General features: G+C 63.4%; 117 protein-coding genes, 3 tRNA genes and 1 pseudogene (2 of these 121 only partly in view). 74 read left to right on the top strand and 47 right to left on the bottom strand.

Features of this window, described 5'->3' with window-relative positions:
- On the top strand, positions 1-398 hold the 3' portion of the coding sequence (locus JJE66_RS20280; protein WP_200516285.1) for an FMN-binding negative transcriptional regulator. 271 nt of this gene lie to the left of the window's left edge; 398 of the gene's 669 nt are visible here — the last part of the coding sequence; its start codon lies beyond the left edge, outside the window; the stop codon is at positions 396-398.
- Entirely contained in the window at positions 395-1369 is a 975-nt protein-coding gene (gene argC, locus JJE66_RS20275) for an N-acetyl-gamma-glutamyl-phosphate reductase (protein ID WP_200516284.1), read from the top strand. The genes JJE66_RS20280 and argC overlap by 4 nt, the downstream gene beginning before the upstream one ends.
- A gap of 146 nt (positions 1370-1515) precedes the next feature.
- On the opposite strand, the gene JJE66_RS20270 is transcribed toward argC, so the two are convergent.
- Positions 1516-1914 (bottom strand): MAPEG family protein, encoded by a 399-nt coding sequence (locus tag JJE66_RS20270; RefSeq protein WP_200516283.1) that lies wholly within the window; start codon positions 1912-1914, stop codon positions 1516-1518.
- A 73-nt stretch (positions 1915-1987) separates the two neighbouring features.
- Positions 1988-3808: an alpha/beta hydrolase gene (locus JJE66_RS20265; protein ID WP_200516282.1), complete on the bottom strand. Its 1821-nt coding sequence runs from the start codon at positions 3806-3808 to the stop codon at positions 1988-1990.
- A gap of 252 nt (positions 3809-4060) precedes the next feature.
- Here JJE66_RS20265 and JJE66_RS20260 point away from each other — a divergent pair, with 252 nt between their 5' ends.
- From JJE66_RS20260 to JJE66_RS20240, 5 genes are all read left to right on the top strand, one after another.
- A complete protein-coding gene (locus tag JJE66_RS20260) occupies positions 4061-4336 on the top strand; it encodes a hypothetical protein (protein WP_200516281.1) in 276 nt (91 codons plus the stop codon).
- A 256-nt stretch (positions 4337-4592) separates the two neighbouring features.
- On the top strand, positions 4593-5813 hold the full coding sequence (locus tag JJE66_RS20255) for an LL-diaminopimelate aminotransferase (protein ID WP_200516280.1): 1221 nt from the start codon (positions 4593-4595) through the stop codon (positions 5811-5813).
- A 30-nt stretch (positions 5814-5843) separates the two neighbouring features.
- On the top strand, positions 5844-7160 hold the full coding sequence (locus JJE66_RS20250) for a homoserine dehydrogenase (RefSeq protein ID WP_200516279.1): 1317 nt from the start codon (positions 5844-5846) through the stop codon (positions 7158-7160).
- Between the two features lie 137 nt (positions 7161-7297).
- Positions 7298-8299, top strand: a complete 1002-nt coding sequence (glpX, locus tag JJE66_RS20245) for a class II fructose-bisphosphatase (protein WP_200516278.1) — start codon at positions 7298-7300, stop codon at positions 8297-8299.
- A gap of 169 nt (positions 8300-8468) precedes the next feature.
- Complete coding sequence (locus JJE66_RS20240) at positions 8469-9188, top strand: haloacid dehalogenase type II (RefSeq protein WP_200516277.1); 720 nt, start codon at positions 8469-8471, stop codon at positions 9186-9188.
- Between the two features lie 87 nt (positions 9189-9275).
- Here JJE66_RS20240 and JJE66_RS20235 read toward each other — a convergent pair whose 3' ends face one another.
- Positions 9276-11204, bottom strand: coding sequence for a serine hydrolase domain-containing protein (locus JJE66_RS20235; RefSeq protein WP_200516276.1), 1929 nt, complete (start codon positions 11202-11204; stop codon positions 9276-9278).
- A 394-nt stretch (positions 11205-11598) separates the two neighbouring features.
- Here JJE66_RS20235 and JJE66_RS20230 point away from each other — a divergent pair, with 394 nt between their 5' ends.
- Positions 11599-13287 (top strand): hypothetical protein, encoded by a 1689-nt coding sequence (locus tag JJE66_RS20230; RefSeq protein ID WP_200516275.1) that lies wholly within the window; start codon positions 11599-11601, stop codon positions 13285-13287.
- 13 nt (positions 13288-13300) lie between these two features.
- On the opposite strand, the gene JJE66_RS20225 is transcribed toward JJE66_RS20230, so the two are convergent.
- Positions 13301-14176 (bottom strand): ABC transporter substrate-binding protein, encoded by an 876-nt coding sequence (locus JJE66_RS20225; RefSeq protein ID WP_200516274.1) that lies wholly within the window; start codon positions 14174-14176, stop codon positions 13301-13303.
- Positions 14177-14272: 96 nt separating this feature from the next.
- On the opposite strand from JJE66_RS20225, the gene JJE66_RS20220 reads away from it, so the two are divergent.
- The gene (locus JJE66_RS20220; RefSeq protein ID WP_200516273.1) at positions 14273-15199 is read left to right on the top strand and encodes a LysR family transcriptional regulator; all 927 of its coding nucleotides are present in this window, start codon (positions 14273-14275) and stop codon (positions 15197-15199) included.
- Positions 15200-15220: 21 nt separating this feature from the next.
- Here JJE66_RS20220 and JJE66_RS20215 read toward each other — a convergent pair whose 3' ends face one another.
- The gene (locus JJE66_RS20215; protein WP_200516272.1) at positions 15221-15886 is read right to left on the bottom strand and encodes a GntR family transcriptional regulator; all 666 of its coding nucleotides are present in this window, start codon (positions 15884-15886) and stop codon (positions 15221-15223) included.
- Positions 15887-16000: 114 nt separating this feature from the next.
- Here JJE66_RS20215 and JJE66_RS20210 point away from each other — a divergent pair, with 114 nt between their 5' ends.
- From JJE66_RS20210 to JJE66_RS20180, 7 genes are all read left to right on the top strand, one after another.
- Positions 16001-16795 carry an enoyl-CoA hydratase/isomerase family protein gene (locus tag JJE66_RS20210; protein ID WP_200516271.1) on the top strand — a complete coding sequence of 265 codons (795 nt, stop codon included), beginning with the start codon at positions 16001-16003 and terminating at the stop codon, positions 16793-16795.
- A gap of 10 nt (positions 16796-16805) precedes the next feature.
- Positions 16806-18065: a CaiB/BaiF CoA-transferase family protein gene (locus JJE66_RS20205; RefSeq protein ID WP_200516270.1), complete on the top strand. Its 1260-nt coding sequence runs from the start codon at positions 16806-16808 to the stop codon at positions 18063-18065.
- 56 nt (positions 18066-18121) lie between these two features.
- Positions 18122-19114: a tripartite tricarboxylate transporter substrate binding protein gene (locus JJE66_RS20200; protein ID WP_200516269.1), complete on the top strand. Its 993-nt coding sequence runs from the start codon at positions 18122-18124 to the stop codon at positions 19112-19114.
- A 253-nt stretch (positions 19115-19367) separates the two neighbouring features.
- Complete coding sequence (locus JJE66_RS20195; RefSeq protein ID WP_200516268.1) at positions 19368-19850, top strand: tripartite tricarboxylate transporter TctB family protein; 483 nt, start codon at positions 19368-19370, stop codon at positions 19848-19850.
- 11 nt (positions 19851-19861) lie between these two features.
- Positions 19862-21391: a tripartite tricarboxylate transporter permease gene (locus JJE66_RS20190; RefSeq protein WP_200516267.1), complete on the top strand. Its 1530-nt coding sequence runs from the start codon at positions 19862-19864 to the stop codon at positions 21389-21391.
- A 4-nt stretch (positions 21392-21395) separates the two neighbouring features.
- On the top strand, positions 21396-22400 hold the full coding sequence (locus JJE66_RS20185; RefSeq protein ID WP_200516266.1) for a 4-hydroxythreonine-4-phosphate dehydrogenase PdxA: 1005 nt from the start codon (positions 21396-21398) through the stop codon (positions 22398-22400).
- Positions 22401-22493: 93 nt separating this feature from the next.
- Complete coding sequence (locus JJE66_RS20180; RefSeq protein WP_246756471.1) at positions 22494-23504, top strand: L,D-transpeptidase family protein; 1011 nt, start codon at positions 22494-22496, stop codon at positions 23502-23504.
- A 95-nt stretch (positions 23505-23599) separates the two neighbouring features.
- Here JJE66_RS20180 and JJE66_RS20175 read toward each other — a convergent pair whose 3' ends face one another.
- Positions 23600-25705 (bottom strand): cache domain-containing protein, encoded by a 2106-nt coding sequence (locus JJE66_RS20175; protein WP_200516264.1) that lies wholly within the window; start codon positions 25703-25705, stop codon positions 23600-23602.
- Between the two features lie 104 nt (positions 25706-25809).
- Positions 25810-26823, bottom strand: coding sequence for a formylglycine-generating enzyme family protein (locus JJE66_RS20170; RefSeq protein WP_200516263.1), 1014 nt, complete (start codon positions 26821-26823; stop codon positions 25810-25812).
- Between the two features lie 499 nt (positions 26824-27322).
- Between JJE66_RS20170 and JJE66_RS20165 the strand changes: the two genes are divergently transcribed.
- Positions 27323-28309, top strand: coding sequence for a helix-turn-helix domain-containing protein (locus JJE66_RS20165; RefSeq protein ID WP_200516262.1), 987 nt, complete (start codon positions 27323-27325; stop codon positions 28307-28309).
- 207 nt (positions 28310-28516) lie between these two features.
- Here the strand turns inward: JJE66_RS20165 and JJE66_RS20160 are convergent, their stop codons facing one another.
- Positions 28517-29593: a methyl-accepting chemotaxis protein gene (locus JJE66_RS20160; RefSeq protein ID WP_200516261.1), complete on the bottom strand. Its 1077-nt coding sequence runs from the start codon at positions 29591-29593 to the stop codon at positions 28517-28519.
- A 284-nt stretch (positions 29594-29877) separates the two neighbouring features.
- Here JJE66_RS20160 and recJ point away from each other — a divergent pair, with 284 nt between their 5' ends.
- The 3 genes from recJ (at position 29878) to JJE66_RS20145 (ending at position 33472) form a co-directional block, all read left to right on the top strand.
- Positions 29878-31719, top strand: coding sequence for a single-stranded-DNA-specific exonuclease RecJ (gene recJ, locus JJE66_RS20155; RefSeq protein WP_200516260.1), 1842 nt, complete (start codon positions 29878-29880; stop codon positions 31717-31719).
- A 48-nt stretch (positions 31720-31767) separates the two neighbouring features.
- A complete protein-coding gene (locus JJE66_RS20150) occupies positions 31768-32577 on the top strand; it encodes an SDR family NAD(P)-dependent oxidoreductase (RefSeq protein WP_200516259.1) in 810 nt (269 codons plus the stop codon).
- A 97-nt stretch (positions 32578-32674) separates the two neighbouring features.
- Entirely contained in the window at positions 32675-33472 is a 798-nt protein-coding gene (locus JJE66_RS20145; protein ID WP_200516258.1) for an aldolase, read from the top strand.
- Between the two features lie 6 nt (positions 33473-33478).
- Here JJE66_RS20145 and JJE66_RS20140 read toward each other — a convergent pair whose 3' ends face one another.
- On the bottom strand, positions 33479-34708 hold the full coding sequence (locus tag JJE66_RS20140; RefSeq protein WP_200516257.1) for a lytic murein transglycosylase: 1230 nt from the start codon (positions 34706-34708) through the stop codon (positions 33479-33481).
- Between the two features lie 134 nt (positions 34709-34842).
- Here JJE66_RS20140 and JJE66_RS20135 point away from each other — a divergent pair, with 134 nt between their 5' ends.
- The 3 genes from JJE66_RS20135 (at position 34843) to JJE66_RS20125 (ending at position 35657) form a co-directional block, all read left to right on the top strand.
- A complete protein-coding gene (locus tag JJE66_RS20135; RefSeq protein WP_200516256.1) occupies positions 34843-35091 on the top strand; it encodes a hypothetical protein in 249 nt (82 codons plus the stop codon).
- 60 nt (positions 35092-35151) lie between these two features.
- The gene (locus tag JJE66_RS20130) at positions 35152-35403 is read left to right on the top strand and encodes a hypothetical protein (protein ID WP_200516255.1); all 252 of its coding nucleotides are present in this window, start codon (positions 35152-35154) and stop codon (positions 35401-35403) included.
- A 71-nt stretch (positions 35404-35474) separates the two neighbouring features.
- On the top strand, positions 35475-35657 hold the full coding sequence (locus JJE66_RS20125; RefSeq protein WP_200516254.1) for a hypothetical protein: 183 nt from the start codon (positions 35475-35477) through the stop codon (positions 35655-35657).
- Positions 35658-35675: 18 nt separating this feature from the next.
- Here JJE66_RS20125 and JJE66_RS20120 read toward each other — a convergent pair whose 3' ends face one another.
- Positions 35676-36197 (bottom strand): MarR family winged helix-turn-helix transcriptional regulator, encoded by a 522-nt coding sequence (locus tag JJE66_RS20120; protein WP_200516253.1) that lies wholly within the window; start codon positions 36195-36197, stop codon positions 35676-35678.
- Positions 36198-36254: 57 nt separating this feature from the next.
- Here JJE66_RS20120 and JJE66_RS20115 point away from each other — a divergent pair, with 57 nt between their 5' ends.
- Positions 36255-36734 carry a carboxymuconolactone decarboxylase family protein gene (locus JJE66_RS20115; RefSeq protein WP_200516252.1) on the top strand — a complete coding sequence of 160 codons (480 nt, stop codon included), beginning with the start codon at positions 36255-36257 and terminating at the stop codon, positions 36732-36734.
- Positions 36735-36755: 21 nt separating this feature from the next.
- Positions 36756-37259 (top strand): cupin domain-containing protein, encoded by a 504-nt coding sequence (locus JJE66_RS20110; protein ID WP_200516251.1) that lies wholly within the window; start codon positions 36756-36758, stop codon positions 37257-37259.
- Between the two features lie 51 nt (positions 37260-37310).
- On the opposite strand, the pseudogene JJE66_RS20105 reads toward JJE66_RS20110, so the two are convergent.
- The 3 genes and pseudogenes from JJE66_RS20105 to efp all read right to left on the bottom strand — a co-directional run bounded on the left by JJE66_RS20105 (position 37311) and on the right by efp (position 40594).
- Positions 37311-38218: pseudogene (locus JJE66_RS20105) on the bottom strand (amino acid ABC transporter substrate-binding protein).
- 158 nt (positions 38219-38376) lie between these two features.
- Complete coding sequence (locus JJE66_RS20100) at positions 38377-40002, bottom strand: M23 family peptidase (protein WP_200516250.1); 1626 nt, start codon at positions 40000-40002, stop codon at positions 38377-38379.
- 25 nt (positions 40003-40027) lie between these two features.
- Positions 40028-40594, bottom strand: coding sequence for an elongation factor P (efp, locus tag JJE66_RS20095; RefSeq protein WP_200516249.1), 567 nt, complete (start codon positions 40592-40594; stop codon positions 40028-40030).
- Between the two features lie 162 nt (positions 40595-40756).
- Between efp and epmA the strand changes: the two genes are divergently transcribed.
- The 3 genes from epmA to JJE66_RS20080 are packed head-to-tail and all read left to right on the top strand — an operon-like array spanning position 40757 to position 43214.
- On the top strand, positions 40757-41821 hold the full coding sequence (gene epmA, locus JJE66_RS20090; protein WP_200516248.1) for an EF-P lysine aminoacylase EpmA: 1065 nt from the start codon (positions 40757-40759) through the stop codon (positions 41819-41821).
- On the top strand, positions 41818-42912 hold the full coding sequence (locus JJE66_RS20085; RefSeq protein ID WP_200516247.1) for a lysine-2,3-aminomutase-like protein: 1095 nt from the start codon (positions 41818-41820) through the stop codon (positions 42910-42912). Before epmA ends, JJE66_RS20085 begins: the two co-directional genes overlap by 4 nt.
- A 47-nt stretch (positions 42913-42959) precedes the next feature.
- On the top strand, positions 42960-43214 hold the full coding sequence (locus JJE66_RS20080; protein WP_200516246.1) for a hypothetical protein: 255 nt from the start codon (positions 42960-42962) through the stop codon (positions 43212-43214).
- 59 nt (positions 43215-43273) lie between these two features.
- Here the strand turns inward: JJE66_RS20080 and JJE66_RS20075 are convergent, their stop codons facing one another.
- From JJE66_RS20075 to JJE66_RS20055, 5 genes are all read right to left on the bottom strand, one after another.
- Positions 43274-44359: a 3-deoxy-7-phosphoheptulonate synthase gene (locus tag JJE66_RS20075; RefSeq protein WP_200516245.1), complete on the bottom strand. Its 1086-nt coding sequence runs from the start codon at positions 44357-44359 to the stop codon at positions 43274-43276.
- 237 nt (positions 44360-44596) lie between these two features.
- Positions 44597-45175: an HdeD family acid-resistance protein gene (locus JJE66_RS20070; RefSeq protein WP_200516244.1), complete on the bottom strand. Its 579-nt coding sequence runs from the start codon at positions 45173-45175 to the stop codon at positions 44597-44599.
- Between the two features lie 74 nt (positions 45176-45249).
- Positions 45250-46290, bottom strand: coding sequence for a PrsW family glutamic-type intramembrane protease (locus JJE66_RS20065; protein WP_200516243.1), 1041 nt, complete (start codon positions 46288-46290; stop codon positions 45250-45252).
- Positions 46291-46909: 619 nt separating this feature from the next.
- A complete protein-coding gene (locus JJE66_RS20060) occupies positions 46910-47146 on the bottom strand; it encodes a hypothetical protein (protein WP_200516242.1) in 237 nt (78 codons plus the stop codon).
- Positions 47147-47304: 158 nt separating this feature from the next.
- Positions 47305-47931: a PilZ domain-containing protein gene (locus tag JJE66_RS20055; RefSeq protein ID WP_200516241.1), complete on the bottom strand. Its 627-nt coding sequence runs from the start codon at positions 47929-47931 to the stop codon at positions 47305-47307.
- 150 nt (positions 47932-48081) lie between these two features.
- Between JJE66_RS20055 and JJE66_RS20050 the strand changes: the two genes are divergently transcribed.
- From JJE66_RS20050 to JJE66_RS20035, 4 genes are all read left to right on the top strand, one after another.
- Positions 48082-48465, top strand: a complete 384-nt coding sequence (locus JJE66_RS20050) for a hypothetical protein (protein WP_200516240.1) — start codon at positions 48082-48084, stop codon at positions 48463-48465.
- A 54-nt stretch (positions 48466-48519) separates the two neighbouring features.
- Positions 48520-50358, top strand: coding sequence for an acyltransferase family protein (locus JJE66_RS20045; protein ID WP_200516239.1), 1839 nt, complete (start codon positions 48520-48522; stop codon positions 50356-50358).
- Between the two features lie 178 nt (positions 50359-50536).
- Entirely contained in the window at positions 50537-51982 is a 1446-nt protein-coding gene (locus tag JJE66_RS20040) for a bifunctional class I SAM-dependent methyltransferase/glycosyltransferase family 2 protein (protein WP_200518598.1), read from the top strand.
- Positions 51983-52044: 62 nt separating this feature from the next.
- Positions 52045-53652 carry a hypothetical protein gene (locus tag JJE66_RS20035; RefSeq protein WP_200516237.1) on the top strand — a complete coding sequence of 536 codons (1608 nt, stop codon included), beginning with the start codon at positions 52045-52047 and terminating at the stop codon, positions 53650-53652.
- Positions 53653-53681: 29 nt separating this feature from the next.
- Here the strand turns inward: JJE66_RS20035 and JJE66_RS20030 are convergent.
- Positions 53682-53756, bottom strand: a tRNA-Glu gene (locus JJE66_RS20030).
- Positions 53757-53983: 227 nt separating this feature from the next.
- Here JJE66_RS20030 and JJE66_RS20025 point away from each other — a divergent pair.
- The 3 genes from JJE66_RS20025 to JJE66_RS20015 are packed head-to-tail and all read left to right on the top strand — an operon-like array spanning position 53984 to position 54701.
- Entirely contained in the window at positions 53984-54238 is a 255-nt protein-coding gene (locus tag JJE66_RS20025; protein ID WP_200516235.1) for a PilZ domain-containing protein, read from the top strand.
- Between the two features lie 44 nt (positions 54239-54282).
- Positions 54283-54528 carry a hypothetical protein gene (locus JJE66_RS20020; protein ID WP_200516233.1) on the top strand — a complete coding sequence of 82 codons (246 nt, stop codon included), beginning with the start codon at positions 54283-54285 and terminating at the stop codon, positions 54526-54528.
- A gap of 5 nt (positions 54529-54533) precedes the next feature.
- Entirely contained in the window at positions 54534-54701 is a 168-nt protein-coding gene (locus JJE66_RS20015; RefSeq protein ID WP_200516231.1) for a hypothetical protein, read from the top strand.
- A 122-nt stretch (positions 54702-54823) separates the two neighbouring features.
- Here JJE66_RS20015 and JJE66_RS20010 read toward each other — a convergent pair whose 3' ends face one another.
- The 3 genes from JJE66_RS20010 to JJE66_RS20000 form a co-directional block, all read right to left on the bottom strand.
- Positions 54824-55462: a glutathione S-transferase family protein gene (locus tag JJE66_RS20010; protein ID WP_200516229.1), complete on the bottom strand. Its 639-nt coding sequence runs from the start codon at positions 55460-55462 to the stop codon at positions 54824-54826.
- Positions 55463-55875: 413 nt separating this feature from the next.
- Positions 55876-56328, bottom strand: coding sequence for a VOC family protein (locus JJE66_RS20005; RefSeq protein WP_200516228.1), 453 nt, complete (start codon positions 56326-56328; stop codon positions 55876-55878).
- A gap of 331 nt (positions 56329-56659) precedes the next feature.
- On the bottom strand, positions 56660-57367 hold the full coding sequence (locus JJE66_RS20000; protein WP_200516226.1) for a DUF4145 domain-containing protein: 708 nt from the start codon (positions 57365-57367) through the stop codon (positions 56660-56662).
- 306 nt (positions 57368-57673) lie between these two features.
- On the opposite strand from JJE66_RS20000, the gene JJE66_RS19995 reads away from it, so the two are divergent.
- Positions 57674-58315: a hypothetical protein gene (locus tag JJE66_RS19995; RefSeq protein ID WP_200516224.1), complete on the top strand. Its 642-nt coding sequence runs from the start codon at positions 57674-57676 to the stop codon at positions 58313-58315.
- A 184-nt stretch (positions 58316-58499) separates the two neighbouring features.
- On the opposite strand, the gene JJE66_RS19990 is transcribed toward JJE66_RS19995, so the two are convergent.
- Together JJE66_RS19990 and JJE66_RS19985 are read right to left on the bottom strand one after the other, a co-directional pair.
- Positions 58500-59210, bottom strand: coding sequence for a transporter substrate-binding domain-containing protein (locus JJE66_RS19990; protein WP_200516222.1), 711 nt, complete (start codon positions 59208-59210; stop codon positions 58500-58502).
- Between the two features lie 180 nt (positions 59211-59390).
- Positions 59391-60032 (bottom strand): glutathione S-transferase family protein, encoded by a 642-nt coding sequence (locus JJE66_RS19985; RefSeq protein WP_200516220.1) that lies wholly within the window; start codon positions 60030-60032, stop codon positions 59391-59393.
- A 463-nt stretch (positions 60033-60495) separates the two neighbouring features.
- Here JJE66_RS19985 and JJE66_RS19980 point away from each other — a divergent pair, with 463 nt between their 5' ends.
- Positions 60496-60777, top strand: a complete 282-nt coding sequence (locus tag JJE66_RS19980; protein WP_200516218.1) for a hypothetical protein — start codon at positions 60496-60498, stop codon at positions 60775-60777.
- Between the two features lie 112 nt (positions 60778-60889).
- Positions 60890-61078 carry a hypothetical protein gene (locus JJE66_RS19975; RefSeq protein ID WP_246756469.1) on the top strand — a complete coding sequence of 63 codons (189 nt, stop codon included), beginning with the start codon at positions 60890-60892 and terminating at the stop codon, positions 61076-61078.
- A 34-nt stretch (positions 61079-61112) separates the two neighbouring features.
- Here the strand turns inward: JJE66_RS19975 and JJE66_RS19970 are convergent, their stop codons facing one another.
- The 4 genes from JJE66_RS19970 to JJE66_RS19955 form a co-directional block, all read right to left on the bottom strand.
- Positions 61113-61430 carry a PilZ domain-containing protein gene (locus JJE66_RS19970; RefSeq protein WP_200516216.1) on the bottom strand — a complete coding sequence of 106 codons (318 nt, stop codon included), beginning with the start codon at positions 61428-61430 and terminating at the stop codon, positions 61113-61115.
- A gap of 180 nt (positions 61431-61610) precedes the next feature.
- A complete protein-coding gene (locus JJE66_RS19965; protein WP_200516214.1) occupies positions 61611-61793 on the bottom strand; it encodes a hypothetical protein in 183 nt (60 codons plus the stop codon).
- Complete coding sequence (locus JJE66_RS19960; protein WP_200516212.1) at positions 61790-62008, bottom strand: DUF3072 domain-containing protein; 219 nt, start codon at positions 62006-62008, stop codon at positions 61790-61792. Before JJE66_RS19960 ends, JJE66_RS19965 begins: the two co-directional genes overlap by 4 nt.
- A gap of 228 nt (positions 62009-62236) precedes the next feature.
- Positions 62237-62410, bottom strand: coding sequence for a hypothetical protein (locus tag JJE66_RS19955; protein ID WP_200516210.1), 174 nt, complete (start codon positions 62408-62410; stop codon positions 62237-62239).
- A 189-nt stretch (positions 62411-62599) separates the two neighbouring features.
- Between JJE66_RS19955 and JJE66_RS19950 the strand changes: the two genes are divergently transcribed.
- Positions 62600-62905, top strand: coding sequence for a hypothetical protein (locus tag JJE66_RS19950; protein WP_200516208.1), 306 nt, complete (start codon positions 62600-62602; stop codon positions 62903-62905).
- On the top strand, positions 62902-63069 hold the full coding sequence (locus tag JJE66_RS19945) for a hypothetical protein (RefSeq protein WP_200516206.1): 168 nt from the start codon (positions 62902-62904) through the stop codon (positions 63067-63069). The genes JJE66_RS19950 and JJE66_RS19945 overlap by 4 nt, the downstream gene beginning before the upstream one ends.
- 126 nt (positions 63070-63195) lie before the next feature.
- Here JJE66_RS19945 and JJE66_RS19940 read toward each other — a convergent pair whose 3' ends face one another.
- A complete protein-coding gene (locus JJE66_RS19940; RefSeq protein WP_200516204.1) occupies positions 63196-63498 on the bottom strand; it encodes a hypothetical protein in 303 nt (100 codons plus the stop codon).
- Between the two features lie 316 nt (positions 63499-63814).
- Entirely contained in the window at positions 63815-64000 is a 186-nt protein-coding gene (locus JJE66_RS19935) for a hypothetical protein (RefSeq protein WP_200516202.1), read from the bottom strand.
- Positions 64001-64583: 583 nt separating this feature from the next.
- Here JJE66_RS19935 and JJE66_RS19930 point away from each other — a divergent pair.
- Positions 64584-64880, top strand: coding sequence for an HU family DNA-binding protein (locus JJE66_RS19930; RefSeq protein ID WP_027531020.1), 297 nt, complete (start codon positions 64584-64586; stop codon positions 64878-64880).
- A gap of 370 nt (positions 64881-65250) precedes the next feature.
- A complete protein-coding gene (locus tag JJE66_RS19925; RefSeq protein ID WP_200516200.1) occupies positions 65251-65388 on the top strand; it encodes a hypothetical protein in 138 nt (45 codons plus the stop codon).
- A gap of 165 nt (positions 65389-65553) precedes the next feature.
- Here JJE66_RS19925 and JJE66_RS19920 read toward each other — a convergent pair whose 3' ends face one another.
- Positions 65554-65745 (bottom strand): hypothetical protein, encoded by a 192-nt coding sequence (locus tag JJE66_RS19920; protein ID WP_200516198.1) that lies wholly within the window; start codon positions 65743-65745, stop codon positions 65554-65556.
- Between the two features lie 90 nt (positions 65746-65835).
- Here JJE66_RS19920 and JJE66_RS19915 point away from each other — a divergent pair, with 90 nt between their 5' ends.
- Positions 65836-66201, top strand: coding sequence for a GrlR family regulatory protein (locus tag JJE66_RS19915; RefSeq protein WP_200516196.1), 366 nt, complete (start codon positions 65836-65838; stop codon positions 66199-66201).
- A gap of 165 nt (positions 66202-66366) precedes the next feature.
- The gene (locus JJE66_RS19910; RefSeq protein WP_200516194.1) at positions 66367-66564 is read left to right on the top strand and encodes a hypothetical protein; all 198 of its coding nucleotides are present in this window, start codon (positions 66367-66369) and stop codon (positions 66562-66564) included.
- Here the strand turns inward: JJE66_RS19910 and JJE66_RS38485 are convergent.
- On the bottom strand, positions 66561-66686 hold the full coding sequence (locus JJE66_RS38485; RefSeq protein WP_283818510.1) for a hypothetical protein: 126 nt from the start codon (positions 66684-66686) through the stop codon (positions 66561-66563). The two genes, JJE66_RS19910 and JJE66_RS38485, sit on opposite strands and share 4 nt — an antisense overlap.
- Positions 66687-66805: 119 nt before the next feature.
- Positions 66806-67036, bottom strand: a complete 231-nt coding sequence (locus JJE66_RS19905) for a hypothetical protein (protein WP_200516192.1) — start codon at positions 67034-67036, stop codon at positions 66806-66808.
- Between the two features lie 281 nt (positions 67037-67317).
- On the opposite strand from JJE66_RS19905, the gene JJE66_RS19900 reads away from it, so the two are divergent.
- A complete protein-coding gene (locus JJE66_RS19900; protein ID WP_200516190.1) occupies positions 67318-67608 on the top strand; it encodes a hypothetical protein in 291 nt (96 codons plus the stop codon).
- Between the two features lie 69 nt (positions 67609-67677).
- On the opposite strand, the gene JJE66_RS19895 is transcribed toward JJE66_RS19900, so the two are convergent.
- Positions 67678-67842 (bottom strand): hypothetical protein, encoded by a 165-nt coding sequence (locus tag JJE66_RS19895; RefSeq protein WP_164988584.1) that lies wholly within the window; start codon positions 67840-67842, stop codon positions 67678-67680.
- A 269-nt stretch (positions 67843-68111) separates the two neighbouring features.
- On the opposite strand from JJE66_RS19895, the gene JJE66_RS19890 reads away from it, so the two are divergent.
- The 8 genes from JJE66_RS19890 (at position 68112) to JJE66_RS19855 (ending at position 75095) form a co-directional block, all read left to right on the top strand.
- Positions 68112-68873, top strand: a complete 762-nt coding sequence (locus JJE66_RS19890; RefSeq protein ID WP_200516188.1) for an NAD-dependent protein deacetylase — start codon at positions 68112-68114, stop codon at positions 68871-68873.
- 199 nt (positions 68874-69072) lie between these two features.
- Positions 69073-69705, top strand: a complete 633-nt coding sequence (locus JJE66_RS19885) for a cold-shock protein (protein WP_200516186.1) — start codon at positions 69073-69075, stop codon at positions 69703-69705.
- Between the two features lie 133 nt (positions 69706-69838).
- The gene (locus JJE66_RS19880) at positions 69839-70321 is read left to right on the top strand and encodes a DUF192 domain-containing protein (protein ID WP_200516184.1); all 483 of its coding nucleotides are present in this window, start codon (positions 69839-69841) and stop codon (positions 70319-70321) included.
- Positions 70322-70432: 111 nt separating this feature from the next.
- Positions 70433-70509, top strand: a tRNA-Pro gene (locus JJE66_RS19875).
- 320 nt (positions 70510-70829) lie between these two features.
- Entirely contained in the window at positions 70830-71429 is a 600-nt protein-coding gene (locus tag JJE66_RS19870; RefSeq protein ID WP_200516182.1) for an Abi-alpha family protein, read from the top strand.
- A gap of 99 nt (positions 71430-71528) precedes the next feature.
- Positions 71529-71786 carry a hypothetical protein gene (locus JJE66_RS19865; protein ID WP_200516180.1) on the top strand — a complete coding sequence of 86 codons (258 nt, stop codon included), beginning with the start codon at positions 71529-71531 and terminating at the stop codon, positions 71784-71786.
- A 416-nt stretch (positions 71787-72202) separates the two neighbouring features.
- Complete coding sequence (locus tag JJE66_RS19860; protein ID WP_200516178.1) at positions 72203-74290, top strand: hypothetical protein; 2088 nt, start codon at positions 72203-72205, stop codon at positions 74288-74290.
- A gap of 538 nt (positions 74291-74828) precedes the next feature.
- Complete coding sequence (locus JJE66_RS19855; protein WP_200516177.1) at positions 74829-75095, top strand: hypothetical protein; 267 nt, start codon at positions 74829-74831, stop codon at positions 75093-75095.
- 115 nt (positions 75096-75210) lie between these two features.
- On the opposite strand, the gene JJE66_RS19850 is transcribed toward JJE66_RS19855, so the two are convergent.
- The gene (locus JJE66_RS19850) at positions 75211-75489 is read right to left on the bottom strand and encodes a hypothetical protein (protein WP_200516175.1); all 279 of its coding nucleotides are present in this window, start codon (positions 75487-75489) and stop codon (positions 75211-75213) included.
- A 254-nt stretch (positions 75490-75743) separates the two neighbouring features.
- On the opposite strand from JJE66_RS19850, the gene JJE66_RS19845 reads away from it, so the two are divergent.
- Positions 75744-75938, top strand: coding sequence for a hypothetical protein (locus tag JJE66_RS19845; protein WP_200516173.1), 195 nt, complete (start codon positions 75744-75746; stop codon positions 75936-75938).
- Positions 75939-75954: 16 nt separating this feature from the next.
- Here the strand turns inward: JJE66_RS19845 and JJE66_RS19840 are convergent, their stop codons facing one another.
- Entirely contained in the window at positions 75955-76380 is a 426-nt protein-coding gene (locus JJE66_RS19840; RefSeq protein WP_200516171.1) for a translational machinery protein, read from the bottom strand.
- Between the two features lie 175 nt (positions 76381-76555).
- Positions 76556-77734, bottom strand: coding sequence for an OpgC domain-containing protein (locus JJE66_RS19835; protein ID WP_200516169.1), 1179 nt, complete (start codon positions 77732-77734; stop codon positions 76556-76558).
- Positions 77735-78033: 299 nt separating this feature from the next.
- Here JJE66_RS19835 and JJE66_RS19830 point away from each other — a divergent pair, with 299 nt between their 5' ends.
- The 3 genes from JJE66_RS19830 (at position 78034) to JJE66_RS19820 (ending at position 79469) form a co-directional block, all read left to right on the top strand.
- A complete protein-coding gene (locus JJE66_RS19830; RefSeq protein WP_200516167.1) occupies positions 78034-78339 on the top strand; it encodes an ETC complex I subunit in 306 nt (101 codons plus the stop codon).
- Positions 78340-78435: 96 nt separating this feature from the next.
- The gene (locus tag JJE66_RS19825; protein WP_200516165.1) at positions 78436-78930 is read left to right on the top strand and encodes an Lrp/AsnC family transcriptional regulator; all 495 of its coding nucleotides are present in this window, start codon (positions 78436-78438) and stop codon (positions 78928-78930) included.
- Positions 78931-79172: 242 nt separating this feature from the next.
- Positions 79173-79469, top strand: coding sequence for a DUF3551 domain-containing protein (locus tag JJE66_RS19820; RefSeq protein WP_200516163.1), 297 nt, complete (start codon positions 79173-79175; stop codon positions 79467-79469).
- A gap of 92 nt (positions 79470-79561) precedes the next feature.
- Here JJE66_RS19820 and JJE66_RS19815 read toward each other — a convergent pair whose 3' ends face one another.
- Positions 79562-80599 (bottom strand): AraC family transcriptional regulator, encoded by a 1038-nt coding sequence (locus tag JJE66_RS19815; RefSeq protein WP_200516161.1) that lies wholly within the window; start codon positions 80597-80599, stop codon positions 79562-79564.
- 113 nt (positions 80600-80712) lie between these two features.
- Here JJE66_RS19815 and JJE66_RS19810 point away from each other — a divergent pair, with 113 nt between their 5' ends.
- The 4 genes from JJE66_RS19810 (at position 80713) to JJE66_RS19795 (ending at position 86494) form a co-directional block, all read left to right on the top strand.
- Positions 80713-81885, top strand: a complete 1173-nt coding sequence (locus tag JJE66_RS19810; protein WP_200516159.1) for an isovaleryl-CoA dehydrogenase — start codon at positions 80713-80715, stop codon at positions 81883-81885.
- Between the two features lie 72 nt (positions 81886-81957).
- Positions 81958-83562, top strand: coding sequence for a carboxyl transferase domain-containing protein (locus tag JJE66_RS19805; RefSeq protein WP_200516156.1), 1605 nt, complete (start codon positions 81958-81960; stop codon positions 83560-83562).
- A 4-nt stretch (positions 83563-83566) separates the two neighbouring features.
- A complete protein-coding gene (locus tag JJE66_RS19800; RefSeq protein ID WP_200516154.1) occupies positions 83567-85570 on the top strand; it encodes an acetyl/propionyl/methylcrotonyl-CoA carboxylase subunit alpha in 2004 nt (667 codons plus the stop codon).
- A gap of 15 nt (positions 85571-85585) precedes the next feature.
- On the top strand, positions 85586-86494 hold the full coding sequence (locus JJE66_RS19795; RefSeq protein ID WP_200516152.1) for a hydroxymethylglutaryl-CoA lyase: 909 nt from the start codon (positions 85586-85588) through the stop codon (positions 86492-86494).
- A 153-nt stretch (positions 86495-86647) separates the two neighbouring features.
- Here the strand turns inward: JJE66_RS19795 and JJE66_RS19790 are convergent, their stop codons facing one another.
- Genes JJE66_RS19790 through dctP form a run of 3 tightly spaced genes read right to left on the bottom strand, consistent with a single transcriptional unit; the run spans position 86648 to position 89576 of the window.
- Entirely contained in the window at positions 86648-88006 is a 1359-nt protein-coding gene (locus JJE66_RS19790; RefSeq protein WP_200516150.1) for a TRAP transporter large permease, read from the bottom strand.
- The gene (locus tag JJE66_RS19785) at positions 88003-88557 is read right to left on the bottom strand and encodes a TRAP transporter small permease (RefSeq protein ID WP_200516148.1); all 555 of its coding nucleotides are present in this window, start codon (positions 88555-88557) and stop codon (positions 88003-88005) included. Before JJE66_RS19785 ends, JJE66_RS19790 begins: the two co-directional genes overlap by 4 nt.
- Complete coding sequence (gene dctP / locus JJE66_RS19780) at positions 88554-89576, bottom strand: TRAP transporter substrate-binding protein DctP (protein ID WP_200516146.1); 1023 nt, start codon at positions 89574-89576, stop codon at positions 88554-88556. The genes JJE66_RS19785 and dctP overlap by 4 nt, the downstream gene beginning before the upstream one ends.
- A gap of 339 nt (positions 89577-89915) precedes the next feature.
- On the opposite strand from dctP, the gene JJE66_RS19775 reads away from it, so the two are divergent.
- A complete protein-coding gene (locus tag JJE66_RS19775) occupies positions 89916-90152 on the top strand; it encodes a pentapeptide MXKDX repeat protein (RefSeq protein WP_200516144.1) in 237 nt (78 codons plus the stop codon).
- 167 nt (positions 90153-90319) lie between these two features.
- Here JJE66_RS19775 and JJE66_RS19770 read toward each other — a convergent pair whose 3' ends face one another.
- On the bottom strand, positions 90320-90667 hold the full coding sequence (locus JJE66_RS19770) for a DUF6481 family protein (protein WP_200516142.1): 348 nt from the start codon (positions 90665-90667) through the stop codon (positions 90320-90322).
- Between the two features lie 268 nt (positions 90668-90935).
- Here JJE66_RS19770 and JJE66_RS19765 point away from each other — a divergent pair, with 268 nt between their 5' ends.
- From JJE66_RS19765 to JJE66_RS19755, 3 genes are all read left to right on the top strand, one after another.
- Positions 90936-91172 (top strand): hypothetical protein, encoded by a 237-nt coding sequence (locus tag JJE66_RS19765; protein WP_200516140.1) that lies wholly within the window; start codon positions 90936-90938, stop codon positions 91170-91172.
- A 90-nt stretch (positions 91173-91262) separates the two neighbouring features.
- Complete coding sequence (locus JJE66_RS19760; RefSeq protein ID WP_200516138.1) at positions 91263-91475, top strand: hypothetical protein; 213 nt, start codon at positions 91263-91265, stop codon at positions 91473-91475.
- Between the two features lie 184 nt (positions 91476-91659).
- On the top strand, positions 91660-92436 hold the full coding sequence (locus JJE66_RS19755) for a hypothetical protein (protein ID WP_200516136.1): 777 nt from the start codon (positions 91660-91662) through the stop codon (positions 92434-92436).
- A gap of 302 nt (positions 92437-92738) precedes the next feature.
- Here JJE66_RS19755 and JJE66_RS19750 read toward each other — a convergent pair whose 3' ends face one another.
- Together JJE66_RS19750 and JJE66_RS19745 are read right to left on the bottom strand one after the other, a co-directional pair.
- On the bottom strand, positions 92739-92921 hold the full coding sequence (locus JJE66_RS19750; protein WP_200518951.1) for a hypothetical protein: 183 nt from the start codon (positions 92919-92921) through the stop codon (positions 92739-92741).
- A 921-nt stretch (positions 92922-93842) separates the two neighbouring features.
- Positions 93843-94070 carry a DUF2171 domain-containing protein gene (locus JJE66_RS19745; RefSeq protein ID WP_200516134.1) on the bottom strand — a complete coding sequence of 76 codons (228 nt, stop codon included), beginning with the start codon at positions 94068-94070 and terminating at the stop codon, positions 93843-93845.
- Between the two features lie 135 nt (positions 94071-94205).
- On the opposite strand from JJE66_RS19745, the gene JJE66_RS19740 reads away from it, so the two are divergent.
- Complete coding sequence (locus tag JJE66_RS19740; RefSeq protein WP_200516132.1) at positions 94206-95489, top strand: hypothetical protein; 1284 nt, start codon at positions 94206-94208, stop codon at positions 95487-95489.
- A 43-nt stretch (positions 95490-95532) separates the two neighbouring features.
- On the opposite strand, the gene JJE66_RS19735 is transcribed toward JJE66_RS19740, so the two are convergent.
- Together JJE66_RS19735 and JJE66_RS19730 are read right to left on the bottom strand one after the other, a co-directional pair.
- On the bottom strand, positions 95533-95766 hold the full coding sequence (locus JJE66_RS19735) for a hypothetical protein (RefSeq protein ID WP_200516130.1): 234 nt from the start codon (positions 95764-95766) through the stop codon (positions 95533-95535).
- A 173-nt stretch (positions 95767-95939) separates the two neighbouring features.
- Positions 95940-96016 (bottom strand) — tRNA-Arg (locus JJE66_RS19730).
- 402 nt (positions 96017-96418) lie between these two features.
- Between JJE66_RS19730 and JJE66_RS19725 the strand changes: the two genes are divergently transcribed.
- From JJE66_RS19725 to JJE66_RS19700, 6 genes are all read left to right on the top strand, one after another.
- Positions 96419-101623 (top strand): alpha-2-macroglobulin, encoded by a 5205-nt coding sequence (locus JJE66_RS19725; protein ID WP_200516128.1) that lies wholly within the window; start codon positions 96419-96421, stop codon positions 101621-101623.
- Positions 101624-101707: 84 nt separating this feature from the next.
- Positions 101708-103858 carry a penicillin-binding protein 1C gene (gene pbpC, locus JJE66_RS19720; protein ID WP_246756467.1) on the top strand — a complete coding sequence of 717 codons (2151 nt, stop codon included), beginning with the start codon at positions 101708-101710 and terminating at the stop codon, positions 103856-103858.
- Positions 103859-103908: 50 nt separating this feature from the next.
- Entirely contained in the window at positions 103909-105651 is a 1743-nt protein-coding gene (locus JJE66_RS19715; protein ID WP_200516126.1) for a glycosyltransferase family 39 protein, read from the top strand.
- A 1-nt stretch (position 105652) separates the two neighbouring features.
- The gene (locus JJE66_RS19710) at positions 105653-106498 is read left to right on the top strand and encodes a phosphatase PAP2 family protein (protein ID WP_200516124.1); all 846 of its coding nucleotides are present in this window, start codon (positions 105653-105655) and stop codon (positions 106496-106498) included.
- Positions 106499-106575: 77 nt separating this feature from the next.
- Positions 106576-107310, top strand: coding sequence for a glycosyltransferase family 2 protein (locus JJE66_RS19705; protein WP_200516122.1), 735 nt, complete (start codon positions 106576-106578; stop codon positions 107308-107310).
- On the top strand, positions 107307-107645 hold the full coding sequence (locus tag JJE66_RS19700; protein WP_200516120.1) for a lipid-A-disaccharide synthase N-terminal domain-containing protein: 339 nt from the start codon (positions 107307-107309) through the stop codon (positions 107643-107645). Before JJE66_RS19705 ends, JJE66_RS19700 begins: the two co-directional genes overlap by 4 nt.
- Positions 107646-107669: 24 nt before the next feature.
- On the opposite strand, the gene metC is transcribed toward JJE66_RS19700, so the two are convergent.
- Positions 107670-108854 carry a cystathionine beta-lyase gene (gene metC, locus JJE66_RS19695; RefSeq protein ID WP_200516118.1) on the bottom strand — a complete coding sequence of 395 codons (1185 nt, stop codon included), beginning with the start codon at positions 108852-108854 and terminating at the stop codon, positions 107670-107672.
- Between the two features lie 416 nt (positions 108855-109270).
- Between metC and JJE66_RS19690 the strand changes: the two genes are divergently transcribed.
- Together JJE66_RS19690 and JJE66_RS19685 are read left to right on the top strand one after the other, a co-directional pair.
- A complete protein-coding gene (locus tag JJE66_RS19690; RefSeq protein WP_200516116.1) occupies positions 109271-110287 on the top strand; it encodes an amino acid ABC transporter substrate-binding protein in 1017 nt (338 codons plus the stop codon).
- A gap of 26 nt (positions 110288-110313) precedes the next feature.
- Positions 110314-111103: the 5' portion of an amino acid ABC transporter permease gene (locus JJE66_RS19685; protein WP_200516114.1), read on the top strand. It continues 416 nt past the right edge of the window; 790 of the gene's 1206 nt are visible here — the first part of the coding sequence; the start codon lies at positions 110314-110316; the stop codon falls past the right edge of the window.

The following is a 111103-nucleotide window of genomic DNA, read 5'->3' as shown; positions in this document are numbered from 1 at the left end:
CGCCGGACCAGGTGCCGACCTGGCTCTATCAGTCGGTGCATCTGAGCGGTCCGGTGCGGCTGCTGTCGGACGGCGAGCTGTCGGTGCAACTCGACGTGCTCAGCGACAAGTTCGAGAACTGGCTGCTCCCGAAGAAGCCGTGGACGTCGGGCAAGATGACGGCCGGACGCCTCGAGGCGATGAAGAAGGCAATCGTGGGTCTGGTGATGACGGTTGAAGAGGTCGAGGGCAGCTTCAAGCTCAATCAGCACAAGTCCGACGCCGACTATATTGCGATCGCCAATGCGCTCGGTGCGCAGCCCGCCGCCGACGCCAGGGAGATCGCGCAACTGATGCAGGACGTGAGGCCGGAAGCCTTCGCGGACGAAACCGACAAGCTCGAAAGGAGCGTACCATGAGTCTCGTTGATACCAAGCAGGCACCGACCACCGGTGCGGCGAAGAAGCCCGCAACCGTCTTCGTCGACGGCGGCTCCGGCACCACCGGGCTCGGCATCAACGAGCGGCTCAAGCTCCAGGGCGACGTCGTGGTGAAGACCATCGCCGACGACAAGCGCAAGGACCCCGCGGCCAAGAAGGCGCTGATGGAGGAGGTGGATCTCGTCATCCTCTGCCTCCCGGACGACGCCGCCAGGGAAACGGTCGCGCTCATCGACAGCATGGGCGCCTCCGGTCCGAAGGTGCTGGACGCCTCGACCGCCTACCGCGTCGCGCCGGACTGGGCCTATGGCTTCGCCGAGCTGGCGCCCGATCAGGCGGGCAAGATCAAGGCCGCGAGGAAGGTCTCCAATCCCGGCTGCTATCCGACCGGCGCGATCGCGCTGCTGCGGCCGATCGTCGATGCCGGCTTGTTGCCGCACGACTATCCCGTCACCGTGAATGCGGTGAGCGGCTTTTCCGGCGGCGGCAAGTCGATGATCGCGAGCTTTGAAGACGGCAGCGCGCCGTCGTTCGAGCTCTATGGCCTCGGCTTCGAGCACAAGCATCTGCCGGAAATGCAGCTCTATTCAAACCTGACGCGGCGGCCGATCTTCATTCCCTCGGTCGGCAACTACCGGCAGGGCATGCTAGTCTCGGTGCCGCTCCAGCTCGACATGCTGCCGGGCAAGCCTGATGGCGCGGATCTGCAGGCAGTGCTCGCCAAGCGCTACGCCGGCGCGAAATACGTCACGGTGATGCCGCTTCAGAGCGAGGGCGGCAAGCTCGAGCCAGAGGCGCTGAACGAGACCAACATGCTCGAGCTCTACGTCTTCGCCAGCGACAAGTATCATCAGGCGGTGCTGGTCGCGCGGCTGGACAATCTCGGCAAGGGGGCGTCAGGCGCGGCCGTGCAGAACATGCGGCTGATGCTGGGCCTGCCGGAGGAGTAAGCGCCACAGCCTATCCGCCGTCATTGCGAGCGCAGCGACTTGTCTGCCGAGGCCTCGGCCAAGGCGGAAGCAATTCAGAACTCCCACCGGAGATAGTCTGGATTGCTTCGTCGCAAGAGCTCCTCGCAATGACGGTGGAGAGAGCGTCAAACCACCTTGAAGATCGCCAGCGCCAGCACGGCCTGCGCGAGGAATCCGACGGTGAAGGCCAGGGTGCGGAACACCGGGATGCCGAGCGCATAGACGATCAGATGCGCGACGCGCGACCAGAAATAGACCACGCAGGCGAGCACCGTCCATTTCGAGGAATAGTCGATCGCGTTCAGGATCAGCACCAACGGTGCGAACAAGACGAGGTTCTCGACCGCGTTGTCGTGCGCGAACATCAACCGGTTCGCCCACTCGGCCTGAGGCTTGTCGCCGCGCGAAGGGTTGGCCATGGCGCCACTCAGCCCACGAACCTGGCAGCGGTTGATGGTGTAGGGAATCCAGAGGATCCCGGTCAGGATCACCGTGCAAGTCAGCCAGAACAATTCACGCGTCATAACCCGGTCCCCTCCAAAATCCATCTCGTGAGCTTAGATGTCGTGAGCTTATACGAAAGCGCGCGCCGTTGCGCTATGCGCGAACCCTGACATAGCTGCCGGGGGCATCCTCGATCGGGGGGAACGCCTCGGTGCCGACGCTGCGCGCCGGCACTTCCTCCGGATCGAGCCCGCCCAGCCATTCGCGCCAGTCCGGCCACCACGAGCCCTTGTGCTCCACCGCGCCCTTCATCCACTGCGCGATGTTGACGTCCTTGATGGTGTCGTTGGTCCAGTACTGGTACTTGTTCGAGGCGGGCGGATTGACGACGCCAGCGATGTGGCCGGAGCCGGACAGCACATATTTCACCGGCCCGCCGAAGAACTGCGAGCCATACAGCACCGATTCCGCCGGCGCGATGTGGTCCTCGCGGGTGGCGAGATTGTAGACGGGCACCATCACCTTGGACAGATCGAGCAGGGTGTTGTCGAGCACCATGGTGCCGGTCGACAGCCGGTTCTCCAGATAACAATTGCGCAAATAATAGGAATGGTTCGCCTGGGTCATCCGCGTCGCGTCGGAATTCCAGTGCAAGAGGTCGAACGCGCTCGGCTGCTGGCCCTTGAGGTAGTTGCTGACCACGTAGGACCAGATCAGATCGTTGGAGCGCAGCATGTTGAAGGCCATCGCCATCTTGGAGCCTTCGAGCACGCCGGACGCCTTCATGTCCTGCTCGAGCGCTGCGATCTGCTCCTCGTCGACGAACACCAGGAGATCGCCGGCATGGGTGAAATCGACCTGTGCCGCGAAGAACGTCGCCGACGACACCCGCTGGCGGCGCTTCTCGGCGAGCCAGGCCAGCGTGGTCGCGAGCATCGTGCCGCCGACGCAATAGCCGGCCGTGTGCACCTTCATCTCGCCGGTGACCTTCTCGATCACGTCCATCGCCGCGAGCGGGCCCTCCTTCATGTAGTCTTCCCAGCTCTTGGCACCGAGCTTCTTGTCGGGATTGACCCATGAGATCACGAAAACGGTGATGCCCTGGTCGACGCACCACTTGATGTAGGATTTCTCCGGCTTGAGATCGAGGATGTAGAACTTGTTGATCCAGGGCGGGATGATCAGCAGCGGGGTGCGCAGCACCTTCTCCGTGGTCGGAGAATACTGGATCAGCTGCATCATCTCGTTCTGGTAGATCACCTTGCCCGGCGTCGTGGCCATGTTGACGCCGACGACGAGATTGTCCGGGTTGGACTGGCGGATCTTCAGCATGCCCTTGCCGGCGGCGATGTCCTCCGCCAGCATCGTCAGGCCGCGTGCGAGGTTCTCGCCGCTGCTTGCAACGGTCTCGCGCAGCACCTCCGGATTGGTCAGCACGAAATTCGACGGCGAGATCGCGTTGGTGACCTGCTGCATATAGAACTCGGCCTTGCGGCGGGTCGACGGATCGAGCCCGTCGGCGTCGTGCACCAGCTCCTGCGCCCATTTGCTCGTCAGCAGATAGAGCTGCATCATGAAATCGAAGAACTGGTTCGACTTCCATTCCGGATCGGCAAAGCGCTTGTCGCGCGGCGAGGGCGCGATCGCGGGCTGGGCGTCCTGGCCGGCCATCCGCCGCGCCGCCGAGCCCCAGAGGTCGAGATAGTCCTTGGCGAGCTTGGTCTGGAGATCGGATGAGCGCGATGGGTCCGACAGCCAGTATTCGGCGACCGAGGTGAAGGTCTTGACGACTTCGGCGAGCTCGGCCGGCGGACGGTCCTGAACCTCGCCGCTCTCGCGCGGCTTCAGGTAGGCGGCGAGCGCCTTGCCGCCGCTCTCCAGCGCCCGCGCGACATTCATCGCGAAGGCTTCCGCATCGAATTTCGTTTCGAACTTTGTCCCAGATTTGGGCGTGTCGGTCGTGGCGGTACTCATGAAGGCGACAGTAACGATTCATTCCGTATTCGTCACCGCGAAGCTCGCTGGTTTCGCGTTAAACAGACGCGAAGATGTGCTGCACTGCGACAAGGCTTCTTGCTTTTGTCACAATCAGGGTGCACCTCTCGCGCCGTGGGCCTTGGATGTTTTCTCGCTCGTACCATTGTGGGCAGCAATGGTTTGAGCTTGGGCGGGTTGTTGGTTAAGCTACCGGCAGCCTTGCATTGGGACGAGTAGGGGATTTCCCAAGTGTCGGCGTTGAGGGTCCTGCAAAAGTCGCTGCCGATCAGCGGCGCGCTGCTAATTGCGGCGGTCGCCCTGGGCGGCTGCTCGAGCCAGCTGGCCGACTACACGCCCACCGACGCGCAGGCCCATCCCCGGGACCCCAGCGCCTACCTCCCGGTCCACGATCTGCCGCCGGATCGTGATCAAGCGACCATTCCGCCGGACCAGCGCGCCAAGATCGAAGCCGAGCTCGCCGCAGCGCGCGACCGCCAGTCTGTTGCCGCAAAAGACGCCAAGTAGGGTGCTCAAGTTAGGCGCTGCAAGTGAGGCGGTACAAGTGAGGCGGTGCAAGGTAATCGCTGGCGCCCCCGCTACTCCGTGCTAAAAAGACATCAATTCAGCCGAGAGTCAGGGCGAAGGAGTTCAGTCCTCGTCGCCGAGAATCACTCCAAGCATTTGATTTTGAGTGATTTTCGTGCGCAGGGCGAGATCTCCTCGAAGGGGCATTATCGTCCCTCGATTCTGTCCTGACCGGTTGCCCGGAGCCCAGAGAGCCATGGACGAGTTTTACCGCATCCGCCGTCTTCCGCCTTACGTGTTCGAGCAGGTCAACCGGGCCAAGGCGGCCGCGCGGAATGCCGGTGCCGACATCATCGATCTCGGCATGGGCAACCCGGATCTGCCGGCGCCGCCGCACGTGCTGGAGAAGCTCAAGGAGACGCTGGGCAAGCCGCGCACCGACCGCTACTCGGCCTCCCGCGGCATCCCCGGGCTGCGCCGGGCCCAGGCTGCCTATTACGAGCGCCGCTTCGGCGTGAAGCTCAATCCGGACACCCAGGTGGTGGCAACGCTTGGCTCGAAGGAGGGATTTGCCAACGTGGCTCAGGCGATCACCGCGCCGGGCGACGTCATCCTCTGTCCGAACCCGAGTTATCCGATTCACGCCTTCGGCTTTTTGATGGCGGGCGGCGTGATCCGCTCGGTGCCGTCGGAGCCGACGCCGGAATTCTTCGAGGCGGTGGAGCGGGCGATCGTGCATTCGATCCCGAAGCCGCTCGCGCTCGTCGTCTGCTATCCCTCGAACCCGACCGCTTATGTCGCCAGCCTCGATTTCTACAAGGACCTCGTGGCGTTTGCGAAGAAGCACGAGATCCTGATCCTGTCCGATCTCGCTTATGCCGAAGTCTATTTCGACGAGAACAGCCCGCCGCCCTCGGTGCTCCAGGTGCCCGGTGCGATCGACGTCACCGTCGAGTTCACCTCGATGTCGAAGACCTATTCGATGGCCGGCTGGCGCATGGGCTTTGCGGTCGGCAATGAGCGCGTGATCGCAGCGCTCGCCCGCGTCAAATCCTATCTCGACTACGGCGCCTTCACGCCGGTGCAGGTTGCCGCAACCGCAGCGCTGAACGGACCCGACGACTGCATCAAGGAGATGCGCGACACCTATCGCAAGCGCCGCGAGGCACTGGTGGAGTCGTTCGGACGGGCGGGCTGGGAGATTCCGCCGCCGGATGCCTCGATGTTCGCCTGGGCGCCGCTGCCGGAGGCGTTCCGGAGCGTCGGCAGCATGCAGTTCGCAACCCTGATGGTGGAGAAATCCGGCGTCGTGGTCTCGCCCGGTGTCGGCTTCGGCGAGCACGGTGAAGGATATGTCCGCATCGCCATGGTGGAAAACGAGCAACGGATCAGGCAGGCCGCGCGCGGCGTGCGCCGCTTCCTTGAAAGCGGCATCGAAACGTTGCACAACGTCGTTCCGCTCGCCAACCGGCGTTAAGTTCTCTTCGACAGGTTTTCGTAAAGCATCATGGTCGCACCCCTGAAAGTGGGCATAGCGGGGCTCGGCACCGTGGGCGCCGAAGTTGTCCGATTGATTGAAACGCAGGCGCGCGTGCTCGCGGGTCGCAGCGGCCGCGGCATTCGAATCGTCGCCGTTACGGCACGCTCCAAGGCCAAGAAGCGTAGCATCGACCTGCGCGGCGTCGAATGGGTCAAGGATCCGATGGCGCTCGCAACCCATCCCGGCATCGACTGCTTTGTCGAGCTGATGGGCGGCGCCGATGATCCCGCGCTGTCGGCAGTCGAAGCCGCGCTCAACGCCGGCAAGTCCGTGGTGACAGCCAACAAGGCGTTGCTCGCCAAGCATGGGATCAAACTGGCAAAAGCCGCCGAAAAGCATGGCGGCGCGCTGAATTTCGAGGCAGCGGTTGGAGCAGCGATCCCTGTCATCAAGACGTTACGTGAAGGTCTTGCGGGAACCGGCATCAACCGCATCTACGGCATCCTCAACGGCACCTGCAACTACATCCTGACGCGGATGGAGCAGGAGGGCTTGTCCTTCGCCGAATGTCTGAAGGATGCGCAGCGGCTCGGCTATGCCGAGGCCAATCCGTCCTTCGACGTTGACGGCCACGACACCGCGCAAAAACTCGCCATTCTCGCCAGCCTCGCTTTCGGCACGAAAGTTGCTCAAAGTGCGGTGTATGTCGAAGGCATCTCCTCCATCGCGCCGGAAGATCTTCGCGCGGCCGCCGATCTCGGCTACCGCGTCAAGCTGCTCGGCGTTGCCGTTCGCACCGCCAAGGGCATCGAGCAGCGCGTGCATCCGACCATGGTTCCCAAATCCTCCTCGATCGCACAGGTGACGGGTGTCACCAATGCGGTCACGATCGACGGCGAGGGCATTCCGCCGATCACGCTGGTCGGCCCGGGCGCAGGTGGTGCTGCGACCGCATCCGCCGTCGTCGCCGACATCGCCGACGTTGCGCGCGGCATCCGCGCCAATCCGTTCGGCCGGCCCATTTCGCATCTGTACGACACCAGGAAGGCGCCGATGGAGCGGCATGAGGGCGGCTACTACATCCGCCTCTTGGCGCGCGATTTCCCGGGCACGGCGGCTGCGATCGCGACCCGGCTTGCAGAGCAGAAGATTTCGATCGAGTCGATCGTGCAGCGCCATCCCAATGGCGGCGCCGCACCGGCCGATGGCAAGGCGGTGCCCGTGCCCGTCATCCTGATCACTTACGCCACGCATGAGGACGCGGTGCGCCGCGCGCTCGCCGCCGTGCAGAAGGACAAGGTGATCAGCGGGCGGCCGCAAGTCATACGGATTGAGAAGAACTAGAGCATGACCCGGAAAAGTGTGAAGCGGTTTTCCGGAAAGGTCGTGCTCAAGCGATAAAACAGTTCGAACGAACTGTGGGTGTTACGAGTTGATGCGGACGGAGATTTCCGTCCCAAACGTTTCGAAGGAGTGAGCCGATGTCGACCCATATTTCAGTGCCGCCGCAAGCGTTGCTCGAGCGCATTCTCACGCTGGAGATCGTGCGCGTGACGGAGCGGGCGGCGGTGTCGTCGGCGCGGCTGCGCGGGCACGGGCAGGAGAAGCCGGCCGACCAGGCCGCCGTCGACGCCATGCGGCGCGAGCTCAACAAGCTGCCGATCCAGGGCACCATCGTGATCGGCGAGGGCGAGCGCGACGAGGCGCCGATGCTCTTCATTGGCGAAAAGGTTGGCATGAACACCGGCCCGGAGGTCGATATCGCGGTCGATCCGCTCGAAGGCACCACGCTGTGCGCCAAGAACATGCCGGGCTCGATCGCCACCATGGCAATGGCCGACGGCGGCACGCTGCTGCACGCCCCCGACGTCTACATGCAGAAGCTCGCGATCGGCCCGGGCTACGCCAAGGGTGTCGTCGAACTCGATGCGACACCGGCCGAAAACGTCCATCGCCTCGCCAAGGCCAAGGGTGTCAAGCCGGACGGCATCACCGTGCTGGTGCTCGACCGTCCGCGCCATGCGAGCATCATCGAGAGCGTACGCTCGACGGGTGCGGCGGTGCGCCTCATCACCGACGGCGACGTCGCGGGTGTGATCCACTGTGCCGATCCCGATAACACCGGCGTCGACATGTATCTCGGCACCGGTGGCGCGCCGGAAGGCGTGCTCGCAGCCGTCGCGCTGCGTTGCATCGGCGGACAGATGCAGTGTCGCCTGATCCTCGATTCCGACGAGAAGCGCGAGCGCGCCGCCAAGATGGGCGTCAACGATCCCAAGATGATCTACGGCATCGAGGACATGGCGCGCGGCGATTGCCTGTTCGCCGCCACCGGCGTCACCACGGGGTCGCTGCTCTCGGGCGTCAAGTTCCGCAAGGACGGTGTGATCGAGACCGAGACGGTGGTGATGCGCTCCGTCACCGGCACCGTGCGCTACATCAAGGCCGAGCACCGCGAGCTCGCGAAGTTCCATTTGGACTAATGTTCTCCGTCTGGACTAATGTTCTCCGTCATTCCGGGGCGACGCGACCGCGCAAAGCGCGGCCCGGAGAGCCCGGAATCCATCAGGCCGCAGAGTTTGAGATGAAATGGATTCCGGGTTCGCGCTTCGCACGCCCCGGAATGACAAGAAAGAATAAGAGGGAAGCGCCATGTCCGATCTCTCCGCCGTCAAAGCCCTCATCTTCGACGTGTTCGGCACCGTCGTCGACTGGCGCACCAGCCTGATCACCGATTTCATGTGGTGGGCGAGGGGCCGCGGCATCAGCGCCGACTGGACCGCTCTGGTCGACGGCTGGCGTGCTGTGTACTCGGCCTCGATGGACGACGTGCGCAAGCATCCAGAGCGCGGCTACGTCATGCTCGACGATCTGCATCGCCGCTCGCTGGAGAAGCTGGTCGAGCAGTTTGCGATCAAGGGCCTCACCGACGCGGATCTCGATTACCTCACCAAAGGCTGGCACCGCCTCAATCCGTGGCCCGACAGCGTCGCCGGCCTGACGCGGCTCAAGACGAAGTTCGTGATCTCGCCGCTGTCGAACGGCAACGTCGCGCTGCTCACCAACATGGCGAAGTTTGCAGGCCTTCCCTGGGACCTCGTCATGTCTGCCGAGCTGTTCGAGCACTACAAGCCCGATCCCGAGACCTATCTCGGCGCCGCGCGCTTGCTCTGCTTGAAGCCGGAGGAGGTGATGATGGTGGCCGCCCACAATTACGACCTCAAGGCCGCGCAGGGCTACGGCCTGAAGACCGCCTTCGTGGCGCGCCCGACCGAATACGGCCCGCATCAGAAGATCGACTTCGAAGCCACAGGCCAATGGGACATCGTCGCCAAGGATTTTGGCGGGATCGCCGACAAGCTGGGATGCTAGGGCGGATACTCAGAATTCGGTGAGTCTACCCTCCAGCCAAGGCCGGCCAGCAAGGGGCCTTACCTCGGGAAAAAACGTCAGCCTGTTTCATTGGAAGAGCGCGCCGTGCTGCTCCCACGGTCCCGGATTGAGTACCGCACCGCTGACTTTGCCGGCAGCGTCACGAACGAACTTGATCCGTGTATGATCGCCGCCCTCGACGCGGAATTCATCCTTTGAAAGAGCCGCCACAGGCGTCGGCTCGCCCTTGTCGAAATCGAGCACCGACCAGGCGCCCGTTGCCTCGACGACAAGCTTGCCGTCCGTGATGCGGATTCGAAGCGCGACACTGTGCGAGGGGACCGCCTCCCGGGCAAAGGCGACAACGACCGGATCGCTCTGCGTCTCGCGGGCGATTTTGAGCTTGATCTTGGCATTGACCGGACCTGGAATCCGGCGAAGTGCCGCTTCCAGGGTCTGGCCCCGGATCGAGGCGTCGTCGATGGCTGTGATGAGGTCTCCCGCCAGGACACCCGCTCTTGCGGCGGGGCCTCCATCAACCGGTTTGATCACCTTGAGGCCATCGGTCTCCACGACAACGGACTTTAGGCCGGTCCAGCCGTTACCGTCGGCGACAAAGATCTGTCGGTCCAGCGAACTTGCGGATCCGCCGAAATCGTAACGTCCGACATAGTCGGTGAGCAGGGCGGCGTTAGATGGCTGCGACGCAAGCGGCGCGGCGACTTCAGGAACCTTCAACGCTGCATAGGGCAGGCGACGGATGGCGTCGAAATAGAAAGCGTTGTGCCTGTACTGCGGCCGCTGCATCATCATCAGGAGGATCAGCTTCTGCGCGGGATCGACTGAGAAAAATGTGCCCCAGCTTCCCTGCCAGTTGAAGCTGCCGACCGCACCTGGGATCAGGCTGAAATTCGGATCGGTGCGAATGGCGAAGCCGAGCCCCCAACCCGTCCCAAAAGCGGGACCGGCTTCGTGTCCCGCGACGTGCATGTCCGGTGGAAGCGAGTTCGTCATCATCAGCCGGACCGTTTCGGGTTTCAAAATGCGCGCACCGTCAAGCTCGCCGTCGTTGAGCAGCATCTGGCAGAAGCGCAGGAGATCAGGAGCCGTCGAAACGATCCCTCCGCCGCCCGAAAAGAACGTTGGCGGCTTGGTGACGTCCCCATCCGAAAGAGGTGCGGGCTGCGCGCCCGGCACGGCGACGAGACGGGCGAGTTTGTCTTCCGGCACATAGAAGCCGGTGTCGACCATCCGAAGCGGCGCGAACAGCCGGCTTTGCAGAAACTTGTCGAATGTCTGGCCGGACACGACTTCAATGACACGTCCGAGAACATCGTAACCGATTGCATACTCCCAGACTTCGCCCGGCTGGTGCAGAAGCGGGAGCGCGCCGAGGCTTGCGACAAAGGAAGCGATGGGCTTATCGCGTCGGAACGGCGCCCTGGCGCCGTAAAGCAGGTGTATCGCGGTATTGCCAAATCCGGGATCGGCATAGTCAGCCATCGGATAAACGAGGCCGGACGTGTTGCGCAGGAGATCCCGAATGGTCATTGCCCGCTTGGCAGGCTCAAGCTCCAGGAGGATCGCGTCCCCAGTGGCCGGATCGGTCTTGACGACCTGCTTATCCCTGAGCTCCGGCAAATATTGCGCCACGGGCGCGTCGAGGTCGAGCTTGCCTTCGTCGACCAGCATCATCGTCGCGACGCTGGTGATTTGCTTGGACATCGAGCCGATGCGAAAGATCGAATCCGTCCGCATCGGAATCGCCTTGTCGTGGTCCGCAAGACCGATGGGTTGCAGATAGGCGAGCTTTCCACCCCGGGCGACCGCAACGACAAAACCGGAAGGGTCGCCCTTTTTGGTCTGGGCCTCGAACCAGGAAGTCATGCGCGCCAATCGCCGCGCCGAAAACCCGAGACTGTCGGGATCCTCGACGGTCTGCAAATCGGCGGCATGTGCCACGCCGCCGAGACAAAGCATGAGCGCCGCCATGCGTGATGCCTGGATCAGTTTCATGGGGAGCCCTTCAGACGATCCCAAAAGCTGCAGTCCCATATTGCGCCCTCGGCAAGAGATCCGCTACGAAGTGTAACGTTACAATCGTTTTGCAGGTGACGTCAACGCCAGGCAGCTTCTCCGCGAGATCCGTTGTGGCAATTTTGGTCGCGCCGATAGGCGACGACAACTGGTCGAGAGTTCCGGGCCATTACAGCCCAAATGCCAGGCAGGGCTATGGCCGAGACGCGTCGTATCTCGTTCGCATTGCTGTAACAGTCCGCTCGCAGACTGCGTGCGCGCCGAGCCGCGAGTTGGCCGGACTGCCCGTCTTGCGAAAATCATAAAATTGGGAAAGCGCCAAATGGCTGTCAAAGGATTGCGCGGGTTCGTGGGACTTCCGCGGACCGTATTTGTGTCTGCGTTGTTCGCGTCGACCGCACTGGCCGGTATGCCGGCGCAGGCCGATCAGGACGATTTTCATTTCCGGCCGGGTCATTTGCTCTTGAGCAAAGCGGTCTATGACAACAAAGCTTCAAACATCACGGCCGGCATCACCCAATTGCCGCCGAATTGTGTGGCGCCCAATTGCGCCGCCGCAACTGCGGACGGCACCTATCCGATGGTATTCAGCAACGATCTGGTCGACGGCTCTTTTGGTATCACCGCCAAGATCGTGCTCGACGAGCTGCGGCTGAACGGCCATCGCGTCCAGTCGCTGGAGGTGCCGAACAGCGGTCAGCGCGGCGTCACGTCGAACAAGGACCAGATGGTGACGAGCTTCCCGTCGAAGTCCGAGATTGGGTTGAACCTGTCGATCGATCGCCACAGCGTATCGTTCATGGGTTACCTCGCTCCGGTCGATGCGGTCGACGTCTCCAATTCCAATACGCCTGATGTCGTCGATCCGACCAACCCGGTGACATCGGCGTTCTCGCGCGTGATCGCGACGGTCGACGAGCATGGCCGTTTCCGCTTCACCAAGACCAACGCCTATAGCGGCAACAACGGGCGCGCGGCTGTTCTGAACGACCGGCCTGGCGCCAACGTGTTCTATACCACCGGCAATGCCGGCAACGGCAGCAACCCCCAGCCGAATGGCGTCATCATCGGTGCCGGCGCGCAGATCATGACCGCTGCGAAGGCTCCGCTCGTCGACCAACCTGATCCGGGCCTGCCGACACCGGCCGGCAGTTTCAATGTCACCGAGTTGAGTCTGAAGGCAGACAAGATTGGCAAGGACACCAACTTCCGTGGCCTGACCGTGTTCAACGACGTGGTCTATGTGACGAAAGGCAGCGGCGGCAACGGCGTCAACACGGTGTACTTCATCGACACCTCGGGCTTCGACGCCAACGGCAAGCCGCTCGCATGCCCCAATGGCGTCGGTCTGCCCAGCGCATCGGCAAAGTTGCCGACGACGCCGATCTACTATGATGCATCAAAGCTTCAGACGCTCGGCGTCACGCCCTACAACATGTGCGTGCTCAAGGGTTTTCCGACCAATCTCGCCAAGACAGCGACCGCGTTCCCGTTCGGCGTTTGGTTCGCAGACGCCAAGACGCTCTATGTGGCCGACGAGGGCGACGGCACGAATACGTTCAGCGCCGCGACCAACACCTACACTGCCGCCGCAGCCCAGACCGGAGCAGGCTTGCAGAAATGGGTGTTCGACGACACGACCAAGACCTGGAAGCTGAGCTACACGCTACAGGCCGGACTTGGTCTCGGCGTCCCCTATACCGTGCGGGACTACCCGACAGGCAACAACGCTGCGACCGGCCTGCCGTGGTCGCCCGCGACCGACGGCCTGCGTAACATCGTTGGACGCGTCAATTCCGACGGCACGGCATCGATCTGGGCGATCACCTCGACGGTGAGTGGCGGCGGCGACCAGGGCGCCGATCCGAACAAGCTCGTGATGATCAAGGACAAGTTGGCCGCGACTGCGCTGCCAGCGAGCGAGACGTTCACCACGGTGCGTTCCGCGCGCTTCGCCGAAGCGCTCCGGGGCGTTTCGTTCACGCCGGAGACGGGACTTGGTCGTGACGCGGACGACCATGAAGGCGGAGCGTGCGATCGCGACGACGACGATTGCCGTTGATTGAGGCAACCGCTCAAATCCTCCCGAACGCGACGGTGGCCTTGTCGTAGCTGCCGTCGCCCATCGTGCCTTCCTTGAAGATGCCGTGCTTCTCGATCCAGTCGAACGATTGCTCGTAGATCTCGCGCGAATAGGGTTCGAACACGATGCGCTCGCCGGGCCCCCAACGCCGCGTATCCATCGCTGCGTGGAAGTGCTCGGGAAATTCGTTCTTGTAGTAGCGGGTGTAAAGTTCCGGGCGCATGTCGATGTCGCGCTGGGCTTTCTTCAGGGCGCGGAAATAGCGCTTGATGTCCTCGGGCGCCGGATCGCCATTGATCATGGACGCGATCATGAAGGTCGTGTCGACGATCTTGCGATAGCCGAGCTGCTCGGCGAAATAATAGGGGCCGTTGAACAGCGCAGCCGCCTCGCTCTTGCCCTCGAACAGCAGCTCCATCCGGCGGAACAGCATGCCGTCCTCGAAGGTCAGATTGATCTGGCCGGGCGCCAGATACGGCTCGAGCGCCTGGATGGTCGAATAATGGCTGCCTGACTGGAAGCCGACCGAGATCGGCACGCCGGCGAGATCGGCAGGTGTACGGATTTTCGAATCCGCCGGAACGAAGATCCCCGAAGGCGCGACCGAATAGACGTCGGCGTAAAGCTTGGCGTGGCCGTTCGAGGCGGCGACGTTGACGGTCCAGTGGCAGGCGCAGCTGACGTCTGCCTTGCGGCCCTTCTCGATGCTCTGGAAGGCGCCTTCATTGACCTTGTTGTGGTGCTGGCCCTCGGTCGAGCGGATCAGCTCGCGGAATTCATACTCGAGCCCCTCGTCGCGGAAGTAGCCCTTTTCCTCGGCCAGCCATTCCTGCAGGCGGAAATGCGGTTCGATCACGAATTTGGTCATGGCTCCCTCCGTATCCGCAGGGCCGTTCGGCCGTTCGATTGACCACAGGATAGCAAACGGCGATGCTCGGTCCATGGCTCAATGGGAATGTTTCATATGTCAAAAATGGAATCTTCCGGCATCGACTTCCGCGACTTGCGCGTGCTCGACGCACTGATCCGCGAGGGCAGCATCACGCGTGCTGCCGCAAGTCTCGAAAGCACGCAACCGGCCGTCAGCAAGCTGCTGGCGCGCCTGCGCCTTCGCTTCGACGATCCCTTGTTCGTGCGTCACGGCAGCGGCGTGCGGCCGACGGCACGGGCCGTCGAGATGGCCTCGCAAGTCCGCGCCTTGCTAGAGATGGCCGACACGCTGTGGCATGAGCGGCTGCCGTTCGATCCGCGCAAATCGGAGAAGACCTTCAGCCTGCTGTTGACCGATGTCGGCATGGTGCGGTTCCTGCCGCCCCTGGTCGCGCGCATGGCTGATCTCGCGCCGCGCGTCCAGCTGCGCGCCATTCCGCTCGATTCCCGGCACTTTGCGCTCAAGCTGGAATCGGGGGAGGCGGACCTTGCGCTCGGCGCCCTCCCGCGGGCGGCGGGGCATCTTCGCTCGCAGCGGCTCTATTCCGACGGCTATGCCAGCGTGGTGCGGCGAGGGCATCCGCGGCCGGCGCAAGCGCGGACGCGCCGGGGATTTCTCGACGAGCAGCACATCCTGATCACCGCGTCCGAGACCGGGCATGCGGCCCATCACGAGACCCAGCGCGTGCTGACGCGCGCGATAGCCCGCGCCAATATCCTGTTGCAGGTGCCAAGCTTCATCGCCGGCGCGATCGTGGCCTCGCAGACCGATGGCGTCGCGACCTTGCCCGCCAATCTCGCCGCGATCGTCGCCGAGCCGCTCGGAATGACCGTGTTCAAGACGCCAGTATCACTGCCGCGGATTGAGATCGCGCAATATTGGCATGAGCGCTACCATCGCGATCCCGCCCACCGCTGGCTGCGATCGATCACGCTCGCGCTGTTCGGCAATCGCGCCTAGCAGGACAAGAGGTAAGCGGCCTCACGCGATCTTTAGCGCAAGCTCGCTCGTCTCCGCCTCCGCAAATCCCGCCTGCAAAACCTCTTCGCGCTTGTGTCGCAGATGCGCGCGCAGGATGTGGGAGAGGCCGACACCGTCGCGGCGCTGGAGCGCGTTCAGGATCGCCTCGTGCTCCGTCACGGCCAAGGCCCAGCGCTGCGGCGTCATCGGCGTGACGTAGCGGGCGCGGCGGATGCGCGCGGTCACGGACGCGTAGAGCCCCGCGAGCACGGGGTTTCCGGCCGCGGTGACGATGCCCTCGTGAATGGCGCGATTGCCGCGATAATACTGGATCAAATCGCCCTCGCGATAATGCCGCACCATCTCCGCATGCGCGGCGGCGATCGCGCCGATCTCGGCATCGGTGATGCGCTCGCAGGCGAGCTCGCCCGCCAGCGCTTCGAGGCCCTGACAGACCTCGAACAGGTCGCGCATGTCCTTGTCGGTCAGCTTTGCCGCGCGCGAGCCGCGATGGGGGAGAAGCTGCACGAGCCCCTCGGCAGCCAGCACCTTGAGCGCTTCGCGCAGCGGCGTGCGTGAGATGTCGAGCCGCTCGCACAGCTCGCGCTCGGGAATCCGCGCGCCGGGCGGAATCTCGCCGTCGAGCAGAATGTCGCGGATGCGGCCGACGACCTCTTCATGCAGCATGGGATAACTCCGGTTTTGAATGCAAAAATGATCCAATAGACGAAAGTTAGGTAATTATATCTTGAAAATCCCAAATTTTGCATTCAAAAATACAAAAAGGGTGGGATCGAGGAAATGGACCAGGACGTAGCGGCGGACGACCTCGTTTTTGAATGCAAGGACGGCATCGGGCGGATCACCTTCAACCGTCCGCAGGCGCGTAACGCCTTCATGTTTGCCATGTACGAGCGGCTCGCCGCCATTTGCGAGCAGGCCAACGACGACAGCTCCATCAAGGTGCTGGTGCTGCGCGGGGCCGGCGACAAGGCCTTTGCCTCCGGCACCGATATCAACCAGTTCCGCGACTTCAAGACGCCGCAGGATTCCATCGACTACGAGAACCGCATCGACCGGGTGCTGACCACGCTCGAACAATGCCGGGTGCCGACGATCGCGGCGATCAACGGCTTCTGCACCGGCGGCGGGGCGGGCATTGCCGCCGCCTGCGACCTGCGCATCGGCACCAGAAGCGCCAGGATCGGATTTCCCATCGCCCGCACCCTCGGCAATTGCCTGTCGATGTCCAATGTCAGCCGTCTCACCGCGCTGATCGGCGCTGCGCGCGTCAAGGATTTGATCTTCACCGCGCGGCTCGTCGATGCCGCGGAGGCCGCAGGAATCGGGCTGCTCGGCGAGGTCGTCGAGGATATTGCTGCGCTCGACCGGCGTGCCGACGAGGTTGCCCGGCTCCTGGCCAGCCATGCGCCGTTGACGCTGAACGCGACCAAACAGGCGGTGGCCCGCCTGCAAAGGCGGCTGACGCGGGACGAGGGCGAAGACCTCATCCTGATGTGCTACACGAGCCAGGATTTTCGCGAAGGGCTCGATGCTTTCCTCAACAAGCGCGCGCCGCAGTGGCGCGGTCAGTAGGACGCCCCCGATGCAGAGCGATCGATCGCAATCCACGTCACGCCGCGCAGGCCCGCTCGCCGGTCTCAAGGTCATCGACCTCACCCACGTCATGGCCGGGCCGACCTGCACCTTGATGCTCGCCGACATGGGCGCCGATGTCATCAAGATCGAGAAATCGCCGAACGGCGATGACACCCGTCATTCGGTGCCGCCGAAGATCGGCGATGAGGCGGCGTCGTTCCTGATGATGAACCGCAACAAGCGCGGCATCGTGCTGGATCTGAAGACCGACGGCGGCAAGCAGGTGCTGCGCCGGCTGATCGCGGATGCCGACGTGCTGGTCGAGAATTTTGCCCCGGGCGCCATGGAGCGCCTGGGCTTCGGCTACGAAGCGTTGCATGACAAGTTCCCGGCGCTGATCTACTGCTCGCTGTCGGGTTTTGGCCGCACCGGCCCCTACAAGCACCGTCGCGGTTTTGACCTCGTCGCGCAAGCGATGAGCGGCATCATGAGCTTTACGGGCGAGCGACCTGACGGTCCGCCGGTGAAGTGCGGCCCGCCGCTGTCCGACATCACCGCGGGCCTGCTCGCGAGCATGGGAATCCTTGCGGCCTACACGCATCGCCTCAAGACCGGCGAGGGGCAGTGGGTCGAGACCTCGCTCTTCGAGGCCGCTTTGGTGCAGACCTATTGGCAGTCGACGATCGCGCTCGCCGCGGGCACCGCGCCGCGCGCGATGGGCTCGGCGCACCCGCTCAACGCGCCGTATCAGGCTTTTGAAGCCTCCGACGGCTGGCTCGTGGTCGGCGGCGCCAACAAGAAGCATTGGCTGCTGATGCTGGAAGCGCTCGGCGCGAGCGACTTGGCCTCCGATCCGCGCTTCGTCACCGGCGCCGACCGTATGGCGCATCTGAAGGAGCTCGAAGCTGTCTTGAGCGCGCGCTTCCGCACCCAAACTCGCACGCACTGGCTCGCTGCGCTGGACGAGAAGGGCGTGCCATGCGGCCCCGTACACGACATGCTGGAGGCGCTCAGCGATCCGCAGACGCTGGCGCGCGAAATGGTCGTCGAGGTCGAGCATTCCACGCTCGGCCCGGTCAAGACGATCGGGCTGCCGGTCAAATTCTCGGAGACGCCGGGCAAGGTCGTGTCCGGCGCGCCCGTCTATGGCGAGCATACGCGCGAGGTGCTGGCCGAGCACGGGTTCGACCAAAAGCAGATCGAAGCGCTCGAAAAAGAAGGCGCAATCGTTTCGGCCACGGGGAGGCGCGAGGAACCCGTCGCCTGAGCGCAACGTCGATACGACCAAAAACAACAACACAACAAAATCATCGGGAGGACATCATGCGTGGGACGTCGATATTTCTGCTTTCCGCGGCCGCGGTCGTGGTCGCCGGCACTGGGCCAGTGCTCGCAGCCTGGCAGCCGCAGAAGCCGATCGAGTTCGTGGCAACGGCTGGGCCCGGCGGCGGCACCGACAACATCGCCCGCGCGGTGCAGAACATCATCACCAAGTACAAGCTGACTGACCAGCCGATCGTCGTCGTTAACAAGGGCGGCGGCAGCGGCGCGGAAGGCTATGTCTACGGCAAGGCCTCCGCCGGCGATCCCTACAAGGTGATCTTCGGTACCTCGAATGCCTGGCAGCAGCCGCTCGTCTCCAGGGTCGCCTTCAACTACACCGATCTCACCCCGATCGCAGCCATGGCGCAGGATGAATTCCTGCTTTGGGTCAAGCAGGACGCGCCCTACAAGACCGCGGGCGATTATCTGAAGGCGGCCGCAACGGGTGACTTCAAGATGGGCGGCGCGCAGTCCAAGGACACCGACGAGGTGTTGACGCGCATGATCGAGAAGGCCGGTCATGTGAAGCTGACCTACATTCCCTTCAAGAGCGGCGCCGAGGCCGCCGTGCAGCTCGCCGGTGGGCACATCGATTCCCACGTCAACAATCCCAGCGAGAGCCTCGGGCAATGGCGCGGCGGGACCCAGCGTCCGCTCTGCGCTTTCAGCCCGAAGCGGCTGCCGCAAGGGCCCAAGATCACCGCGACCGAAGGCTGGAGCGACGTTCCGACCTGCGCCGAGCAGGGCCTCGACATCAAGCAATATGAGCAGCCACGCACGGTGTGGCTGCCCGGCAAGGTCACGCCGGACCAGGCCGCCTACTATGTCGACCTCATGAAGAAGGTGCAGGCGACGCCGGAATGGAAGGATTACATCGAGAAGAGCTCCCAGATCGACACGTTTCTCACCGGTGCCGATCTCGACAAGTTCATCAAGGAGGATCTCGAGCACCTCAAACAGGTTGCAAGCGAGCAGGGCTGGCTCGTCAAGTGAGGCGGGAATCCCCTCAAGCTCCTCCGTCGTCCCGGCCTAGTGCGCACTTTGCGCACGGGGGGCCGGGACCCCTACCGCGTGATCCATCGAGGAGTGCTGGTCATCGTACCGAGGTGGACCTAACTCCAAGTCTTCGTCAAACTCCTCCCTGTGGTTATGGGTCCCGGCCTTCGCCGGGACGACGCCTAACCGCAGGGAAGGTGCGTGCGTCATATACGACTGGCCGTCATTCGACTCCTGACTGGAGCCTTCGATGATATCGCGACGCGCGCTCGAACTTGCGACTGCCATCCTCACCGGCAGTTTTGGTGTTGCGGTGGTGGTCCAGAGCCTGGACAACGGCATCGGCTGGTCGAGCGCGGGCGTGGATTCCGGCACATTCCCGTTTCTGACCGGCATCGTCATCATCACTGGTAGCCTGTACAATCTGGCGCGCGGCGTCGTGCCGGCCGCGACGCTGGCGAGCGTTCCGGTCGCGATCACGTCCATCGAGCTGCGGCGGCTGGCGGGCCTGTTCGTGCCCGCCGCGATTTTCGTCGCAGCGATCCCGCTGCTTGGAATGTATCTCGCCTCGGCGGTTTACGTCTTCGCGGTGCTCGCGATCCCCCGGCATCAATCCGCGGTGCGTTCGGCGGTGATGGCAGCAGCAACGGCGCTGGCGCTCTATGTCGTGTTCGAGCGCATGTTCCAGGTGTCGTTGCCACATGGCGCGCTCGCCGCCGCCCTCGGGTACTGAGGGAGGGGCCAATGGACAATTTCTCGGAGCTCCTGCACGGCTTCACCATCGCGGTCACCGTGCCGCATCTGGTGCTGATGGTCGTCGGCGTGCTGCTCGGCATTCTCGTCGGCGTGCTGCCGGGGCTGGGTGCGCCGAACGGGGTGTCGCTGCTGCTGCCGCTCACTTTCGGCATGCAGCCGGTGTCGGCGATCATCCTGCTTTCCAGCATGTATTGGGGCGCGTTGTTCGGGGGCTCGGTGACCTCGATCCTGTTCAATATCCCGGGTGAGCCGTCCTCGGTTGCCACCACCTTCGACGGTTACCCGATGGCGCGCGATGGCCGGCCGACCACGGCGCTCGCCACCGCCTTCGGCTCGGCCGCGTTCGGCGCGCTGGTCGGCGTCATCCTGATCACGTTCCTGGCGTCATGGGTGGCGCAGGTCGCGCTCGCCTTCGGGCCGGCGGAATATTTCGCGGTCTATTTCCTCGCCTTTGCCAGCTTCGTCGGCATGGGCGGCTCCGCGCCGATCAAGACCGTGGTGGCGCTCGCGATCGGTTTTGCGATCGCCGCCATCGGCATCGACACGGTCTCCGGCAGCGTCCGCCTCACCATGGGCATCGATGAGCTGGTGAAGGGCGTGAACTTCGTCGTCGCGGTGATGGGCCTGTTCGGCATCGGCGAGCTGCTGGTCGCGGTCGAGGAGGAGTTCCATGCCCGCGCTGTGTCCTCGAAGATCGATTGGCGCGAGGTATTTCGCGCGGTCGGCCAGCTGCCGCGTCACGGGGTTGCACTGTTGCGCAGCGCCGCAATCGGTTGCTGGATGGGGATCACGCCCGGTGGCCCGACAGCGGCATCCTTCATGAGCTACGGCATCGCGCGGCGCTTCTCGCGTCGCGGCCGCTATTTCGGCACCGGCGAGGTCGAAGGCATCATTTCGCCCGAGACAGCAGATCATGCCGCCGGCACCAGTGCGCTGCTGCCGATGCTCTCGCTCGGCATTCCCGGCTCGGCCACCGCGGCGGTGATGATGGGCGGGCTGATGATCTGGGGCCTCAATCCCGGGCCGATGCTGTTCGTCGACCAGAAGGACTTCGTGTGGGGTCTGATCGCCTCGATGTATGTCGGCAATATCGTCGCCGTTGCCCTGGTGTTGCTCACCGTTCCGGTGTTTGCCGCTCTGATGCGGATTCCCTTCGTGATCATCGCGCCGCTGATCGTGATCATCTGCGTCGTCGGCGCCTATTCGGTGTCGAACTCCTATCTCGACGTGGTGATGATGCTCGGCTTCGGCATCGTCGGCTATCTCTTCAAGAAGCTGTTCTACCCCCTGGCGCCGCTGGTGCTTGCGATCGTCATCGGCGACAAGGCCGAGGATGCGTTCCGGCAGTCGATGCTGATGTCCAAGGGATCACTCGGGATCTTCTTTGCGAACAAGCTGGTGACGTCCCTGGTGGTGGCCGGCATCGCGCTGCTCCTGCTTCCGCTGGTGTTGCAGCTCGCGCGGCTATTTCATAAGCCTGCATCCCCTGCCACTGAGACGACAGCCCAGGAAAGGTGATCATATGACCGCAAAGCCGCTGATTGCGCTGGCGATGGGAGATCCTGCCGGCATCAGCCCGGAGCTGACCGCAAAGCTCGTGGCGCTGGATGAGATCCGCAATCATGCCCGGCTCGTCGTGATCGGCGACCGCCGCATCTTCGACGAAGGCGCACGCGTCGCCGGTGTCGCGCCGGAGCTGACGAGGGTACAGCAGGGCGCCGACTTTCGCGCGGCGAAGGGCGACGCCCTGTTCGTCGATCACGGCCATCTCGATCCCAAGGAGGTCGAGCCGAAGACCGCGACCCTGGCCGGCGGACAATTCGCCCTGACGAATTACCGCCACGCGCTCGAGCTCGCTCGCGATGGCCGCGTCGATGCCGTTTGCTTCACGCCGTTCAACAAGCAGGCGATGCGGTATGCCCGCGCCGACTATGACGACGAGATCGCGTTCTCCGCGGAGGTCGCCGGCCTCAAGACGCCGGCCAGCGAATTCAACGTGCTGGGCGAGCTCTGGAATGCACGGGTCACTTCGCACATCCCGCTCAAGGACGTCGCGGCAAAGCTGTCCAGCGAGCGGATCCATCGCGCGCTCACGCTGACCGATGCCTGCATGCGCAACGCCGGCTATGCGCGGCCGCGCATTGCGGTCGCGGGCCTCAATCCGCACGCCGGCGACGGCGGCAATTTCGGCCGCGAGGAGATCGATGTCATCGCGCCCGTGGTCGCGGCCGGCCAGCGTGACGGAATTGCCGTGGAGGGCCCGTTTCCCGCCGACACGGTATTTCTGCGCGCCAAGGCCGGCGCCTTCGATGCGGTGCTGACAATGTATCACGACCAGGGCCAGATCGCGATGAAGCTGATGGGGTTCGATCGCGGCGTCACCTTGCTCGGCGGCTTCCCGTTCCCGATCTGCACGCCCGCACACGGCACCGCCTACGACATCGCAGGCCAAGGCGTCGCGTCGACCGGTGCCACTCGTGCCGCGGTGCTGCTTGCGGCGGAAATGGCCGGGCGGCGGGTGGGCTGACCTGGACCGGCGCGCCCTGTCAGGAAAAACTGGAAACTTCCGCCGTGGAGCCGAGTTGCTTCCCGACGAATGTCTCCACGTCGGAGCTGGAACATGGCCGAGCAGGTGCCACGCGCGGCGGTGAGAATCGTCTTCGCCGTCGCGTTCTTCGCATTGACGGCCGCACCAGCGCTCGCTGCCGGAATGGACGCGGCCGCGATCGCTTCCGCCGAGCCTTCGAAGAAGACCCTGTCAAAGGAGAAGTCGACCCCGGCAGGCGTGCGTCTGCAGGTCCTGCTGGACAGGGCCCACTTCTCGCCGGGCGAGATCGACGGCAAATTCGGGGAGAACGCAAAGAAAGCGCTGCGCGCCTACGCGGAAGCACGGCAATTGCCGAGTTCGGATGAGCTGACGGATGATGCCTGGAAGGCTCTGCAGGCGGACGGTCGGCCGCTGACGGCGACCTATACCATCACCGACAAGGACGTCGCGGGCCCGTTTTTGCACAAGCTTCCAGCCAAGATGGAGAACATGAAGGACATCCCGAAACTCGGCTACACCAGTCCGCGCGAAGCGCTGGCCGAGAAATTTCACATGAGCGAACAGCTGCTGGCGGCGCTCAATCCCGGACGCCATTTCGACCACGCCGGCGAGTCCATCGCTGTCGTCGACACGAGCAACGGCGGAAACGCCGCGCCTGCCAAGGCCGACAGGGTGGAGATCGACAAGGCGCGGCAAACCGTAAAATTGTTCGACAAGTCGAATGCGCTGATCGGCTTCTATCCGGCGAGCGTCGGAAGCGAGGAGAAGCCATCGCCCTCGGGCACGCTGAAGGTCACCGAGATCGATCCCAATCCAACCTACCGCTACAATCCCGCTTATCACTTCAAGGGCGTACATTCCCGAAAACCCTTCAAGATCAGGCCCGGCCCGAACAATCCAGTCGGCACGATGTGGATCAACCTGTCCGCCGACGGCTATGGCATCCATGGCACGCCGTCGCCGCAAAATATCTCCAAGGGACAATCGCACGGCTGCGTGCGTCTCACCAATTGGGATGCCGAACGCGTCGCAGCCAGCGTCGCGAAAGGGACGCCGGTCACGTTCGTGGAGGGCGGCGGATGATGCACGCGCCGGTCGCGAAGGCCGATTGCGCCGAGGCCGGCTTGTTGACCCCGAGCGCCGCCACGCAGCAATCGCCGGCGGCTGACGGCGGAGGCTCATGCCGCAGCTCCCGTATTCCGGGCCGCCGCGCGAAAACGCCGGGCGTGAAATTCTGCAATGCCGTCCTTGGGATAGTCGTGCAGGAAGCCGGAAAGCCGGACCAGGGTGGTCTCGGCAGCGCCATTCCGCGCAATTGATGCAAAAACATCGTCCCAGCGTTGGCACATGACAATCTCGGTCTCGCTGGCGAGTGCAAGCTCGCCGCGCAGTTCGCTGACCTCGATCGGCTCGGCAAATCCCTTCGGGGTGATGCTGTCGACGCTGCGGAACAGGAAGTTGTGGCCGACACGTGCGCGCACGGCGGCGCTGACCAGCACGCACGTGCCGTAGTTCTTGTTGAGGCCCTCGAGCCGCGATGCGAGATTTACGGCGGCGCCGAGCGCGGTGTAGTTCATCCGGTGGCTGGAGCCGACATTGCCGATCACGGCATCGCCGACATGCAGGCCGTAGCGCGTGTCGTAGGGCGGCCAGCCCTCGCGCCGGAACTCCTGGTTCAGGGCTTGGTTCGCCGCGAGACATGCGAGAACTGCGTGGCAGGCGTTGAGGGTGTGGTCGGGATCATCCACCGGCGCATTCCAGAGCGCCATCACGGCATCGCCGATATATTTGTCGACCGTGCCCTGGTGCCGCATGATCTGGTCCGAGAGCGCCGCGAAATAGCGCGAGGTGTAGATCATCACCTGTGACGGGTCGGCGCGCTCGGTCTTAGCGGTGAAGTCGGCGACATCCGTGAACAGCACCGTGACTTCGCGCCTGCTGCCGCCGAGGCGGAGCGACGAGCCGGTCTCGATCAGCTGCCGAACGATCGGGCGCGGGATGAAGTTTGCAAAGCTGCGAACCAGGCTGCGCATGGTGAAGACCGAGCGCCCGAGCTCCTCGATCTCGGCGATGACAGAATGAATGCGCGGACGCTCCGCAATCTCGAACCGCTGGATCGCGTCGGTCTCCTCGACGAGCTTGCGCAGCGGCTGCGCCATCAACGATCCCAGCCAGAACGCGAACGGCAGCGTGGCGCCGACGAAGGCCAACGCCAGCGCGAACAATGTCCGCCGCTCGCTGATGATGCGGGCGTAGAATTCGTCGAGCGGCGCGATCATCGCCAGCCGGACATTGGCCGAGCCGGCCGTATCGAGACGGTGGACCGCCGCGATATAGGTCCGGCCCGCGGCATCGTCGAAGAATTGCTGGGCCGGCCCGCCGTCGCGCCAGGACCGGATGATTGGCACCAATGCGGGCAGCTTGAGCGCGCCGAGTTGCGGCAGATCGTCCTGCCGCTCCGGGATCTCCGCCATCAGGCGGTTCATCTCGGGATGGCCGACGATGCGATCGGCATCGTTGAACAGGAAGGCAAGCCCCGATTGGCCGAGCTTCTGCTGCGCCAGCATGTCCTCGAACCGGTTCAGCAGCACGTCGCCGGCGACGACACCGCGGCGTCCCTCCTTCAGGGGCGTCCGGAGCGTGTAGCCGGGTTCGCCCGTGGCGTAGAAGACGTAAGGGCCCGTCAGCAGCGTCTTGTCGTTCTTGAACGCCTCGACATACCAGGGCCGCTGCCGCGGGTCATAGCCGGCGGGTCCCGCGACCTCCGCCACCTGGATGAGATTTTCGGACAGATATTGCGTGACCGGCGCGGCCCTGGCCGTTCGCGAGATCACGACCAGCCGGAAGGCCGCATCCTGATCGATCATCAGGCTCGCCCTGAACGCCGGCTTGGCGCGGTCGATCACGTCCATCTCGATGAATGAGCCGTCTTCGTAGCCGACATAGAGATTGAACAGCCGCTTGTTGTTGCGCAGCATCGCCGCCATCAGGCTGTAGAGCCGCGCATTATCCGCGATATCGGCTTCCTGAATCGACGGCAGGCCGGACAGGATGTCGAGATTGTCGCGGACGTTCTTGAACTGCTCGTCGACGTGGTCGGCGCCCAACTGCGCGACCTTCTCGATGAAGCTTCTCGCCGCTGTTCTGGTGATGACAGTCACCCGCGCGAAGCTGAGATAGACCAGGGTCAGGCCGACGAGCAGCACCACGCTTACGAACACAGTGATGATCGATGTCTGGAAGGCGATGCGAAATGCGCGCTTGCTGGTTCTCTCTCCGGTCATCGGGGCTGCGTGATGCCTCCGCCAATACTTTCGAACGATCGGCCTCGTGGACGCCGGTTCCGGCGCCGCGGGCGAGATCGCGAAGGTCAGCCAGGTGTTCTTCCCTATGTTGCAGCAGATCCTTCTTGTTCGCGGTGAATGACGAGAGGCATGCGTACAACGCAGCGGAAGCCGACATGGCTGGTCGAGGTATCGACCGGCTCGGCATGGCGCGCGGCGGGACGGTAGCGGCGGCAGTAATTGGGTGCGCAGAGATGCGAGCCGCCCTTCAGGACCTTGCGCGGAATTTTGATGTCCGGCTGGCGCGCGTCGTAGCTCGCCTCCTCGCGGCCGCCGCGGGGATTGTTCGGAATGCAGCAGGGCTTTGCGGCGTCAGCCGCGTGCCGGGCTGACCACCAGTCGGAAGTCCACTCCCAGACATTGCCGATCATGTCGTGGAGGCCGTAGCCGTTCGGCGGGAAGGCCATGACCGGCGAGGTACGCTCGTACCCATCCTCGCCGAGATTCTGGACAGGAAAGTTTCCCTGCCAGATGTTGGCCATGTGCTTTCCGCCCGGCATCAGCGCATCGCCCCAGGCGAACTCCTCGGCCTCAAGGCCGCCGCGCGCGGCGAACTCCCACTCGGCTTCCGTCGGCAAATCCTTGCCGGCCCAGCCGGCATAGGCCGCCGCATCGCTATAGGAGACGTGCACGACCGGGTGGTCGTCGAGACCCCCGATGTTGCTGCCGGGGCCGTAGGGATGGCGCCAGCTGGCGCCGCGCATGAAGGACCACCACTGACTCCAGTCGGTGAGATCGTTGATGCGCGGCAGCGGCGAGAACACCAGTGATCCCGCGTAGAGCATCTCCTTTAGTGCGCCCGGATAGTCGTTCGGGTCGGGAACGATCTGCGCTTCGGTGACATGACCGGTCGCGCTGACGAATTGCTTAAACTGCCGGTTCGTGACCGGCGTGCGATCAATCCAGAAGCCGTCGACCGAGACGCGGTGGCTCGGCGCTTCTTCCGGATAATGATGGTCGGATCCCATGCGAAAAGTACCGCCGGGAATGAAGACCATCTCGCCGGTCTTCACATCATCCGGCAACCACTCGCAGTGATCCATATCCGCCCGCAACATGATGGAAACTCCGATACGCGCGTTCCACCTGTTGCTATGACGCAGGCTTTGGTTGATCTCGACGACGGCACATTGCCTTGCACGTTGGATGCATTGTCTGGTCCCCTCTTTTTGGCGCTTTGGCGAGAAGACGACGCCGCATTGCGTCAACATCTCTTTCCTTTGCGCGCACGCTTTCGAGCACGCAGCAACACTTGCCGCGTGCGCTCTGCCATCCGCAGAGCGCGTTTGATCGATATCGCTGAGGTTGCAAAGGTATCCGAAGATCGACCGACTGTGATGTGCAGTTTGTGCCAGTACGCAGAACTGGCGGGTAAGACCTAACGCGCTATCTCGCAAACTCCTCGATCCGCAGTGCGATCAAGCGCAAACTTCGCGTCAAATTCGGCCATGATTTGCCTAAAACGCGAAGTCCGCTGATCGCACCCATCTCGCGTTGTGGTGGTATTTCGTTGCTGGCTGCCGTAGAATTGTCGCGCTTCAGTAACAGGGTACAACCATGGGGCAATTCCTTCTGGTTGATTCGCGAAAGCTGGACGGTTTTGAAGGTCTTCACCGAGCCGTTCACGGCTCGCATGTCGACGTGATGCAGCTCGGCCGTGGGCGGTTGCGCGGGACGTTGTCGCACATTGGCATCGGCGAGTTCTCGCTCAGCATAGGCACCTTCAACGTCGGCATGCGCACGCAGCGTGTCGCTAGCGACGACAAGCTGATCATCGGGATGCTGCTCACGGCCGAGGATCGCGTTGCTCACTGGTCGTTCGACATGCAGCTCAACGACGTGCTCGTCATTCCGCCGCTGCTCGAGCATGATGGCGTGTTTCACGGCGGCTCCGCTTATGCTGCCATGCGCTTCGACCTCGACGAGGTCACCTCGCTGTTTGGCGGCGAGGCGAGGCTGAGCGACCCCGACACTTGGCGTATTCGCGGCCATTTCCGGGCAGATCTGGAGACCGGGGCGATTGCATCACGCCGTCTGGTCCGGATCATGTCGCATCTGTGCACGCACAGCGGCGGGTTGACACCATCCACCGCCGATTTCTGGAAACGATCGATCGTCGAATGCATGGCGGCCAACGTCATGTCGTCGCTACCGCCCGACGACAATGGCTGGCTGCCCTCCGCAAGGCGGCTGATCCGCAGGGTCGAGGAATATCTCGACGAAGCCGGCACCCGCCCGGTGCATGTGTCGGAGATCTGCGCGGCAATGGGCGTGTCGCGACGTACTCTTCATCGCGCCTTTCAGGAGGTGTTCAGCCTCGGTCCGGCCAGCTTCCTCCGGCACAAGCGGCTGTGCGCCGTTCATTCCATCCTGCACCAGAGCGCGCCCGGATCGACGACCGTGGCAGCCGTCGCCATGCAGCAGGGCTTCTACGAGCTCGGCCGGTTCTCGCAATACTATCTTGCGATGTTCGGTGAGCGTCCGTCGCAGACGCTCGGAATCGCATCCATTCAGACTGCCGGGGACGATATCGTCGGAGCCTAGCGCTCTGCGCCTCGCTTGCGAACGACGCCATCATCGCAGAATGCCGGTGTTTTGCCCGACGTGTCAAACGGCAATACGCGAAAATCGCGGGCTTGCTTTTCGTCCCGCCAGATCGAAAACGACAAGCATCATGAAGACAACCCCCCTGCTACTGTGCATGGGGTTGTTTTCAAGGTTTGGGTTCGAACGGGCAGACCGGCTCGAGCCTCAGGCCGCGCAAACGATGACACCGTACCAGCCGAGCCCCCGATAGGTCTCGTAGCCCGGCGTCGCATGGAACGCGATCATCGTGCCGGAGCGGTCCCGGTAGCAGCCGGAGCGCTGGCCATTGAGCGACAGCGAAACGCGCTCGCTGAGGATGCCCTGGCCGTCGGAGGCGGCAATGACGCGGAAATGCGAGTCGACCAGCAGCACGCGGGCCTTGTCCATGTCGCCGACGCGCACGCCTTGCACGATCGCACGTGCCTGCGGCTCCCAGTCGAAATGGATGGCGAGCACGCCGACCGGGGCGCCGTTGGCCTGGCCGCCGGCGCGGACGCTGGCGCAATAGGTTGCGACGTGGGCATTGCCGAGCAGCGGCTGGCTCTCGATGTCGCCGGCAACATAGTCGTCGCCGGAGCGCAGGGTTTTCGCCTCGCGAAACCATTTGGTGTGGGCGACGTTCTGGCCGACGACGCGAAAGCGGTCGGCACGGCCATTGGCGATGACGTTGCCGTCGAGGTCGCAGAGCCAGAGGTCGAGATAGACGGTATAGGCGCCGAGGATGACGTCGAGCCGTTCTGAAGCGTATGTGACCGCCGCCTGAGCAGGCGAGGCCGCGCAATCGACCACGGCGGAATCGGTCGCCCACCAGCGCACGTCGCAGGTGCGCTCATAGAGGTTGCGGTCGATCAGCTCGATCGCGTTCAAGGACAAGTCCATCATGCGCTCGCCGCGCGAGCGCTGGCTCATGCGATCGATCGACGAGACGAGATCGCCGGTGCGCTTCGTCAACTGGCTTTCGAGCTCGCGGGCGATGGTCTCGACTTGCTGGCCGACGGCGCGGACTTCCTGCGCCACCACCGCGAAGCCCGCGCCTTGCGCGCCGGCACGCGAGCTCTCGATCAGCGCGTTCAGCGCCAGCATCTTCATCTGGTTGGTGATCTGCTGGATCGACTTGGTCTTGTCGACCGCGATCTGGTTGACCTCCGCGGTCAGACGATTGATCAGGGCGGAGATATCGGAATCGTCGTCGGCGGGTTCGGCGGTGGTCGGCTTGGTTTTCAGACCCAGCGCAGCAGACATCGGGGACTTCCCTTGGCAATGAGGCCTGATCTGCAACGAACCCGGAACAATCACTTACAGATCGAATACGAGTCTTTTTCTAGGATTCAACCTAACGCCTGCTTAATTTGCTGTTCGGCGGAATGCCCAAATGGTAGTCACTCCCGCCAGTCAGGCGGCCATCCACCGCTTTGTGCGGCCCGGCCGTTGCAAATCGCCGGGGATTGCCGGCCAATCTCTTTCAGCCAGCGACCGGACATCCGTAATTGTCCGGGTCCCGAGTTCCCAACAGCCAGCTTCTTGTCATGACGCCGCCCGCCACCGCCTTGCCCGTCGAAATGCCCCAGGCCTTCCTGGGCGTGACGCGCTCGCTCACGGACAACCTCTGGCGCGATCGGCTGGACGCGCGCGGCGCGGCCAAGGCGCTCGCCATCGTGCAGCGTCATCAGCTGCCGGAGTTGCTGGCGCGGGTGCTGGCGGGGCGCGGTGTCGACATCGACGCTGTCGCCGACTTCCTCGATCCGACCATCCGACAACTGCTGCCGGACCCGTTCACCGTGACGGAGATGGAAGCCGCGTCGAAGCGCATCGCCGACGCAGCAGTGAAGGGCGAGACCGTCGCGATCTTCGGCGATTACGACGTCGACGGTGCCACCTCGGCGGCGCTGCTCGCCTGGCACCTGCGCCATTGCGGGCTCGATCCGCTGATCCACATTCCCGACCGCATTTTCGAGGGGTATGGCCCCAACGTCGAAGCCGTGCGTGGGCTTGCGGCAAAGGGCGCCACGCTGCTCGTGACCGTCGATTGCGGCACCACCAGCATCGAGCCACTGGCGGAGGCGAAACGGTTAGGCCAGTCCGTCGTCGTGATCGACCACCATCAGGCCGGTACGGAGCTGCCGGAGGTCGACGCACTGGTCAATCCGAACCGGCTCGACGATCTCTCTGGCCTCGGCCATCTCGCCGCCGTCGGCCTGGTGCTGGTCACGCTGGTCGCGGTCAATCGCGAACTGCGTCAGCGCGGCTTCTGGACGGCGGAGATGCCCGAGCCAGATCTGCTCGGCATGCTGCATCACGTCGCGCTCGGCACGGTCGCGGACGTCGCGCCGTTGATTGGCCTCAACCGCGCCTTCGTCGCCAAAGGGCTGATCGCGATGCGGCGCCGCGATCATGTCGGCCACACCGCACTGATGGACGTGGCGCGGCTCAATGGCCCGCCGGAGGCCTGGCATCTCGGCTTTATGCTCGGGCCGCGCGTCAATGCCGGCGGCCGTATCGGCCGCGCCGATCTCGGCGTACGGCTCTTGCTGGAAGGCGACAGCGTCGAAGCCGCGCGGATCGCGGCCGAGCTCGACCGCCTCAACAGCGAGCGTCGCGTCATCGAGCAGGCCGCGGAGGCGCAGGCCGAGGCCGAAGCGCTCGCCTCGATCGGGCTGGAGGACAAGCTCGGCGTCATCGTCACGGCCTCCGAAGGCTGGCATCCCGGCGTTGTCGGCCTCGTCGCCTCCCGCCTGAAGGAGAAGTTTTCGCGGCCAGCTTTCGCGATTGCGCTCGAGCCCGGCGGCATCGGCACCGGCTCGGGCCGCTCGATTACGGGCGTCGATCTCGGCAAGGCGGTGCGACAGGCGGTCGCCGACGGCATTCTGCTCAAGGGCGGCGGCCACGCGATGGCTGCCGGCGTGACGCTGCGGAAAGAGAAGCTCGCTGAATTCCGCGCCCATCTCGAAAACGCGCTGGCGCGCGATGTCGCCGAGGCGCGCCATGTCAACGAGCTCTATATCGACGGTGCGATCTCGGCACGTGCAGTGACGACCGAGCTTGCAACCACGCTTAATCGCGCGGGTCCGTTCGGCAGCGGTAATCCGGAGCCCGTGCTGGCGCTGCCGGCGCATCAGCTCGTCTTTGCCGACGAGGTCGGACAGGCGCATCTGCGGCTGCGTTTCAAATCCGGCGACGGTGCCATCGTCAACGGCATCGCGTTCCGTTCGATCGGTCAGAAACTCGGAAATGCATTGGTGGCCAATCGCGGCCAGCAACTGCATGTCGCGGGCTCCATGTCGGTCGATCGCTATCAGGGCGCCGAGCGCGTGCAGTTTCGCGTCATCGACGTCGCACTACCGGACCAGGGGCCCGCCCTGATTAGATAGCGGCGTCAAACAGCAAACCTCAAACAACAAAAAAGAACGGGAGTGAACATGGCAGGGCAGGTTGAGGGCAAGGTCGCACTGGTGACGGGCGGCGCGTCCGGCATTGGCGAGGCGATCGTCGAGCTGTTCGCACGCGAAGGCGCGACAGTCATCGCCACCGACATCGACGAGCTGCGCGGCCCGGAGCTCGTCAAGCGCATCACCAGGGCCGGCGGCAAGGCGATCTTTCTTGAGCAGGACGTCACCCGCGAGGAACGCTGGCTCGAGATCACAGCCGAGATCGCGAAGCGCTACGGCCGGCTCGACATCATGGTCTCCAATGCCGGCATCGGCATTACCGTACCTTCCATCGTCGACATGACGCTCTCTGACTGGCGCAAGCAGAATGCGATCAACCTCGAGGGCGTGTTTCTTTCGGTCAAGCATTGCCTGCCGCTCATGCGCAAGCACGGCGGCGGCTCGATCGTCATGATGTCGTCGCTGGCGGGCCTGCGCGGCGCACCCGGCCTGTCGGCCTATTCGGCCACCAAGGGCGGCGTGCGGCTGTTCGCGAAATCGATCGCGATGGAGTGCGCGGCGGCCGGCGACGGCATCCGAGTCAATTCGGTCCATCCCGGCATCATCGACACGCCGATCTGGGGCAAGATCCCGACGGGTGCGACCGGCGCAGGCCAGAATGCGCCGATCGACCCGGAGGAGCGGGCCAAGATCGCAACGCCGCTCGGCCGCGCAGGCCAGGCTGCGGAAATCGCCTCCGGCGTGCTGTATCTGGCCTCAGATGCTTCGCGCTACGTTACCGGCAGCGAGCTCGTCATCGACGGCGGCATGAATGCCGGCGGGGTGGCGCGGCGGGCGTGAGACGTGCAGGGCAGAGTGGCGGCCGCAGGGGCTGACGCGCAGGCCTCCGCCCTATACAACGCGCGCAGATCCCGACCGAAAGAGGTTTTCCTTCGCTATGGCACACGGCCTTCACGCTGCCTCGTCCACACCTGCGCCGGTCCGCTCGAACCGGCCGGACCTCGCCACCGATGCGATCCGCACCGCGCGCGAGGATCTCGCCGCCTGCTTCCGCATGGCGGCGCGCAATGGCTTTGAGGAGGGTATTTGCAACCACTTCTCGGCCGTCGTGCCCGGCCATGACGACCTCTTCCTGGTCAACCCTTACGGTTACGCCTTCCGCGAGCTGAGCGCGTCAAAGTTGCTGATCTGCGATTTTCACGGTCACGTGCTCGACGGCGACGGCGAACCCGAGGCGACCGCGTTCTACATTCATGCTGAGATGCACAAGCGCCTGCCGCGCGCGAAGGTCGCGTTCCACACCCACATGCCCTATGCCACGGCATTGTCGATGACCGAAGGGGATCCCCTGATCTGGGCCGGCCAGACCGCGCTGAAATTCTACGGCCGCACGGCCATCGACCGCGACTACAACGGCCTCGCGCTCGACAACCGCGAAGGCGCACGCATTGCGTCGGCCGTGGGCAATGCCGACATCGTCTTCATGAAGCATCACGGCGTGATGGTGCTGGCCCCGACGATTGCAGACGCCTGGGACGATCTCTACTACCTCGAACGCGCCGCGGAAGTGCAGGCGCTGGCGATGTCGACGGGACGCAAGGTGCTGCCAGTCGATCCTGCGATTGCGGCCGAAACCTACAGGCAGATGCGCGAAGGCGATTCCGAGTCCGCGCGATTGCATCTCGCCGCGATCCGCCGTCAGCTCGATGCGGAAGAGCCGCAGTACCGGCACTGAGGCCGTCTACGATCCCTGCCGCAGTTTTGCCAGCACCTTCAGGCCGCCATAACCATCGGCGGGGGTGATCCCGGCGCGCTGCTGAAAATCCTTGATGGCCTTCATCGTGTCGTTGCCGACGCGGCCATCGGTGCCGCCGGTGTCGAAACCGGCTTTCGTCAGGCGCGTCTGCATCTCCTGCACCTCGGCGAGCGTCAGCACGCGCTCGGAGCCGGGGAAGGGCTGAATGAAGGGTGGGGCGCCTAAGCAGCGGTCGCCGAGATGACAGATCGCGAGTGCATAGTTCATCGAAGGATTGTAGCTCTTCACGGCATTGAAATTCGGTCCGAGCAGGAATGTCGGTCCGCCCGTGACGGGCGTCCACATTTGCGCGGAGGCGTTCGGTTGCGGAAAGGGCTGGCCGTCGGCGCGGGTGACGCCGGCCGCCTGCCACGCCGCATAGGTCCGGCTACCGCTCATCTCGCCGGACGTGCGCACCTCGTAGCCCCAATGCTCGCCGCGGTGCCATTTGCCGCGATTGACGAGATATTTTGCGGTCGAGCCCAGCGCGTCGTCGGGCTTGCCGAACGGCGAGACCTTGCCGTCGCCGTCATAGTCGATGCCGACATTGAGCCAGACCTCCGGCATCCATTGCGAATGCCCCATCGCGCCGGCCCACGATCCCTTCATCTGTTCCGGCGTGCTCCAGCCCTTATCCACGATCCGCAGGGCGTTAATAAGCTCGGCCTCCCAATAGGCTTTGCGCCGTGGCTCGTTCCAGGCGAGTGCGGCCAGCGAGGGAAACACCGGCGTCATGTGGTTCTGCTGCACCAGCGGATCACCGTAAGCGGACTCCACGCCCCACAAAGCCAGCAGCGTGCCGCGCTCGACGCCGAAATCGCGCTCGATGCGTGCGAACAGCGCCTCGTTGTTCTTCAGCGCGATCTTGCCGTTGATGATGCGCCAGTCGGAGACGCGGCGGTTGATGTATTGCCAGACCTGCTCGTGGAATTCGGGCTGGTTGCGCATCTGCTTGAACACGCTCATGTCGGGCTCGACACGTGTCATCGCGCGCTGCCAGGTCGCGGCCGAGATGCCCTTGGCCATTGCACGCGCGCGAAAACCCTCGCGCCATTCATCGAAGCCGGGAGGTGAGGCGAGTACGGGCGCTGGCAGCGTCAGCAGGGCGGCTGCGCCGAGCGTGGACCGGAGGAGGGCGCGGCGGGTGCAATAGGCCGAGGAATCAGCTTGTTTCATGCGTGCATTGTAGCGGGAAACATGGCTCCTGTGAGTCGGTCCCTGGAACAAGGGGAACAGGCTTGGACGTCTCGTTCCCCGGAACAAAGTGTCGCACCCAGGCATTCTCTCCCGATACAATCGAGGAGGACACAATGAGGAAGTATCTGTTTGCCGCCGCCATGGTCACTGCGATCGCAGCCCCTGCGTTCGCGGATGAAGTCGGTGTTCACGTCGGTCCGGTTGGAGCCGGGGTGACGGTCGGCCAGGCCCCCGAATACCGCGATCGTAACCGCACCACGGTCATCAAGGAGCGCGAGCCTGCTGACCGCAAGACGGTGATCAAGAAGGAAGATGAATTCGGCAATCGCAGCAAGACCGTGATTCATCACGACAACGATTGACGGAGCGGAGCCCCGGCGGATCGCCGGGGCCCGTCTTCTTCAACGAGCTTTCGGGGTGGAATGAAGATACGCGCGCATGCGGAAAGCCATGTCGTCGAACTCGATGATGGATCGTGCTGGCGGATTTTCCCCGGCGACCTCGCCGCGACGCTGAGCTGGAAACCTGAAACTGATTTGCATCCGGAGCCGAGCGGCGACCGGATGAGTTCGCACGTCCTGATCAATGGTACGGACCAAAGTCGCGTCCGCGTGATCGCGGCAGGCGAGATCTGGCCCGACGGCGAAGTCAAAAAAGTGTTGAAGGGCAAGTAGGTTGCTGCGCCAGGACGAATACTCCCGTTTTTGAGCGCATCGCTTTGCTTCTGTCTGGGCAGAATGTGGGCATGCGCGAGCTGTTCGACATCATCCGAGCCAATCCCTGGCCCTTCGGCGCGGGGCTATCGGTCGTGGTCCTGATGATCCTTGCCGAGAACTTTGGCCGCGGCATTCATGGTGACGGCGCCGCAGGCGGCGATTTCGCTGATTTCGGAGGGTGCGATGGTGGCGGTGACGGGAGTGACGGATGAGGCGGCGACTAGGCTCGCCTAGTCCTCCTGCAACTCCGTCGCGACGTTGGCGAGCCAGCGGCGAATGGTTGTTTCCGCCTTGGCATCAAGGCCTCCGGCCAGTCTCTTCTCCAATTCAATCACGCGTTCCCTGCAAGCTTTCAGCAGCTTTGCCCCGCGCGGCGTCAGCGTCCATTGCTGGATGCGACCGTGAACGGGATGCGGCGTCATCACAATTGCGCCGTCGCGTTCGAGGTTGCGGATGATCACGCCGACGGTTTGCGGTGTCAGGAAGGTGAGGCGGGCGACATCGGCACCGGACAGGCCCGGATAGGCGTTCAGCATGGTGAGCACGGCGAATTGCGGCGAGGTCACGCCGAGATCGGCCAGCGTGCGTTCCATTTTCAGCCGGACCGCGGCGTGGGCCTGGCGCAGGAGATAGCCGAGGTAGCCTTGCTCACCGCGCTTGCCTTCACCGGGGGAGGGCAGGTGTACCGTAGCCTCCTCCCTCGACACCTTCTGCCGCGGTTTCGATTTCGTGACGTTGGCCGACTTGCGCATAGTATAAGTGCTCTTATAATATATAAGCACCCTTATAATAGCACGAGGTGAGCGGCAATGTCACACGCCCGTAGTGAATACGAGGATTTCAAGAAGATTGCGCCGGACGCGTATGATCTGGTTCTGGCGCTCGGCCAGGTCGCGGCCAAGGCCAGCCTCGACAAGCAGCTGCTCGAGCTGGTCAAGCTGCGAGCCTCGCAGATCAACGGCTGCGCCTTCTGTGTTCAGCATCACGTTCTTCTCTCGGAGCGGCTCGGCGTGCCCGCGGACAAGCTCCATCTGGTCGCGGTCTGGCGCGAAGCGCCGATCTACTCGGCGCGCGAGCGTGCAGCGCTGGCCTGGGCCGAGGCACTGACCCTGCTGCCCGACGGCTTCGGCGACGAAGTCTATGACGAGGTGCAGCGCGAATTCTCCGAGACCGAGCTGATGTACCTGACGTCGGCAATTGCTTCGATCAACGTCTGGAACCGATTTGGCGCTGCCTTTCGCTGGACGCCGGCGAAGCGGCCGGTCGCGGCGAATGCCGCGGCATCCTGATTTTGACGAGGGGAGGTTGTCATGATTGGCATCAGTTTGGCCACCACGCAGCGCCAGATGCCGGTGCGCTCAATGGCGCTGGCTGTTGCCGGCGGGCTTGCCTGCGCGCTCGCGATCGGCAAGGTGCTGCCGGTGATGATGGACACCGTATCAGGCGCACTCGCCCCGCTCTGCGCCACGGCCGCGGAGAGCTCGCCGCTCGATAAGGTCGAGCCAATCGGTTCCTACGCATTGCCCAACGTGCCGGGCAGACGCGTGACCATCGTGCGCGTGTTCTATGGTCCGGGCGGATTCTCGCGGCCCCATCGGCATGCCGGCTCGGTGACGGCCTATATTACCAAGGGCGAGATCCGTTCCCAGCTCGGCGGCGGCCCGGTCGAGACGTTCGGCGTCGGCCAATCCTTCTTCGAGCCGCCGGGTGCGACACATCTGGTCTCGGCCAACGCCAGCACCACCGAGCCTGCCGAACTGATCGCCGTGTTCGTGGCCGACGAGGGCGCCCAGCTGACGACTTATCTGGAGTGACTTGTAGCCCGGGTGAGCGGAGGCTAGATCCGGGCTACATCGTGAATTGCGTCATCCCCCGTAGGACGCGGGATCGGGATTGTCCGACGGATGCTCGAAGGATCTCTTCAGCGAGGCCGGCATTGGCACCTGGAAGTTGGGGCCGCGCGGCGGCACCGGCTCCATGAACCATTTGCTGTAGATTTTCTCGATCTCGGGGCTCTTGTAGAGCCTTGCAGTTGCCCGATCGACCACGGCCTTAAAGGGCGCGCCGTCCTTGCGCAGCATGATGCCATAAGGCTCCGGATCGGAAAATGCGCCGGTGCTATCGCGTAAAGCGACGAATCCTTTGAGGAAGTAATCATGGCCGCGAGCTGGATGTCGTCCATGACGAAGGCCTGCGCGCGGTCGGTCTCGACCATCAGGAATGCTTCGGGGACGTCCTTGGCATTCATCACGGTGATGCCGAGCGAGCGGGCCGCGTTGGCCTTGTTGAGCTGGGTGATGTTGGTCGTGCCCGAGACCGAGACGACGGCCTTACCTTTGAGATCGTCGACTTGGTCGAGCTTCAGCGCCTTCTTGGACAAGAAGCGGCTTGCCGTCAGGAAATGCGTGTTGGTGAACCACACCTGCTTCTGCCGATCGGCGTTGTTGGTCGTCGAGCCGCATTCGAGATCCACGGTGCCGTTCGCCATCAGCGGAATGCGGGTGGAGGACGTGACGATGTTCTCGTTGACCTCGAGCTTGTCCAGCTTGAGCTCGGCCTTGATCTCGTCGACGATCTTCATGCAGATGTCGACGGCGTAGCCGACGATCTTCTGCTTGTCGTCGATGTAGCTGAAGGGTACGGCACTGTCGCGTATCCCGAGGGTGATCGCGCCGGTGTCCTTGATCTTCTTCAGCGTGCCGCTTAATTCCTCCGCATGAACCGGCACGGCGAATGCGACGGCGAGAATGGCCGCCGTGGTGAGACAACGCATGAGCTTCCCCTTCATCCTGTTTGGCTGCGGGGAGCCAAGCAATTCTGGGGCCAGAGAAGGTCAAGTCATGCGGAACGGGTCCGGAAGACGGTCCGGCCAAGCCTGCTGCGCTGTCATTGGCGCGTCATCAAAACACGGCGGTCGCGTGGAGCCGCGCGTCAGTTCTCTTCGCTGCTCGATCCCTCGCGCGGATCTGGCTTGATCACATCTTCGGGCAGTGCGTGTGCGACCGGCTGCGGGGTGCCCGCGATCTCCGGGCCGATCTCGCGGCCGCGGGCGTGGATCAGACGCTCATAGGCCGAGACCAGCGTGACGTAGGGGCTGACCCAGATCCAGCCGTCGCGGGTGAACAGCTGAACGTCGAAATGCAAGTGCATCGACGTGCCGGCAGGATGGTCGAGATAGTTCGAGATCACGCCAATTTTCTCGCCTTCGGTGACGATACGGCCGTTGAGCACTCCGTTGGCGTTCATCGCCTCCGGGTTCATGTGCATGTAGCGGAAGCGGATGTGCTCGGTCCGGCTGTTGACCTCGAGCGTCGCGGCCTGGTCCTTGGGGGCTCTGATCACCACGGCATCGCGCGCGGCAACGACGCTGCGCTGCTTGGGATCGCAGGGCGCGCGGCCGTCAGCCGGCGAGGGGCAGCCGGCGGCGCGAATGTCCTCGCCCTGATGGCCATAGCCGCCGCCGCATTGCCAGACCTCGAAGCTGCGTGACTCGCAGAAATTGTCGCGCCAGGGATAGGCGGTCGGGCCGTCGTCCTTGTCGCGCTTGGCGTAGGATTGCGAATGCACGAAGGCTGGCGCCCGTTCGAGCGGAAAGCGGATCTGCGCATAGGCCATCGCATCGGGATGGCCGCCCTGTCTGCGATAACCGGTGTTCGGGATGATGTCGCCGCTCGGCCGGTAGCTGAAATCCGCCGAACGCGCGGCGGGACGATCGATCACGTCGGAGGCGACGTCCATCAGCGGCCGCGTGCGCAGGCCGCCGGCGATGTGCAGCGCCTTCAGGAAGCGCTCGGCAACGGGATAAGCTTCCTTGCAGGCAAGACGTCGCGGTTTTGCGACGCTGTCCAGGCACTGGATCGACACCACATAGGCGACACCGAAGCGCGTGAAGGCGTAGCGCACATAGCCTTCGCGGATGAACCTGCGCAAATCCGGATAGATTGTTGCCAACGGCTTGACCGGCTCACCCTTGCCGCCGGCGGGGTCGGCAATGTCGTAGACCAGGGCCGATCCCGTGATTTGAATTTCGACCGGTTTCGCGAAGACGCGGGTCGGCATGCCGTCGCCGGCGCCGGGTTCTAATGAAAAGCCCGCGCTATAGCCGGCGGGGCCGGCGTCGAACACGTCGACGGGATCGAAATCGGCCTGGTAGCGCGACAGCGCGAGCGGTGTGCCCGGCGCGCCACTGCGCTGCGCCTCGAGATAGGCGGCGGCATCGAACGGCAGCAGCACGGGAACGGAGCTGCGGGCGATGCCAGTGAAGAATTGCGAGGAGACCGCATTGAGCTGAACCAGTGCCGGCATCGCGCGCGGATCGAAGCGCGGCACCGAACGGCGCGGCGCGAAAATGAAATCGCCTGCGATCCGAGGCCGACTATTGATCTCGGTGCGGAGCTGGCCGAGCGCTGCGCGCCAGTCGACGCGCAGGGCCGAGAGCGAGGGGCTGCGGAATTCATCCGCAGCGAGCGGAGGTGCGCTGAGGAGCGACAGCGACGCCAGAAGTAGCGAGACGAAGCGGAAAGTCTTCCTACCCACTGTCTCGCCCCCCGGCGCCACCAGTTCCGCTTCCTCGATCCTTTGCTTAGTCCTTGGCGCGCTCGGAGTAGGAGCCGTCCTCGGTCATGACCACGATGCGGGTGCCGACGGCGATGTGCGGCGGCACGGTGGTGCGCACGCCGTTCGAGAGAATCGCGGGCTTGTAGGAGGAGGAGGCGGTCTGGCCCTTGGTCACCGGCTCGGTCTCGACCACTTCCAGCGTCACGCGCTGTGGCAACGCGATCGACACCACGTTGACGTCGTGCGTCGACAATTTGACCGTCATGCTCTCCTGGAGATAGGCGGCCGCGTCGCCGATAACGTCTTTGGACACCTGGACCTGATCATAGGTTTCTGGGTTCATAAAGTGGAAGCCGTCACCATCTTCATAGAGGAAGGTGAAGTTGCGCTCTTCGATCGTGGCCTTCTCGACCTGGTCGGTGGTCTTGTAGCGCTCGGAGATCTTTACCCCGTCCGAGATTCGGCGCATTTCGATCTGGCTGACCGGCGTGCCCTTGCCGGGATGAATGTTCTCGGCGGTCACGACGACATAGAGCTTGCCGTCTTGCTCGATCACGTTGCCCTTGCGAATAGAACTGGCGATGACTCTCAAAGCTGTATTTCCTGCTTGCTTGGCCCGGCTCCGGCCAGGACGTGGTCAAATTGATGGGGGTCCTGGGGCCTCAAATCAGACCTTGGCGCCCGTTTCGGGCCGCAACATACGCATTTTGTCATTGAATGCCAGCATTTTGCTGGCTCAGGGGGCGGTCGGTTAATGGCTGGGGACAAGCCGATTTCGCCGTTCTGGACGCCCGGGCGGCACCTTGACCGGCGGCCGTTCCTCCAAGCCAGGGGGGCCATCACCGGGTCTCTCAGGGGCTTTTTCGCCGAGCAGGGCTTTGTCGAAGTCGAAACCTCCGTCCTCCAGGTCTCCCCGGGCAATGAGACCCATCTTCACGCCCCCCGGACCGAGCTCATCCGGCCCGATGGCAGCCGGGCCGGCCGTTATCTGCGGACCTCGCCCGAATTCGCCTGCAAGAAGCTGCTGGCGGCCGGCGAAGAGCGGATTTTCGAGTTCGCCCGCGTATTCCGCGACCGTGAGCGCGGCGACCTCCATCTGCCCGAATTCACCATGCTGGAATGGTACCGGGCGGGTGCGCTCTATGATGCCATTATGGCCGACACTGTGGTTGTCATCGCTCGGGCTGCGCAGGCGACCGGGATCGGGACCTTCGCGTTCCGGGGCCGGACCGCCGACCCCTTCGCCGAGCCGGAGCTGCTGACGGTCGCAGGCGCCTTCGAGCGCTTCGCCGGCATTGACCTGCTGTCGACAATCTCAGGCAACGAGGGTAACCGTGCCGCGCTCGCTCGGGCGGCCGCCGGCAAGGTTCGCGTGGCCGAGGACGACACCTGGTCGGACATCTTCAGCAAGGTCCTGGTCGAGCATGTCGAGCCGCATCTGGGGCAGGGGCGTTTGACCATTTTGTTCGAATACCCATCTCCAGAGGCGGCGCTGGCGCGGGTGAAGGCAGACGATCCGCGGGTCGCGGAACGGTTCGAGGTCTATGGCTGCGGAGTCGAACTCGCCAACGGCTTTGGAGAGTTGACTGACGCTGGGGAGCAGCGCAAGCGTTTCACTGAATCCATGGCGGAAAAGCAGCGTCGCTACGGCGAGGCCTATCCGCTGGACGAAGACTTTTTGGCCGCGATTGCCGCCATGCCGGAGGCGAGCGGTGTCGCTCTCGGCTTCGACCGGCTGGTGATGCTGGCAAGCGGCGCAACACGGATTGATCAGGTGGTGTGGACGCCGCCTGCAGATGAAACGTTAAGTGAGACATGACGAAAACCAATCTTGCACGGACATTGCGCGAGCCGGCCGAACTGGTGGCCGCAGACCTCGTGCCCGCCGCGGCGCTGCCCGTGCTCGAACGCGTTGCTGCGCGCTATGCGGTCGCGATCACGCCGGCGCTGGTCGAACTCATCGACAACTCAGATCCCGATGACCCGATCGCCCGCCAGTTCGTTCCGACCGCCGCAGAGCTAGAGAGGAAGCCCGGCGAGAACGCCGATCCGATCGGCGATCACCCGCATTCGCCGGTCGCCGGCATCGTGCACCGCTATCCCGATCGCGTGTTGTTCAAGCTTGTTCATGTCTGCGCCGTCTATTGCCGTTTCTGCTTCCGTCGCGAGATGGTCGGACCTGGCAAGGAGAACGCGCTCTCTGATAGCGCTTATCGTGCGGCGATCGATTACATCCGTTCGCATAGCGAGATCTGGGAGGTGATCCTGACCGGCGGTGATCCGCTGATGCTGTCGCCGCGCCGGATGAGCGAGATCATGGCCGATCTTGCCGGCATCGATCACGTCAAGATCATCCGCCTTCATACCCGCGTGCCGGTGGCCGAGCCTGCGCGCATCAGCGACGAGATGGTCGCTGCCCTGAGGGTCGAAGGCGCGACCACCTGGGTCGCACTGCATGCCAACCATGCGCGCGAACTGACGGAAGCGGCGCGAGACGCCTGTGCGCAGCTGGTCGATGCCGGGATTCCGATGGTGAGCCAGTCCGTGCTTTTGCGCGGCGTCAATGACAACGTCGCCGCCTTGTCGGATTTGATGCGGGCTTTCGTCGAGTGCCGGGTCAAGCCCTACTACCTGCATCACGGCGATCTCGCGCCGGGCACGGCACATCTGCGTACTACGCTCGCGGCAGGGCAGGAGTTGATGCGGCAGTTGCGCGGGCGGGTGTCAGGGCTGTGTCAGCCGGACTACGTCATCGATATTCCCGGCGGCGCCGGCAAATCGCCGGTGGGCCCGAATTATGTGTTGGCGGCGCGAAATACCGCACCTGATGAGCGTGAAGCGGAATCGGAAACGCGCTATCGTATCGTAGATTATTGCGGCGACGTTCATCTCTATCCGCCCGAGATCTGAGCGGTGAAGGACGAGGGGGCGCCGGCTTTGCGGAATGGAGCAGCAAAATGAGGAAGATCGTCGTGGCACTGTCGCTTCTGGTGTTGTTCGGCGGCGTGGCCGTCGCGCAGACCGGCACCAAGGGCTCGTCGACATCGGGCGGGGCGACGTCCGGCTCGACGCCGTCGGCGCCGGTTGGTCACCGCCAGCCGCGAGCCGGCGACGTGCCGAATGAGAAGAATATCAGCGATCCCAACGATCCCCTGAGTAAGGAAAACCGAGCGCTCGACAAGAAGATCAAGAGCATCTGCCGCGGCTGCTGAGCCAAAGACCCTTGCGGGCAGGGCGCGAACAGCGTCGCCCCGCCCGCCTTTGGCCCAGCCTACGCGGAGCGCTCGTGCAGTCCGGCGCGCGCGGTGTTGCGCCGGATCTCGACCGCATCGGCGAGCTGCCCGAGCACGGTTGCCGTGGTCGCCCAATCGATGCATCCATCGGTGATACTCTGGCCGTAGACGAGCGGCTTGCCCGGCACCACGTCCTGGCGGCCGGCAACGAGATTGCTCTCGATCATCACGCCCATGATGCGGCTCTCGCCGCCGGATATCTGGCCGGCGATGTCGGCGGTGACCAGCGGCTGGTTTTCCGGATTCTTGCTCGAATTGGCGTGGCTCGCATCCACCATCACCAGTGGCGCGACACCGGATTTCGCCAGATCGTTGCAGGCCTCCGCCACGCTTGCCGCATCGTAATTCGGCTTGCTGCCGCCGCGCAGGATGATGTGGCAGTCCTCGTTGCCCGCAGTCGATGCGATCGCTGAACGGCCGAGTTTCGTCACCGCCATGAAATGATGCGGATGCGAGGCCGATTTCACTGCGTCCGCCGCGATCCGCACATTGCCATCGGTGCCGTTTTTGAATCCGACCGGGCAGGACAGGCCTGAGGCCAGCTCACGGTGGATCTGGCTCTCGGTCGTGCGCGCGCCGATCGCGGCCCAGGACACAAGGTCGGCGATGTATTGCGGCGTCGTCATGTCGAGGAATTCGGCGCCGGCCGGCAGGCCGAGATTGTTCACCGCTGACAGCACGTTGCGCGCCAGCCGCAGACCCTTGTTGATATCGAAGCTGCCGTCGAGATCAGGATCGTTGATCAGGCCCTTCCAGCCGACGGTGGTGCGCGGCTTCTCGAAATAGACCCGCATCACGATCTCAAGCTGATCGGCAAGGTCCTCACGCAGTTTTGCCAGCCGCTCGGCGTAGTCGATTGCAGCCTTCGGATCATGCACCGAGCAGGGGCCGACGACGACGAGAAGCCGGTCGTCCTGGCCGTTGAGGATGGCATGGATGGCGTTGCGCGCCGCCATCACCACACGGGTTGCCGTGAGGGTGCGCGGGACCTCCCGCATCACCTCCTCAGGCGTGCTCAGCTCTTTCAGTTCGCGGATACGAAGATCGTCGGTCGTGCTCAGCACGGCGGGCTCCTGTCTGTTTCTCGAACCTGCCGGCCAATAAAAAAGCCGCCAGGTCTGGCGGCTGTTCGGACTAGATGCTGCAATTTGTCAGATTGAGCGTGATCCTCCCACCGCCAGCGAGCTGTCGTAGCTAAAGTACCAATAAAAGCTGGTGGCAACGGTGATCATGGCGGCTCATATAGCGTGCCATTGGCAGGTTGTCACCCCCCAAATCGGCGGAGGGCGCAACGAGGCGTCTCAGGTGTTGCTGTTGCGTGCCGCAAGCGCCATGCCGATCAAGGTGACGCCGCCGAACAGCAGGTTGATGCCGACGAGCACGCCGATGGCCCATTCCGCCGTGCTCGGCAGTCCCGTGATCACCATGAACGCGATCGCGATGTCGACGAGGCCCGAGATCAGCAGCCACGACCAGCGGCCGCTCAGCTCGCGACGGTGCTCCAGCGCGTACATGATGGTGGTGACGCCCTCCGCAAGGAAATAGGCGCCGAGCACGATGGTCAGCGTCAGCACGGCCTGCATCGGCCGCGCCAACAGTAGCATGCCGGCGAGCACGGCGAGCGCGGCCGAGACCAGTGACCACCAGAAGCCGGGTGTGCTGCGCGCCCAATACGTCGCGATCAAGCCGCCGATGCCGCTGATCACGAACATCCAGCCGAGGAATATCGCGATCGCGAGGCTCGCGAACGGCGGCAGGATCAGCGCGGCGACGCCGAGAACGGCGAGCAGGATGCCCTCGAACAGGAAGGCCTTCCAATGCGCTTTCACCGCCTGGCTCATCGCGGATTGCAGCCGTGAAAAGTCCTCGGGCGATGTCATGATGGCCTCTCACGTCACAGGAAGCGGATGCGGCTCAATCTAGTACGCCCACACCGCGCTTGCCATCCCGCGGATCAACCGCCGCCATGCGCTGACGAAAAACCTTCGCCGCTGGTGCGGATGCGGTTGCGGCCGAGAACGTAGATCGCGGTCGTGACGGCCAGCAGCGCAAGGCCGAGCAGGATCGAGGTGAGGCCGATCGGGATCAGCGCCAGCGTGAGATTGCGCTCAGGGTTTATGAGCCAGTGGTGGATCGAGGTCAGCACGAAGGCGAGGCCGAGGAAGCCGACACCGCCGCCGGCAAGCCACAGCGCCCACATCCGCCGCAACTGGCTGAGCCGCTCGCGCGCGATCTCGGTCCGCGGCGCATGATGGCGGGCGACGCGCCGCACCAGGCGCATGGCAAAGGCGATCGAGCTGAAGCCGATCAGGAGGCTCGCGGCGCCGAGCCACATCCGCAAGCTGGGATCGAGATCCGGCATGCGCTGAAGCGTGAGCAGCGGAAAGTCGAAGGCCGAATGCAGGGCCAAGGGGCCTGCGAAGATCAGCAGGCGGCTGGAGAGCCGGGACCAGTCGCGATGACGGCGGTTGGCCCCCAGCGCCGTGCCGGCGCGCGCGATTGTCAGATAGGCGCCGGCGATGATGCCGAGCGCGCCGTGGAACGGCACGGTGAGCACGCTGCGCAGCGCCGCCAGCGACCGCCACATCTCGGCATGCTGGACCAGATAGGCGAGGTTTTCGTAGGCGGCGAAGCCGAGGCCGACTGCGGCACCATAGACCACGGTGTCCATGGGGTTGGCGAAGGTCCGCCGCTTGGTCGAGGAGACCAGCACGATCGCGATCACCTTCACCGCCTCCTCGGGCACCGCGACGCCGAAGACCGAATGCATGGCGAGCGCGGCCCAGGGATTGTCGGGTGCCGCAACCATCTTGGTGAAGGGTGCGCGGGCGAGACCCAGTAGCGAAATGCTGGCGGCACCGAGCAGGAAGGCGGTCCAGACCTGGGCCGGCGGTCCGGGGCGTTCTTCGGCGGCAATGACGAGCCACAGCATCAGCAGCGCCGGGGCGATGGCGGCCGTTCCGATGACGGTGGGTAACGCTTCAATCAGATACATCGGCGCCGAAATTAGGTTCCCTTGGTCCGCTTATCTACGTCTCCTGATGCGACCATCTGTCATGAACTCGCTGTCCCGTTGCTTAACAAGCGTGACAGCTGGCGTTCATCAGGACTTCCAAATGTAGAATACGAGCGCAATCAATTGCATGACAGAGCCAATTCGTCATCGGCCGCAGCGGTTGCGCGCCTGTCATCGGATCGTGATTGATAAGTCAGATCAAGGCAATGTGCGGGTTTCTTCGATTCACGATGCACGCGTGCGAGCAGCGAGTCCAGAGGCGGAATGCCTCGCGCCGGACAACGCGCAGGCGGTCGGAACGGCCCAGTCACGCTTCGTTGTGCGTCCGCGGGGTGGTGGCGCAGTCCGGCGCGCCCGCACCTGCTCTAGTTCCTATAAGGCGCGCACGAGGCACGTGCCGAGGCTGAAGACGATGAGCAGCAGCAGGAAGGCCCGGTCGGCGGGAGGTATCTTTATCATGGCGTTGATCAAGCAACCCGCATGCCATGCATTCCCGAACGGGCCTGCGGCGTGCACAACGGCGTCTCACACAAAGCACTGCTTGCTCCGGTTCGAACCCCGGCTCCCACAAGGTGACCTGGGTCCGCGCTTTCCGCCCTCAATGGGTGGTAAACGGCGGTAGCGCGTCAGGCGCGATATCGAAGGCGCCGAGATGGAATTCCTCGCCGGCGACCTCGTCGGACAAGGTGTGCTGCCCGAGTAGCGTAAAGGCCGCCTGCGGATATTGCTTCCAGATATCCAGATCGCAGGCGGTGATGGTGAGCCAGCCGAACGTGTACATGTAGCGCCCGGGCTCGGTGACCCGGCCAACCCTGGTGATCTTGTCGACTGCCATCCGGTCCCCCGATCGCAAGTCTGCAAATCAAGCCCGGCACGAGGCGCGGACCGTCAAAAAGCTGATCCCGCAATGGGGCCGCGATAGGGCGGCGATGTTGGCGGTAAGGCGGCCGCTCACTCCAGCTGATGGTGCGGGACGGATTGGTCCGGCGGGCTTCAGGCCGGCTGCGGCACGGTCTGGCGCACGACCAGGCGGGCGAGGTCGTCCCGCTGCTGCTTCTCGGCGAACTTCACCGCGAAGCCGTTGTCGAACTTGCGGATGACGCGCCCGACACAGGCGCCGACCGCAAGCGGGGTTCCGACCGGCGGGTCATATTCGCAGGAGATCGCGACGCCGGCGGTGGAGACGTCGATGATGAAGCACGGATGGCTGCAGCCGTCGGCGAGCGTCAGGACGGTATGCGAGGACTGCGGAACGTAGCGCGCGTCGCGCCGTAGCTCCTGGATGCTGTCGTCCTTTTGCTTCTTCTCGAGCCAGGTCAGCTTTTCCGACATCCAGGCACGGCGCGCCCGCGTCATATCGAGCTCCATGAGGAAGCCCGATTTAAGCGTCGCGCTGATGGTGCACTGGAATTCGCCGAAGTCCTGGAAGTAGGACGTCACGCGCTCGCCGATCTTGCCGACGACCGGCACGTCCACGATCATGCGGAAGGGTGAGACGCGCTTGGTGCGGCAGGCGAAGTTTCGCAGCTTGCCCTCGCAATCGTACCAGCGATGCAGCGAATAGCTGCCGCTCACGGTCACTTCGACGGCACGCTGCCTGAGGAACTCTGCGACGGACATGGGCGCCAATCGTGTTTCGGACTGTTTCCGTAATTCCACGGTATAGCGATCAATTTCTAAGCAAATGATACCGGCGCTCAGGAGCAGGGGTTAATTTCCGGTAAATCAACGAGGCGGTAGTGTTCCGGGGTAAGCGGCAAAACGACCCGATTGCTGGGCGTGAACGTTCACAACCACGTCACTGCGACCGCGGCGGAGCCCGCGTGGATCGCTGCTTCGGCCGTTCCGGCATTTGTCGATGAATCGGGCTTGCCAAAACTGGCCGCACAGGCTGGCGGAGACCTGACGAGCGGTTCTTCGCCCGACCTGAACGGCGGCGTTCAGAGAGGCCCGTGCAGCAGCGCCAACGCGCCAATGGCCACGGCGAGCTTGATCGTCTTCCAGGTCAGGCTGTCGCACCTGATCTTTCCGACCCACGGCAATGCGTGCCGTAGCGCAAACGTCGCGATCGCTTCGATGGTGACGGATTTTGCCCGCTCGTCGCCCGGCATTCCAAGCGACCAAGCCCCGGCCGGACAGCTTCATTTCAAATAAATGCTATCGCATGTCTGATTGTGTCTTGCGGTGAATGCGGCTAGTGCAGGGGCAATGACGCCGTCCGAAAATTATCGGCCAGATATCGACGGGCTCCGTGCTGTTTCGATCCTGCTGGTGGTCGGTTATCACGCGCATCCCTGGATGCTGCCCGGCGGCTTCGTCGGCGTCGATGTCTTCTTCGTCATCTCCGGATTTCTGATCACGCGGATCCTGCTCGCGCCCGGCGGCATACCGCTCGCGACATTCTACGCGCGGCGGATCAAGCGGATATTTCCGGCGCTGATCGCGGTTCTCCTGGCCACCTATGCGATCGGTTGGTCCATCTTGCTCCCCCAGCCGTTTCGTCTGTTGGGAGAAAACATCGCTGCCAGCGCGCTGTTCACCTCGAACCTGTTCCAGCTCGAGCAGCTCGGCTATTTTGCGCCGCTCGCTGCGGAAAATCCGCTGCTTCATCTCTGGTCACTCGGCGTCGAGGAGCAGTTCTATATCTTCTGGCCGCTGGCGCTCGTGCTTTTGATGCGCTCGTTCTATCGTCGGAGGTACATCCTCGGCGCGATCCTGGCGTCATTGGGCGCCAGCGTGATCCTGGCCAGGGTGAACCCGGACTGGGGCTTCTACGCGCCGCTGCCACGCGCCTGGGAGTTGCTGATCGGCGGGCTCCTGGCCGAAGCCAATCTCGTCAGGAAAAGCGGCAGTCATTTCCTCGGAGCCATCGGCCTTGGCGCAATCGTGGCTTCCGCGCTGCTGTTCGACCGATCGATGCCATTTCCGGGCGCGTTGGCGCTCGTCCCCGTCCTTGGCGCCGCGCTTGTCATCGTGTCGCCGAGCGCCGCGACCAACCGCGTGCTGTTGTCGAGTCGGCCCGCCGTTCTGCTCGGACTTGTCAGCTACCCGCTCTACCTCTGGCACTGGCCGTTGTTGGCGTATCTCGGAATCCTGCGGCACGGGGTGCCGAATTTTCTCGAGATCTGGACCGCAGTTCTTGCCGCGATTGTGCTGTCGATCGTGACCTACTGCTTCATCGAATTGCCGCTCCGTCATCGGCGCAATGTGGTGCCGGCCTTGTCGATCGCCCTGGCATCGATTGGCACGATCGGCCTGGTGACGATCGCATCGGCCGGCTTCCTTTGGCGATTTCCGCCGGAGCTTCAAGCGATCGCGGCCGTCAGCACCGACGACAATCCTGCCTTCAGGGACCACTGCTTCCTCGAGGCGGCGGGGAGCAGTTTCGATACAAGCTGCGTCGAACAGGGCGGCAAGCCGCTGCTCCTGCTATGGGGCGATTCCAATGCCGCGGCCCTCTATCCGGCCGTGAGCGACGCAGCCAGGAAAACCTCGTTCCGGGTGGCGCGCTTCACGGCGCCGGGCTGTGCGCCGATCATCGATGCCGGACCGAGCGCCGCATGCACCGAAGCCAACGGCAAGGCCTTCGCGCTGATCGCGGCGTCTCGCCCCGAGGTCGTGGTGCTGTATGCCATGTGGGGCTTTGACAACGACCTGACGAAATTAAGCCGCACCATTGCCGCACTTCGAAGCGCCGGCGTTCCCCGTGTGGTCGTTCTCGGGCCGCCGCCGGTATGGAAGCGCACGCTTCCGCACGCGATCATCAACCACTATCGCTTCGCGCACGAGCTGCCGGACCGGCTCGGGACCGGCGTGTCGGGCCCGGCCGAGGACGAATTGATGGCGGATTTCGGCAAATCCGCCGGCGTTGATTTCGTGTCGGTGCGGAAGGTGCTCTGCGACCAGCGGCAATGCCTCGTCCGGACGCCTGCCGGTGAGGTGATCGCAACGGATGCGATTCATCTGTCGCCGGGTGGGGCGAAGCTGGTCGTCGACGCCATCGGCCGGGACCTCTTTCATGGGCCCGACAGCAGACATATCCAATAATCTTCGTTGACAATCTTCCTGTTGATCTCGTCCCCCTGTTGCGCTTGAGTACCGAGAGGTCTGGGGGGACCATTTTGATGTCTATTTTCTTGGCTGCGGTGTCTTGCGCCGCCGCATTCGGTTTTTCAGTCGATTTTCGTTCGCGCAGGCTCAATGAGGCCTGTGTCTTGTCATGGACATGACCGTCATGTCCGGCTGCCTGTCGCCGCGGAAAGCAGGCATTCTCGATCACGCCGAACGTGTTGCCGCCGATCGCGTGGCCTGGCGCGCAAAGAACAGCTTCTTCCACGACGAGGACGAACGCTATCTGCGGTTTCTGATCCCGCCGGGATGTCGCGTCCTCGACATCGGCTGCGGCATTGGCGATACGCTCGCGAGTCTCGCGCCGTCACATGGCGTCGGGGTGGATTTCTGCCGCAAGCAAATCGCGATCGCGCGGCAGCGTCACCCCGATCTTACTTTCGTGGAAGGCGATGCCGAGGATCCCGCCACGCTCGATGCGCTGCAAGGTCCGTTCGATTACATCGTCGTCCTCGATACGATCGGCTCGCTGGAGGATTGTCAGAAATTCATCGCCCAGCTGCATCCGTTCTGCACGCGGGATACGCGGCTGGTGATCGGCTATTTTTCTCACCTCTGGTATCCCCTGCTGAAATTCGCCGAGCTCATCGGCCGGCGGATGCCGCAGCCGGATCAGAACGTGCTGTCGCCCTCTGACCTGCGCAGCCTTGCCAGGCTTGCGGATTTCGATCCGGTCAAGTCGGAGCAACGCGTGCTCTCACCGGCCCGGATGTTCGGGCTCGGGCGCTTTCTCAACCGTTTCGTCAGCGTGTTGCCAGGAATCCGCCAGATGGCGCTCAGGCACTATCTGGTTGCGCGCTCCAGCCGCAGAGCGAGGGAGGAATTTTGCTCGGCGACCGTTGTCGTCCCGGCGCGCAACGAACGCGGCAATATCGAGCCGGCGGTCCTGCGCATCCCGGACTTTTGCAGCGACATCGAGATCATCTTCATCGAAGGCCACAGTCAGGACGGCACCTTTGAGGAGATGGAACGGGTCAAGCGGGCGCATCCTTCCAAGGACATCAAGGTGATGCGCCAGCCCGGCAAGGGCAAAGCCGACGCCGTCTTCACCGCGTTCGACGCGGCGCGCGGCGACGTGCTGATCATTCTCGACGCCGACCTGACCATGCCGCCGGAGCAGATTCCGAAATTCGTCGATGCGCTGCTGTCGGGCAAGGGCGAGTTCGTCAATGGATCGCGCCTGGTCTATCCCATGGACGAGGGCGCGATGCGTTTCCTCAACCTGATCGCCAACAAGATCTTCTCCTATCTGTTCTCCTGGCTGCTCAATCAGCGTTATACGGACACGCTGTGCGGCACCAAGGTTCTACGCCGCAGTGACTATCAGCGGCTGAAGGCCGGCAAGGCCTATTTCGGTGATTTCGATCCGTTCGGCGATTTCGACCTGATCTTCGGCGCATCGAAGCTCAATCTGAAATCGGTCGATCTTCCGATTCGCTACGCCGCGCGCACCTATGGCGAGACCCAGATATCCAGGTTTCGCCACGGCTGGATGCTGCTGAAAATGGTGGCGTTCGCCTTTATCAAGATCAAGGCGATCTAGGCCGTGGGAACTACGGTTCGACCACGATGATGTCAGACGAGTGCTGTTTTCCCGACGAACGCATGAGCGGACGGCTGAGAACTCTGCTGATCCTCATGATGCCGTCGCTGTATCTGGCGGCGACGTTGCTCTATTCGGCCTACCAGGCGGTCTGGGGCGTCCAGGTCGATCCGGAATCGGCGTACACGATGAACGGGCTGGTGGCGGCAGCTGGATACGGCTCGCTGAAATTCGACCATCCGGGAACGACAACGACGCTGCTGGTCGAGCTGATCATCAGGGGCTGGGCCCTGGTCGCCCGGCCCGAGGATATCGTCGCGTTCGGGCTCAAGCACTACGATGCGATCACCTACGCGGCGCGGACCTGCGAGGCGCTGGTGCTCACCGGTGCGTTGCTGGGGGGCGGGCTCATCGTCGGGCGGACGACGCGCAGCGCGATGGCTGCAATGCTGTTCCAGGCGGGCGCGTTCGTCCATCCCGATGCGTTCCACTTTCAGATGGTGCTCGCTCCGGAAAGCCTCATGGTCGCGATCGCCCTGTTCGGCATGGCGATCGTCATCAAGGCTGCGCTCGACGAGCATCCGCCGGCGACCAGCCTCGGGGTCGTGTCCGGATTGGTCTTCGCGCTCGGGTTCTCGACCAAATATCTCTATTTACCGCAGGCGCTGTTCGCGGTGTGCCTGCTCAGAAACAGGCGGGCCTTGGTCGCCGCCATGATCACCGGGGCGATCGGCTTCGTTGGCTTCAGTCTGATCTTCAATCCCGGAACGATCACGCGCGGTTTCGGCTGGCTCGCGCAAATCGCGACCCACAAGGGAAATTACGGCGAGGGTGAGCCCGGGTTCATCGACTTCGGAACGTTCTGGTCCAACATGCGCGAGATCGCTGCATCGGCGCCGTTCGTGCCGGGCGTCTACGTCGCAGCCGCGGCCGCGGTGCTGGCCTGGTGCGTCAAGACGCGCGACTGGCGTGATCCGGTCACCCTGACGCTCAGTGCCGCCGTCCTGATCTTTGCCGCGCATCTCGTGGCGACGTCGAAGCATTTCGCGCTTCACTACATGATGGCGCCGTGGGTCCTGACCGGCGGCGTCCTCGTCCTGCTCGTGGTGCAGGTCAGGCGTCTGGCCCCGGCGATCCCGTCGGCTGCGCTGAGCCTGCTGGTGGGCAGCCTGTGCGCTGTCGTGAGCGCGGCGACGCTGATCGACGCCCGCGCCGTCGCGCTGCAATCGTCGGCGTCGAATGCGATCGGAGCCAGGCTCTCGAAGGCGGTGGTCGCGGCCGGTCCCGCCTGCGCCAACGTCTCCGGAATGTTCGTGCGCGCGCCGGAGAACGACATGAACCACGGCTGGGACATGACATTGCAGCCCTGGGGTGACCAGGCGATGCGGGAGAGGTTTTCCAGGGCTTATGCCCGCGCCTTCACGGTGCCGCTGCTGGACCACAACATCTACACGCACGTCCTGAAGAACAATTTTCGCCCCACCAGCTATGCAAAGCTCAGCGAGGACTACCCCTGCATCATCGTCCGTTCGGCGGCGCCGCTCGACGCTGAAAATTCGATCGGGCTCTTGGCGCTCGAGCCGGATCATTGCGTGATCGAGGGGATCCACGTCTATACCGTCGGGCTCGCCTGCGCGAAGGTGCGCGAGAGCTTCCTGGGCGAGCGGTGAGGGTCCGGCGGTGAAGGATATGGAGTGCTTGGCGCTCCCTAGCGGAATCGAACCGCTCTCTCCACCGTGAAAGGGTGGCGTCCTAACCGATAGACGAAGGGAGCAAACGCAAGGCCACGCCGCTTTTCGCGGCACGGCCGCCGGCCGTCCGAGTCGGGCCCGGCGGCTTGCGGCGGGCGAACGTATAGTTGCCTTTGGGCTCGCGGGCAAGCCGTTCGGGACCGGTCATTTGCCACCCGGTGGATAGCTTTCCCGGGATCATTCGGGCGGCGATTTCAACCGTTTCTTAGGGTTCCCTGAGGTAGCGCTGGAGCGGGAGATTTTCAAGCCAATGCCCCAGCCCAAGAAGCGCGCGGCCCGCAAACTGCTGTCGCGGCACGCCTGGATCACGCTCGAGGGCGGGTTCGCGGCGCGGCATTGTCTGGTCGAGGACATCTCGGCCTCGGGTGCCAGGATCACGATGGACGAGGATGCGAGCCAGCTGCCGGGTGTGATCCGGATGGCGTTCTCGCGCGACGCGCGGACCGGGCAGAGCTGCCAGGTGGTCTGGCGCCGCGGCAAGTCGGCCGGCATCCGGTTCCTCTGACGGCCCGGATAGCGCCCGGCGCGGGCTCGGGCTAAAAGGCGCGTATGCGCGCCATCGTCCTCCTTCTCGCCTTTCTCGCAGCCGCCTCCGCGGCAGCGGCCGAGACCTTGCGCCTGCCGCCCGCCGAGCCTGGGCAGGCCGGCAAGACCCTGCCGCTGAAGGGCGCCACCGGCGCGGCGAAGGCGAACGCGTGCGCCTCCTATGGCCGCGGCTTCAGCAGGGTCGAGGCGACCGGGACCTGCGTGAAGATCGGCGGCTCGGTCAGCGTCGATACCGCGGTCCGGCGCTAGCACCGATGTCGCCGGATCTGATACGGCTCGATCTCCTCGTTCCCGCGCTGATGTATTGCGCGCTGCTGTGGTGGGTCGGCCGCGGCCTGAGCTGGACGGCACGGCTGGGGACGGCCGTGGTGACGCTCGTGCTGATCATCTGCGTGGTCGCGGTCGAGCGCGGCTGGCGCTAGGGCAGGCCCACAACAAAAACCGCGAAAACAACCCCATGCACAGTAGACGCCCCGCATTGGGCGTGATGCGCGCCTGGCGCCATTCAGAGTGATCTCACCGCAGCTTAAGCCGCGTCAGCGGCTCACGACATCGGCGGGGCCACGTGCCGGGCAAATCCGGGCCGCTTGCCGAGCTCGGCGAGCCAGCGCGTCAGGTTCGGCTGCGCCGGCCGGGTGATCCCCTCGACCCCGAGCCAGCGCCGCGCATAGGCGCCGATCGCGATATCGGCGAGCGTGAACGCGTCGCCTTCCATGAAGGGCCGCGTGGCGAGCAGGCGGTCGGCAATCGCCCAGACCTCGGCGGCCGCATCGGCATCCCCTTGGATCCTGATCATGTCGCGCTCGGCCGCCGGCGTGCGCACGAGGCCCCAAAACACCGGACGATCGACCGGTTGCACCATCGACAGCGTCCAGTCGAGCCAGCGGTCGACGCCGGCGCGCAGCTTCGGCGCCTCCGGATAGATCGGCGTGCCGCGCCCGTGCGCCATGCAGAGATAGCGCATGATGGAATTGGATTCCCATAAGCTGAAGTCGCCTTCGACCAGCGTCGGGATCCGCGCATTGGGGTTGATCGCGAGATAATCGGCCTCGCGGGTCTTGCCGTAACTCATGCCGGCGTCGATGCGCTCGTAGGGCAAGGCCAGCTCGGCGAGGCACCAAAGCACCTTCTGCACGTTGACCGAATTGGCGCGGCCCCAGATCGTCAGCTGTGTGTCCGGCATCAAGCGTCTCCCGCGGCGTTATCGCTGTCGTAGCCCGGATGGAGCGAAGCGCAATCCGGGGGGCTTCGGCCGCCAGGGTCCCGGATTACGCTGCGCTCCGTCCGGGCTACAAGGCCACCTCGCGCGGGTGATAGCGGAATCCTGCGCGCACAGCGACGGCGATTGCTGCGCGCCTCTCATGCAAAAAGCTCCGCCACGGGCGGAGCTTTCATTGCAGAGTAACCGGCTGCGCGACAAACGCAAAATGCGTTTGCGCGGAGATCAATGGCCGAAGAACAGCCACAGCAGAATGATCACCGGGATCGGCACGCCCAACAGCCACAACAAAATTCCGCGTCCCATCGCGTTCTCCTCCAATTGCATTGTCCTGGAGTGTGAACGCGGGGAAGCAGTGGTGGTTCCTGCTGACGGGCCTACCAATGGCCGGTGTTGGGCATCGACGACCACGGCTCGGCCGGCGCCTTCGGCTCGCCCTTCTGGAGCAGCTCGATCGAGTGCAGATCTGGCGAGCGGACGAAGGCCATGTTGCCGTCGCGCGGGGGACGGTTGATGGTGACGCCGGCCTTCATCAGCTTCTCGCAAGTGGCGTAGATGTCGTCGACCTCATAGGCGAGATGGCCGAAGAAGCGGTCCTCGCCATAGGTCTCCTCGTCCCAATTCCAGGTGAGCTCGACCAGCGGCGCGCCGCGCGTTTGCGGCTGCTTCTTCAGTGCCTGGAGGTCGTCATCCGAGCACAGGAACACCAGCGTGAACCGCCCCTTGTCGTTCTCGATCCGCCGCACCTCCTTCAGTCCCAGCGCATCCTGATAAAACTTCAGCGCAACATCGAGATTGCGCACGCGCAGCATGGTGTGGAGGTATCGCATGGTTGTTGCTCCCTGGGTGGTCGGAGGGTTTTTGGTTTGGGGCCGGACGGCGGGTAGGAGATAGCAGGAAAGTGGGGGGAGGGGCAGGGTGTTGCGTGTCAATTGCGTGTCACCGGTTCTCGTGCCGTTCCAACCGCATTCGGATGATGCAGGCGCGCATCCCAGACTCCTCTCTCCGTAATGGCCCTGTCTGTCCGCACCCTTTAATGCAGGGCGGTGGGGTTGGGGGGCGCGCCGAAGGCGAGGCGTCGATAACAAACCAAAAAAAACCGCCGGATGACAACCGGCAAACACTTCTGCGGCGGAGCGGCGCCAGGAAAACCGTACGTTCTTACTTTCCTTTGGAGGCGATGATCCTCTTTCTCAACAAGTCGATGTGGCGTCGGTGCCCGCCGAAAAGGTTTCGGATTGCATCTTGGTACACCTCGAAGGCGTCGAGAATGGTCTCGCGAGTATTATCTCCTTCGTGGCTCCCAACGTTGCCAACGTGTCGAAGGGCGTCAAAGCTCTCAGCATGTTCGGGATCGACATGCTTAAAAGCGTCGATGCGCCTGAATAGGGTTGGTGCTTCAGGGACAGCCAACTCGTCCAATGCCTTTTCAACGCTGACCCGCATCTTATTAGCGCAAGCGCCCAAATCGACCCAAAACAGGCCGAAGGATGCCCTCAACTCGTCGGCAAGCGAGTCTGGTATCCCCGATGGTAGGGATATGAGCGGCGGAGCAGGATAAAAGCCCATAGGAAAAAGCTGATACGTGTACGGTTGCTCCGGCACCCGGGCGGGATCAGGCACAAGCGCAGCCCTGCCGATCACCGCGACTACATCACCACACGCAGCGCACTCCAACAGTTGCGTATAGCGGTAGATTCCATCTTCCATGAGCATATCGCCAGAGGCGATGGCGTCGCGGCTAGGTTTGGTTTCGACGATCCTCAGTGAGTTCTTTTGCAGCTGAAGGATTCCCCGATCGCAATGAGGGCAAGGGAAAGGTGGTACATCAAAGTAAGATTCGACCCAAAGGTCTCTGATCGATGCCATTTTGAGTTCTCACGTGACAACGGCCCAATTCATCTGAATACACGTAGTACGCGACCCGAGGATCGGCGATACACTAGCTTAGCGAATTCGCGCAAATGGCAGTCGAGGCTGGTGCAAAGATATTCTCCATTGACCAGTAAAGCAGCAACGGACTATCGCGAGTATTTCCTGAACAGGCCTTATTCAATTCGTGGTAGCAGGAAGGGGAATCTACTTTAGGGGGCAGGTTTGGCTGCGGAAGTGAGCGGACACGTAAGCACGGTGTCAACCGCGTGGGCGGTGTTTAGCGTCGTTGGGGGGACGCTGTTGGGATCGACCATCAGTACGATCGTTGCTTTTTGGACTCAGAAGCGGACTCTTGCTGCTGCTAAAGCACATAGGGACAGCGATAGGTTCGAGACACGAAAAGCTCAAGCATATTCTTTGTTTTTCAAGCTCCTCAGGATTCATTCAAACCTCGCAGTTCTTCAGAAGACCTTAAAGCCTAAAAAGCGACAGATGACCGGCGCTGACGGCGACCTTGGAGGAGATTGGCAGGTTGTTTTGCCGCTGGCGAACTTGCCGGACCGCGTCAAGTTCACTTCAGATGAGATGGCGCTATTGTTGTCACTGAGTACCCTTCAGTTCAATGAGTTGGGACCATTCGACGACGTCCACAACGGCGTCATTGAGGTGTTTGAAACCTATAGGGCCAAGCGCATTGAAGCAATGTCGTCAATGTCGGCAAAGATGAAGGGCAACCTAGGTACGACCACTTTCACACAAGAGGAGCACGACAAGATGGCTCCGAAGGTGCTTGAACTAAATATGCTGGTTGCGGAGATGAAGTCGCGAACGGATGAAGAGGTCAAGGTGGCGTGGACGCGACTGAATGCCATTCACAAGTTGCTCGTGAAGGAGTTCGACTTCCATCCAAAGCTTCAGCTTAAAGAGTCTGCCAACACCTGAGCTTCCTTCCGGCAGTTACGGTGACGGTGCTGGAAATTCACCTTCTTACCGGGCGCGGTATCGGAAACGCTCGGCCTTCAATTTGTGCCCGTAACTGAAGTTGTGTGGCTAGAGCGAACGAGTTCAATGCGTCACCGTAATTGCAGAGATGACCATGCGGTTCAAGTCTTACGGACAAATGGGATCACGGCACCCGTACCCCACGTAGACCGGCTTCAGCAATGGCTTTTTGCACCGTGCCATCGGATCGAATCTGCTTCACAAACTCATCCACAGTGGAAAGCTCGGACGCGGCCCGCTTGCGCACTCCGATAGCCATTTGAACCACGTTGAAACGGCCAGGCAATACGCGTGCGCCGGGCAACGCATCGGCGATGCGATGAGCTACGTGCAGATTGTCGCCGTAGACGTCAGCCTTGCCTGCCGCCAGTGCCTCGCAGGCCGGCTCGAACCCACCGGGAATTGAAATGATCTCCGCATTCTTTATTAAGCGCTTCAACACGGTGTGTGGCGCGCTTCCTTGCGCTACTGCAATCTTCACGCCGGGCTGGTCGACCCCTTCCGCGTTTGTCAGCGCCGTGCCGGGACGTGCTACATAGCCGTTGTCGACTTCCATGAACGTCTCGCTGAACGCGAGGTGGTCAGCGCGAGCGGGATCGCGCGCTGCGATCCCGATATCCCAGTCATCGCCCGCGAGGCTTTCATTGTAGCGCGCGGGATTGTCGTAAGGCTTGAGTTCGACCGAAAACCCGAGATACGCGCCGAGCGCGCGCGCAACAGCTACCGACACCCCGTCGAGAGTCCCGTCGGGACGGAGGGTCACCAAGACTGGATTTGAGGCGATGAGAGCGGCGCGTAGCTTGCCAGTCGAATTACGGTGCACAAAACCTCCCATCCTCCATCCTGCTAGGCGCCTTCCGGCTCCGATGGCTTTGCTCCTCGCTTGCCCGGCTTGAGCGGTCGCTCGAGGCGGAAGTACGGTGACAATGCACTAAATTGGTGCAACAGGCGACGGATTCCAAATTGAAGGGCAACACCCCATAGAGGGTGAGCATGGGCCGAAGCCGCAGTCGCACTACAATCCCGGCGATCTCGCCGCCCAGGCCTTGGTGGCCTGGCAGGTTTCCATCGCTCGGGCATAGGCAGGGCGTGCCGTGGTGCGGGCGAGATAGTCACGCTCGGTCGAACCGGGGACGTAGTTGCCGGTTCGCAGGCCGAGCAGGAGGGCGTAGCTCACCGAGATATCGGCAGCAGTGAATCGGTCGCCGGCGAGGTAGGGGCAATCCGCGAGGCGGCGGATCACCAGCCCCAGCCGGCTCTCGAAGGTCTCGCGCGCCCAGCGGGTCACGCGGGCTTCTCGCTCGGCTTCGGGCGCCAGCTCGCGGCCGACGAAGACGGCGTTCATCGGCCCGGCGAGCCCGGCCTCGCCCAAGTGGAGAAATTGCAGATAGGAAGCGAAGGCGGGATCGTGCGGGGCGACGGCAAGCGAACCCGAGCCGTGGCGGGCGAGCAGGTACTGAAGAATCGCGATCGATTCGACCATGATCGTCTCGCCGTCTTGCAGGGCGGGAATGAAGCCGGCGGGATTGATCGCGAGGAACTCGGGATCATTCTCGACGGCCAGCAGATCGACCGGGCGCAGCCGATAAGCCAGTCCCAATTCCTCGAGCAGCCAGACAACACGGAAGCCACGACCTTCGCCATAGACAGTGAGCATAGTTCAGCGCTCCTGGATTGGGGCAGGCATATTAACTCGCAGAGGCAAGCCGGTCGCGCAATGGATTGTCGTGGCCCGACATGCGCTCGGGGCTTACGTGCTGAGGGCTTATGTGTTCAAGGCTTATGTGCTGAAGGCTTGGCGCATATTCGTCGCCCCGCAGCGCGGCAGGCGATCGCATTTGGACGATTTCCCTGCGGCCGTCCTTCGAGACGCCCGCTCTTTGGCGGGCTCCTCAGGATGAGGACGGAGTGCGCGGCAGCAGTTTCAACGGACACGATGTCGCTTAGCCTCATCCTGAGGAGACCGCCACCGGGTCCGCGCAAAGCGCGGCCCGACGACAGGCTCCGCGGTCGTCTCGAAGGACGAGGCGCGCGCTCAAGCCGCCAAAATGCCATATGCGATCGCCCAGCGCAGCGCGGGGGGCACGTGAACGCTTTGCGAGGTCGCGCGACTAAGTTGCATGGCTCAGACCCTGAAAACGAACTTGATGATGGCGTTGGCGATCGGATTTCTGATTTCCACGGTCTTCATGTCGATACCATCGATGAGAGACGGCACCAGCGATTGGTCGGGCGTGGAATTTCCAGGCATGGCCGCAGCGTACCTGTTCTGGGGAGCGCTCAGCGATTCCGTCTTCTGGGGCACTGTGATTGGATGGGCTGCGAACGCAGTGGTCTATAGCCTGCCAGCCTTTGCCGTCGTCAGCATATTCACCGCGCTGAAGAGCTTGCAATTGCGGTGACGGCAACAGGCAAACATCAGGCCGGATCCGGCCGCGATGACGGCGGCATGAAGCGCAGGCTTCAAAGGCTGGGAAAGATTGTGCGGGTCGCGGCGCTGTGCGGGACCGTTGTTTGGCTTGCGCTCGTGACGATTTCTCCTGGGACCCCGATGCCGCGCACCCCGAGCGTTACGCACACCGGCACGACGTCCGCTATGTGAGCGAGGACATGGGCCTGGTTTTGCGAGTTCTGTTGGGCTCGAACTTTACGCTGGCCATGATTGCGTTTGGATGCCACTTCGTGACCAAGGACATCGAGTGAAGGTGATGGTGCGAAACTCGCGTTACGGTAGGCGTTACTTGACTAGGGTTTCGCCGCGACGCGCTCTCTTCGATGCTCTTCCGCGATTGATGAACTGAACGCCGACGAACTCGCCATTGACCCAAGCGAGTTCGCAGTGTCGGTAAGCCAAGCCGGTGGGTGACAGCACCAGGAAAAATTCCTTCTGGCCGATGTCTGTCACCGCGCCGTCGATCACCAGCTTCGCCCCCATCTCGGAGATGTCGTAGATCTTGCAGACGCGCTGCCATGTGCCGTCGATGGCCATGACGCGAGCTTCGATCGGTCGCTCGAAAGCGACGCGCCTATCCTTGCGTTGTTCTCCCTCACCCACCGAATGCCCCTGATGCTCCCCAGGTAGCCGTCCAGATTAGGGCAAGAATCTTGATCTTCGGTGAAGGGAAGCAGGCGCGGACCGAGCCGAATGCTGGTGACGGTGGCTCTCCGCGGCGAACGCAAATGGGCGGCCGCGTGGCGTCTTGCATCTGGAACTGAAAAGCCGCAGGAATCTTCGTCAGGAGATCTCTTTCGGCAGGTCCCATTCCGGCTTCGGCTCGAATGGCTCCGACTTGATCAGGCGGCTGCTGCGATACTGCCGCGCCGCATCGAGGAGGGTCTGCTTGACCTCCTCGTCTGCGGTTTGTGCGGCAAGTGCCTCGGCCCGATCGGCCTGATGCTCAAGGGACTCTCTGCTCATGCGCGGCCAACTCTCCGGCCCGAGGGGCGTTCCAGACCCGCTTCGTGCTTCAACTTGTCGATCAGCTCGGAAGCCTCGGCCTTGGTCAGCACTTCTTTCGGCACGGGCTTGTGGGCCTGCTCGGCGAGCGTGTTGAGGTAGGACTCCTGCGCGCCCGTCATCGGGTCGTCCCCGGAAACCCAGTCCTTCGGGTCCTTCTGCGTGTTGTCAGCCATCACAAATCTCCTTTTCCAACCAACGTCGGACCAGGCTCTTGGTTTCCTTTTTGTTCTCCTGAACATCCTCATATTGCGGGTCGGAACATACGGGACTGAATTACCTGGCGTGCGCGGTGTTCTTGCGCGTTCACAGGAAGGGCCGCGCGCCTACAGCCCAATCACCCATACCGTGAACGCGATCAGCAGGGCCAGGATGATGGCGCCGATGATGAGGGTCTTCGCCACTTATGTCTTGCGCCGCACGCCGTTGTACTTAACCGCGCTCTTCTTGACGGCCATGAACTGACCGTCCTTCTTGTCGCGCGTGGTTGATGTCTTCGTCAGCGGGTTCTCGAGTTGAGTACGCTTCTTCACCGCGCCCCTGCGGGCGCTGTCGCCGATCGGTCTATTCACTGCCATCGGTACCTCCGAAATCATTCAAGGCACGAATCGGGCTGCTGGTTCCAAGTAGGAACGGCGGGCCTCGTCAGGCATTCTTTCTGCGGCGGTCGCCGTTGCTCGCGGGAAGGCCGCCCGCGCGGCATTCCTGCGATCTTTGCGATCTTTCCAGCAGGGCCCGCGCGCTATGATCATCAGCGGAGTCCCGGCATGAACCCGGAAAAGCGCGTAACACAGGCCGTAGAGCAAGCTCAGAGCATTCTCGCCCGGTACGTCGAGCCCGGCCCAAGGGACTGCGAAAGCACCATCAACGAGCTCATGGACGTGCTCGACGACGAGGCTGTCGTTGAGGCCGTCGAGGACGCGAAAATGGAAAAGCCCACCTCCGAACAGCTTGCCGAACTCAAGAGGTTGAGCGAGCTCGCCCGCACCAGTGACTGGTCGGAAGTGGTCAAATCAAGGGAAGAAGCCGAGACGCGCATCCGCGACCTCAAGGAAAAATCGAGGATGGAATGATGCCGGAGAGGCCGATCAACGGCGTGGAGCCGGAGCGTTCCGAAGACGACATCCAGCGTGAACAGTTGGGCTCCCGTGGGGTGCCCGGCAAAGAGGGTCCCGCGAAGATGACGCCGCAGCGCGAAAAGAAGACGCCAAAGGTCGATCCGGGACACACCGCGTGAACCCGACGGCCGCCTTCAAGGAGCGCTAGTGGATGGCTCGGTGCGGGACAGTGCAATCAAGTCAAAAGCGCTTTGGTGAGTTGAGTGGACTGCGCTCCCTTGAGTGAGACACGCCAATTGCAGTGACTACGCTGCAATCCGTTGTTCGGCGGGGACCGTCAGGTACTTCAGCACTTCCGCGTGCTCGAGGTCGGGGACCGCGATCGCCGTGTGGCTGTAGATCGCCTGCGTCCGTGAATTTGCAATTCGGTCCAGGATCGCTTTGCCCTTGATGACGTGGAGGCCCATGCCGTCGCCGGACGGGAAGATCGCCAGCACCACGTCATAGGCCGCGATGACGGCCCTGAGCGCCTCGGCCTTGTCCTCGGCGACATCGACAAACACGCGAACATCGGCTGCGAGTTCACGCAGCTCGTCAAAATTCAGCACTGTGGGGTACTCCAACGCAACGATACTGATGAGGAGAGTGGCGGCGTTGGGTTACCAGAGTCTGAACAATATCGATCAAGTCACAAGTTTCACGATGAGATGACAGGTTACGCGGGCTGTCGCATAGGAGGGAGCAATTTGGCGAGCAGTTCGCCCGCGGCCCATCCTTCGAGACGCGCGCCTGCGGCGGGCCCTCAGGATGAGGTCGGGATTGTGTGCGATGCATTCAAAAGCGACGTCGCTTGAAACGACGCCGCTTGAAGGAAAAGTCAGGGTGAAGGGAAGCTATTTAGAGCGACGCTACTTGGAAGCTAAGTCACTTGGCGTAGCCCTGAGAGCGGAGCCATGCGATCTTGCGATCGCCGTTGATCCAGTCGTCGGCGTCTGCCTTGCTGGTAAACCCTGTGATCTGGCGCTGCTCGTGGTCGGGGTAGTCCGCCAGGATTTTCCAGTCGTTGTCCGCAATACGGACGGTTTTGAAGGTCACTTTTGTTTTAGCCATGCCGCATTATGCAGGAGATGGCCACAAAAGAGAACCCTCGTTGCGGCAGGCCTGTGGGTTTTGACGTCGCGCCTTCGACTTGACGGGGCGGGGCTATTCCCCTCGCTCCTTGGCCGGGCTGACGGCCATCGACCGACGCCAATCAATTTGAATGGTGAGTGAGGTCAGTGGCGTCGCTGGCGTCGCTGCGGTTTCCGCTGGGCGGAGTCCCTCGGCTTCGCCAGAACGCATAGCCGAGAAAACCGAAGACCGGTCCAAAGGCGGCGACGCCATCCACTCCATGCTTCCCTCCGGGGTCGCGGGATCGCGATCTCAAGTGTCTGTTCAAGCTGAATACGTTCAGCCCATCCTTCATGGAATTCAGCGGGATGCTCGGCCAGGCTCGAATCCCCAAGATGCGGAACCTGCCCCGAACTGCGTCTTGCCTTTTTGGCCTCGATAGGCTCTAAGCCCGGTCGCTTCATGGCCGTAAGCATGAACCCAGCGCGCTGCGTAGTTTTACCGCTTCCCAGCCAGAGCTGCATCGTGGCTCGCGCGCACCAAATTCACAGACTTCCAGACCTTCCAAAAAAGGACTCCAGACATGGCGAAGATGACCAAGACCCAGTTGATCGATGCGATTGCCGAAGGCACGCAGCTTGCGAAGAACGACGTGAAGTCGGTCATCGAGTACATGGCGACGGTCGGCTACAAGGAGCTCAACGAGTCCGGCGAGTTCGTTATTCCCGGTTTCGTGAAGATGTCGGTCGTCAACAAGCCTGCGACCGAAGCCCGCATGGGCGTCAACCCCTTCACCAAGGAGCCGATGCAGTTCGCGGCCAAGCCGGCGAGCAAGTCGGTCAAGGCCTCGCCGCTGAAGGTCGCCAAGGACTCCGTCTGATCCGGCCATCGCGCGTCGCCGGTGCGACGAACGCGCAAGTCCGCTTCCCGAAAGAAAAACCCCGCGCTTGCGCACGGGGTTCTCTTGCCGACGGCATTGGGATTTCAGCGCCTGGCCGTCAGCCATATCCTTAACTTAAGGTTGAAAATCCAAAAAGCAACAGCGCCGCGGTGACGGAATATGTTCGTCCATCGCCGCGCTGCGCTGCCCTGTGACCGGGCGCTGAAATCCCCCAGCCTCCAAGAATCCTCGCGCTGGATCCTCGCGACGCCGAAAAGGTTCAAGGCGACGTGCACGGGAATTCGCACGCGAGGGCTGGACTTTTTGTTCTCATTTTGTTCTAGTGAGTCGCCAGCTTTGGAGGTGACTCATGACCGTCGAGAAACAGCGCGAAGTGATCCGGCTCTGGAATCAACTCAGGAAGGTCGAGGGGCCTGCCGCGGAAGAGCTCCGCATCCAGATCCTCGAATGCTTTACGGAGAAGGGCACCGCCAAGCGCGCGGCTTGAAGGATTTGGCTTGAGGGATTTGCCTCGGACGATCGGTCGCGTCTTTATCCATCGTTAGGATTCGCCTCGCACCCATTTTTTCGACTCCGATTCGTTCTGGGGGAACGAACTGGAGTCGGATGCAGAACATGTCGCGGCTGCCTGGATTTCGACGTGCGGCTTGTCTCAAAACGAGTCAGCGGTCTGCTTCGCGCGGACCTTTGCCTGGAGCGCCATCGCCACGCGCGACATCCACGGTGTCGATGTGATCGAAGGATCGTTCGCGCGACGCAAACCAATCGTTAGCAATTGCTCGGCATCGATTTCGTCGATTCCGATTCGTTCTCCGGGAACGAAATGGCGGTGAAGCCCGAACAAAGCCGGTCGCCGGGCGGCGACAGGCGGCGCGTCGCGTCTCGACGCTTCCATCGGCCCGCGCTATCGTCGCCACCTGCGGCGGACGCATCCATGAAGAACGGGCTCTACTCCATCCACATCCACATGCTCGACGGCGTGAAGGGCCGCGACAGCGGCGTGTTGATCTTGCGCGATGGCGTGCTGCTCGGCGGCGGGCCTTACTTCTGGTCGCGCGGCTCCTACACGGTCGGCAACGGCACGTCGAAGAACGGCACCTGGAAGGGCGAGCTTGCCACCAACCAGCATTCGCCGTTCGCCGATCCGCTCGTTCGGCCGCTGTTCGCCGGCGCAGAGGCGACCAGCGGCTTCTCCGGAACGTTCAGCGAGGAGGGGGCCGAGGTGTTCGGCACGGTGCTGGTCGCGGGCCATCGCAGCCTCGGTTTTCGCGCATCGCTGAAGCGGCTCGCGGAGATCTGAGGCGCGCGGCAGATTCCTAACGGAAGTTTGCAGGGATCGCGCTAACCGTATATCGCGATAACCCTATTCGGTTAGGTTAAAAGCCCAATCGCGTTGCGCTTGCCGCGCGTTGGGATAGGTGTCTGGCAAAGACAACAAGAAGACCATTTTGCCAAGAGCCGTATTATGACCCCATTTCTAGAACCGTCATTTTATCAGGGCGACCGCCAGACCTATCGCCGTGTCGCTGTCGTAGGGCTGCTGTTCTGTCTCGCTTTCGTGGCGATCAGCTTTTCGCTGCGGCCGCAGGCCGAGGACACGCGCGTCGCGGTCAAGGCCGACCGTCTGGTGCGCACCGCGGGAGAGGGGCCGCACGCGAACTAGCGCTTGCTACCCTGGATCCGATCGTCGGCGGAATCGTGCGGGCACGCCGGCCCCCGCGTCGCAAGCGCCACGAAGCCGGCATAGCCGGACAGGTTGAGCAGAATTTCGAGCCAGACAGGCATGACGGGCCTCTTCACAGCGAAGACGACCTCAACGTGCGCGCGCCACGCTTGTTCCGACGCGTCAAGAACCTTGCAAGTCAAGAATCCTGCGAGTCAAGGGTCCTGCGAAAAGACGGCGCTCAGAGCGGCGAAGTGGGATCGAGGCGCCGCCCCAGCACCGCAACCGACTCCGCCGAGGGCGAGTCCTTCAGGAACTCGGCAATGGCGCGGGCGAGCTCGCCGTCGGTCATCGGCGTCGGCGGCGGACGCAGCACGCCGACACTGAAATTGCGGACGATCTCGTCGTAGTGCTGTGCATTGGTTTTCGGAACGAGCCTGCGAATGCGAGCCAGCAAAGCGGATATCGGCAATCTCTCCTCCTCGACGTCCGCCCCGTTGGCAGCGATGCATGTCTGCTGCCATTTTTGTCCCGCGATACCGAAAACCCCGCCAGCACCGCGGAGATGCTGACGGGGTCTTCGTGCCGTTGCCTCAACCGGATGGCGGAGGCCCGCGCACTTGAGGGTCCAATCCGATCACCCCGACATCGTTCCCGCCGGGATGAGATTTTTTCTGCGGTGCCCGGTTCCACTGCGTCCGAACCATCCTGCGCCACCCGCGTTGTCTCACCCAGATGCGAAGGAGGAAGATCATGAAGAAGACACTCGCAGTCCTTGCCACCGTCGCAGCTGTCGGCGTGACCGCGATCGCGGCGCCGGCGCCTGCCGAGGCACGCGGCATCGGACCGGGCCTCGCGTTCGGTCTCGCCGCTGGCGCGATCACTGCCGGCGCTGTCGCCGCGTCCCATCCGTACGGCTACTATGGCCCGGGCTACGGCTATTATGGCGGCCCGGTCTATTACGGCTACGACTACGGCCCCGGCCCGTACGCCTATTACGGTGGCCCGTACTATCACCGCCACCACTATTATCGGCGTTGGTAATGGCTGAAATGAAAAGCCCGGAGCAATGCTCCGGGCTTTTTTCATGCGCGCATGGTCCGCGCGATATCGTTACGGCCAGAGCGAGGGCCGTTCCACCTTGCGCGCGTTTTCGAGCGTCGACACGAAATACTCGTCACGCTCGCGCTTGAATTTTTCCTGCGTGGCACGGAAGGCGGCGACACGGGCGGCGATCTCTTCGCGTTCGCGGATCTTGCGTTGTTCGTCTTCGGTCATGTCAAATCCCCACTACACCGGAGTATGTGTGCACTGCTGAACTCAAGCACTGCCGCCGCAATCACGTTGAGTCGCGTCAACACATGCATTGGCGCTTCTGATTGGGGCGTCAATGGGGAGGAGGCATTGCAGGAATGTGATAAGCGAAGATCGGAAAAAATTGCCGAGCAATTGCCGCTCACGGCTTGCGCGGCAGGGGATAACAGCGTCAACAATCTTGTCGCTTGCAAATGTTGCAGCTAGCGCGGCGGCAAATCGGGAGGCGGCGAGTGATTGCATCGGACCTTCAGAGCGGCGTCGAGCGGCTCGGCGACATGATCGCGAGTGCGAAGATCATCGTGCCGTTCACCGGTGCCGGCATCTCGACCGAATGCGGCATCCCCGACTTCCGCTCGCCCGGTGGAATTTGGACCCGCAATCGTCCGATCCCGTTCGACGAGTTCGTCGCGAGCCAGGACGCCCGCGATGAGTCCTGGCGCCGGCGGTTCGCGATGGAGGAGGTGTTCGCCGCAGCCAGACCCGGCCGCGGCCACCGTGCGCTCGCGGCACTCCATCGCGCCGGCAAGGTTCCCGCTGTCATCACCCAGAACATCGACAATCTGCACCAGGCCTCGGGCTTCGCCCCCGATCGCGTGATTGAACTTCACGGAAATACCACTTATGCGCGTTGCATCGGATGTGGACAGTCCTATCAGCTCGACTGGGTGAAGCGCTCCTTCGACCAGGATGGCAGCGCGCCCAACTGCACCGCATGCGACGAGCCGGTGAAAACCGCAACGATCTCATTCGGTCAGGCGATGCCCGAGGATGAAATGCAGCGCGCCACCGCGTTGGCGCAGGCCTGCGACCTCTTCATCGCGATCGGTTCCTCGCTCGTGGTGTGGCCGGCGGCGGGCTTTCCGATGATGGCAAGGAACGCCGGTGCACGTTTGGTGATCATCAATCGCGAGCAGACCGAGCAGGATGACATCGCCGACCTCGTCATCCGTCACGACATCGGCGAAACACTCGGGCCGTTCGTCCGGAATTGAACGGGCGTTTTTGATTCGCGCCTGTGCAAGCTGTTCATAGGTTCCGCCGAATCTCTTTTTTGTCTATGCCTCGCAACCGGGAGTGTTATCTTTTGATTCGAAAGATTCGCGTCGCGTCGAGTTGAGAAGATTCTCTAAAGACGCGTGATTCGGCGCCGCCATTAAGGCGGGTTGCATGGCATGTGTGGGGTCCGGGGTTATGGGGTCGTCGGACGGATTTGAGTCCAAGAAGCTGGGAGTTCCCGCGTCGGGCGAGCACGGCGCCGGTCACGACAGCGCGCTCAGTCCCTTCACCGGGTTAGGTGAGGGCAGCGCCAACCTCGTCGAGGTCCACGGCGTCATCAAATGGTTCGACGCCTCAAAGGGCTACGGCTTCATCGTTCCCGACAATGGCTGGCCCGACGTGCTCCTGCACGTTACCGTGCTTAGGCGCGACGGCTTCCAGACCGCCTATGAAGGCGCCCGCATCATCGTCGAGTGCATCCAGCGCGCCAAGGGTTATCAGGCCTTCCGCGTCGTCTCGATGGACGAATCGACCGCGATCCATCCGGCGCAGATGCTGCCGCCGCGCACCCACGTCACGGTCACCGCGACCAGCGGGCTCGAACGGGCCCAGGTCAAATGGTTCAACCGGCTGCGCGGCTTCGGCTTCCTGACCTGCGGGGAGGGAACGCCCGACATCTTCGTGCACATGGAGACACTGCGTCGCTTCGGCATGACCGAATTGCGGCCCGGCCAGTACGTGCTGGTCCGCTTCGGGCCGGGCTCCAAGGGCATGATGGCGGCCGAGATCCATCCCGAGACCGGCTCGCCGGGCCTCCAGTCGCACTAGCGGCTGCCCATTCCCGCAATCGTGAGCAAAGGCGTGCGGTCGGAGCCGTGCGCCTTTTCTGGCTTTTGTCACGGTCGCCGCGTATGGATTGCCGCAGTCTCCACGCCTTAGCGCCGGTTCCGAGTGTCATCCCATGAAGCTTGATCGAAACACTGTCTGGTCCCTCGCCAGGGGCTGGCTTGCCGCCATCCTCGTCGCTGGCCTTGCCGTCGCAAGCGGCCCCGTTCGCGCCGCAAGCTTCCAGCCGCTCGAGATCGTCACCAAGAGCGGCGTGCAAGTGTTCTCGGTGGAGATGGCGACGACCGACGAAGAGAAGCAGACCGGGCTGATGTACCGCAAGGAACTGGCCGATGGGAAAGGCATGCTGTTCGACTTCAATCCGGAGCAGGAGGTGTCGATGTGGATGAAGAACACCTATGTCTCGCTCGACATGATCTTCATTCGCGCCGACGGCCGCATCCTGCGCATCGCCGAGAATACCGAACCGCTCTCGACCAAGATCATCTCGTCACGAGGCCCCGCCCGGGCCGTCCTTGAGGTGGTGGCGGGAACAGCGCAGAAATACGGTATCCGCCCCGGCGATCGCGTCGGCCACCCCCTGTTCGGCAGCAAATAGGTCCGATTGGTGCCGCCATGGCCGCCCTGACGGGCGGCTGAATGCTTGCTGGCACGTAGTAAGCTTGCTGGCGCTTGGGGAAGCGTGTATCGACGGGGCTCACCGGACATTCGGGGTATAGCGCAGCCTGGTAGCGCGGCAGTTTTGGGTACTGCAGGTCGTTGGTTCGAATCCAGCTGCCCCGACCAGCGATTTCAAACACTTAGAGCAGAAAAGCAGCGTCCGACCTTCCCAGAAATTCTGATTGGGAAGGCCATGGGAAGGCTCAATGCATAGCTGCTCAGCGCGGGCGGCTGCCTCGGCCCGATAGTTCGCCGCCATCTCGAGCAGGCCGGCGCGCTCCAGGGGCAGGGCGCTTTCCGCGGCCATGTCCAAGCAAAGCCGCTCGAAGCCCCTGAGCTCGTCGATATCGTGCTGATGCTGCCCTATGCGGCCGATCAGACTCCCGCCGGCCGCCTTTCGTCAAGTGGGCGGGAAGGTCATACTGCTCGGAGGGACGGAGTCGACCATGCCAGATAAAATGCCCTACGAGGGAGCGATAGAAGAGGCGGCTAAAGCTACCAGCAAGGCACTCGAGCTGATCAAGGCCGCCAGTCCCGCGATCAGTGACGCATACGGGTTGGTGATTGGCGATACCATCAAGCATGCTCGAGCGGAACGGCTGGAGAGGATGGCGGCAAAGGCCAAGAAGAAGCTTATCGACCGTGGCGTGACGCAGCCGACCCAACCGCCGGAGCAAATCGCGGTTCCTTTGCTTGAGGTCGCACAAGCGGAAAGCCGGGACGAGCTTATAGATCTTTGGGCTCGGCTGCTCGCGAATACCATGGATCCTGGCCGGATCAGCGATGTGCGAGCCGCATACATCGACATTCTGAAAAAATTGGAACCTCTCGATGCCAAAGTGCTCGATTTTATTTCCAAGCTGAATCCTGCGAACGACCAAGTCACCAAACATGCTGCTTTTGAGCGAATCGGCTGTCGACAGTCAGCCGCTATAGTGAGCATCGAAAATCTTGATGCGCTTGGTTGCGTTCGTTTGTTCGGCGGAAATCACTTCCTTACTCTAAGCGAGCTTGGAAAAGAGATTGTGATAGCTGTCCAAGCATGACGTGAAGCCGCGACCCACTAGTCCCAGTAGCTCGCGCGCGTTCCGCCCCGCTAGGAATCGATAATTTGACTCTCGCCTAAGCCGCGTTTCGATGGTGCCATGACCAAGGCAGAGAACAGAGCGGCCGCGAAGGCGTGGCACGACGAACGAATGCGCCAGCGGGGAGCCGAAGCGCGGGCTGAGGCCGTCAAAGCCGAGCTCGTCGAGTTGGACCGATTCCGCAGATATCTCATGCAAAGCAGGATCGGCCACACGCAGCCGCTGATTGACGCTATCGACGACTATGTCGAGCAGATCACCGGCGACCGAACCGCGCTACATGCGAAGTCATGGAGCATTGGGCCAGCCCAGCGCTAATGGCTTGGTCCCGCGGATTCGACGAGCCCATACCTGTGCCCGACCGCGGCCGCTGAGGACGCTCAGGGAGGCCGGCGAGTACATCGGGTCCTTACCCAAGGCCCAACAGCAACACTGGCAGGCAGCGGCCGAAGCCCTGATGCTGGTTGCGGAGCGAGGCGGCCCGACGATGTTTGCCCGGCTCGGGATAATGCGGGCCTTGAACCACGGGAAACCGGCTCCGGCAGTCGAGCCGAGCCGCAAGCCCGCCAAAGCATACCGGCTTATCCGGTGTCGTGAGGCCCGCCGGCTAACGCTAGCGGGGCCATCGACCTTCGGTTTTTACCGGTGCAGCAAAAGTGGTCGTCGGACGTAGCGCAACCCATCATTGCAAATGCGGAACAGCTCTATAGACTGCGCCCTTTTGGGGGATAGAATTGCTGCACCCGCGATACTCTGCCGGCATTGCCGCCGCCACAGATGTGCCTAGGCTTGAACGCCGTACCTTCTCAAAATCTGCACCGAACGGCGCGGTCGCTTTTCTTATCTGCGCCATTGCGTTAAGCGCAGTCGGGGCCATCATTTTTTTTGCTATCGGCACCTCAGCGCCAGATCCTGTCCTGGCATCTCAGCTGTTGGTCGCTTCACTTACGGAGCTTCGCCCGCAACCCGCACAGCGCGACACCTATGTCGCGTTAACCATCCTGGCGCCGCTTGCGATTTGGATGTCCGTCAAGCTTTCCGCCTCGCTTCGCCTTTCCGAGCTATCGGTGAGCTGGCTTCTGCCCGTTCTGCTTGTCATCCTAGTCGCGGTTGCCGTCCCCCACGACACAGAACGATTCTCCTTTCTCAAGAATGGGCTCATTGCCTCGATACCGGCCATCGTCATCTTCGTCGCCGCGTGCAGATTTAAGAGAGCGAAGGTGCGCGCAGTCGCGGAGTGGATCTTTGCCGCCTACAAAGTTCGCGGGCGCGAGATCCATCGCATCGTTGTGTTCTCGTCCTGCGTACTGTCCGTCGTGCTGCCCCTGTCCTGGCGGGTCTTCAGTGATCGCAGCAACTTCGCTATGTACGATCACTTCGATGCATTCTTCTATTCGATTGTGCAGTCCTTCTACGGCGGAACATGTCTCGGCGACCTCTTGGTGCAATATGGATGCTATGGCGAATTCCTTACCCCGCTACTGAAGATCAGCGGTCTTTCGATTGTCAGCATTACTTTGATTATGGCGGCCTTGTCTGCCCTCAGCGCCTGCGCCATCGTCGTATTTGCCAGCAGGGTAATTCATAGCCCGATCGTTTTGGCCATGGCGGCAATCTGGGTTGGGATAGCGCAAAACAGGGTCTTCTTGCCTAATATCGCTGCGGACCAATACTTCCAATATACCCCGTTGCGCATTCTTTTCCCCTCGCTCAGCTTATTGGTGGTGCTCTCCTGCCAGCGACGCCAGTCGCCGACCAAAGCGATTTTGATCGGAGCGTTTTCTGGCCTATCGATCTGCTGGAATCTGGATTCTGGAGCAGTCGTGGCTGTTGCGCTCTTCTGCTTCATACTTCTTAGTGGGGCAACATCATCGCAGTTCGCATGGAGCAGATTGCGCGCAAATCTTGGGTTGAGCGCCGTCTATATCGCTGCGTTGCTCGCAACGATTTCCGGCTTTGGCGCCTACCTGACGTTCAAATATGGCCAGCCGCTGCAAGTCGCCGATTATCTCGCGTTCGCGCGTATATTCTACATCATCGGCTTCTTCATGGTCCCGATGTCATTCCCGGATCCGTGGGTGGCGTCGATCGTTTGCGCGCTGCTAATCCTGATCCATTTCGCGATCAGAATGGAGGTTGGTCCATATTCTCCGCGGCTCGAGCGCGCGGCATATCTCGCAGTCTTGGCATTGGGGCTGTTCAGCTATTACAACGGTCGTGCCCATCCGGTCGTTTTCATCTATGTCAGTTGGCCGTTTTTCTTGTTGCTCGGCTACCTTATAGACAGTTGGAAGCCGACAGGAACTGCGCTCCCTGAAAGGTTGGCGAGTTGGATGCTAGCGGCTTTGACGGTTGGTGCTCTTTTCGTCGCGGTTGTTAATGCTTCGGTCGGCGTACCCCGCGTCGTGTTTTTCGCAATTAAGAACTGGAGAGAGATATCCCAGTGGGATGCCGATACTAGGTTTAGGCGGCAGGTAGCGTTCATCAAGGCAGCGAGTGGCCCGGACTCTAGCCTGTCGATTTTCGCGCTGCATCAAAGTGCGCTGTTGGCTCAGGTCGGTCAGCGGTCGGCCCATCCAGGTCCAGGAATAATTGAGACCATGCGTCGGCGCGATGCTGAGATGCAGATCTCATATCTGATCGATCATGGCCCTCAGCACCTTTTCATCGGCAAGGAAGCCGCGGAGGGAGAGGAAATATGGCGGAGTGCCGAGCCTTGGATCCGCAACGGCATGCCAGCCATAAAGCAGGCCTACGAGGTTGATCGGTGGGACCAGGATGACACGCTCCTTCATCTCGTCCGGAAGGATGGTGCGCAATGAAGTGCAGTGGGGCCCTTACCGCGGCTGGTTTCAATTGGTCGGTCTAGATATCGTGAATATACGCGGTCAAATTGAGCACCTTCGATCAATGGAGCGCCTCTGCTTGGAGCAAGCGCAACTCTGCCTGCCAAAACTCGGCCGGGAAGCTCTCGAGGAGATGGCAAACAATTATCGAGAAGAGGCGCTGAGGCTCGAGTCGAAAAAGCCGGAAAGCTTTCAACCCAGAACTCCGCATCGATCTCGAAAAAAAATCCCGCCGACCTGGAGCCGACGGGAGTGTGACTAGAATTATTGGCGGCCGGTGCCCGCCGGCCGCTGGCGTCGTTTTAGCACGGATCAGGCGCGAGTCGGAGCCCTCTCGCCAAATCGCCTGAGGCGCTTGCGGTGCGTCATCAGCCGCTGCCGGTCGCGCTTCCTGTGCATTCTGCGGCGAAGCTTCATTGGCGGGTTTCCGGCAGCATTCCTTCAACCGTCTTGAGCACGAGCTCGCGCTCGGTCTCAGACAAGCGCGCCAGCTTGTCCCTGAGGCTTGAGGGCGATGCCGCCGCGGACCGCCCCCGACGCGCGTCGGTCACCCTCGCAATCGGCGAGCGGCAGTTCGGGATCGGGCGGTGGCGGCAGCTCGTCCAAGACCGTCGTCAGCGAGGTCTCCACCACCGTCAACGGAATCACGACAACGACAATCACCTATTCCGACGGGACCACCGACGTGCAGACCTCAGCAGCCAGCTCCCAGGCGAGCCCGGGCGGCCAGGCAGGACAGACCTATAATTCGCAAGGCGCGCTCAGCGCCAACGGCGTCTGAACGGCCGCCCATCGGGGGCCGAAGGCACGGCCGAGGCCACCAATTGCCAAAGCTTCTTCGAACCTTTGGACGTCGCCACAGACATATCAGTGTTGGGGATTTCAGCGCCCAATGCCTAAACGGACGCCGCCAAGCGATGATATTCCGCTTGTGCGGCGTTGCGCTGTTCAGGGCCGCTCAATTCGAGGCGTACCAGCCAGCCGGAAACGGGATCAGTGGCCAGGCTGGATAATTGTCGTTGGCGGCCTTTGGCGACCTGTCGGTAGTTACCTCGGCAACAGGGGTTAGCGGCGGAGAAACCATCGCCAGACGCAAATATGCACATTGCAAATTCATGATCATCAACCTGCGCAGTCGATCTTTTGAAAATTAAGTCTGAGTTCGAAATCACCAAGCACGCGCTCCATAAAGCGGCGCACTCATTCTCAAATTGCGCATGCATCTTAGGAAAGATAGGCAGGCGCTTCAACCGGCAAGACGGCGGCCGCCAACAAAGTAAGGTTGATCGGTTAGGTTAAACACGAGCCGTCGTTGCGGCAGCACTGACGACTGGTATCAATCCGGTCCCGGCACGCGACGACGCCCCATCGAGAGGCTCACACGAGATCACATTCGTCGCTGCGTTTCGTTTCGCGCGAGTTGTCCGCCATGACTTTCGATCTCACCTCCAAAACACTCCGCCAACGGTCGAACTGGACCGAGATCTGGCACCTCTGGACCGTGATCGTGCCGCGCCGCTCGATCAACGGGCAGCTCGTTTACGGCAGGGTCTGGCGCCGTCACGACGGCCGTGACTGGATCTACAAGAAATTCACCGAATACGACGGCGAGGCTGCGGCTTGAGTGAGCCGCGCTCCCCTTAGCCGGAGTGCCTTTCGCCCGCGGCTGCTCCCGGCGTCTGCACGCGCGGCAGCGGCAATTTGAAGTGACGCTTTGCGTAAGCGACGATCTCGTTGTCCGAGGGATGATCGGCCGTTTCGACTGCGGCAATCCGCTTTGCGATGTCGCGCGCGTGGGCGCGCATGTGACTGGCGAGTTCCGTCTTTGCGTTCGCCGGACCGATGATGAGGATCTCGCCGGCGTCGGCGAGGGCCTTGGTCACCTCGGCATAGAACGTCTTGTCGGGCGAAGCATGGCCGCTGCCGATTGCGTTGGCCTTGTGATGAAGATGCCGCGTCGCCAGCTGCGGGTGCAGCGTGACTTCGTCGGAGCCGCTCAGGCCGAGATGGAAGATCCGGGCCTGCGAATGATCGATCCAGACCACGGCGTGAAAATGAGAGGGCATGTGCTTGGGCCTTGTCCGAGGGAGAGGCCGCCGACATTGGGACACCGGCGCGTATCCCACCGACACTAGGCCGGCGGGCGCCGCCCCTAGTTGACCCAGGTCAATTCGATCCCGGGCACCCCAAACATCGCAACGGAAGCCGAGCGCTCGCTTGAAAAAGCAGGCGTTCGGTGCGTTACGCGGCCTTTGCAGCCGGGGCGGCAGCTGGCTTCGCCGGCGGGGGTTTCAGCGGCTTGTCCTGCCGCTTCGACCAGGAGATGTAGTAGGCGACCGTCGTCATGATCGCGATGCCCGCGATGGAGACGAAGAGCTGCGCGAACACCGAGCCCGAGCTCATCGACAGCTCGAAATGGCCGACGAAGGACAGGAACACGCCGACGCAGAACACCGCGAGCGATTGCTGGCCGCAGACGATCACCGGATCGAAGATCTTCCACTCCAGGCCCGGCCAGTCCTTCGGCACGAAGCGGATCACCATGATTACGATCACGACGAAGTGGATGAAGCGGTAGGGCGCCAGGTTGGTCTTGTCATTGGGGTTGAAGGCCGAGAACAGCCATTCCGGGAACAGCGCGGCGAGGCTCGGGAAGCGAGCGGCCATCGTCATCACCAGCGCGAAGGCGAGATAGCCGAGGCAGAGCCATAGCGTGATCGGCGAGTTGATCACCCTCATCGAGCGCCGTGCCCCGCCCATCGCGCACCAGGCGCCGAACACGAACAGCACCTGCCAGCAATAGGGGTTGAAATACCACTGACCGGCCGGGTAAGCGTTCAGATTCCAGCCGAAGTGACGCGCGGTCAGCCACAGCACGATGGACACCGCCATCGTCAAGTCGGGCTTGCGCAGCATGAACCACAGCACCGGCGGAAACAGTCCCATCAGCACGATGTAGAGCGGCAGCACGTCGAGATTGAGTGGCTTGAAGCGCAGGAACAGCCCCTGGCGGAGCGTCTCCGTGGCGTTGTCGACGAGGCCGGCGACGTTGAACTCGTTGATCATCTCGGAATCGCCGAAGCGCAGAGCCAGATAGCTGATCGAGGCGATGTAGATCACGAACAGGATGATGTGGGCGACGTAGAGCTGCCAGACCCGCTTGGTGAGCCTTGTGGCGCCGACGATGAAGCCGCGCTCCAGCATCATCCGGGCATAGACGAAGGAGGCGGTGTAGCCGGAGATGAAGACGAAAAGGTCAGCGGCGTCGGAAAACCCGTAGTTGCGCGTCGTGATCCAGTTCACGATGTTGTCGGGGATATGGTCGAGGAAGATCGCCCAGTTGGCGACGCCGCGGAACAGGTCAAGCCTGAGGTCGCGGCCCTTTTCGGGAAGCGTTGCGCTGATGTTCAGGAAGGCCATGCGACGGGAGCTTTCGAAGGGGATGGATACGCTGATGTCGGCGAGGCTGGTATTGGCAAGGCTTGTGTTGGCAAGGCTTGTGTTGGCAAGGCTTGGCCGTCGGGCGGGATTCCCGGGCGGAAGGCGGGTACGCAATTGTCACAGTGCAGCATAATGACTATATCCGTCGGTGAGGGACCCGGGGGCCCGGAATCACCGATCAGTTCCCGAAAGGTGTCTCTATACTATGCCCGCGGTTTCCACCAATCGCCACCGTGACGCATTGAAATCGAACGAAAGACGAAGAGGCCGGACCGCCAATGACCGCACGCATTTTCAAGCCCGCCAAGAACGCGATGCAATCCGGCCGGTCCAAGACCAAGGAATGGCAGCTCGACTACGAGCCGGAGCAGCCGCGCGCGGTCGAGCCGCTGATGGGCTGGACCTCGTCCGGCGACATGAAGCAGCAGATCACCCTCCACTTCCACACCAAGGAGGAGGCGGTCGCCTATTGCGAGCGCAAGGGCATCGCCTACCAGGTGATCGAGCCGAAGGAATCCCTGCACCGCCAGGTCGCCTACGCCGACAATTTCGCCTTCCGCCGCGGCGAGCCCTGGACGCACTGAGGGCTTCGCTTCGTCCGTCTTCGTGGGGAGCCCTTGGCACCCATTCCGCCTCGTGCTTCGCTGGCCCGCATGACGGGACCATGACGAGGTGGGGGTATGGCCGGGCGTGACCAGCTCGACGGCGTCGATCTGAAGATATTATCCGAGCTGCAGCAGGACGGGCGGATTCGCAATAACGAGCTGGCGCTCCGCGTCGGCGTGTCCGCACCCAACTGCCTGCGGCGGCTCAAATCCCTGTTCAGCCGCGGTGTGATCTGCGCGGTGCGCGCCATCATCGACGAACGGCTGCTCGGTTATGAGGTGGTGTCGTTCGTCTCGATCCAGCTCGGCAGCCAGGCCCAGCCGGTGCTCGAGGCCTTCGAGGGCTCGATATCAGCGATCCCGCGCATCCAGCAATGCTGGCGGATTTCGGGCGACACCGATTATCTCCTCAAATGCGTCGCGCCGAGCGTCGAGAGCATGCGCCAGCAGCTGCTGCATTTCGCCGCCATGCCGAACGTGAAGAACGTCCGCAGCTTTCCTGTACTGGGCGTCGCGAAGGACGTGCCGCTGCCGGTACCGGATATCGCGGTGACGGCGTCGGCCGGGTAGGCGCCGGCGGCTTCGCGCTGAAACTACGAAAAACCGGGAACTACCGTGCCATAGGACCGATTCGGATAGTGTCATAAAAGCTGAGTAACTCACCTAACTGTGACATGTGATTTAGGTAGTTCTGCAATGCGCGGATCCGTGATTGTCGGCCCCTGGGCGTGGCCTACATCCGGGGTGTGAACCCTCAGCGTGCGTCCGCACTGAGGACTCTTTTGTGGGACCCTGAGCTTAGGAAAAGACATATGACCTCGACCTCGAAGACGCTCGTCGCCTCCGCCGCGACGCTGTTTGCCTCTGCGTTTCTCGTGATGACCGCGCCGGCCGCCAGGGCCGACGATTTCTGCATCACCAACGGTGCGCAGGCCGCTCACGGCTGCGGCTACCCGACCATGGAAGCGTGCCGGGCGGCCTCTGCCGGCATCGGCGGCTCGTGCTCGCAGAGCGGCGGCGCGAAGACCCCCAATGACGCACTCGCGTTCCAGCCGAAGCAAGCCAAGCACCCCAAACTTCGCCCGGGCGCGCAGACCAACTCCAACTAACGCCTCTATTCGAGATCGGTTTCGAGAGATTGCGGCCTCCGGGATTCATCTCGGAGGCCGCAAATATGTGACGGGGCTGGCGGCACCGCGCCTCAGCGATACCGACCGCGAAACTCGCGCGGGCTGGCGCCTGTCCAGCTGCGGAAGGCCCGCGAAAAGCTCTTTTCGTTACGGAAGCCGGCGATCTCCGCGATCCGCTTGATGGGGGTGCGGCCGCGCATCAGCTCCTGCCTGGCGAGCTCGAGTTTTGCTTCCTCCTTGAGGTCGCGTAGCGAGGTGGCTTCCTCGCGCAAGCGCCGATGCATGGTGCGGGTGGAGAGCGCGAGTTCGCTTGCGATATCCTCCGCGCCGAGAATGCGCCCGCGCGCCTCGCGCAGCACGCGCCGGACACGATCGACCAGCAGCCGGTCGCGGCGATAGGGCCGATAAGGCAGCACAGTCAGGCGCAGCGCGCCCTTGAGCATGCTGTCGAGATCGGCGGCGTTGCGGGTGAGCGGCAGCGAAAGGTAGTGCTTGTCGAAGACGATGCGGGCCCCAATCGCATCGAAGCGGATGTGCTTGCAAAAGATGGTCGGATAGACCGAGACATGGTCGGGCTCGCGGTAAGGGAATTCCGCCGCACGCAGCGCGATCGCGGAATCCACCGCCCAGCAAGAGAAGCCGAGGACGTAGCGGAGCAGGGTGACGAGGCAGAATTCGCGCAAGGGCCCGAGATCGCGCTGCTCGCGAATCGAGACGGTTGCCGTCTCGCCGTTGACCGCAAGCTCGAACAGCACGTCCTCAGTCAGCAGGCGATGATGCCGGCACCAGCGTTTCAGCGCGACCTCCAGGGTTGGCGCGGTGATGGAGGCGCGGCACAGCATGCCATAGGTGCCCCACGGCAAGCGCCGTGAAAACCAGCCGAGCGCCTCGTCGTCGAGCTCGCGCATGGCGTGGCCGGCCAGCGCCTCGAACTGTGCCGCGGTCACCCGCCCGTCAGTCGATCCGACGAGGTCGGAGAGGACCTGCCCCTTACTCAGCGCCTCGGCCGGATCCCGACCATAGCGGGCATAGGCCGCGACCACGCCCCGCACAAAGGCGGCGGGGGTCATGGCGCGGCGGGGTGTTGCCGTTGCAGCTCGAAAGGGCATGGAAAATCCTCGCCAAACTTGGCGGAAAATGCAACCTTTTCGACCGAAGCGGCGCCCGGGCGGGGGTAGGTTCGGGCGGGACAAGAAATTTGCAAGAATACGGAGGAATCGCCTTGAACATCCCGAGCATCGATTTCGATCTGGGCGAGGACATCAGCATGCTGCGCGATACCGTGCGCGCCTTTGTCGAGGCGGAGGTGGCGCCGCGCGCCGCTGAGGTCGAGAAGGCCAATCTGTTCCCGGCGGACCTCTGGACGCGCTTTGGCGATCTCGGCCTGCTCGGCATGACCGCGCCGGAGCAATATGGCGGCTCCAACATGGGCTATCTCGCCCATGTCATCGCCATGGAGGAGATTTCGCGCGGCTCGGCCGCGATCGGCTTGTCTTACGGCGCCCATTCCAACCTCTGCGTCAACCAGATCCGCCGCAACGGCACCGACGCGCAACGCGAGCGCTATCTGCCAAAACTGATCTCCGGCGAATATGTCGGCGCACTCGCGATGTCCGAGCCCGGCGCCGGCTCCGACGTGGTCTCGATGAAGCTGCGCGCCGACAAGCGCGGCGACCACTATGTGCTCAACGGCTCGAAAATGTGGATCACCAACGGTGGCGATGCCGATGTGCTTGTGGTTTACGCCAAGACCGATCCGGAAGCCGGCCCGCGCGGCATGACCGCCTTCCTGATCGAGAAGGGGTTCAACGGCTTCACCCATGGCCAGCATCTCGACAAGCTCGGGATGCGCGGCTCCAACACTTATCCGCTGTTCTTCGACGATTGCGAGGTGCCGGCGGAGAACGTGCTCGGCGGCGTCGGCGAGGGCGTCAAGGTGCTGATGTCCGGCCTCGACTACGAGCGCGCCGTGCTCTCCGGCGGTCCGCTCGGCATCATGGCGGCCTGCATGGATTCGGTGGTGCCCTACATGCACGAACGAAAACAGTTCGGACAGCCGATCGGCGACTTCCAGCTGATGCAGGGCAAGCTCGCCGACATGTACTCGACCTGGCAGGCCACGCGGGCCTATGTCTATGCGGTGGGAAAAGCCTGCGACCGCGCCAACCATGCGCGCAGCTTGCGCAAGGACGCGGCGGCTGCGATCCTCTATTCCGCCGAGAAGGCGACGTGGATGGCGGGCGAGGCGATCCAGGCGCTCGGCGGCGTTGGCTATACCAGCGAGTTTCCGGTCGGACGGCTCTGGCGCGATGCCAAGCTCTACGAGATCGGCGCCGGCACGTCGGAGGTCCGGCGCATGCTGATCGGCCGCGAGCTGATGGCGGAAACCGCTTAAGCCGTCCCCACCATTGCAACTGCCGCCACCTGTTCACGGCCTCTCACCAAATCACCAGACACGCGGGACCACATGCTGCTCCATTCCAGTATCGATCCGTCGTCCTCCGATTTCGCCCGCAACGCCGAGGCCATGCGTGGCCTCGTCGCGGATTTGCGTGAAAAGCTCAGGCAAGTCGCCGGCGGCGGCGGCGAGGTCTCGCGCAACCGACACACCGCGCGCGGCAAGATGCTGGCGCGCCAGCGTGTCGATCTGCTGGTCGACCCCGGGACGTCGTTCCTGGAGCTGTCGCCGCTTGCGGCCCATGGCCTCTATGGCGGCGACGTACATTCGGCCAGCGTCGTCACCGGGGTGGGGCGCATCTCGGGCCGCGAATGCGTCATCGTCGCCAACGACGCCACCATCAAGGGCGGCACGTACTATCCGATGACCGTGAAGAAGCATCTGCGCGCGCAGGACGTTGCGCGCCAGAACAATCTTCCCTGCGTCTACATGGTCGATTCCGGCGGCGCCTTCTTGCCGCTTCAGGACGAAATCTTTCCGGACGAGCGGCATTTCGGCCGCATCTTCTATAACCAGGCGCAGATGTCATCGCAGGGCATCCCGCAGATCGCGATCGTGATGGGCTCCTGCACGGCGGGGGGCGCCTATGTGCCGGCGATGTCGGACGAGAGCATCATCGTGCGCAACCAGGGCACCATCTTCCTTGGCGGCCCGCCGCTGGTGAAGGCCGCGACCGGCGAAGTCGTGACCGCCGAAGAGCTCGGCGGGGCCGACGTGCATTCGCGCCAGTCAGGTGTGACCGATCATTATGCCCAGAACGATGCGCATGCGATCGGCATCGCCCGCCGTATCGTCGGCACGCTGAAGCCATCGGCGCGGCCGAACCTCAACATGCATCCGCCGCGCGATCCGCTGTTTGCCGCGGAGGAGATCTATGGTGTGGTGCCCGTGGATGGCCGCAAGCCGTTCGACGTGCGCGACATCATCGCCCGGGTCGTGGATGGCTCCGAATTCGACGAGTTCAAGAAGCTCTACGGCACGACGCTGGTGTGCGGCTTCGCCCATATCTGGGGTTTTCCGGTCGGCATCATCGCCAACAACGGCATCCTCTTCAGCGAGAGCTCGCTGAAGGGCGCGCATTTCATCGAGCTGTGCTGCCAGCGCGGCATTCCGCTGGTGTTCTTGCAGAACATCACCGGCTTCATGGTCGGCAAGAAGTACGAGGCCGGCGGCATCGCGCGCGACGGCGCCAAGCTGGTGACGGCGGTCGCGACCGCCTCGGTGCCGAAATTCACCGTCGTGATCGGCGGCTCCTATGGCGCTGGCAATTACGGCATGTGCGGCCGCGCCTACTCACCGCGCTTCCTCTGGATGTGGCCGAACGCGCGCATCTCGGTGATGGGCGGCGAGCAGGCCTCGATGGTGCTGAGCCAAGTCCGCCGCGACAATATCGAGGCCAAGGGCGATAGCTGGTCGAAGGACGAGGAAGACAAATTTCGCGAGCCTATTCGCGCGCAATATGACAGCCAGGGCCATCCCTACTACGCGACCGCGCGTCTGTGGGACGACGGCGTGATCGACCCGGCCGACACAAGGCTCGTGCTCGGCCTTGGCCTCTCGGCGGCGTCGAATGCGCCGATCGAGCCGACGAAATTCGGCCTGTTCAGGATGTGATGCGATGGACCGTTCAAAGCTCTACCGGCGTTTTCGCACACTTCTAATTGCCAACCGCGGCGAGATCGCCTGCCGCGTCATCCGCACCGCGCGCGCCATGGGCCTGTGCACGGTCGCGGTCTATTCCGAAGCGGACCGCGACGCGATGCATGTCGCGCTCGCGGATGAAGCCGTGCTGCTCGGGCTCGCGCGCGCCCGTGACAGCTATCTCAGCGTCGAAAAGCTAATCGAGGCCGCGCGCAAGAGCGGCGCCGAGGCGGTCCATCCAGGCTATGGCTTCCTGTCGGAAAATGCCGAATTCGCGCAGGCTTGTTACGACGCCGGCCTGGTATTCGTCGGCCCGACCGCCGGGATGATGAATGCGATGGGCTCGAAATCCGGCTCGAAGGCGCTGATGGAGAAAGCGGGGGTGCCGCTGGTGCCCGGCTATCACGGCGAGGCCCAGGACGAGGCGACGCTTTCGAAGGCGGCCGAGAAGGCCGGTTTCCCCGTGCTGGTCAAGGCATCCGCCGGCGGCGGCGGCCGGGGTATGCGGATCGTCCGCTCGGCGGATGAACTGGCGCCCGCAATTGTCAGCGCCAAGCGCGAGGCCAAGGCCGCGTTCGGCGACGACCGCATGCTGATCGAGAAATATGTCGACAATCCCCGGCATATCGAGGTGCAGGTGATCGGCGACAGCCATGGCAATTTGCTGTCGCTATTCGAGCGTGAATGTACGCTGCAACGCCGGCACCAGAAGGTGATCGAGGAAGCGCCGTCGCCGACGCTGAACGCTGCGCAACGCGAGACAGTCTGTGCCGCCGCGCGAAAGGCGGCCGGCGCGGTAAACTATGTCGGTGCCGGCACCATCGAGTTCGTCTCCGACGGCAAGGATGTGTTCTTCATCGAGATGAACACGCGTCTCCAGGTCGAGCATCCCGTGACCGAGCTGATCACCGGGATCGATCTGGTCGAATGGCAGTTGCGCGTCGCCTTCGGCGAAGAACTGCCGCTGAAGCAGAACGAGATCAAGCTCAACGGCCACGCCGTCGAGGCCCGCGTCTACGCCGAAAACCCGACCAAGAATTTCATGCCGTCGGTCGGCAGGATCTCGACCTGGCGCTTGCCCGCGGAGACCGGGGGTTTGCGCGTCGACGCCGGCTATCGCGAGGGCGACAGCGTGTCGCCATACTACGACGCCATGCTCGCGAAAATGATCGCGTGGGCCCCGACGCGCGATGTCGCGATTGATCGATTGAACCGAGGGCTGGAAGAGTCCGACGTTCGCGGCATCGTCACCAATATCCCGTTCCTGTCGGCGCTGATCACGCATCCAAAGGTGCGGGCGAATGCCATCGACACCGGCTTCATCGAGCGCGAGCTGGCGGCCTTGACAGCGGGGGCGCCCGCACCCGGGGAGCTCGAGTTGTGCGCGGCGGTCGCCGCGATCGTCAATGACGAGCGGCAGGCCGCGCTGACAGATGCGAATTCGCCCTGGCAGACCTTTGGCTGGATGCCGGTCGGCCGCCGCCGGCGCGGTTTTTCCTTCCGCGTCGGCCACGGCCCCGAGCTGAAGGTGACGCTGAACTACGGCAGCGGGCCCTCGACGCTGGTGATCGGCGAGCGCGAGTTGGCGTTCACGATCGCGCCGAAGGATGGCGGCTTCGATCTGACGCTCGATGGCGTCAAATCCTCTGTCGCAGCCGTGATCGACGGCCATGAGCTGTATTTGCGCACGCGCAACGGCCGCTTCGACCTGCACTGGGTCGATCCGTTCGGTGGCGAGACCGAGGAGCAGACCGGCGCGGACAAGATCGCGGCACCCTTGCCGGGCACGGTCGTCGCCGTGCTCGCCGAGGAGGGCGCAACGCTCGACAAGGGTGCGCCGATCCTCACCCTGGAGGTGATGAAGATGGAGCAGACGCTGCGCGCGCCCTATGCCGGCGTGTTGAAGTCCATCAAGTGCAAGGTCGGCGACATCGTCCAGGAAGGCGTCGAACTTGCCGTGGTCGAGGCTTCGCAAGAATGACGTGGGGTGAGTGACATGAGCGATCCCGTCCGGATCATCGAGATGGGGCCGCGCGACGGCCTCCAGAACGAGAAGATTCCCGTCAGCGTCGAGGCCCGCATCGCCTTTATCGAGGCGCTGGTCGCGGCCGGGCTGCACACCGTCGAGGTCGGCGCCTTCGTCTCGCCCAAGGCGATCCCGCAGATGGCGAGTTCGGACGCCGTGCTGCGCGGCGTGAGCCATTTGACCGGCGCCGAATTCCACGTGCTGGTGCCGAACGAAAAGGGCTATGACGCGGCACGCGCGGCGGGCGCGAAAGTGGTGTCCGTGTTTGCCGCGGCCTCCGAGGGCTTTTCGCGTGCCAACATCAACTGCACGGTGGCGGAGTCCATCGAGCGGTTCAGGCCTGTGCTCGCGCGCGCCAAGGCCGACGGCGTGCCGGTGCGCGGCTATATCTCCTGCGTGCTCGGCTGTCCCTTCGACGGCGAGATCAAGCCCAGCGCAGTCGCCGATCTCGCCAACACGCTGTGGGACCTCGGCTGCTACGAAATCTCGCTCGGCGACACCATCGGCGTCGGCACACCGGCCAAAGCGAAGGAGATGCTGCGCGCGGTGGCAGCCAACATCCCTGCCGCAAAACTCGCGATGCATTTCCACGACACCTACGGTCAGGCGCTCGCCAATCTCTATGCCGGCCTGGAGGAGGGCGTCCGCATCATCGATGCCGCCGCCGGCGGCCTCGGCGGTTGTCCCTACGCGCCGGGCGCTACGGGCAACGTCGCGACCGAGGATGTCGTCTACATGCTCGAGGGCATGGGCGTCAGGACCGGGATCGACATGGACAAGCTGGTGGCGGCGACGAACGAGATGAGCCGCTTGCTCGGCAAGCCGCCGGTGGGCCGCGTGGCATCCGCGCTGAACGCGAAGAGGAAGCGCACTTCGTAGGGTGGGTTAGCCTTGCGGATGCGCGAAGCGCGATCCGCTGGGCGTAACCCACCTCTTTGGTTTCTGCGGGGACAGAAGCGTTTGGTTTCTGCGGGGACAGAAGCGGTGGGTTACGCCTTCGGCTAACCCACCCTACGACAGCTGTGCTTGCGGCTACCTGCTCCCGTCCGGCCCCATCACCAGATCCGGCAGCGCGGTCGAGATCCCCGGCACCAGACACAGCAGCAGCACCGCGGCCATCATCAGCAGCACGAAGGGCAGCGTGCCCCAGATCACTTCGCTCAGCGAAATGTCTGGCGCGACGTTGCGGATGACGAAGATGTTGAGGCCGACCGGCGGGTGGATCAACCCCATCTCCATCACGATGGTCATGACCACGCCGAACCAGATGATGTCGAAATTGGCGGCCCGTAAGGGCGGCAGGATGATCGGTGCGGTCATCAGGATGATCGAAACCGGCGGCAGGAAGAAGCCGAGCACGACGACCATGACGAGGATCGCGAACAGCAGACCCCAGCGCGGCAGATGCATCGCGACGACGGATTCGGCGGCCGATTGCGAGATGTGAAGATAGCTCATCACGTAGGAATAGAGCAGTGACATGCCGATGATCATCATCAGCATGGTCGATTCCCGGATCGTCGACTTCATGATCGGACCGAGATCGCTCGGCCGCCAGACGCCGTAGATCGCCGCGATCAGCGCCAATGCGAGAAGACCGCCGAGGCCGGCCGTCTCCGACGGTGTGGCATAGCCGCCATAGAGCGCGGCCATGACGCCGGTGAGCAGCAGCACGAAGGGGAGCACGCGCGGCAGCACGCTGAAGCGCTCTGCGAGCGTATATTCGTCGCGGGCGAGGATCGCCGCTTCAGGGCCGCCGTTCTTGTAGGCGGCCTCGGCCGCCGCATATTCCTGACGAAAGCGGATCACGGCATAACCGCCGAACAGCGAGACCAGCAGCAGGCCGGGCCCGATGCCGGCGAGGAACAGGCGTCCGAGCGATTTTTCGGCCGCGACGGCAAACAAGATCATGGTGATCGAGGGCGGCAGCAAAATGCCGAGCGTGCCGCCGGCGGCGATGATCCCTGCGGCAAAGCCGCCGGAATAGCCGCGCTTGCGCATCTCGGGGATGCCGGCCGAGCCGATCGCCGAGCAGGTCGCGGGCGAGGAGCCCGCCATTGCCGCAAACAGCGCGCAGGCGAACACGTTGGCGACCCCCAAGCCGCCGGGCACACGGTGCAGCCAGGCGTGCAGCGCCGAATAGAGGTCCTGGCCGGCGCGCGACTTGCCGATCGCCGCGCCCTTCAGGATGAACAGCGGGATCGACAGCAGCGTGATCGAGGCCATCTCCTCATAGACGTTCTGCGTCACCGTATCGAGCGACGCCGCGGGCATGTAGATGCCCATGAACACGACCGCGACCGCGCCGAGCGCGAACGCAATCGGCATACCCGAGAACATCACGAGCAGCGTGGCAAGCCCGTAGGCGATACCGATACCGAACACGCTCATGAACGCCTGGCTCCTGCGAAAGGCAGCGCCAGCTGCAGGAGGATCTGGAGGCAGAGCAGGCTCATGCCGAGCGCCATCAGAGAATAGGGGATGGCGAGCGGCGGCGACCACATCGAGTTCGAGACCTGGCCGTCGACGTAAGCCTCATGCGCCAGTGTCCAGGATTTCCAGGCGAAGAAGGTGCAGAACAGCAGCGTCACGACGTCGACGAACCAGAGCCTGATCCTGTTCGCCAGCGGCGAGAGCAGACCGACGAAAGCCTCGATGCCGATATGGCCGCGGTTCTGCTGCACATAGGCCGCCGTCATGAAGGTGGCGCCGACCAGCAGGAATACGGCCGCCTCGTCTTGCCAGTAATTGGCGGCCTTGAACAAGGCGCGGCTGAGCACGCTGTAGCTCAGGATCGCGCAGGCCGCCACGAGCGCGACCGCTGCGAACGCGACGATGATGCGGTTGAGGATGGCGAGGCCACGATCGAGCGCCGCCGCAAGGCCCGTGCTTGCAGCGGCATTCGTCCGGTCGTCACGATCCCGTAGCGGACCGTGGCTCATGCAGCGACGTCGGAGGCGAGCTTGAGCAGGTTCGCGGCGGTTGCGGTCTTGGCGCCGTAATCCTTCCACGCGGTATCGCGGGCGATGTCGCGCCACTTGCCGACGGTCGCGGCATCGAGCACCGAGACTTTTGCGCCGGCCTTCTCGTAGACCTTGGCAACCTCGACATCGTCATCCTGCGCGCCCTTGCGGCCGAAGGCTTCGAGCTCCGCACCGACGGCGACCAGGATGTCCTGCTGGTTCTTCGGCAACTTGTCGAAGATCGCCTTCGACATCATCAGCGGCTCGAGCATGAACCAGTAGGACGCGCCGGCGCCCGAGGTCAGCGACCTCGCGACTTCTTCGAGGCGGAACGAGATCAGGCTGGTGGAGGAGGTGATGCCGGCATCGCACGCGCCGGTCTGCATCGCCGCGTAGATCTCGTTCGAGGGCACCGACAGCACCGAGGCGCCGGCGGTCTGCAGCACCATGTCCATCTCGCGCGAGCCGCCGCGCACCTTCATGCCTTTGGCATCTTCCGGCGCGACGATCGCCTTGGAGCGGCTGGCGACGCCACCGGCCTGCCAGACCCAGGAGAGCAGGATGATGCCCTTGTCGGCGAGGAAGTCCGTCAGCGCCTTGCCGACGGGCTCCTTCTTCCAGCGCGTGCCCTGGTCGTAAGTGGTGACGAGGCCCGGCATCAGGCCGATATTGGTTTCGGGCAATTCTCCGCCGGCATAGGGCATCGGATACAGCGAGATGTCGAGCGCGCCCTTGCGCATCGCGGAGAACTGCGCGTTGGTCTTGATCAGCGAGGAGTTCGGATAGATCTCGGCAGCGATGTCGCCATTGCTGCGCTTACTGACTTCGGCTGCGAACATGCGGCAGAGCCGGTCGCGGAAATCGCCTTTGTCGATGGTGCCGCCGGGGAATTGGTGCGAGATCTTCAGCGTGGTCGCGGCATGCGCGGTGCCGATACCGAAGCGGAGAATGGCGGGTGCAGCGACGGCGGTCGCGATCAGGTGGCGGCGCGTGAACATGGTGGATCCCCTCGAGCGGTTTCTTGGACGGTTCTTGTTTGACGTGATCTGGGCGGGTCATGAGACCGGCGGCCCATCCTAGCCGGTCGTCGACCCCAACTTCTCTCATCTGATAGTTCGAGACGGAACGCCGCGGCAAGGGTTGTCCTTGCTGCGCTGCACACGTAAGCCTCAGCTGCTCCGGTCGTTAACGCTGTTCGTCAGGACGGTCGGGCAGGGCGCCCGGCGACTTCCGAAAAAAAGTTCGCAACGTCGCGTAACAAGCGTGCGCGTCGATCCGTCGAGATTGAGTAGCGGCACCCGTCGCTGACAAACACCATCTCGAAGGGAATTTTTCTCATGACCATTCGCACCCGCATCGTGCTCGGCGTCTCGGCTGCCGCCCTCTCGCTTGGCCTGGCGCTGTCGCCGGCCGCCTTTGCCCAGGACAAGATGGGCAAGGACGACGGCATGAAGAAGGACACGATGTCCAAGGACGGCATGAAGAAGGACACCATGTCCAAGGACGGCATGAAGAAAGACGACCACATGTCCAAGGACGGCATGAAGAAAGATGACGGCATGAAGAAGAACTGATCGCCTACCGTCATGCCGGGGCGCCTCGACGAGGCGAACCCGGCGTTTCGCGATCTGGGTTCGCTCTGTAACCCTGTCATCGGGACGCACTTTCGCGCCGGCCGGGGAGGGCCGCCCCGAAGTGACGAGTGAACTGAGGCGTGCCTCAGTTCAATTTCGGTTGAACGTTACTTCCGCTTGGCCTTGCGAGCGGCATAGCGAGCGTCGCGCTTGGCCTTTTGCTCGGCCTCCTGCTCAGCCAGCTTGGCTACCGCTTCTTCCGCTTCGCGGGCGAGCCGCTCGGCTTCCGCAGCGGCAGCTTCTTCCGAGATGCGCTTCTGCTCCGCCTTTTCGGCCTCACGGGTCGCCTTTGCCTCGGCGCGCTTGGCCGCGAGGGCCTCGCGCTCGGCACGCTTCGCCGCGACCGCGGGATCGTCCGGCCCGGGCTGTGATTTGAACTTGTTCAAAAGATTTTTGCGTGCTTCCTGCGCGGCCTTTTGCCGGTCGGAGAAGCCTGGTTCCCTGAATCCACTCATCGAACGAACCTTGTCATCCTCGCTTTCAGTCCTACATCACTGCCTGTTGGTACGTCGGCTGGGCACAAGCAGGCGCCACGCGACGCAGAAGCGTGTACATCGCCGCGCGCCGCGAAGCCACCCATATTCGCAGCCGATCAGGTCAACGAAAATCGCTGAACCAGCCGATCCTTCGTAGCCCGGAAAGACTGCCGAATTGTGATGTCCCTCATAAGGGCACCCAGCGGCGGCGCCTAGCGTCCGCCCCGATACGAGACGGAGCACGGGCATGTCTATTTTCCGGCTGAGCCTCAGGGCGCTGGCCATCACCTTTGCAGCGGCCGCGGTCGCGGGCGCAGTGCTATTGCTCGGCCGCCCGCAACCCATCGAGAGCGCCGTTCTGGGGGCCGGCTGGGAGTGCACCCAGACCGCCTTCATCCTGACGAGCTGCGCGCCACGCGTGCAGCAGGCAATCCCGGCGGTCGAGACCTCTCGCAAAGAGGCGATGAAGCCGACCAGGGGCTGAGCGGCGGCGAGGGTCTGAGCGGGATGTGACGCGACGTCGCAGAGGTGATAAAGGGTCTTACCGAGCGTTAAGCACCCCATCCAACTAGCCATGTCCAAGCCTGACCGCACCGAGAAGCGCGACGGGCCGCCAAAGCCCCAATCCGGCGACAGCCGCCGCGGCGCGATCGCGGGGCTGATCATTGCCGCCGTGATCCTCGGTGTCGGCCTGTGGCTCGCCCGCGACCTCACCGCCGCCAGCAAGATGCAGGACTGCGTGATGTCGGGGCGCAGCAATTGCAATGTGATCGATCCGGCTCGCTAGACGCATCCCGACATGTATCTGGACGAAAAATTGCCGTGATCTTAATCATTTGTAACGGGACATGGCCGACTTGGCAGCTCACCTTGCCGGGTCAAGTTATGTCAGCCGGCATCAGCCAGGCGCGGTCCGAATCGTTTATCGCGCGTGGATCACGGCAATTGCGAAAGTTGAGGGGTAAGCTCGCATGACTGCGTCCAGCTGCATGAAGATCATCATTCCCATGGTTTCGGCCATATCGTTGCTCGCCGTCTCGGCGCAGGCACAGGACGCAGGACCGCCAAGGCACGAGGGCCATCCGCAGGTGGGGGCGGGCACCGGCGCGCCGCCACAGAACATGCATAAGGGCCCGCCGACGCAGCAGGCGGTCCGGCCTGGGCCTCAGCCCGGCGGCCAGGCTGATGCCGGCGGTCCCGGTCCCGGCCCACACAATGCCGGCGGTCCGCCGCCCGGTCGCTATATGGCGCGCGGCCCCGCACCGGCGCGCGACTGGGGCGGACACGCCTATCGCGGCAATCTTGCCTGGGACGGCGGACGCTGGCGTCATGAGATCCATAACGGCCGCCCCGGCTGGTGGTGGGATGTCGGCGGCGTCTGGTACTATTATCCGCAGCGGATGGACGGTCCGCCCGCCTACATCTCCGAAGATTATATCGACGACGTGCCGGTGGCCTACGCGCCGCCGGGTCCGCCGGTCGCCTACGAACCGCCGCCGCCTCCACCGCCTCCCGCGGATCCCGGCGCGAGCGCGCTCGGCGGTGCCATCGTCGGCGGCGTGCTCGGCGGCCTGATTTCGGGCAACGCCTCGGGTGCGGCCGCAGGCGCCGTGATCGGCGGTGCGACTGGCGCCATTGCCGGCGCCACGGCCGCCTCGCGCCCCGGCTACTATTTTGCTCAAGGCAATTGCTACTACCGCTATCCGAGTGGCCAGTACGTGCAGGCCGATCCGCGCGCCTGTTACTGAATCACCAAAGCGCAATCCAACATGAATGAGGCGGGCCAAGTGCCCGCTTCATTTGCGTTGGTGCGCGAGTAGCGACGCGACATCGTTGCGGCGACGCACAACAACTGCCTCAACTTTTCGCTGGCGCTCCCCGCCGCAACACGCCTTGATCAAAGAAAAAAGACACGTGAGTCGCAGGGGACCGGAACATGCTGGATGCGATCCAGATCAGCTTGGCACTTTGGGCCATGATCGTTTGCGGAAGTATCAAGGCGGTGCAGCTGGCGCACTATCTGTTCTAGCGCGTGCGATCACGTTGCGCGCTAGGAGACGAGCCATTCCAGGAACGCCATTGCGGCCCAAACCAGGCCGCCGATCCAAACCGCCATCACCAGGATGATCGAGGCGAGAAAGGCGAGGCCGAGCGTATCGGTCTTGTGCGATGACGCCGCCACGTCGGCGCGTGCTGCGGCTTCGGCCTTCTGTGTCATGAGGGGAACAGCCATCCATCCTATGTCGCGTTTCTCGCGGCGCGTGAGGCCCTGTTTAGCGAACGCGGCAGAATTCGGCTGTGATGCAATTCACATATCCGACGGAATGCACCCCGGCCTCAGCGCTTTATGCGTGCGGCGCTCAGAACGATCGTGGGGGCCGTATAATTAGGACAATACGAATTCTGGCGTGATCGAGTGGTTGCGCCGGTCTTGGCACGTTGGACGCGAATCGCCGCAAAAATGCGAGCTCGCACGGCCCTGCTCGCAGGTGGAATTCGCGTCGGTAACATCGTGCTGGCGCGGGCGCACCAGTGCGCCTTTCGTCCTCCGCAATCATACGGACGAAATTGCCACGCACTTGTCCAGATCGTCCCGCTAGTGTTGGCTTCATGTGTACCAAGTACGACCCTCAGCATGAAGCCGAGGCGGCGATGAAACGTGCTGCGGCGTCCGAAGGCTCTGACCGGCAGCGACTCATCGAACTGGCCCTGGCCTGGCATCAACTCGCGCGCGATCGTCGCGACGACGAGCGCAGAGGCGAATCTTCGTCGGATAGAAAAGCCGGCCCGTTCGGGCTTTGTCACCGGTCATGAGAAAGCCCCGTGCTCGGGGGATGAGCACGGGGCCCTTCAAAGCCGACCGGGGCTGGTTGATCGGCACCACTCTGTTTCGCTGCATCCAACGTGCGGGTCCTGATGTCGTTCCACGCCGATGCGCATTTTGCCGTGCCGCCGCTCGCCGCAGCTACGCGGCTTGCCGCTGCTTATCGGTTGCCGCCTGCACTGGTGCCGTTCGGCGCTTGATCTGATTAATCGTCGAAACGTTAGATTAAGAATCACCCGGATGCCGATTTTCGCATCTCGATTCGCTCTCGGGGAACGAAGCGGAGTCGGATCGTGAACAAACAAATCGCCCTCGAAGGGGGCTCCTGCATCAGGCAGCTTCCGTCTTTGGCACGGCATCGGCATTCATCGAAAGCTTGACGATGTCGCCCTCGACGGCGCCGACATATTTCCTGTCGATGTAGTGATGATGGTCCTTATGACCTTCCGGACTGTCCTTCCGGGTCAGCTTGATGCGATGTCCCTCGACGCGGTCGACGGTACCGACATGCACGCCGTCCTTGCCGATGATTTTCATGTGTTCCCTGATTTCGGACATGCTGTCCTCCTTGTGGAGCATCAACGATGCAGACGCAGCTTCGTTGCAACGCGCGCCAGCAGACATTTGGACCTCCGGCACGTCCCAGACGTTGAAGGACGATGACAGCTTTCCGATCGTTGCACCGCGACGCGCATGGAGACCGTTGACGCCTATCTGGAGCGCAAGCACGGGGAAATCGGGCTGCTGAACGATTGCCTGAAGAACCCGGTTCGCCTGCCTCGTCCGCGATCCGTGGATGAGGTCATCAAGGCGAAATTCCAGCTCACCGCAATGCTGCGTGCGGAGCACGCCCTGCATGACTGGAAGGCGACGGAGACGGCGTGGTCGGCATCGGCCTCTCCAAGAAGCGGTCCATTCGTATTCAGTTACGACTATCAGCGCGCAGATCTCGATGTCAGCGGACCTTCATTCTATGAACTCGCGCAGGGTTGCGTCAGCGAGACAATCTATACCGCCTCCGGCATGGCCGCGATCTCGACCCTGCTGCTGGCTTCCGCACCGGTGCTCGCCAAGAGCGACATTCTGGTGCTGCCGGGCTCTTACGGTGAGACGCTGGAACTGATCGGACGCTTTGTCCCAAACCTGCGCCTCCTGACCCTGAGCGTGCCGCTGTCTGATGCGTTTGCTCCGGCTGGCATGCCGCGAATTTTGCTGCTGGATTCTTGCGTCGCTGCCCGCGCCTTCGAGGCGGTCCTGAACTACGACGGTTCGGCGCTCGACCTGCTCGTCTTCGACACGACATGCTTCGCCGGCCGATCGGGACGTATCCGGCGTGTCCTGCGCTGGGCGCAGCGATGCAAACTTCCGGTCGTGATGGTGCGAAGCCATAACAAGCTGGATTCGCTCGGCGCGGAATATGGAAGGCTCGGCTCTGCGGTTTTCGTCGGATGGAGCGGGCAGGGCGTCGAGGCAAGCAGCTCGATGGTCGAGCGTCTTGCCGCCGAGACCCGCGACGCGGTGCGGCTCCTGGGTGGCGCGGCGCTTCCCGCCCACTTTCCGCCCTTTGGAGGCAGCGAAGCCTATTGGGCATTCACGAAGCGGCGCGTCGCCGCCATCCTGCGCAACGGCCGCCATGCGGCCCGGCTTTTTGCGCGCGAACTCGCTTCGCTCGCGGCAGAACTACACTTCACCCATGGCCTCTATGTCACCCTGCAGGCCAGCCGTCCCCTCGATGAGGCCAGCGCGCGGCAAGCCGCAGAAGCCATGAGCCGCGATCTGAGCCGAAAGGGATATCCCATCCGCCACGCCGGCAGTTTCGGTTTCGATTTTGCCGCGACCGAGTGGTTTCACGACGCGACCACGGACCGCTACAGCGTCCGGGTCGCGGTCCCGGATTTGCCGACTGAGCTATGGAATGGTCTTGCAGCGGCGATTGCCGAATGGTGGACGTCGAATCAATGTCGGCATAATTCGTGACTCTCGGCAGATTTTTGATGCCCGCCGATATCGCCGGTCCAGATCATTCAATCGTCGACGGCTGCTTCTGATGGCCCCGATGCACCCATGCCTGAACGGCGGAAGCGAGTTGATGCTGGTTCGTTGCGGCATCCACAATGGACGCCTGCGCTACGTCGATGCGCTTCGCGATCACGCTGGAGTTGACGTCCACGACTGCATCGAGCGCCAGAAACGACATCGCGACGATCGCCACCGCACAGGCGATACCCATTCTCGTCCACTCGGATAGCGGCATCGGCAGTCCCTATGGGGCGCAAGCTTGCCCGCCGCATAGATAGGGCGCATCCGCCCGGTTCAAAGCCCGGCGCAAGCCGACCCACGCCTTCGTGAAAGACGACGGTTTGCAATGGGGCGACGTGTCGCGCGCTGACGATGAACGCTGGCATCCGTCGATAAAGACCTGAGGCTTGGCGATCCCGGCAGGAATCGAACCTGCAACCCTCAGAGTAGAAATCTGATGCTCTATCCAGTTGAGCTACGGGACCGTCCTGGGCCGCCTCCGTTTGGGGCGGCTGTTCATATAGCATGCCAATATGAAAAATCTGGTCTTTCGCCAAGCCTGAACCGAACCGTTTTCCTCAATGCCGCGACAAAGCGGAACAGCGGAGTGTCAGGGTGCCGGGTTGAGCGGCAGCGTACTGGACGATGGTTCACATCGCCGGGGGCGCTGGCCAGCTTCCGGGACACGGCCGCCGGTCGATTGTTTCAGGTATTGCTGCGCCACAGGACGGCGTGCGCGGCGATATCTTGATCGGTCTCCTCTGGGCTTGGCTTGCCATGGCGCATGCGACGTTTTTGCTATCCTGGTTCCATCGCCTTGAGTCCGTCACCTTTCCGCGCACTTTATTGCCACCGCGGCGTTCGTCCGCGATTTCCGGGAGTCCGTCATGATCGGTCTGATCCGCGCCGTCACACTCTGCGCCACGCTGGCGTTCGGCCTTGCGGCCGCGCAAGGAGCGGACAAGGCCTTCAGGCGCGACGATCTCGCCGATTCCGCGATCAAGCTCGAGGCGCAGATCAAGGGCGAGGCGGGGCCGGTCGCCAAGACCGGAGCGAGCTTGCGCACGGACGCCGATGCCGCCTTCAGGCGCAATGATTTCCGCACCGGGCTTTCGGTTCTCGGCCAGATCGCCGCGACCGCGCCGGAGGACGCCGGCAACTGGCTGCGGCTCGCCAAGGTCATCTTCCAGATCACGCCGAAGAGCTCGAGCGAGCAGACCTTCCTGCTGGAGCGCGCCTCCACCGCCGCCTACATCGCCTACCAGCGCGCCGCCAATCCGGGCGAGGAGGCCGACGCGCTCGCCGTGCTCGGCAAGTCGCTCGCCGAACGCAAGCTGTGGCGTCCGGCGCTGGATGCGTTGCGGCTGTCGCTTGACATGCGCGAGGTCGCCGACGTCCGAGGCCAGTATGAGAAGCTGCGCGACGAGCACGGTTTCCGGCTGCTTGACTATACCGTGGACTCGGACTCGGCCAGTCCGCGCGCGTGCTTCCAGTTCTCGGAAGAGCTCGCCAAGCGCACCGACTTCGCGCCATACCTCGCGCTTGCCGGCCAGGACAAGCCGGCATTGTCGGCCGAGGGCAAGCAGCTCTGCGTCGACGGGCTGACGCACGGCGAGCGCTACAACATCAATCTGCGCGCCGGCCTGCCCTCGACCGTGAAGGAGGGCCTGCCGAAATCGGCCGAGTTCAACGTCTACGTCCGCGACCGCAAGCCGTTCGTGCGTTTCACCAGCCGCGCTTACGTGCTGCCGCGCACCGGTCAGCGCGGCATTCCCGTGGTCAGCGTCAACACGCCCGCGGTTACCGTCAACGTGTTCCGGATCGGCGACCGCAATTTGATCAACACGGTGGTCGACAGTGACTTCCAGAAGACGCTGTCGAAATACCAGCTCACCGATTTGGGCAGCGAGCGCGGCGTCAAAGTCTGGTCCGGCGAGCTTGCGACCGCGATGACGCTGAATCGGGACGTCACCACCGCATTCCCGGTCGACCAGGCGCTCGGCGAACTCCAGCCCGGCATCTATGTGATGACGGCGGCCGCCAAGGGCCCGGGTAACGACGACGACTACCAGCTCGCGACCCAATGGTTCATCGTCTCCGATCTCGGCGTAAGCGCTTATTCCGGCAATGACGGAATCCATGTCTTCGTCAACTCGCTGGCCTCGACCGATCCGGTCGGCAAAGCCGAGGTGCGGCTGGTCGCCCGCAACAACGAGATTTTGGCGACCCGCAAGACCGATGATGCCGGCCATGTGCTGTTCGAGGCGGGGCTGGCGCGCGGCGAGGGCGGCTTGTCGCCGGCGATGCTCACGGTCACGGGTGAAAAGGCCGACTACGCTTTCCTCAGCCTGAAAACAGGCGCCTTCGACCTGTCCGACCGCGGCGTCGCGGGCCGGGCGATGCCTGTTGGTGCCGACGCCTTCGTCTATGCCGAGCGCGGCGTCTATCGCTCCAGCGAGACCGTCTATCTCACCTCGCTGTTGCGCGACGGGCAGGGCAATGCCGTCACCGGCGGCCCGCTGACCCTGGTGGTCGAGCGCCCCGACGGCGTCGAATACCGCCGTGCTCAGCTCGCCGACCAGGGCGCCGGCGGTCGCACGCTGGCCGTGCCGCTCAACTCCGCCGTCCCGACCGGGACGTGGCGGGTGCGCGCCTTCACCGATCCCAAGGGCTCCTCGGTCGGCGAGACCACCTTCATGGTCGAGGACTACGTCCCCGACCGGATCGAATTCGACTTATCCGCCAAGGACAAGCTGATCAAAGCTAACACTCCTGTGGAGCTTAAGGCGGACGGCCATTTCCTCTATGGCGCGCCGGCCTCGGGTCTCCAGCTCGAGGGCGATTTGCTGGTCGCGCCCGCATCCGAGCGGCCTGGCTTTGCCGGCTACCAGTTCGGCGTCGATGACGAGCAGACCACCTCGAACGAGCGTACGCCGCTGGAGAACCTGCCTGAGGCCGATGCCAATGGTGTTGCGACTTTCCCGGTGACGCTGGAGAAGCAGCCGGCCTCGACCCGTCCGCAGGAGGCGCAGATCTTCGTCCGCATGGTCGAGACGGGGGGGCGCGCCGTCGAGCGCAAGCTGGTGCTGCCGGTCGCGCCCGCGACCGCCCTGATCGGCATCAAGCCGCTATTCGCTGACAAGAACCTCGCGGAAGGCGACAAGGCTGAGTTCGACATCGTGTTCGTCTCGCCCGAGGGCAAGACGCTTCCCCGCGATGGCCTGCGCTACGAGCTCCTGAAGATGGAGTCGCGCTATCAATGGTATCGCCAGAACAATTACTGGGAGTACGAACCGGTCAAATCGACTTCGCGCGTCGCCGACGGCGACGTCACCATCGCCGCCGATAAGCCTTCGCGGATTTCGCTCGCGCCCCAGCCCGGCCGCTACCGGCTCGACGTGAAATCGAACGACGCCGACGGCCCGGTGACTTCGGTGCAGTTCGACGTCGGCTGGTATTCCGACGGCAGCGCCGACACGCCTGACCTGCTGGAGACCTCGATCGACAAGCCGCAATATTCCTCCGGCGATACCATGACGGTCTCGGTCAATGTCCGCACCGCCGGCAAGCTCACCGTCAACGTGCTCGGCGACCGCCTGCTGACGACGCAGACCATCGACGTCAAAGAAGGCACCGCGCAGGTAAAGCTCCCGGTCGGCAGGGACTGGGGCACCGGCGCCTATGTGGTGGCGACGCTGCGCCGTCCGCTCGATGCGGCCGCCCAGCGCATGCCCGGCCGTGCGATCGGCCTGAAATGGTTCGGCATCGACAAGCAGGCCCGCACGCTCCAGGTCAAGCTGACGCCGCCGGCGCTGATCCGGCCGAACTCGACCTTGAAGATCCCGGTCAAGCTCGACGGGCTCAATCCGGGCGAGGACGCCAAAATTGTCGTTGCCGCGGTCGATGTCGGCATCCTCAACCTCACCAATTACCAGCCGCCGGCGCCGGACGATTACTATCTCGGCCAGCGCCGCCTGAGCGCGGAGATCCGCGACCTCTATGGGCAGCTCATCGACGGCATGTCGGGCACGCGCGGCCAGATCAAGTCCGGCGGCGACGCAGGCGCTGCCGAGCTCCAGGGCTCGCCGCCCGCGCAGAAGCCGCTCGCGCTCTATTCCGGCATCGTCACGGTGGGCGCCGACGGCATTGCCGAGGTGAGCTTCGACATTCCGGAGTTCGCCGGTACGGCGCGCGTCATGGCGGTGGCGTGGACCGCCACGAAACTCGGCCGCGCCAACACCGATGTCGTAATCCGCGATCCCGTGGTCCTGACCACGACCCTGCCGCGCTTCCTGCTCAATGGCGACCACGGCACGGTCAACCTCGAGATCGACAATGTCGAGGGCCAGGCCGGCGACTACGTCATCAACGTCAAGACGGGCGGTCCGGTGAAGATGACCGGCAATCCCGCAACCACCGTCAACCTCGCCGCCAAGCAGCGCAATTCGTTCGCGCTCGCGGTCGATGCGACCGCAGCGGGGCCGGCAACGCTCGACGTCGACATCAAGGGACCGAATGGCCTTGCGCTGGCGCGTCACTATGCATTCGACGTGAAAGCGGCGACGCAAGTGCTGGCGCGGCGCTCGATCCGGACGCTGGCGAAGGGCGAAAGCTTGACGCTGACCTCGGACATGTTCTCCGACCTCGTGCCGGGCACCGGCAGCGTCTCGGTCTCGGCGAGCCTGTCGACCGCGCTCGATGCGGCGACGATCCTCAAGGCGCTCGATCGCTATCCTTATGGCTGCTCGGAGCAGATCACGAGCCGTGCCATGCCGCTGCTCTATGTCAACGACCTCGCGGCCGGGGCGCATCTCGCCATGGATACCGAAGTCGATCAGCGCATCCGCGACGCCATCGAGCGGCTCTTGGCGCGCCAGGGCTCGAACGGCTCGTTCGGCCTGTGGTCGGCGGGCGGCGACGATGCCTGGCTCGATGCCTACGTGACCGACTTCCTCACCCGCGCCCGCGAAAAGGGCTTTGTGGTGCCGGATATCCTGTTCAAGACCGCACTCGATCGCATCCGCAACTCCGTCGTCAACGGCAACGAGCCGGAGAAGGACGGTGGCCGCGATCTTGCCTATGGCCTCTACGTGCTCGCACGTAACGGCGCGGCGCCGATCGGCGATCTCCGCTATCTCGCCGACACCAAGCTGAACAACCTGGCGACGCCGATCGCCAAATCTCAGCTCGCGGCGGCGCTGGCTCTGGTCGGCGACCGTAACCGCGCGGAACGGGTCTATGGCGCAGCGCTCGATAGTCTTGCGCCAAAACCGGTGCTGGAGTTCGGCCGCACCGACTACGGCTCGCAGCTTCGCGATGCCGCAGCACTCGTCTCGCTCGCGAGCGAAGGTAACGCGCCGAAGGCGACGCTGACGCAAGCGGTGTTGCGGGTCGAGACCGCGCGCGGGCTCACGCCCTACACCTCTACGCAGGAGAATGCGTGGCTGGTGCTAGCGGCACGGGCGTTGGCGAAGGAGAATATGTCGATCGATGTCGACGGCCAGCCGGTCAAGACCGCGCTCTACCGCAGCTACAAGGCGGACACGCTGAGCGGCAAGCCGCTGAAGATCACCAACACCGGCGATGCGCCGGTTCAGGCGGTGATCTCGGTGTCGGGTTCGCCGGTGACGCCGGAGCCGGCGGCGTCGAACGGCTTCAAGATCGAGCGCAACTACTTCACGCTCGACGGCAAGCCGGCCGACATCAGCAAGGTCAAGCAGAACGATCGCTTCGCCGTGGTGTTGAAGATTACAGAGGCGAAGCCCGAATACGGCCACATCATGGTGTCCGACTATCTGCCGGCGGGACTGGAGATCGACAATCCCAAACTGGTGTCGTCGGGCGACAGTGGCACGCTGGACTGGATCGAGGACGGCCAGGAGCCGGTGGATACCGAGTTCCGCGATGACCGCTTCACCGCGGCCGTCGACCGTGCCTCGGATTCCAAGGCGGTGTTCACAGTGGCCTATGTCGTGCGTGTGGTGTCGCCCGGCAAATACGTGCTGCCGCAGGCCTATGTCGAGGACATGTACAATCCCTCGCGTTATGGCCGCACCGGCACGGGCAATGTCGAGGTGCGGGCGGCGAAGTGAGTGTTTGGGATGACTGACGCTCCGAACGAGCCACAATCTCCGTCGTCATGCCCGGGCAAAAGCGCGAAGCGCGTCTTCGCGCAGATGTCCCGGGCATCCACGGACTTTGGTGCGGCGGCCAAGAACGTGGATGGCCGGGACAAGCCCGGCCATGACGGAGCAAGGGGCGGGGGCTTCCGCGTCCTCTCCGTCGCCGCGTTCGCGTTCATCCTCGCCATTGTCGGCTTCGTCGGCTGGGTCTACTCCCTCGGCCCGGTGCCGCTCGACGAAGCGCGGCGCGTCTCGACCACGATCGTCGACCGCAACGGCAAACTGCTGCGCGCCTACGCCATGGCCGATGGCCGCTGGCGGCTGCCGGTCGAGACCAAGGCCAACGTCGATCCAACCTATCTGAAACTGCTGTTCGCCTATGAAGACCAGCGCTTCTATGACCATGACGGCATCGATCCGCTGGCGCTCGGCCGCGCGGCTTTGCAACTCACGACGCGCGGCCACATCGTGTCGGGCGGTTCGACCATCTCGATGCAGCTCGCGCGGCTAATGGAGCCGCGGCGGCAGCGCTCGCTCTACGCAAAACTGCACCAGATGGTGCGCGCGATCGAGCTGGAGCAGACGCTCAGCAAGGACGAGATCCTCAACCTCTACCTCGCACTCGCGCCTTATGGCGGCAATCTGGAAGGCATCCGTGCAGCCTCCATCGCCTATCTCGGCAAGGAGCCGAAGCGGCTGTCGCTGGCGGAGGCCGCGCTGCTGGTCGCGCTGCCGCAATCGCCGGAGAGACGCCGGCTCGACCGTTATCCCGAAGCCGCGCGTATTGCGCGAGACCGCGTGCTCGACCGCATGGTCGAGGAGCATGTGGTCAGCACCGAGGACGCAAAGCAGGCCAAGGCCGTGCCCGTGCCGAAACTGCGCAAGCCGATGCCGATCCTGGCGCCGCACGCCTCCGACACCGCGCTGTCCACCATCAAGGATACGCCGGTCATCAAGCTGACGCTGGATTCCAATCTCCAGAAGGTGCTGGAACCCTTGGCGCGCGACCGCGCCGTTGCGTTGGGTGCGAACATTTCGGTCGGCATCATTGTGGTCGACAACGACACTGGCGACGTGCTCGCGCGCGTCGGCTCGGCGGATTATTTCGACGAGAGCAGGGCAGGGCAGGTCGACATGACCCGCGCCATCCGCTCGCCGGGATCGACGCTCAAGCCGTTCATCTATGGGCTGGCCTTCGAGGACGGCTTCGTTCATCCCGACAGCCTGATCGACGATCGCCCGGTTCGCTTTGGCTCCTACGCGCCGGAAAATTTCGACATGACCTTCCAGGGCACGGTGCCGGTGAAGAAGGCGCTGCAGCTGTCGCTGAACGTGCCCGCGATCGTGCTGCTCGACCGCGTCGGTTCGAGCCGGCTGGCGTCGCGGCTGCGGCAGGCCGGCGGCAACCTCGTTCTGCCCAAGAACGAGGCGCCGGGGCTCGCCATGGGTCTCGGCGGCGTCGGCGTGACACTCCAGGACCTCGTCCAGCTCTATACGGGTTTCGCCCGGCTCGGCACCACCAGGCCGCTGCGCGAGGTCATGGCGGATAAGGACGATCGTGAGCCGCTGCGGCTTCTGGATCAAGTCGCAGCCTGGCAGGTCGGCAACGTGTTGCTCGGCACGCCCCCGCCGGAAAACGCCGCCCATAACCGCATCGCGTTCAAGACCGGCACCTCTTACGGCTACCGCGATGCGTGGTCGGTCGGGTTCGACGGCCGCATGACCATTGGTGTCTGGGTCGGCCGGCCCGATGGCGCGCCGGTACCCGGTCTGATCGGTCGCGTCGCTGCAGCCCCCATCCTTTTTGATGCTTTTGCGCGGACCGGCAAGACGCTGGTTCCGCTGCCGAGGCCGCCGAAGGGAACCCTGGTCGCCAGCAACGCGAAGTTGCCGTTGCCGTTGAAGCGGTTCCGCCCGGTGGGGGAACTGGTTCGGACCGGCGGCGAGCAGGCGCTGCACATCCAGTTCCCGCTCAACGGCTCCCGGATCGACGTAGACCGCTCAGGTGGAGCTGAGGCCGCCGCCGTGCCCGTCAAGGTCGCCGGCGGGGTGCTGCCGATGACTGTCATGGTCAACGGGACGGCGCTCGGCGAGATCGACGGACGGCGCCAGCGCCTGATCGATCCGCCCGGCCCGGGCTTTGCGCGGCTGACCGTGATCGACGCCACTGGCGCCGCGGACACAGTTGTCATTCGAATTCAATGACGCTGCCTTAAGCGGTTGTGGCGATGGCGGTTTCAGCGTAAGCGGAACCAATGGTCGAGACCTATCCAACGCCTCGTTTTGGAGCGCCCCGAGAGCCGAAATCGCCCGTGAATCCGGGCAGCCGGCTCGTGCTGATGCTCGACTTTGTCACTGCCAGTCACGCCCGTGCGGTCGCTTTCCTCGTGCTGTGCGCGCTGCTGCTTTTCCTGCCCGGCTTCTTCACCATCCCGCCGGTCGATCGCGACGAGGCGCGCTTTGCACAGGCCACCAAGCAGATGGTCGAGAGCGGCGATTATGTCGACATCCGTTTCCAGGAGGACGTTCGCTACAAGAAGCCGGTCGGCATCTACTGGTTGCAGTCGGCTGCTGTTGAAGCCGCGTCGGCACTCGGGCTGCCGAAGGCCGAATTGCGGATCTGGGTCTATCGGCTGCCATCGCTGTTAGGTGCGATCGGCGCGGTGCTCATGACCTATTGGACGGCGCTCGGCTTCGTCACGCGGCGCGCCGCGGTCCTTGCCGGGCTCCTGATGTCCGCCTCTGTGCTGCTCGGCGTCGAGGCGCGGCTCGCAAAGACCGACGCGATGTTGCTGTTCTGCGTGGTCGCCGCGATGGGGGCGATGTCGCGGGCCTATCTGTCCTGGCAGCGTGCGGAGGATGAAACTCATCCGCCCTGGAGCTGGCCCGCCATCTTCTGGACCGCGCTTGCCGTCGGCATCCTGATCAAGGGCCCGCTGATCCTGATGTTCGCAGGCCTCACCATCGTCGCGCTGGCGATCCAGGACCGCGATTCTTCCTGGATGTGGAAGTTGCGCCCGGTCTGGGGCCTGATGTGGATGCTGGTGCTGGTGCTACCCTGGTTCATCGCGATCTTCTGGCGGGCGGGCGATGCCTTCTTCGCCGATTCCGTCGGCGGCGACATGCTGAGCAAGATCGGCGCCCAGGAATCCCATGGTGCGCCGCCCGGGCTCTATTTGGCGCTGTTCTGGATCACCTTCTGGCCGGGCGCGCCGCTCGCGGCGATGGCGGCACCCGCGGTGTGGCGGGCGCGGCGCGAGCCCGGTGCGCAATTCCTGCTGGCCTGGCTGATCCCGTCCTGGATCGTGTTCGAGGCGGTGCTGACCAAGCTTCCGCATTACGTGCTGCCGCTCTATCCGGCGATCGCGATCCTCACCGCCGGCGCATTGGAGCGGAATGTGCTGTCGCGCTCCTGGCTGGCGCGCGGCTCGGCCTGGTGGTTCGCGATTCCCGCGGCGGCCTCGATCATCGCGGTGGTCGGCGCGGTCATGCTGACGCGGCAGCCGGCCTTCGTGGCCTGGCCGTTCATCGCGGCCTCGCTGATCTTCGGCCTGTTCGCCTGGTGGCTCTACGACAACAACCGCGCCGAGCGCTCGGTGCTCAACGCGCTGGTCGCCGCCCTGATGCTGGCGATCGTGGTCTATGGCATCGTGCTGCCGTCGCTGACGCCGCTGTTTCCGAGCATCGAGGTCGCGCGCGCGCTGCGCAATGTCACCTGCGTCGGTCCGAAGGCGGCGTCGGCCGGCTATCACGAGCCGAGCCTCGTGTTCCTGACCGGGACCCAGACGCTGTTGACCGACGGGTCTGGAGCCGCCGATTTCCTCAGGCAGGGCAGCTGCCGGTTTGCGCTGATCGAGCAGCGCTCGGAGCGCAGCTTCGTGCAGCGCGCCGAGGCGATCGGGCTGCGCTACAAGGTCGGCACGCGCATTGACGGCTATAACTTCTCGCAGGGACGCGCGATCTCGATCTCGATCTTCCGCTCGGAAGGCACCGAATAGGATGCCTGTTACGACCACGATCGCGCCGGGCGCGAGCTACCCCGCGCAGCTGTTCGTGGTCGCGGGACGTGGGCTGGCGCAGCTCGTGCGCGCGCCATCGCATTCGCGCCGCGCCGCGGCCGCTCGAAAGCTGGCGCGGCATTCGCTGTGGCTCAGCGCTGCGGGCGCTGCTTTGATTATCGTGCTGATGGTCGCGTTCGATCGGACAGAGATCCAGTTGATGCCAGCGCGTGGCACGCCGGCTCTCTGGCCCATCCGCATCCTCACCGATTTCGGCAAGGACGAGAATGTGCTCTCGGTACTTGGCGTAATCCTGGTCGTCGTGGCGCTCGTTGCGGCAGGCCTGCACGGCACACGCCGCGCGCTGCTGCTCGGCTTCGGCACTCGGCTTCAGTACATGTTTCTGTCTGTGGCCCTGTCGGTGTTCGTCGCCGAGATCCTGAAATATCTCATCGGCCGCGGGCGTCCGTTCGTCGGCGGCAAGGCCGATCCGTTCAACTTCATCCCGTTCGAGGGCTCGGCGGCTTATACCAGCCTGCCGTCGGGGCATGCGGTGACGGCGTTCGCTTTGGCTCTTGCGGTCTCGGCGCTTTGGCCACGCCTGCGCGTGTTCATGTACACTTACGCTATCGTGATCCTGCTGACGCGCCTGGTGCTGCTGGCGCATCACCCGAGTGACGTCGCGGCCGGTGCTCTTATCGGCATGGTCGGCGCCATGGCGGTCCGCTACTGGTTTGCGGCGCGCCGGCTCGCTTTTGCCATCCGGGCCGACGGCACCATCGTGCCGCTTCCAGGACCGCTTCCCGGACGCCTCAAAAGGGTTGCCCGTGGCCCATCCGCCCCATAAAAGCGGCTGCCTGCCGGGGCTCACGGTTCCCCGAGCCAATCCCTCAAGTCAAGCCAAACCAACCACGAGCTTTCGATTTGTCGTCGCCCCAGCCTTCGGTTTCCATCGTCGTCCCCGTGCGCAACGAAGCCGACAACATTGCGCCCCTGATCGAGGAGATCACGGCCGCGCTCGATGGCCGCTGGGCTTATGAGATCATCTATGTCAACGACGGCTCGACCGATGCGACCGGCGAGCGGCTCGCGGCGGTCATGGCGCAGCGGGACAATGTGCGGCAGCTTCGTCATGCCAAATCGGGCGGCCAGTCGGCGGCGGTGCGCAGCGGCGTGCGCGCGGCCCGCGGCACGATCGTGGCGACGCTCGATGGCGACGGCCAGAACAATCCTGCCTTCCTGCCGGACCTGATCGCGGCGGTCGAGAAGGGCGCCGATGTCGGGCTTGCCGCCGGGCAACGCGTCGGGCGCAAGGACACCGGCTTCAAGAAATTCCAGTCGCGGGTGGCCAACAAGGTCCGCAACGCGATCCTGCACGACGGCACGCGCGACACCGGTTGCGGGTTGAAGGCGTTCCGGCGCGAGGTCTTTCTGATGATGCCCTATTTCGACGGGCTGCATCGCTTCCTGCCGGCACTGGTTCGTCGCGAGGGTTTCGACATCGCCTATGTCGACGTGATCGACCGGCCGCGCCATTCCGGCGTGTCCAACTACGGCTTCTTCGACCGGCTGTGGATCGGGATCATGGATCTCGCCGGCGTGTGGTGGCTGATCCGCCGCAAGAAGCCCACTCCAGACGTGACCGAGGTAAAGGCATGATCATTCAATTCGGTCAGGCGTTGCACAATTATTTCTACGACGTCTTCGTCGCCAAGTTCGATTTCTGGCTCGCCTTCGGCCTGGTCGCACAGCTGTTTTTCACCGCGCGCTTCCTGGTGCAGTGGATCGCGAGCGAGCGCGCCGGCAACAGCGTGGTGCCGATGGCGTTTTGGTTCTGCTCGATGGGCGGCGGCCTGATGACCCTGGTCTATGGCGTCGTCAAGCGCGAGCCCGTCATCATCCTCGGACAGGCGCTGGCGACGATCATTTATGTCCGCAACATCATGCTGATCATCAAGAACCGCGGCAGCGCCTCGAAGACGCTCAATCGCTGATTCCGGCGCTGCCCTATCCGAAGCTCACATTGCCGCTTTCAGGGCCGCAAAGCCGCGATCGAGATCGGCCTTGAGATCGTCGGTGCTCTCCAGCCCGATATGCAGACGCAGCGTCGGCCCGCCGGGCGCCCACTTCGTCGCCGTGCGATAATCTTTGCAATCGAAGGGAATTGCGAGGCTCTCGAAGCCGCCCCAGGAGAAGCCCATGCCGAACAGTTTGAGCGTGTTGAGCATGGTGTCGACCGCTTTCTGCGGCGCCGGCTTCAGCACGATGCTGAACAGGCCCGAGGCGCCGGTGAAGTCGCGCTTCCAGATCGCATGGCCTGGATCGGTCTCGAGCCCCGGATGCAGGACGCGCGCGACCTCAGGCCGGCTAGCCAGCCAGCGCGCCATGTCGAGGCCGGAGCGATGATGCTGCGCGAGCCGCACCGACAGCGTGCGCAGGCCGCGCAACGCGAGGAAGACGTCGTCTGGGCCGGCGCAGACGCCGAGCAGGCGGATGCCCTCGACAATCTGCGGCCAGGCCTTGGCGTTGGCTGAGATCGTGCCGAACATGATGTCGGAATGGCCGCCGATATATTTGGTGGCGGCCTGCATGCTGATGTCGACGCCCTGCTCGAGCGAGCGGTGATAGAGCGGCGTCGCCCAGGTGTTGTCGTCGATGACGAGCGCGTCGTGCGCATGCGCGACCTCCGCGATGGCGCGGATGTCGGGCATCTCGAATGATTGCGAGCCGGGCGCTTCGATCAGCACCGCACGGGTGTTGGGCTCGAACAGCTTGTCGATGCCGTCGCCGATCAGCGGATCGAAATAGGTGGTCTCGATGCCGAGGCGCGCGAGCATGCCGTTGCAGAAATTGCGCGAGGGCCGGTAGACGTTGTCGCAAACCAGGATGTGGTCGCCGGTCTTCAGCACCGCGAGCAGGGTGGTCGAGATCGCCGACAGCCCCGACGGCACGATGCCGACGCCGGCGCATTGCGGCCCCTCCAGCGCCATCAGCGTGTCCTGGAACGCCCGGGTCGTCGGGGTGCCGTGGCGGCCATACGTGAACTCGCCGCGATGGGCATGCAGGTCCTCGGCGGTCGGATAGAGCACGGTCGAGCCGTGGAACACCGGCGGATTGACGAACCCCTTCTGCGCCTTGGTATCGCGGCCGGAGGTGACCAGCCGGGTTTCGGCGTGCTGCTGTGCGGGGTGCGGGGAATCCATGCGTCTGCTTTCAAAAGCGCGTTTCTGCCGGGCGCGGATGGCGCCGTCGGGACGGCCGAAAGGCCGCGAACGTTAATAACAGAACACAGAAGAGTCCCGTCAACCCCTTGACCCGGCTCGCCAGTCGTTCTGTGATGCGCAGGTGCTATTCAGTCGCCGCATGTTGAGGGGCCTGCTGCGACCTTCGATCCATCGTCTGACCGGACCTTGCGCCATAGCCATAAAGGCACGGCAGGCGCCCGCGGCGGGGATTAAGGTATGGCCTCAAGGCGTCGGCGGGTGTTCGGCAAGGTTTCCAGCATGACTGTTTCCAGCATGACTCTTGCAAGGCAGTTTTTAGTAGGATTTGCCCCGGCAAGAGACGATCCTGAGACAATGTTCCTGACCTTCAGACGACTTTGAAAGGCCCAAAGCCCATGAAACGCGTAACCCTGGCTCTCACTCTTGCTCTCGCCGCCGGCCTCTCTGCCCAGGCCGCCGACGCGCAAACGCTCAAGACCGTCAAGGACCGGGGCATGCTGTCCTGCGGCGTCAGCCAGGGCCTGCCCGGCTTCTCGAACCCTGACGACAAGGGCAACTGGACCGGGCTCGACGTCGACGTCTGCCGCGCCATCGCGGCTGCCATCTTCAACGATCCGACCAAGGTGAAGTTCGTGCCGACCTCGGCCAAGGACCGCTTCACCGCGCTGCAATCCGGCGAGATCGATGTGCTCTCGCGCAACACCACATGGACCCTCTCGCGCGATACCGCGCTCGGCGCCAACTTCACCGGCGTGACTTACTATGACGGGCAGGGCTTCATGGTGAAGAAGTCGCTCAAGGTGAATTCCGCGCTCGAGCTCAACAGCGCCTCGGTCTGCGTGCAAACCGGCACCACCACCGAGCAGAATCTCGCCGACTACTTCAAGGCCAACAACATGAAGTATGAGGTGATCGCGTTCGGCACCAACCCTGAGACGGTTAAGGCTTATGAAGCCGGACGTTGCGACGTGTTCACTACTGACCAGTCCGGCCTTTACGCCAACCGCCTCACTCTTACCAACCCCAATGATCACATGATTCTTCCTGAGATCATCTCGAAGGAGCCGCTCGGACCGATGGTGCGACACGGCGACGACCAGTGGTTCGACCTCGTGAAATGGACGTTGTTTGCCATGGTCACTGCCGAAGAGCTCGGCATCACCTCGAAGAACGTCGACGAGAAGGCCAAGATGGAGAATCCGGAGCTGAAGCGCGTCCTCGGCTCTGACGGCAATTTCGGCGAACAGCTCGGCGTCACCAACGATTGGGTGATCCGGATCGTGAAGGCCGTCGGCAATTACGGCGAGGTGTTCGAGCGCAATGTCGGCGCCGGCTCGCCGCTCAAGATCAACCGTGGTCTCAACAATCTCTGGAATAAGGGTGGTCTTCAGTACGCGCCGCCGATCCGCTGATCCCGCCGATCGGCCGGGGCAGGGCAATGAGCACCGAAGCTCGTAAACCGCCGCTCCAGATCGCGCTGAAGATCAGGCGCGTCCTGGGTGGCAAGGCAGGCTGGAACGGCGTCGCCGTCCAGCTTGCCTTCGCGGCGGTGCTGGGCTGGATTGCCTACGAGATCATCTCCAACGCTCGCGCCAACCTCGAAAACCAGCACATTGCCGCCGGCTTCGGCTTCCTCAGGAATAACGCCGGCTTCGACGTCAACCAGACGCTGATCTCCTACACCGGCTCCGACACGTTCCTGCGGGTGTTCGTGGTCGGACTGCTGAACACGGTCGTGGTCTCTGTGGTGGGCATCGTGTTCGCCACATTGATCGGCTTCATCATCGCGCTGTGCCGGCTGTCGCCGAACTGGCTGGTGTCGCGCGTCGGCGAGATCTATGTCGAGATCATTCGCAACCTGCCGCTCCTGTTCCAGATCCTGTTCTGGTACCTGGCGGTGCTGGCGGCGCTGCCCAATCCGCGGCAGAGCATCTCGCTTTTCGGGTTAGCCTTCATCAGCAATCGTGGCCTGGTCATTCCCAGTCCGATCGGTCAGCCCGGATTGATGCCGTTCATGGCCATGATTGCCTTCGGCGTCGTTGCCTCGCTGGGATTGCGCTCCTACTCACGACGCGCCCTGTTCCAGACCGGCCGGGTGATCCGCATCTGGCCCTACGTGCTTGCCTTGCTGTTCGGGCTGCCGCTCGTCACGATGCTGGTGTTCGGTCTGCCCTTCACGGTCGAGCTTCCGCAGCTCAAGGGTTTCAATTTCGCCGGTGGCGCGCGCA

This window comes from Bradyrhizobium diazoefficiens (assembly GCF_016612535.1).
In the GTDB taxonomy this organism is placed as follows: domain Bacteria; phylum Pseudomonadota; class Alphaproteobacteria; order Rhizobiales; family Xanthobacteraceae; genus Bradyrhizobium; species Bradyrhizobium diazoefficiens_C.
The sequence above is the reverse complement of the archived record's forward strand: the minus strand, read 5'-3'. Positions and strand labels throughout refer to the sequence as shown.

Coding starts and splice junctions, on each gene's coding strand:
- JJE66_RS20020 (WP_200516233.1), top strand. CDS start 54,283: ATGCGCGCCATCGTCCTCCTTCTCGCCTTTCTCGCAGCCGCCTCCGCG.
- JJE66_RS20035 (WP_200516237.1), top strand. CDS start 52,045: ATGAGCGGACGGCTGAGAACTCTGCTGATCCTCATGATGCCGTCGCTG.
- JJE66_RS20225 (WP_200516274.1), bottom strand. CDS start 14,176: ATGACCAAATTCGTGATCGAACCGCATTTCCGCCTGCAGGAATGGCTG.
- JJE66_RS20165 (WP_200516262.1), top strand. CDS start 27,323: ATGGGGCAATTCCTTCTGGTTGATTCGCGAAAGCTGGACGGTTTTGAA.
- JJE66_RS20185 (WP_200516266.1), top strand. CDS start 21,396: ATGACCGCAAAGCCGCTGATTGCGCTGGCGATGGGAGATCCTGCCGGC.
- JJE66_RS19900 (WP_200516190.1), top strand. CDS start 67,318: ATGAAGAAGACACTCGCAGTCCTTGCCACCGTCGCAGCTGTCGGCGTG.
- JJE66_RS20150 (WP_200516259.1), top strand. CDS start 31,768: ATGGCAGGGCAGGTTGAGGGCAAGGTCGCACTGGTGACGGGCGGCGCG.
- JJE66_RS19750 (WP_200518951.1), bottom strand. CDS start 92,921: ATGGCTGTTCCCCTCATGACACAGAAGGCCGAAGCCGCAGCACGCGCC.
- JJE66_RS19885 (WP_200516186.1), top strand. CDS start 69,073: ATGGGGTCGTCGGACGGATTTGAGTCCAAGAAGCTGGGAGTTCCCGCG.
- JJE66_RS19910 (WP_200516194.1), top strand. CDS start 66,367: ATGACCCCATTTCTAGAACCGTCATTTTATCAGGGCGACCGCCAGACC.
- JJE66_RS20195 (WP_200516268.1), top strand. CDS start 19,368: ATGATATCGCGACGCGCGCTCGAACTTGCGACTGCCATCCTCACCGGC.
- JJE66_RS19865 (WP_200516180.1), top strand. CDS start 71,529: ATGACCAAGGCAGAGAACAGAGCGGCCGCGAAGGCGTGGCACGACGAA.
- JJE66_RS20085 (WP_200516247.1), top strand. CDS start 41,818: ATGACGAAAACCAATCTTGCACGGACATTGCGCGAGCCGGCCGAACTG.
- JJE66_RS19955 (WP_200516210.1), bottom strand. CDS start 62,410: ATGGCAGTGAATAGACCGATCGGCGACAGCGCCCGCAGGGGCGCGGTG.
- JJE66_RS20250 (WP_200516279.1), top strand. CDS start 5,844: ATGGTCGCACCCCTGAAAGTGGGCATAGCGGGGCTCGGCACCGTGGGC.
- glpX (WP_200516278.1), top strand. CDS start 7,298: ATGTCGACCCATATTTCAGTGCCGCCGCAAGCGTTGCTCGAGCGCATT.
- JJE66_RS19945 (WP_200516206.1), top strand. CDS start 62,902: ATGATGCCGGAGAGGCCGATCAACGGCGTGGAGCCGGAGCGTTCCGAA.
- JJE66_RS19790 (WP_200516150.1), bottom strand. CDS start 88,006: ATGAGCGTGTTCGGTATCGGTATCGCCTACGGGCTTGCCACGCTGCTC.
- JJE66_RS19805 (WP_200516156.1), top strand. CDS start 81,958: ATGCTGCTCCATTCCAGTATCGATCCGTCGTCCTCCGATTTCGCCCGC.
- JJE66_RS19700 (WP_200516120.1), top strand. CDS start 107,307: ATGATCATTCAATTCGGTCAGGCGTTGCACAATTATTTCTACGACGTC.
- JJE66_RS19965 (WP_200516214.1), bottom strand. CDS start 61,793: ATGAGCAGAGAGTCCCTTGAGCATCAGGCCGATCGGGCCGAGGCACTT.
- JJE66_RS20070 (WP_200516244.1), bottom strand. CDS start 45,175: ATGACATCGCCCGAGGACTTTTCACGGCTGCAATCCGCGATGAGCCAG.
- JJE66_RS20125 (WP_200516254.1), top strand. CDS start 35,475: ATGCGCGAGCTGTTCGACATCATCCGAGCCAATCCCTGGCCCTTCGGC.
- JJE66_RS19835 (WP_200516169.1), bottom strand. CDS start 77,734: ATGGCCTTCCTGAACATCAGCGCAACGCTTCCCGAAAAGGGCCGCGAC.
- JJE66_RS19870 (WP_200516182.1), top strand. CDS start 70,830: ATGCCAGATAAAATGCCCTACGAGGGAGCGATAGAAGAGGCGGCTAAA.
- JJE66_RS20135 (WP_200516256.1), top strand. CDS start 34,843: ATGAGGAAGTATCTGTTTGCCGCCGCCATGGTCACTGCGATCGCAGCC.
- JJE66_RS20190 (WP_200516267.1), top strand. CDS start 19,862: ATGGACAATTTCTCGGAGCTCCTGCACGGCTTCACCATCGCGGTCACC.
- JJE66_RS19760 (WP_200516138.1), top strand. CDS start 91,263: ATGTCCAAGCCTGACCGCACCGAGAAGCGCGACGGGCCGCCAAAGCCC.
- JJE66_RS20220 (WP_200516273.1), top strand. CDS start 14,273: ATGTCAAAAATGGAATCTTCCGGCATCGACTTCCGCGACTTGCGCGTG.
- JJE66_RS20080 (WP_200516246.1), top strand. CDS start 42,960: ATGAGGAAGATCGTCGTGGCACTGTCGCTTCTGGTGTTGTTCGGCGGC.
- JJE66_RS20140 (WP_200516257.1), bottom strand. CDS start 34,708: ATGAAACAAGCTGATTCCTCGGCCTATTGCACCCGCCGCGCCCTCCTC.
- JJE66_RS20005 (WP_200516228.1), bottom strand. CDS start 56,328: ATGCGATACCTCCACACCATGCTGCGCGTGCGCAATCTCGATGTTGCG.
- epmA (WP_200516248.1), top strand. CDS start 40,757: ATGGCTGGGGACAAGCCGATTTCGCCGTTCTGGACGCCCGGGCGGCAC.
- JJE66_RS19710 (WP_200516124.1), top strand. CDS start 105,653: ATGCCTGTTACGACCACGATCGCGCCGGGCGCGAGCTACCCCGCGCAG.
- JJE66_RS20180 (WP_246756471.1), top strand. CDS start 22,494: ATGGCCGAGCAGGTGCCACGCGCGGCGGTGAGAATCGTCTTCGCCGTC.
- JJE66_RS19690 (WP_200516116.1), top strand. CDS start 109,271: ATGAAACGCGTAACCCTGGCTCTCACTCTTGCTCTCGCCGCCGGCCTC.
- pbpC (WP_246756467.1), top strand. CDS start 101,708: ATGTCCCGGGCATCCACGGACTTTGGTGCGGCGGCCAAGAACGTGGAT.
- JJE66_RS20200 (WP_200516269.1), top strand. CDS start 18,122: ATGCGTGGGACGTCGATATTTCTGCTTTCCGCGGCCGCGGTCGTGGTC.
- JJE66_RS20160 (WP_200516261.1), bottom strand. CDS start 29,593: ATGTCTGCTGCGCTGGGTCTGAAAACCAAGCCGACCACCGCCGAACCC.
- JJE66_RS19800 (WP_200516154.1), top strand. CDS start 83,567: ATGGACCGTTCAAAGCTCTACCGGCGTTTTCGCACACTTCTAATTGCC.
- JJE66_RS20060 (WP_200516242.1), bottom strand. CDS start 47,146: ATGGCAGTCGACAAGATCACCAGGGTTGGCCGGGTCACCGAGCCCGGG.
- JJE66_RS38485 (WP_283818510.1), bottom strand. CDS start 66,686: ATGCCTGTCTGGCTCGAAATTCTGCTCAACCTGTCCGGCTATGCCGGC.
- JJE66_RS20270 (WP_200516283.1), bottom strand. CDS start 1,914: ATGACGCGTGAATTGTTCTGGCTGACTTGCACGGTGATCCTGACCGGG.
- JJE66_RS19765 (WP_200516140.1), top strand. CDS start 90,936: ATGTCTATTTTCCGGCTGAGCCTCAGGGCGCTGGCCATCACCTTTGCA.
- JJE66_RS19925 (WP_200516200.1), top strand. CDS start 65,251: ATGACCGTCGAGAAACAGCGCGAAGTGATCCGGCTCTGGAATCAACTC.
- JJE66_RS19950 (WP_200516208.1), top strand. CDS start 62,600: ATGAACCCGGAAAAGCGCGTAACACAGGCCGTAGAGCAAGCTCAGAGC.
- JJE66_RS20000 (WP_200516226.1), bottom strand. CDS start 57,367: ATGGCATCGATCAGAGACCTTTGGGTCGAATCTTACTTTGATGTACCA.
- JJE66_RS20065 (WP_200516243.1), bottom strand. CDS start 46,290: ATGTATCTGATTGAAGCGTTACCCACCGTCATCGGAACGGCCGCCATC.
- JJE66_RS19990 (WP_200516222.1), bottom strand. CDS start 59,210: ATGGGAGGTTTTGTGCACCGTAATTCGACTGGCAAGCTACGCGCCGCT.
- JJE66_RS20120 (WP_200516253.1), bottom strand. CDS start 36,197: ATGCGCAAGTCGGCCAACGTCACGAAATCGAAACCGCGGCAGAAGGTG.
- recJ (WP_200516260.1), top strand. CDS start 29,878: ATGACGCCGCCCGCCACCGCCTTGCCCGTCGAAATGCCCCAGGCCTTC.
- JJE66_RS19785 (WP_200516148.1), bottom strand. CDS start 88,557: ATGAGCCACGGTCCGCTACGGGATCGTGACGACCGGACGAATGCCGCT.
- JJE66_RS19980 (WP_200516218.1), top strand. CDS start 60,496: ATGGCTCAGACCCTGAAAACGAACTTGATGATGGCGTTGGCGATCGGA.
- JJE66_RS19795 (WP_200516152.1), top strand. CDS start 85,586: ATGAGCGATCCCGTCCGGATCATCGAGATGGGGCCGCGCGACGGCCTC.
- JJE66_RS20210 (WP_200516271.1), top strand. CDS start 16,001: ATGGACCAGGACGTAGCGGCGGACGACCTCGTTTTTGAATGCAAGGAC.
- JJE66_RS20015 (WP_200516231.1), top strand. CDS start 54,534: ATGTCGCCGGATCTGATACGGCTCGATCTCCTCGTTCCCGCGCTGATG.
- JJE66_RS20235 (WP_200516276.1), bottom strand. CDS start 11,204: ATGAAACTGATCCAGGCATCACGCATGGCGGCGCTCATGCTTTGTCTC.
- JJE66_RS19855 (WP_200516177.1), top strand. CDS start 74,829: ATGCCGCCGCGGACCGCCCCCGACGCGCGTCGGTCACCCTCGCAATCG.
- JJE66_RS19820 (WP_200516163.1), top strand. CDS start 79,173: ATGACCTCGACCTCGAAGACGCTCGTCGCCTCCGCCGCGACGCTGTTT.
- JJE66_RS20010 (WP_200516229.1), bottom strand. CDS start 55,462: ATGCCGGACACACAGCTGACGATCTGGGGCCGCGCCAATTCGGTCAAC.
- JJE66_RS19825 (WP_200516165.1), top strand. CDS start 78,436: ATGGCCGGGCGTGACCAGCTCGACGGCGTCGATCTGAAGATATTATCC.
- JJE66_RS19740 (WP_200516132.1), top strand. CDS start 94,206: ATGGAGACCGTTGACGCCTATCTGGAGCGCAAGCACGGGGAAATCGGG.
- JJE66_RS19830 (WP_200516167.1), top strand. CDS start 78,034: ATGACCGCACGCATTTTCAAGCCCGCCAAGAACGCGATGCAATCCGGC.
- JJE66_RS20205 (WP_200516270.1), top strand. CDS start 16,806: ATGCAGAGCGATCGATCGCAATCCACGTCACGCCGCGCAGGCCCGCTC.
- JJE66_RS20040 (WP_200518598.1), top strand. CDS start 50,537: ATGACCGTCATGTCCGGCTGCCTGTCGCCGCGGAAAGCAGGCATTCTC.
- JJE66_RS19775 (WP_200516144.1), top strand. CDS start 89,916: ATGACCATTCGCACCCGCATCGTGCTCGGCGTCTCGGCTGCCGCCCTC.
- dctP (WP_200516146.1), bottom strand. CDS start 89,576: ATGTTCACGCGCCGCCACCTGATCGCGACCGCCGTCGCTGCACCCGCC.
- JJE66_RS19915 (WP_200516196.1), top strand. CDS start 65,836: ATGAAGAACGGGCTCTACTCCATCCACATCCACATGCTCGACGGCGTG.
- JJE66_RS20025 (WP_200516235.1), top strand. CDS start 53,984: ATGCCCCAGCCCAAGAAGCGCGCGGCCCGCAAACTGCTGTCGCGGCAC.
- JJE66_RS19880 (WP_200516184.1), top strand. CDS start 69,839: ATGAAGCTTGATCGAAACACTGTCTGGTCCCTCGCCAGGGGCTGGCTT.
- JJE66_RS19745 (WP_200516134.1), bottom strand. CDS start 94,070: ATGTCCGAAATCAGGGAACACATGAAAATCATCGGCAAGGACGGCGTG.
- metC (WP_200516118.1), bottom strand. CDS start 108,854: ATGGATTCCCCGCACCCCGCACAGCAGCACGCCGAAACCCGGCTGGTC.
- JJE66_RS19755 (WP_200516136.1), top strand. CDS start 91,660: ATGACTGCGTCCAGCTGCATGAAGATCATCATTCCCATGGTTTCGGCC.
- JJE66_RS20170 (WP_200516263.1), bottom strand. CDS start 26,823: ATGTTGCGGGCGGATATGGATCACTGCGAGTGGTTGCCGGATGATGTG.
- JJE66_RS20115 (WP_200516252.1), top strand. CDS start 36,255: ATGTCACACGCCCGTAGTGAATACGAGGATTTCAAGAAGATTGCGCCG.
- JJE66_RS20175 (WP_200516264.1), bottom strand. CDS start 25,705: ATGACCGGAGAGAGAACCAGCAAGCGCGCATTTCGCATCGCCTTCCAG.
- JJE66_RS20110 (WP_200516251.1), top strand. CDS start 36,756: ATGATTGGCATCAGTTTGGCCACCACGCAGCGCCAGATGCCGGTGCGC.
- JJE66_RS20240 (WP_200516277.1), top strand. CDS start 8,469: ATGTCCGATCTCTCCGCCGTCAAAGCCCTCATCTTCGACGTGTTCGGC.
- argC (WP_200516284.1), top strand. CDS start 395: ATGAGTCTCGTTGATACCAAGCAGGCACCGACCACCGGTGCGGCGAAG.
- JJE66_RS19930 (WP_027531020.1), top strand. CDS start 64,584: ATGGCGAAGATGACCAAGACCCAGTTGATCGATGCGATTGCCGAAGGC.
- JJE66_RS19815 (WP_200516161.1), bottom strand. CDS start 80,599: ATGCCCTTTCGAGCTGCAACGGCAACACCCCGCCGCGCCATGACCCCC.
- JJE66_RS19935 (WP_200516202.1), bottom strand. CDS start 64,000: ATGGCTAAAACAAAAGTGACCTTCAAAACCGTCCGTATTGCGGACAAC.
- JJE66_RS20255 (WP_200516280.1), top strand. CDS start 4,593: ATGGACGAGTTTTACCGCATCCGCCGTCTTCCGCCTTACGTGTTCGAG.
- JJE66_RS19715 (WP_200516126.1), top strand. CDS start 103,909: ATGGTCGAGACCTATCCAACGCCTCGTTTTGGAGCGCCCCGAGAGCCG.
- JJE66_RS19895 (WP_164988584.1), bottom strand. CDS start 67,842: ATGACCGAAGACGAACAACGCAAGATCCGCGAACGCGAAGAGATCGCC.
- JJE66_RS19845 (WP_200516173.1), top strand. CDS start 75,744: ATGACTTTCGATCTCACCTCCAAAACACTCCGCCAACGGTCGAACTGG.
- JJE66_RS19840 (WP_200516171.1), bottom strand. CDS start 76,380: ATGCCCTCTCATTTTCACGCCGTGGTCTGGATCGATCATTCGCAGGCC.
- JJE66_RS20215 (WP_200516272.1), bottom strand. CDS start 15,886: ATGCTGCATGAAGAGGTCGTCGGCCGCATCCGCGACATTCTGCTCGAC.
- JJE66_RS20055 (WP_200516241.1), bottom strand. CDS start 47,931: ATGTCCGTCGCAGAGTTCCTCAGGCAGCGTGCCGTCGAAGTGACCGTG.
- JJE66_RS20145 (WP_200516258.1), top strand. CDS start 32,675: ATGGCACACGGCCTTCACGCTGCCTCGTCCACACCTGCGCCGGTCCGC.
- JJE66_RS20265 (WP_200516282.1), bottom strand. CDS start 3,808: ATGAGTACCGCCACGACCGACACGCCCAAATCTGGGACAAAGTTCGAA.
- JJE66_RS20130 (WP_200516255.1), top strand. CDS start 35,152: ATGAAGATACGCGCGCATGCGGAAAGCCATGTCGTCGAACTCGATGAT.
- JJE66_RS19735 (WP_200516130.1), bottom strand. CDS start 95,766: ATGCCGCTATCCGAGTGGACGAGAATGGGTATCGCCTGTGCGGTGGCG.
- JJE66_RS20045 (WP_200516239.1), top strand. CDS start 48,520: ATGACGCCGTCCGAAAATTATCGGCCAGATATCGACGGGCTCCGTGCT.
- JJE66_RS19985 (WP_200516220.1), bottom strand. CDS start 60,032: ATGCTCACTGTCTATGGCGAAGGTCGTGGCTTCCGTGTTGTCTGGCTG.
- JJE66_RS19960 (WP_200516212.1), bottom strand. CDS start 62,008: ATGGCTGACAACACGCAGAAGGACCCGAAGGACTGGGTTTCCGGGGAC.
- JJE66_RS19770 (WP_200516142.1), bottom strand. CDS start 90,667: ATGAGTGGATTCAGGGAACCAGGCTTCTCCGACCGGCAAAAGGCCGCG.
- JJE66_RS19725 (WP_200516128.1), top strand. CDS start 96,419: ATGATCGGTCTGATCCGCGCCGTCACACTCTGCGCCACGCTGGCGTTC.